Source organism: Marinihelvus fidelis (assembly GCF_008725655.1).
Lineage (GTDB): Bacteria > Pseudomonadota > Gammaproteobacteria > Xanthomonadales > SZUA-36 > Marinihelvus > Marinihelvus fidelis.
In genome coordinates, this window is the sequence record NZ_VYXP01000002.1 from 1 (window position 1) to 115,343 (window position 115,343).

Annotated in this window: 106 protein-coding genes and 12 tRNA genes (1 of these 118 running past the window's edge); 29 read left to right on the forward strand and 89 right to left on the reverse strand. The window is 62.5% G+C overall.

Annotation, left to right across the window (positions count from 1 at the left end; genetic code table 11):
• Positions 1-312: 312 nt before the first annotated feature.
• From F3N42_RS01350 to F3N42_RS01445, 20 genes are all read right to left on the reverse strand, one after another.
• Positions 313-2,235: a SurA N-terminal domain-containing protein gene (locus F3N42_RS01350; RefSeq protein ID WP_150862604.1), complete on the reverse strand. Its 1,923-nt coding sequence runs from the start codon at positions 2,233-2,235 to the stop codon at positions 313-315.
• A gap of 85 nt (positions 2,236-2,320) precedes the next feature.
• A tRNA-Asp gene (locus tag F3N42_RS01355) sits at positions 2,321-2,397 on the reverse strand.
• Between the two features lie 13 nt (positions 2,398-2,410).
• Positions 2,411-2,486 (reverse strand) — tRNA-Val (locus F3N42_RS01360).
• A gap of 13 nt (positions 2,487-2,499) precedes the next feature.
• Positions 2,500-2,772, reverse strand: coding sequence for an HU family DNA-binding protein (locus tag F3N42_RS01365; RefSeq protein WP_150862605.1), 273 nt, complete (start codon positions 2,770-2,772; stop codon positions 2,500-2,502).
• Between the two features lie 333 nt (positions 2,773-3,105).
• Positions 3,106-5,517 carry an endopeptidase La gene (gene lon / locus F3N42_RS01370; protein ID WP_150862606.1) on the reverse strand — a complete coding sequence of 804 codons (2,412 nt, stop codon included), beginning with the start codon at positions 5,515-5,517 and terminating at the stop codon, positions 3,106-3,108.
• 191 nt (positions 5,518-5,708) lie between these two features.
• Positions 5,709-6,977, reverse strand: a complete 1,269-nt coding sequence (gene clpX, locus F3N42_RS01375) for an ATP-dependent Clp protease ATP-binding subunit ClpX (protein ID WP_150862607.1) — start codon at positions 6,975-6,977, stop codon at positions 5,709-5,711.
• Positions 6,978-7,015: 38 nt separating this feature from the next.
• Positions 7,016-7,651, reverse strand: coding sequence for an ATP-dependent Clp endopeptidase proteolytic subunit ClpP (gene clpP / locus F3N42_RS01380; protein ID WP_150862608.1), 636 nt, complete (start codon positions 7,649-7,651; stop codon positions 7,016-7,018).
• Positions 7,648-8,958 (reverse strand): trigger factor, encoded by a 1,311-nt coding sequence (tig, locus tag F3N42_RS01385; RefSeq protein ID WP_150862609.1) that lies wholly within the window; start codon positions 8,956-8,958, stop codon positions 7,648-7,650. Before tig ends, clpP begins: the two co-directional genes overlap by 4 nt.
• 24 nt (positions 8,959-8,982) lie before the next feature.
• Positions 8,983-9,067: transfer RNA gene (locus tag F3N42_RS01390), tRNA-Leu, on the reverse strand.
• 211 nt (positions 9,068-9,278) lie between these two features.
• Positions 9,279-9,371, reverse strand: a tRNA-Ser gene (locus tag F3N42_RS01395).
• A gap of 58 nt (positions 9,372-9,429) precedes the next feature.
• Positions 9,430-9,505: transfer RNA gene (locus F3N42_RS01400), tRNA-Lys, on the reverse strand.
• A gap of 6 nt (positions 9,506-9,511) precedes the next feature.
• A tRNA-His gene (locus tag F3N42_RS01405) sits at positions 9,512-9,587 on the reverse strand.
• 68 nt (positions 9,588-9,655) lie between these two features.
• A tRNA-Arg gene (locus F3N42_RS01410) sits at positions 9,656-9,732 on the reverse strand.
• A gap of 20 nt (positions 9,733-9,752) precedes the next feature.
• A tRNA-Pro gene (locus tag F3N42_RS01415) sits at positions 9,753-9,829 on the reverse strand.
• A gap of 56 nt (positions 9,830-9,885) precedes the next feature.
• A tRNA-Arg gene (locus tag F3N42_RS01420) sits at positions 9,886-9,962 on the reverse strand.
• Between the two features lie 85 nt (positions 9,963-10,047).
• On the reverse strand, positions 10,048-10,914 hold the full coding sequence (locus tag F3N42_RS01425) for a hypothetical protein (RefSeq protein WP_150862610.1): 867 nt from the start codon (positions 10,912-10,914) through the stop codon (positions 10,048-10,050).
• 10 nt (positions 10,915-10,924) lie between these two features.
• Entirely contained in the window at positions 10,925-12,853 is a 1,929-nt protein-coding gene (locus tag F3N42_RS01430) for a hypothetical protein (RefSeq protein WP_191621159.1), read from the reverse strand.
• A gap of 121 nt (positions 12,854-12,974) precedes the next feature.
• Positions 12,975-13,214 carry a hypothetical protein gene (locus F3N42_RS01435; RefSeq protein WP_150862612.1) on the reverse strand — a complete coding sequence of 80 codons (240 nt, stop codon included), beginning with the start codon at positions 13,212-13,214 and terminating at the stop codon, positions 12,975-12,977.
• 94 nt (positions 13,215-13,308) lie between these two features.
• Complete coding sequence (locus F3N42_RS01440) at positions 13,309-14,142, reverse strand: phosphoenolpyruvate carboxykinase (ATP) (RefSeq protein WP_150862613.1); 834 nt, start codon at positions 14,140-14,142, stop codon at positions 13,309-13,311.
• 104 nt (positions 14,143-14,246) lie between these two features.
• Positions 14,247-14,486, reverse strand: coding sequence for a PqqD family protein (locus tag F3N42_RS01445; RefSeq protein WP_191621160.1), 240 nt, complete (start codon positions 14,484-14,486; stop codon positions 14,247-14,249).
• 243 nt (positions 14,487-14,729) lie between these two features.
• Here F3N42_RS01445 and F3N42_RS01450 point away from each other — a divergent pair, with 243 nt between their 5' ends.
• The gene (locus F3N42_RS01450; protein WP_191621161.1) at positions 14,730-15,722 is read left to right on the forward strand and encodes a nucleotidyltransferase family protein; all 993 of its coding nucleotides are present in this window, start codon (positions 14,730-14,732) and stop codon (positions 15,720-15,722) included.
• Here F3N42_RS01450 and F3N42_RS01455 read toward each other — a convergent pair whose 3' ends face one another.
• From F3N42_RS01455 to F3N42_RS01465, 3 genes are read right to left on the reverse strand one after another with little or no spacing between them, the layout of a single operon-like run.
• Positions 15,723-16,850 carry a glycosyltransferase family 4 protein gene (locus F3N42_RS01455; protein WP_150862616.1) on the reverse strand — a complete coding sequence of 376 codons (1,128 nt, stop codon included), beginning with the start codon at positions 16,848-16,850 and terminating at the stop codon, positions 15,723-15,725. It abuts the gene before it with no gap.
• An 18-nt stretch (positions 16,851-16,868) separates the two neighbouring features.
• Complete coding sequence (locus F3N42_RS01460; protein WP_150862617.1) at positions 16,869-17,915, reverse strand: EpsG family protein; 1,047 nt, start codon at positions 17,913-17,915, stop codon at positions 16,869-16,871.
• Positions 17,916-17,934: 19 nt separating this feature from the next.
• Positions 17,935-19,005 carry a glycosyltransferase family 4 protein gene (locus F3N42_RS01465; protein WP_150862618.1) on the reverse strand — a complete coding sequence of 357 codons (1,071 nt, stop codon included), beginning with the start codon at positions 19,003-19,005 and terminating at the stop codon, positions 17,935-17,937.
• Positions 19,006-19,102: 97 nt separating this feature from the next.
• Here F3N42_RS01465 and F3N42_RS01470 point away from each other — a divergent pair, with 97 nt between their 5' ends.
• Complete coding sequence (locus F3N42_RS01470; protein WP_150862619.1) at positions 19,103-20,485, forward strand: phenylacetate--CoA ligase family protein; 1,383 nt, start codon at positions 19,103-19,105, stop codon at positions 20,483-20,485.
• Positions 20,486-20,492: 7 nt separating this feature from the next.
• On the opposite strand, the gene F3N42_RS01475 is transcribed toward F3N42_RS01470, so the two are convergent.
• The 11 genes from F3N42_RS01475 to F3N42_RS01525 all read right to left on the reverse strand — a co-directional run bounded on the left by F3N42_RS01475 (position 20,493) and on the right by F3N42_RS01525 (position 30,945).
• Positions 20,493-21,689 (reverse strand): glycosyltransferase, encoded by a 1,197-nt coding sequence (locus F3N42_RS01475; RefSeq protein WP_191621162.1) that lies wholly within the window; start codon positions 21,687-21,689, stop codon positions 20,493-20,495.
• 49 nt (positions 21,690-21,738) lie between these two features.
• On the reverse strand, positions 21,739-22,539 hold the full coding sequence (locus F3N42_RS01480) for a class I SAM-dependent methyltransferase (protein ID WP_150862621.1): 801 nt from the start codon (positions 22,537-22,539) through the stop codon (positions 21,739-21,741).
• Complete coding sequence (locus F3N42_RS01485; RefSeq protein ID WP_191621163.1) at positions 22,539-23,636, reverse strand: glycosyltransferase; 1,098 nt, start codon at positions 23,634-23,636, stop codon at positions 22,539-22,541. Before F3N42_RS01485 ends, F3N42_RS01480 begins: the two co-directional genes overlap by 1 nt.
• Positions 23,637-23,921: 285 nt before the next feature.
• A complete protein-coding gene (locus F3N42_RS01490) occupies positions 23,922-24,470 on the reverse strand; it encodes an acyltransferase (protein WP_150862623.1) in 549 nt (182 codons plus the stop codon).
• Complete coding sequence (locus F3N42_RS01495) at positions 24,461-25,432, reverse strand: sulfotransferase domain-containing protein (protein ID WP_150862624.1); 972 nt, start codon at positions 25,430-25,432, stop codon at positions 24,461-24,463. The genes F3N42_RS01490 and F3N42_RS01495 overlap by 10 nt, the downstream gene beginning before the upstream one ends.
• Positions 25,362-26,588, reverse strand: a complete 1,227-nt coding sequence (locus F3N42_RS01500) for an oligosaccharide flippase family protein (RefSeq protein ID WP_191621164.1) — start codon at positions 26,586-26,588, stop codon at positions 25,362-25,364. The genes F3N42_RS01495 and F3N42_RS01500 overlap by 71 nt, the downstream gene beginning before the upstream one ends.
• 90 nt (positions 26,589-26,678) lie before the next feature.
• On the reverse strand, positions 26,679-27,692 hold the full coding sequence (locus tag F3N42_RS01505; protein ID WP_150862626.1) for an NAD-dependent epimerase/dehydratase family protein: 1,014 nt from the start codon (positions 27,690-27,692) through the stop codon (positions 26,679-26,681).
• Between the two features lie 2 nt (positions 27,693-27,694).
• Positions 27,695-28,963 carry a nucleotide sugar dehydrogenase gene (locus F3N42_RS01510; protein ID WP_150862627.1) on the reverse strand — a complete coding sequence of 423 codons (1,269 nt, stop codon included), beginning with the start codon at positions 28,961-28,963 and terminating at the stop codon, positions 27,695-27,697.
• The gene (locus F3N42_RS01515; protein WP_263595886.1) at positions 28,960-29,295 is read right to left on the reverse strand and encodes a MarR family EPS-associated transcriptional regulator; all 336 of its coding nucleotides are present in this window, start codon (positions 29,293-29,295) and stop codon (positions 28,960-28,962) included. Before F3N42_RS01515 ends, F3N42_RS01510 begins: the two co-directional genes overlap by 4 nt.
• 88 nt (positions 29,296-29,383) lie before the next feature.
• Positions 29,384-29,884, reverse strand: a complete 501-nt coding sequence (gene nusG / locus F3N42_RS01520; protein WP_150862629.1) for a transcription termination/antitermination protein NusG — start codon at positions 29,882-29,884, stop codon at positions 29,384-29,386.
• 23 nt (positions 29,885-29,907) lie between these two features.
• Positions 29,908-30,945: an MraY family glycosyltransferase gene (locus F3N42_RS01525; protein ID WP_191621165.1), complete on the reverse strand. Its 1,038-nt coding sequence runs from the start codon at positions 30,943-30,945 to the stop codon at positions 29,908-29,910.
• Positions 30,946-31,058: 113 nt separating this feature from the next.
• Between F3N42_RS01525 and F3N42_RS01530 the strand changes: the two genes are divergently transcribed.
• Positions 31,059-32,258 carry a hypothetical protein gene (locus F3N42_RS01530; RefSeq protein WP_150862631.1) on the forward strand — a complete coding sequence of 400 codons (1,200 nt, stop codon included), beginning with the start codon at positions 31,059-31,061 and terminating at the stop codon, positions 32,256-32,258.
• Positions 32,259-32,338: 80 nt separating this feature from the next.
• On the opposite strand, the gene F3N42_RS01535 is transcribed toward F3N42_RS01530, so the two are convergent.
• From F3N42_RS01535 to F3N42_RS01555, 5 genes are all read right to left on the reverse strand, one after another.
• On the reverse strand, positions 32,339-32,824 hold the full coding sequence (locus F3N42_RS01535) for a FecR family protein (protein ID WP_150862632.1): 486 nt from the start codon (positions 32,822-32,824) through the stop codon (positions 32,339-32,341).
• Positions 32,825-32,997: 173 nt separating this feature from the next.
• Positions 32,998-35,208, reverse strand: coding sequence for a CHASE2 domain-containing protein (locus F3N42_RS01540; RefSeq protein WP_150862633.1), 2,211 nt, complete (start codon positions 35,206-35,208; stop codon positions 32,998-33,000).
• Between the two features lie 30 nt (positions 35,209-35,238).
• Entirely contained in the window at positions 35,239-36,630 is a 1,392-nt protein-coding gene (locus F3N42_RS01545) for an O-antigen ligase family protein (RefSeq protein ID WP_150862634.1), read from the reverse strand.
• Complete coding sequence (locus F3N42_RS01550) at positions 36,627-37,325, reverse strand: metallophosphoesterase family protein (RefSeq protein ID WP_263595887.1); 699 nt, start codon at positions 37,323-37,325, stop codon at positions 36,627-36,629. Before F3N42_RS01550 ends, F3N42_RS01545 begins: the two co-directional genes overlap by 4 nt.
• Before the next feature lie 88 nt (positions 37,326-37,413).
• Positions 37,414-38,109 (reverse strand): hypothetical protein, encoded by a 696-nt coding sequence (locus F3N42_RS01555; RefSeq protein ID WP_150862636.1) that lies wholly within the window; start codon positions 38,107-38,109, stop codon positions 37,414-37,416.
• Positions 38,110-38,239: 130 nt separating this feature from the next.
• Here F3N42_RS01555 and F3N42_RS01560 point away from each other — a divergent pair, with 130 nt between their 5' ends.
• Together F3N42_RS01560 and F3N42_RS01565 are read left to right on the forward strand one after the other, a co-directional pair.
• Entirely contained in the window at positions 38,240-40,111 is a 1,872-nt protein-coding gene (locus tag F3N42_RS01560) for a cation:proton antiporter (RefSeq protein WP_191621166.1), read from the forward strand.
• A gap of 20 nt (positions 40,112-40,131) precedes the next feature.
• Entirely contained in the window at positions 40,132-40,986 is an 855-nt protein-coding gene (locus F3N42_RS01565; RefSeq protein ID WP_150862638.1) for a metallophosphoesterase, read from the forward strand.
• Here F3N42_RS01565 and F3N42_RS01570 read toward each other — a convergent pair.
• From F3N42_RS01570 to F3N42_RS01580, 3 genes are read right to left on the reverse strand one after another with little or no spacing between them, the layout of a single operon-like run.
• Complete coding sequence (locus tag F3N42_RS01570) at positions 40,983-43,244, reverse strand: GumC family protein (protein WP_150862639.1); 2,262 nt, start codon at positions 43,242-43,244, stop codon at positions 40,983-40,985. The genes F3N42_RS01565 and F3N42_RS01570 overlap by 4 nt on opposite strands.
• A gap of 12 nt (positions 43,245-43,256) precedes the next feature.
• Entirely contained in the window at positions 43,257-43,772 is a 516-nt protein-coding gene (locus tag F3N42_RS01575; protein ID WP_224784623.1) for a polysaccharide biosynthesis/export family protein, read from the reverse strand.
• 35 nt (positions 43,773-43,807) lie between these two features.
• A complete protein-coding gene (locus F3N42_RS01580) occupies positions 43,808-45,094 on the reverse strand; it encodes an outer membrane beta-barrel protein (RefSeq protein WP_191621167.1) in 1,287 nt (428 codons plus the stop codon).
• A gap of 174 nt (positions 45,095-45,268) precedes the next feature.
• Between F3N42_RS01580 and F3N42_RS01585 the strand changes: the two genes are divergently transcribed.
• Positions 45,269-46,480, forward strand: coding sequence for an endonuclease/exonuclease/phosphatase family protein (locus tag F3N42_RS01585; protein ID WP_150862642.1), 1,212 nt, complete (start codon positions 45,269-45,271; stop codon positions 46,478-46,480).
• Positions 46,477-46,926 carry a Fe-S cluster assembly sulfur transfer protein SufU gene (sufU, locus tag F3N42_RS01590; protein ID WP_150862643.1) on the forward strand — a complete coding sequence of 150 codons (450 nt, stop codon included), beginning with the start codon at positions 46,477-46,479 and terminating at the stop codon, positions 46,924-46,926. The genes F3N42_RS01585 and sufU overlap by 4 nt, the downstream gene beginning before the upstream one ends.
• Positions 46,927-46,933: 7 nt before the next feature.
• Here the strand turns inward: sufU and uvrB are convergent, their stop codons facing one another.
• Entirely contained in the window at positions 46,934-48,973 is a 2,040-nt protein-coding gene (gene uvrB / locus F3N42_RS01595; RefSeq protein WP_150862644.1) for an excinuclease ABC subunit UvrB, read from the reverse strand.
• 139 nt (positions 48,974-49,112) lie between these two features.
• Here uvrB and F3N42_RS01600 point away from each other — a divergent pair, with 139 nt between their 5' ends.
• The 4 genes from F3N42_RS01600 (at position 49,113) to F3N42_RS01615 (ending at position 52,566) form a co-directional block, all read left to right on the forward strand.
• Positions 49,113-50,303: a pyridoxal phosphate-dependent aminotransferase gene (locus F3N42_RS01600; RefSeq protein WP_150862645.1), complete on the forward strand. Its 1,191-nt coding sequence runs from the start codon at positions 49,113-49,115 to the stop codon at positions 50,301-50,303.
• 265 nt (positions 50,304-50,568) lie between these two features.
• Complete coding sequence (locus F3N42_RS01605) at positions 50,569-51,762, forward strand: glycosyltransferase (protein WP_191621168.1); 1,194 nt, start codon at positions 50,569-50,571, stop codon at positions 51,760-51,762.
• A gap of 114 nt (positions 51,763-51,876) precedes the next feature.
• The gene (locus F3N42_RS01610) at positions 51,877-52,443 is read left to right on the forward strand and encodes a GspH/FimT family pseudopilin (protein WP_150863134.1); all 567 of its coding nucleotides are present in this window, start codon (positions 51,877-51,879) and stop codon (positions 52,441-52,443) included.
• A gap of 46 nt (positions 52,444-52,489) precedes the next feature.
• Positions 52,490-52,566: transfer RNA gene (locus tag F3N42_RS01615), tRNA-Asn, on the forward strand.
• Positions 52,567-52,606: 40 nt separating this feature from the next.
• Here F3N42_RS01615 and F3N42_RS01620 read toward each other — a convergent pair.
• A complete protein-coding gene (locus F3N42_RS01620; protein WP_150862647.1) occupies positions 52,607-54,436 on the reverse strand; it encodes an SLC13 family permease in 1,830 nt (609 codons plus the stop codon).
• A gap of 60 nt (positions 54,437-54,496) precedes the next feature.
• On the opposite strand from F3N42_RS01620, the gene F3N42_RS01625 reads away from it, so the two are divergent.
• Positions 54,497-55,432, forward strand: coding sequence for a hypothetical protein (locus F3N42_RS01625; protein WP_150862648.1), 936 nt, complete (start codon positions 54,497-54,499; stop codon positions 55,430-55,432).
• 6 nt (positions 55,433-55,438) lie between these two features.
• Here the strand turns inward: F3N42_RS01625 and ligA are convergent, their stop codons facing one another.
• The 3 genes from ligA to smc are packed head-to-tail and all read right to left on the reverse strand — an operon-like array spanning position 55,439 to position 61,692.
• Positions 55,439-57,457, reverse strand: a complete 2,019-nt coding sequence (ligA, locus tag F3N42_RS01630) for an NAD-dependent DNA ligase LigA (RefSeq protein ID WP_150862649.1) — start codon at positions 57,455-57,457, stop codon at positions 55,439-55,441.
• On the reverse strand, positions 57,454-58,182 hold the full coding sequence (gene zipA / locus F3N42_RS01635; RefSeq protein WP_150862650.1) for a cell division protein ZipA: 729 nt from the start codon (positions 58,180-58,182) through the stop codon (positions 57,454-57,456). Before zipA ends, ligA begins: the two co-directional genes overlap by 4 nt.
• A gap of 21 nt (positions 58,183-58,203) precedes the next feature.
• The gene (gene smc, locus F3N42_RS01640) at positions 58,204-61,692 is read right to left on the reverse strand and encodes a chromosome segregation protein SMC (RefSeq protein ID WP_150862651.1); all 3,489 of its coding nucleotides are present in this window, start codon (positions 61,690-61,692) and stop codon (positions 58,204-58,206) included.
• 77 nt (positions 61,693-61,769) lie between these two features.
• Between smc and queF the strand changes: the two genes are divergently transcribed.
• The 3 genes from queF (at position 61,770) to F3N42_RS01655 (ending at position 63,097) form a co-directional block, all read left to right on the forward strand.
• Positions 61,770-62,159: a preQ(1) synthase gene (gene queF / locus F3N42_RS01645; protein ID WP_150862652.1), complete on the forward strand. Its 390-nt coding sequence runs from the start codon at positions 61,770-61,772 to the stop codon at positions 62,157-62,159.
• A gap of 104 nt (positions 62,160-62,263) precedes the next feature.
• Positions 62,264-62,713, forward strand: coding sequence for a hypothetical protein (locus F3N42_RS01650; protein WP_150862653.1), 450 nt, complete (start codon positions 62,264-62,266; stop codon positions 62,711-62,713).
• A 159-nt stretch (positions 62,714-62,872) separates the two neighbouring features.
• A complete protein-coding gene (locus F3N42_RS01655) occupies positions 62,873-63,097 on the forward strand; it encodes a hypothetical protein (protein WP_150862654.1) in 225 nt (74 codons plus the stop codon).
• Positions 63,098-63,203: 106 nt separating this feature from the next.
• On the opposite strand, the gene F3N42_RS01660 is transcribed toward F3N42_RS01655, so the two are convergent.
• On the reverse strand, positions 63,204-63,497 hold the full coding sequence (locus F3N42_RS01660; protein ID WP_191621170.1) for a hypothetical protein: 294 nt from the start codon (positions 63,495-63,497) through the stop codon (positions 63,204-63,206).
• Between the two features lie 116 nt (positions 63,498-63,613).
• Positions 63,614-64,429: a GH12 family glycosyl hydrolase domain-containing protein gene (locus F3N42_RS01665; protein WP_150862656.1), complete on the reverse strand. Its 816-nt coding sequence runs from the start codon at positions 64,427-64,429 to the stop codon at positions 63,614-63,616.
• A gap of 369 nt (positions 64,430-64,798) precedes the next feature.
• Between F3N42_RS01665 and F3N42_RS01675 the strand changes: the two genes are divergently transcribed.
• Positions 64,799-65,125, forward strand: coding sequence for a type II toxin-antitoxin system HicB family antitoxin (locus tag F3N42_RS01675; protein WP_150862658.1), 327 nt, complete (start codon positions 64,799-64,801; stop codon positions 65,123-65,125).
• Positions 65,126-65,128: 3 nt separating this feature from the next.
• Here the strand turns inward: F3N42_RS01675 and F3N42_RS01680 are convergent, their stop codons facing one another.
• Positions 65,129-65,404, reverse strand: coding sequence for a BolA family protein (locus F3N42_RS01680; protein WP_150862659.1), 276 nt, complete (start codon positions 65,402-65,404; stop codon positions 65,129-65,131).
• A 69-nt stretch (positions 65,405-65,473) separates the two neighbouring features.
• Between F3N42_RS01680 and F3N42_RS01685 the strand changes: the two genes are divergently transcribed.
• The 5 genes from F3N42_RS01685 to F3N42_RS01705 all read left to right on the forward strand — a co-directional run bounded on the left by F3N42_RS01685 (position 65,474) and on the right by F3N42_RS01705 (position 69,246).
• On the forward strand, positions 65,474-66,088 hold the full coding sequence (locus tag F3N42_RS01685) for an L-threonylcarbamoyladenylate synthase (RefSeq protein ID WP_150862660.1): 615 nt from the start codon (positions 65,474-65,476) through the stop codon (positions 66,086-66,088).
• Positions 66,089-66,156: 68 nt separating this feature from the next.
• Positions 66,157-66,933 carry a segregation and condensation protein A gene (locus F3N42_RS01690; RefSeq protein WP_150863135.1) on the forward strand — a complete coding sequence of 259 codons (777 nt, stop codon included), beginning with the start codon at positions 66,157-66,159 and terminating at the stop codon, positions 66,931-66,933.
• Positions 66,930-67,664, forward strand: coding sequence for an SMC-Scp complex subunit ScpB (gene scpB, locus F3N42_RS01695; RefSeq protein ID WP_150862661.1), 735 nt, complete (start codon positions 66,930-66,932; stop codon positions 67,662-67,664). Before F3N42_RS01690 ends, scpB begins: the two co-directional genes overlap by 4 nt.
• A complete protein-coding gene (rluB, locus tag F3N42_RS01700; RefSeq protein ID WP_150862662.1) occupies positions 67,661-68,590 on the forward strand; it encodes a 23S rRNA pseudouridine(2605) synthase RluB in 930 nt (309 codons plus the stop codon). Before scpB ends, rluB begins: the two co-directional genes overlap by 4 nt.
• Positions 68,587-69,246, forward strand: coding sequence for an HD domain-containing protein (locus F3N42_RS01705; RefSeq protein WP_150862663.1), 660 nt, complete (start codon positions 68,587-68,589; stop codon positions 69,244-69,246). Before rluB ends, F3N42_RS01705 begins: the two co-directional genes overlap by 4 nt.
• On the opposite strand, the gene rlmB is transcribed toward F3N42_RS01705, so the two are convergent.
• The 15 genes from rlmB to F3N42_RS15685 form a co-directional block, all read right to left on the reverse strand.
• On the reverse strand, positions 69,221-70,030 hold the full coding sequence (rlmB, locus tag F3N42_RS01710) for a 23S rRNA (guanosine(2251)-2'-O)-methyltransferase RlmB (protein ID WP_150862664.1): 810 nt from the start codon (positions 70,028-70,030) through the stop codon (positions 69,221-69,223). The two genes, F3N42_RS01705 and rlmB, sit on opposite strands and share 26 nt — an antisense overlap.
• Positions 70,027-72,180 (reverse strand): ribonuclease R, encoded by a 2,154-nt coding sequence (rnr, locus tag F3N42_RS01715; RefSeq protein WP_150862665.1) that lies wholly within the window; start codon positions 72,178-72,180, stop codon positions 70,027-70,029. The genes rlmB and rnr overlap by 4 nt, the downstream gene beginning before the upstream one ends.
• Before the next feature lie 238 nt (positions 72,181-72,418).
• A tRNA-Leu gene (locus F3N42_RS01720) sits at positions 72,419-72,505 on the reverse strand.
• 114 nt (positions 72,506-72,619) lie between these two features.
• Positions 72,620-73,915, reverse strand: coding sequence for an adenylosuccinate synthase (locus F3N42_RS01725; protein ID WP_150862666.1), 1,296 nt, complete (start codon positions 73,913-73,915; stop codon positions 72,620-72,622).
• Positions 73,916-73,950: 35 nt separating this feature from the next.
• The gene (locus tag F3N42_RS01730; RefSeq protein ID WP_224784624.1) at positions 73,951-74,145 is read right to left on the reverse strand and encodes a DUF2065 domain-containing protein; all 195 of its coding nucleotides are present in this window, start codon (positions 74,143-74,145) and stop codon (positions 73,951-73,953) included.
• Positions 74,138-75,007 (reverse strand): protease modulator HflC, encoded by an 870-nt coding sequence (gene hflC, locus F3N42_RS01735; RefSeq protein ID WP_150862668.1) that lies wholly within the window; start codon positions 75,005-75,007, stop codon positions 74,138-74,140. The genes F3N42_RS01730 and hflC overlap by 8 nt, the downstream gene beginning before the upstream one ends.
• The gene (gene hflK, locus F3N42_RS01740; RefSeq protein WP_150862669.1) at positions 75,004-76,149 is read right to left on the reverse strand and encodes an FtsH protease activity modulator HflK; all 1,146 of its coding nucleotides are present in this window, start codon (positions 76,147-76,149) and stop codon (positions 75,004-75,006) included. The genes hflC and hflK overlap by 4 nt, the downstream gene beginning before the upstream one ends.
• A gap of 106 nt (positions 76,150-76,255) precedes the next feature.
• Complete coding sequence (gene hflX / locus F3N42_RS01745) at positions 76,256-77,542, reverse strand: ribosome rescue GTPase HflX (RefSeq protein ID WP_150862670.1); 1,287 nt, start codon at positions 77,540-77,542, stop codon at positions 76,256-76,258.
• Positions 77,543-77,573: 31 nt separating this feature from the next.
• On the reverse strand, positions 77,574-77,807 hold the full coding sequence (gene hfq, locus F3N42_RS01750) for an RNA chaperone Hfq (RefSeq protein ID WP_150862671.1): 234 nt from the start codon (positions 77,805-77,807) through the stop codon (positions 77,574-77,576).
• A gap of 20 nt (positions 77,808-77,827) precedes the next feature.
• On the reverse strand, positions 77,828-78,832 hold the full coding sequence (miaA, locus tag F3N42_RS01755) for a tRNA (adenosine(37)-N6)-dimethylallyltransferase MiaA (RefSeq protein ID WP_150862672.1): 1,005 nt from the start codon (positions 78,830-78,832) through the stop codon (positions 77,828-77,830).
• Positions 78,829-80,652, reverse strand: a complete 1,824-nt coding sequence (gene mutL / locus F3N42_RS01760) for a DNA mismatch repair endonuclease MutL (protein ID WP_150862673.1) — start codon at positions 80,650-80,652, stop codon at positions 78,829-78,831. Before mutL ends, miaA begins: the two co-directional genes overlap by 4 nt.
• A gap of 197 nt (positions 80,653-80,849) precedes the next feature.
• Positions 80,850-82,118 (reverse strand): N-acetylmuramoyl-L-alanine amidase, encoded by a 1,269-nt coding sequence (locus F3N42_RS01765; RefSeq protein ID WP_224784625.1) that lies wholly within the window; start codon positions 82,116-82,118, stop codon positions 80,850-80,852.
• Positions 82,119-82,265: 147 nt separating this feature from the next.
• Positions 82,266-82,736, reverse strand: coding sequence for a tRNA (adenosine(37)-N6)-threonylcarbamoyltransferase complex ATPase subunit type 1 TsaE (gene tsaE / locus F3N42_RS01770; protein ID WP_224784626.1), 471 nt, complete (start codon positions 82,734-82,736; stop codon positions 82,266-82,268).
• Positions 82,729-84,207 carry an NAD(P)H-hydrate dehydratase gene (locus F3N42_RS01775; protein WP_318190943.1) on the reverse strand — a complete coding sequence of 493 codons (1,479 nt, stop codon included), beginning with the start codon at positions 84,205-84,207 and terminating at the stop codon, positions 82,729-82,731. The genes tsaE and F3N42_RS01775 overlap by 8 nt, the downstream gene beginning before the upstream one ends.
• A gap of 29 nt (positions 84,208-84,236) precedes the next feature.
• A complete protein-coding gene (locus F3N42_RS15685; RefSeq protein ID WP_224784627.1) occupies positions 84,237-84,425 on the reverse strand; it encodes a hypothetical protein in 189 nt (62 codons plus the stop codon).
• On the opposite strand from F3N42_RS15685, the gene queG reads away from it, so the two are divergent.
• The 3 genes from queG to F3N42_RS01790 are packed head-to-tail and all read left to right on the forward strand — an operon-like array spanning position 84,339 to position 87,558.
• Positions 84,339-85,346 carry a tRNA epoxyqueuosine(34) reductase QueG gene (queG, locus tag F3N42_RS01780; protein WP_224784685.1) on the forward strand — a complete coding sequence of 336 codons (1,008 nt, stop codon included), beginning with the start codon at positions 84,339-84,341 and terminating at the stop codon, positions 85,344-85,346. The genes F3N42_RS15685 and queG overlap by 87 nt on opposite strands.
• Before the next feature lie 54 nt (positions 85,347-85,400).
• Complete coding sequence (locus F3N42_RS01785; protein ID WP_150862677.1) at positions 85,401-86,903, forward strand: aminotransferase class III-fold pyridoxal phosphate-dependent enzyme; 1,503 nt, start codon at positions 85,401-85,403, stop codon at positions 86,901-86,903.
• 46 nt (positions 86,904-86,949) lie between these two features.
• On the forward strand, positions 86,950-87,558 hold the full coding sequence (locus F3N42_RS01790) for a carboxymuconolactone decarboxylase family protein (protein WP_224784628.1): 609 nt from the start codon (positions 86,950-86,952) through the stop codon (positions 87,556-87,558).
• Between the two features lie 67 nt (positions 87,559-87,625).
• Here F3N42_RS01790 and F3N42_RS01795 read toward each other — a convergent pair whose 3' ends face one another.
• The 3 genes from F3N42_RS01795 to gltX form a co-directional block, all read right to left on the reverse strand.
• A complete protein-coding gene (locus F3N42_RS01795; RefSeq protein ID WP_150862679.1) occupies positions 87,626-87,853 on the reverse strand; it encodes a hypothetical protein in 228 nt (75 codons plus the stop codon).
• 189 nt (positions 87,854-88,042) lie between these two features.
• Positions 88,043-89,011 (reverse strand): helix-turn-helix transcriptional regulator, encoded by a 969-nt coding sequence (locus F3N42_RS01800; protein ID WP_150862680.1) that lies wholly within the window; start codon positions 89,009-89,011, stop codon positions 88,043-88,045.
• 19 nt (positions 89,012-89,030) lie between these two features.
• Positions 89,031-90,449, reverse strand: coding sequence for a glutamate--tRNA ligase (gene gltX / locus F3N42_RS01805; RefSeq protein WP_150862681.1), 1,419 nt, complete (start codon positions 90,447-90,449; stop codon positions 89,031-89,033).
• 76 nt (positions 90,450-90,525) lie between these two features.
• On the opposite strand from gltX, the gene mltF reads away from it, so the two are divergent.
• Positions 90,526-92,085 carry a membrane-bound lytic murein transglycosylase MltF gene (mltF, locus tag F3N42_RS01810; protein ID WP_224784629.1) on the forward strand — a complete coding sequence of 520 codons (1,560 nt, stop codon included), beginning with the start codon at positions 90,526-90,528 and terminating at the stop codon, positions 92,083-92,085.
• A gap of 48 nt (positions 92,086-92,133) precedes the next feature.
• Here the strand turns inward: mltF and dnaQ are convergent, their stop codons facing one another.
• Genes dnaQ through F3N42_RS15695 form a run of 3 tightly spaced genes read right to left on the reverse strand, consistent with a single transcriptional unit; the run spans position 92,134 to position 93,970 of the window.
• Complete coding sequence (gene dnaQ / locus F3N42_RS01815; RefSeq protein ID WP_150862683.1) at positions 92,134-92,850, reverse strand: DNA polymerase III subunit epsilon; 717 nt, start codon at positions 92,848-92,850, stop codon at positions 92,134-92,136.
• Positions 92,850-93,284, reverse strand: coding sequence for a ribonuclease HI (gene rnhA, locus F3N42_RS15690; protein ID WP_224784688.1), 435 nt, complete (start codon positions 93,282-93,284; stop codon positions 92,850-92,852). Before rnhA ends, dnaQ begins: the two co-directional genes overlap by 1 nt.
• Entirely contained in the window at positions 93,275-93,970 is a 696-nt protein-coding gene (locus F3N42_RS15695; protein ID WP_150862685.1) for a methyltransferase domain-containing protein, read from the reverse strand. Before F3N42_RS15695 ends, rnhA begins: the two co-directional genes overlap by 10 nt.
• A gap of 94 nt (positions 93,971-94,064) precedes the next feature.
• Between F3N42_RS15695 and gloB the strand changes: the two genes are divergently transcribed.
• The 3 genes from gloB to F3N42_RS01840 all read left to right on the forward strand — a co-directional run bounded on the left by gloB (position 94,065) and on the right by F3N42_RS01840 (position 97,346).
• Positions 94,065-94,841, forward strand: a complete 777-nt coding sequence (gene gloB, locus F3N42_RS01830; RefSeq protein ID WP_150862686.1) for a hydroxyacylglutathione hydrolase — start codon at positions 94,065-94,067, stop codon at positions 94,839-94,841.
• An 89-nt stretch (positions 94,842-94,930) separates the two neighbouring features.
• Positions 94,931-96,508: a lytic transglycosylase gene (locus F3N42_RS01835; protein WP_191621172.1), complete on the forward strand. Its 1,578-nt coding sequence runs from the start codon at positions 94,931-94,933 to the stop codon at positions 96,506-96,508.
• A gap of 4 nt (positions 96,509-96,512) precedes the next feature.
• Positions 96,513-97,346: a M23 family metallopeptidase gene (locus F3N42_RS01840; RefSeq protein WP_224784630.1), complete on the forward strand. Its 834-nt coding sequence runs from the start codon at positions 96,513-96,515 to the stop codon at positions 97,344-97,346.
• A gap of 17 nt (positions 97,347-97,363) precedes the next feature.
• Here F3N42_RS01840 and folE2 read toward each other — a convergent pair whose 3' ends face one another.
• The 17 genes from folE2 to thrS all read right to left on the reverse strand — a co-directional run bounded on the left by folE2 (position 97,364) and on the right by thrS (position 112,649).
• Positions 97,364-98,347, reverse strand: coding sequence for a GTP cyclohydrolase FolE2 (gene folE2 / locus F3N42_RS01845; protein ID WP_150862688.1), 984 nt, complete (start codon positions 98,345-98,347; stop codon positions 97,364-97,366).
• A gap of 186 nt (positions 98,348-98,533) precedes the next feature.
• Positions 98,534-99,613, reverse strand: coding sequence for a hypothetical protein (locus F3N42_RS01850; protein ID WP_150862689.1), 1,080 nt, complete (start codon positions 99,611-99,613; stop codon positions 98,534-98,536).
• A gap of 135 nt (positions 99,614-99,748) precedes the next feature.
• Positions 99,749-101,104: a PilX N-terminal domain-containing pilus assembly protein gene (locus F3N42_RS01855; protein ID WP_191621173.1), complete on the reverse strand. Its 1,356-nt coding sequence runs from the start codon at positions 101,102-101,104 to the stop codon at positions 99,749-99,751.
• 151 nt (positions 101,105-101,255) lie between these two features.
• A complete protein-coding gene (locus F3N42_RS01860) occupies positions 101,256-102,614 on the reverse strand; it encodes a PilX N-terminal domain-containing pilus assembly protein (protein WP_191621174.1) in 1,359 nt (452 codons plus the stop codon).
• A gap of 22 nt (positions 102,615-102,636) precedes the next feature.
• The gene (locus F3N42_RS01865) at positions 102,637-103,356 is read right to left on the reverse strand and encodes a PilW family protein (RefSeq protein WP_150862692.1); all 720 of its coding nucleotides are present in this window, start codon (positions 103,354-103,356) and stop codon (positions 102,637-102,639) included.
• A 14-nt stretch (positions 103,357-103,370) separates the two neighbouring features.
• Positions 103,371-103,859, reverse strand: coding sequence for a type IV pilus modification protein PilV (gene pilV, locus F3N42_RS01870; protein WP_191621175.1), 489 nt, complete (start codon positions 103,857-103,859; stop codon positions 103,371-103,373).
• Between the two features lie 30 nt (positions 103,860-103,889).
• The gene (locus F3N42_RS01875; protein ID WP_150862694.1) at positions 103,890-104,411 is read right to left on the reverse strand and encodes a GspH/FimT family pseudopilin; all 522 of its coding nucleotides are present in this window, start codon (positions 104,409-104,411) and stop codon (positions 103,890-103,892) included.
• Complete coding sequence (locus F3N42_RS01880) at positions 104,408-104,824, reverse strand: type IV pilin protein (protein ID WP_318190944.1); 417 nt, start codon at positions 104,822-104,824, stop codon at positions 104,408-104,410. Before F3N42_RS01880 ends, F3N42_RS01875 begins: the two co-directional genes overlap by 4 nt.
• A 267-nt stretch (positions 104,825-105,091) precedes the next feature.
• Positions 105,092-105,168: transfer RNA gene (locus F3N42_RS01885), tRNA-Pro, on the reverse strand.
• 161 nt (positions 105,169-105,329) lie between these two features.
• On the reverse strand, positions 105,330-105,686 hold the full coding sequence (locus F3N42_RS01890; protein WP_150862696.1) for a MerR family transcriptional regulator: 357 nt from the start codon (positions 105,684-105,686) through the stop codon (positions 105,330-105,332).
• Complete coding sequence (locus F3N42_RS01895; protein WP_150862697.1) at positions 105,667-105,966, reverse strand: integration host factor subunit alpha; 300 nt, start codon at positions 105,964-105,966, stop codon at positions 105,667-105,669. The genes F3N42_RS01890 and F3N42_RS01895 overlap by 20 nt, the downstream gene beginning before the upstream one ends.
• A 2-nt stretch (positions 105,967-105,968) precedes the next feature.
• Entirely contained in the window at positions 105,969-108,344 is a 2,376-nt protein-coding gene (gene pheT, locus F3N42_RS01900) for a phenylalanine--tRNA ligase subunit beta (protein ID WP_150862698.1), read from the reverse strand.
• 12 nt (positions 108,345-108,356) lie between these two features.
• On the reverse strand, positions 108,357-109,355 hold the full coding sequence (gene pheS, locus F3N42_RS01905) for a phenylalanine--tRNA ligase subunit alpha (protein ID WP_150862699.1): 999 nt from the start codon (positions 109,353-109,355) through the stop codon (positions 108,357-108,359).
• Positions 109,356-109,484: 129 nt separating this feature from the next.
• Positions 109,485-109,841: a 50S ribosomal protein L20 gene (gene rplT, locus F3N42_RS01910; RefSeq protein WP_150862700.1), complete on the reverse strand. Its 357-nt coding sequence runs from the start codon at positions 109,839-109,841 to the stop codon at positions 109,485-109,487.
• 12 nt (positions 109,842-109,853) lie between these two features.
• Positions 109,854-110,051: a 50S ribosomal protein L35 gene (rpmI, locus tag F3N42_RS01915; protein WP_150862701.1), complete on the reverse strand. Its 198-nt coding sequence runs from the start codon at positions 110,049-110,051 to the stop codon at positions 109,854-109,856.
• Positions 110,052-110,198: 147 nt separating this feature from the next.
• Positions 110,199-110,717 (reverse strand): translation initiation factor IF-3, encoded by a 519-nt coding sequence (gene infC, locus F3N42_RS01920; protein ID WP_150862702.1) that lies wholly within the window; start codon positions 110,715-110,717, stop codon positions 110,199-110,201.
• A 24-nt stretch (positions 110,718-110,741) separates the two neighbouring features.
• The gene (thrS, locus tag F3N42_RS01925) at positions 110,742-112,649 is read right to left on the reverse strand and encodes a threonine--tRNA ligase (RefSeq protein WP_150862703.1); all 1,908 of its coding nucleotides are present in this window, start codon (positions 112,647-112,649) and stop codon (positions 110,742-110,744) included.
• A 186-nt stretch (positions 112,650-112,835) separates the two neighbouring features.
• Between thrS and F3N42_RS01930 the strand changes: the two genes are divergently transcribed.
• Positions 112,836-113,906 (forward strand): glycosyl transferase family 90, encoded by a 1,071-nt coding sequence (locus F3N42_RS01930; protein ID WP_150862704.1) that lies wholly within the window; start codon positions 112,836-112,838, stop codon positions 113,904-113,906.
• Between the two features lie 27 nt (positions 113,907-113,933).
• Here the strand turns inward: F3N42_RS01930 and F3N42_RS01935 are convergent, their stop codons facing one another.
• Positions 113,934-115,343: the 3' portion of a coniferyl aldehyde dehydrogenase gene (locus tag F3N42_RS01935; protein WP_224784631.1), read on the reverse strand. Its footprint extends 27 nt past the window's final position; only the last 1,410 of its 1,437 coding nucleotides appear in the window; the start codon falls outside the window, past its right edge; its stop codon occupies positions 113,934-113,936.

Below are 115,343 nucleotides of genomic sequence, written 5' to 3' on the forward strand. Positions count from 1 at the left end.
TTCCCCGGGCCGGGGGACGCTGTGGATACATCCCTGTAGGCTCATCGGCGACATCCCTGTCGCCGATGCCCCCGGCCCGGGGAAAACCCACCCCAAGCCTGGTCACCCCAACAGGATCAGTGTCGCCCTAAACGACGAAAGCCGCCCTGGGGCGGCTTTCTTCATTGTGATCGCGACTTCGTAGTCCCGTGGCCGGGTTGGGTCAGCCCGGGACTATCGGCGGCATGGATGCCGCCGATAAGCGTACATGGATGTATTCACAGCGTGTCCCGGGCTGGCCTAACCCGGCCACGGGACGGCCAAGATCGCCGATCACCCCCCCGAAGAAAGGTTGTCCTCGAAGATCTCGATGTCCGCCTGCTCCCGCAACTGCCGCACCAGCGCCCAGGCATCGAAGCTCGCGGCCGCATTACCCACCATCATGCGTGCCTGGCGGGTCGCCAGCGGGCTGTCCTCGTCGACAACACCATCGACCACGGACTGCAGGGAAACCAGCGCGTAGCCCGTGCCGGTCTCGACCACGGCGTCGACAGTCTCGCCTTCCGCGGGACGCTTGAGGCGAAACACGTTGCCCACCAGTGCCCGGTCGGGCGTCGCCTGGCGACGCGCCGCGCTATCGACCTGCTCCAGTTCGAGACCCGCACCGGCGGCGAGGTCCTCGAGTGAAGCACCGTCTTCCAGCGAGGCCAGCAGGGCGTTTGCCCGCGCCTCGGCCTCGTCACGCGCGCGCTCGGCGCGCAGGCCCGCGATCACGCCTTCACGGACGTCTTCCAGCGGCGGGATGGCGGCCGGCAGGTGCTCGGCCAGGCGCACCATCACCAGGTGGTGGTCATCCAGGTCAATCGGGTCGCTGACCGAGCCCTGCAGCAGGACCAGGTCGGAGAACGCGGCCTCGACCACGTCCGGGTTCGCGGCGATACCTTCACCGCCCATGCGGCCGAACGGCCCCACGGTCTGTACTTCAAGGCCAAGGTCCAGCGCCGCGGCTTCCAGCGTGGTCGGGTCTTCGTAGATCACGTCCACCAGGCGGTCCGCCAGCCCCAGGAAAGCACGGTCAACTTCGTCTTCGCGGTACTCGGCCAGCAGGGTCTCACGGGCCTCCTCGAAGCTCTGTCCTTCGGCCTCTCGGACTTCGGTCAGCTTAATGATGTGCCAACCAAAACCGGTCTGTACCGGGTCAGACACCGGGTTTTCAGTGGAAATCTCGTACACCGCGTTCTCGAAGGCCTCGACCATGACGCCGGGCTCGATAAAGCCCAGGTCGCCACCCAGGGACGCGGAGCCGATATCATCGGAGGTCTCTTCGGCCAGTGCGGCGAAGTCTTCACCGTCACGGGCCCGGCTGGCGATGTCTTCGGCGCGTTCACGGGCCGTTTCCACGGCCGCGTCGCCGGCATCCGGCGCCACTTCGACCAGGATATGGGACACGCGACGCTGTTCCGGCGTCATGAAACGGTTTTTCTGCGCCTCGAACTGATCGCGCAGCACATCGTCATTCGGCGGCTCACCGGCGGCGACGCTGGAAGCATCAAGCTCCAGGTATTCGATGACCACCTGCTCCGGCGTACGGAACTGTTCCGAGTTGTCGGCATACCAGGCTTCGATGTCCTCGTCGCTGAACTCGGTCGATACGGCATCCATATCCGCCGGCACCATGATCGTGGCGAAACTGCGCTGCTGCTCGCTCAGGGCGACGTATTTACGCACCTCGCGGTTGGTCGCAAAACTGCTGGCCTGGATGCCGCTTGGCAGCTGGCTGACCGCCAGGTCGTTGCGCAGCTGCGCCTCGAACTGGGTGGGTGACTGGCCAAAGGCAATCAGGCGTGACTGGTAAACATCGGCGTTGAACTGGCCATCGACCTGGAACGCCGGAATGTCGCGAATCTGCTGGGCCAGGCGCTCGTCATCGACGGACAGGTTCAGGTCCGCGGCGACCTGGCGCAACAGCGTCTCGTCGATCATCTGGTCCAGGTGTTCCCGGCGCGCCACTTCGCCATCGAAGCGCGAGGCGTCAAACGCATCGCCCATCTGCGCCTGCAGGCGACGACGGTAGTCGAGGAAGCTCTGGTTGAATTCGTTGAAAGTGATTTCCTGGTCATTGACCAGCGCCACCAGGTTACCCGTGCCGGAGCTGAAGTAGCTGTTGACGCCAACGAAGGCGAACGGAATAACGAGAATACCGAGAATGACGATGGCCAGAATGCCGGTCAGTCGATCGCGAATGGATTGCAGCATGGTCGACAAAGGATCCTGTTCAGGCCTCCATCGTAACGGGAGGCTTAATAATGAAAAGGGCGCCGTGGCGCCCTTTTCTCAACATTGGCGGAGTGGACGGGACTCGAACCCGCGACCCCCGGCGTGACAGGCCGGTATTCTAACCAACTGAACTACCACTCCGTTGTTTCTTTACTGGTGGGTGCTGACGGGCTCGAACCGCCGACCCTCGCCTTGTAAGGGCGATGCTCTCCCAGCTGAGCTAAGCACCCTGCAGAAGGCGCGCTAGTTTACTGCGTCTTTAAGCGCTTTGCCAGCCTTAAATGCAGGATTATTTGAAGCCTTGATGGTGATGGATTCACCGGTGCGCGGGTTGCGGCCCGTGCGGGCGGCGCGATGGCGAACGGTGAACGTGCCAAAGCCTACCAGGGATACCGTCTGACCGCGCTGCAGCGCGGAAGCGATCGCGTCAGTGGTCGCGTCCAGGGCGCGGCTGGCGTCCGCCTTGGTCAGGCCGGCCGAATCAGCAATCGCATCAATCAATTCAGATTTGTTCATTTTTGCACTCCATCTATCAGTGTGTGTGAAATTCTATCCAGAGGGGCTTGTACGGACTGCGGTGGCAAACGGCTACTACCAACTATGGTCTCTGTACCCGGGTATCCCTTATCCCCCGGAGCGCCTTGCAGGTCGCGGCCTGCGAGCGTGGGACGATACTAATACACCCCTTGTTGGCGGCGCAACAGCTTTCCGGCGCACCCTGGAAGGTATTGGATGAAGTAGCCAACCCAAGCGATTCTTTTGCTTGGGAACGCGCAAAATTTCACCCTTTAAACGGCATTGAAACACCATCGGCGCGGGCCGCCAAAGCGGCCCCGCCCTGCCCAGTTTTCAGTGCGTGCGCACCTCTTCGGAAGCATCATCCGAGTGTTTCGCGCTGCCGCCACCGATCGGTTTCTTGCTCTTCGGCGCCTCGGTCAGCGCCAGCCCGAGCACCTCGTCGATGGTCGTCACCGGGCGCACGTCCAGTTTGCGGATGATGTTCTTCGGGATATCCGCCAGGTCTTTCTCATTCTCCTTCGGAATGATCACCAGGCGCATGCCGCCGCGGTGAGCCGCCAGCAGCTTTTCCTTCAGGCCGCCGATGGGCAGCACCTTGCCGCGCAGCGTGATCTCACCGGTCATGGCCACGTCCGCATGCACCGGTGTGCGCGTCAGCGCGCTCACCAGCGCCGTACACATGGCGATGCCGGCGCTGGGTCCATCCTTCGGTGTTGCGCCCTCAGGCACGTGCACGTGGGCGTCCAGCGTCTTGTGGAAGTCCTCGTCGATGCTTAGCAGGTCGCTGCGGCTGCGAACCACGGTCATGGCCGCCTGGATCGATTCCTTCATGACATCGCCCAGGTGCCCCGTCAGGGTCAGTGCGCCCTTGCCGGGCACCAGCGTGGCCTCGATCTGCAGTAGCTCGCCACCCACCTCGGTCCACGCCAGGCCGGTCACCTGGCCGATCTCGTTGGATTCCTCGGCAATACCGTAGCGGTAGCGGTGGACGCCCAGGAAGGTCTCCAGGTTGCGCACCGTCACCGTGACCGAATCGCGGCCCTTCTCCAGCGACAGCTTCTTCACGGCCTTGCGGCAGATCTTGGCGATCTCGCGCTCCAGGCTACGCACACCGGACTCGCGCGTGTAATAGCGAACGATATCCAGCAGCACCGGCTGCGACACGGTCAGCTCGTCTTCCTTCAGGCCGTGCTGTTCCATCTGCTTGGGCAGCAGGTAGCGCTCGGCGATGTTCATCTTCTCGTCCTCGGTGTAGCCGGGGATACGGATGACTTCCATGCGATCGAGCAGCGGCCCGGGGATGTTCAGCGAGTTTGCCGTGGCGATGAACATGACCTCGGACAGGTCGAAATCGACTTCCAGGTAATGATCGTTGAAGGCGTTGTTCTGTTCCGGGTCCAGTACTTCCAGCAGGGCTGATGACGGGTCACCACGAAAATCCATCGACATCTTGTCGAGTTCGTCGAGCATGAACATCGGGTTACGCGTTCCGACCTTGGCCATGTTCTGCACCACGCGGCCCGGCATCGAGCCGATGTAGGTGCGGCGGTGGCCACGGATCTCGGCCTCGTCGCGGACGCCGCCCAGGCTCATGCGCACGAACTTGCGTCCGGTAGCGCGGGCAATGGAACGGCCCAGCGAGGTCTTACCGACACCCGGCGGTCCAACCAGGCAGAGGATCGGGCCCTTCATGGCTTTCACACGCGCCTGCACGGCCAGGTACTCAAGGATGCGTTCCTTGACCTTCTCCAGCCCGTAGTGGTCCTGCTCGAGGATGGCCTCGGCCTGGTCCAGCTTCTTGCGGATCCGCGAACGCTTCTTCCATGGCACGCTGAGAATCCAGTCGATGTAGTTGCGCACCACGGTGGCCTCGGCCGACATGGGCGACATCATCTTCAGCTTGTTCAGCTCCGAGGTGGCCTTCTTCTTGGCCTCCTCGTTCATTCCCGCTTCCTCGATCCGGCGCTCCAGGTCGTCCAGGTCGTTCGGCGCGTCGTCCAGGTCACCCAGCTCTTTCTGGATGGCCTTCATCTGTTCGTTCAGGTAGTACTCGCGCTGGGATTTCTCCATCTGCGACTTCACGCGGCCGCGGATGCGTTTCTCCAGCTGCAGCACTTCCATCTCGCCTTCGACCAGCCCCATCAGGTGCTCGATACGCTCGAAGGCGCTGCCCATCTCCAGCAGTTCCTGTTTTTGCTCCAGACGGATGGCCAGGTGAGCGGCGACGGTGTCGGCCAGGCGCGAGGCGTCGTCGATGCCGGCCAGCGTGGTCAGCAGCTCCGGCGGGATCTTGCGGTTCAGCTTGACGTACTGCTCGAACAATCCGACCAGCGAGCGCATGGCCACGTCGATTTCCTTGTCCGAGGTCGGCTCCTGCACCTGCAGGGACTTCCAGCTGGCCTCGAAGTAGCCGTTCTCCTCGGTGTAACCGGTGATCTGCACCCGCTCACCGCCCTCGACCAGCACCTTGGTCGTGCCATCCGGAAGGCGTAGCAACTGCAGCACCGTGGACAGCGTGCCAACCTCGTACAGGTCGTCCGCTTCCGGCTCATCAACGTCAGGGCTTTTCTGCGTCACCAGCAGGATGCGCTTGTCGACATTCATGGCCTGGTCCAGCGCCAGGATGGAGCGCTCGCGACCAACAAACAGGGGGATAACCATGTGGGGGTAAACCACCACGTCACGCAGGCTCAGCACCGGCGTGGGTTGCGAAGGAATCATGGTGTGTCTGGTTTCGGACATTCGGGAACCCGTATCAGGGGCCATGAGGTTTTCATGGCGCGTGAGACTCAAGAATACAACACGTCCGGACGAACCGGACGTCGATGTCATTCATATGGGCCCGTCGCGGGGGGAAATCAATTGGTGACGCGCCACGAAGCCGTGACGCGAGACGCGTGACGCGTGACGCGTGACGCGTGACGCGAAGCAGCTTAGCCGTCGGCAGCCTGCTGCTGGGAGTTTTCGTACAGCACCAGCGGTTCGGCGTCGCCTTCGATGACGGTCTCGTCGACCACCAGCTTGGAGACGTTGTCCATGGACGGCAGCTCGTACATGCTTTCCAGCAGCACGGATTCGAGGATGGTGCGCAGGCCGCGCGCGCCGGTCTTGCGGACCATGGCCTTGCGGGCAATGGCGTGCAGCGCCTCGTCACGGATATCCAGCTCGCAGCCTTCCATGTCGAACAGCAACTGGTACTGCTTGACCAGGGCGTTCTTTGGCTCGGTCAGGATGCGGACCAGCGCAGACTCGTCGAGCTCGCGCAGCGTGGCGACCACCGGCAGACGACCGACGAATTCCGGGATCAGGCCGTACTTGACCAGGTCCTCAGGCTCGACTTCGGCGAGCACTTCACCGATATCGATGCGTGCTTCCTTGGACTTCACCTCGGCGGAGAAGCCGATGCCTGACTTGGTGGAACGGTCCTGGATGACTTTTTCCAGGCCGGCGAAAGCGCCGCCGCAGATGAACAGGATCTGCGAGGTATCGACCTGCAGGAATTCCTGCTGCGGATGCTTGCGACCGCCCTGCGGCGGTACCGAGGCGATGGTGCCCTCGATCAGCTTCAGCAGCGCCTGCTGCACGCCCTCACCCGACACGTCGCGGGTGATGGACGGATTTTCCGCCTTGCGTGACACCTTGTCGATTTCGTCGATGTAGACGATACCCGTCTGGGCCTTCTCAACGTCGTAGTCACACTTCTGCAGCAGCTTCTGGATGATGTTCTCTACATCCTCGCCCACGTAGCCCGCTTCGGTCAGCGTGGTGGCGTCGGCGATGGTGAACGGCACATTGAGCATGCGCGCCAGCGTTTCGGCCAACAGCGTCTTGCCGGAACCGGTGGGGCCGATGAGCAGGATGTTGCTCTTGGCCAACTCCACTTCCTCGTCCCGACGACCGGGCTCCAGGCGCTTGTAGTGGTTGTACACCGCGACCGAAAGCACCTTCTTGGCCTGTTCCTGGCCAATGACGTATTCGTCGAGGAAGGCGTGGATTTCCTTGGGAATGGGCAGCGACTCGCGGTCGGCGACGCCAGCGTCTTCCAGCTCCTCGCGAATGATGTCGTTGCACAGCTCGACACACTCGTCACAGATATAGACGCTGGGGCCCGCGATGAGCTTGCGAACCTCGTGTTGGCTCTTGCCGCAGAACGAACAATAGAGAATCTTGCCGTCCGTGGAATTCTGTTCTTTATCAGTCATCTGGATTTGTACTATATCTCAATGAAAATCCGATGTTTTTACGGATTCTGCTTGTCACCGCCACGGCTGTCAAGAACGCGATCGACCAGGCCGTAGTCCTGTGCTTCCGACGGACCCATGAAGTGGTCGCGCTCGGTATCACGGGCGATCTTCTCGACGTCCTGCCCGGTATGACCCGCAAGCAGCTCATTGAGTTGCTCGCGAATCTTCAGGATTTCGCGTGCGTGGATGTCGATATCGGACGCCTGGCCCTGGAAACCGCCCAGCGGCTGGTGAATCATCACCCGCGAGTGCGGCAGCGCGTAACGCTTGCCCTCCGCACCGGCGGCCAGCAGCACCGCGCCCATCGACGCCGCCTGCCCCACGCACATGGTAGAGACATCCGGCTTGACGAACTGCATGGTGTCGTAAATGGCCAGGCCCGCGGTCACTGAACCGCCCGGGCTGTTGATGTAGATATTGATGTCCTTGTCCGGGTTCTCGGACTCCAGGAACAGCAACTGCGCCACCACCAGGTTGGCGGTGTGGTCATCGATCGGGCCAACGATGAAGATGACCCGCTCCTTGAGAAGCCGGGAATAGATGTCATACGCACGTTCGCCACGGGAAGTCTGCTCGACCACCATGGGCACCAGGTTCAGTGCGCGCGTATCCATTGCGCCGGCGTTGCTCATAATCCCTGCCTCGATTTCGCAGCGGCGTTGATCAGCTCCTTGAAGCTGGTCGCCTCGGCGTCCACTTTAGCGTGTTCAAGCACCCAGTCAACCACCTGCTCTTCCAGCACCGAGCTTTCGACCGAGCGCAGCAGCTCCGGGTTGTTGTAGTACATCTGCACCACTTCACGCGACTGTTCGTAAGTGCTGGCCACTGATTCAATGGCTTCGCGCACCTTGGCGCCGTCGACAACGATGTCGTTCTGGCGCGCGATCTCGCTGATCAGAAGGCCGCTCTTGACGCGCTTGCCGGCCACTTCGCTGAACTGCGGCAGCAGTGCCGGATCCGGCTCGATGCCACGCTGGCGCGCCTGCGCCTGCAGCAGCTGTGCGGCTTCCTGCTGGACCAGGCCAGCAGGCACTTCCAGGTCGTCGTGGGCTTCGAGCAGCGCATTCAGGATCTGCGTCTTCAGCAGCGTCAGGCGCGCGGACTTGAGCTCGCGCTCCAGGTTCTTGCGAACCTCGACACGCATCTCGTCCATGTCGCCGCTCTCAATACCGAACGACTGGATGAACTCGGCGTCGATTTCCGGCATGTGCTTCTCGCGGACGCTGTCAATCTTCAGTGACACGTCGGCCTTCTTGCCGGCCAGCGCGGGCTGGCGGAAGTCATCGGGGAACTTGAGCTTGGCTTCGGCCACACCACCGGCGGTGAGCTTGGCGAGCTCGGCTTCGAGCTTGTCGAAACCGGACTGGCCCATGGCGATCGCCAGCTTGGCCATGCCCTCTTCCGGCACGCGGCCGTCCTTGGTCTCGGCGGCGTACTCGATCAGCACCTGGTCGCCGTCTTTCGGCTCGCGGCTGACCTCTTCCCACTTGGCGCGCTGCTCGCACAGCGTGTTCAGCATGTCGTCGATATCACCCTCGGTGATCTCGGCGTCCATGGACTGGATCTTGATGGACGAGGCGTCAACGGTGTCGACCTCCGGCATCACCTCGATGGTGGCCGTGAATTCGAAGTCCTTGCCGGCTTTTACTTCCGGCATGGAATCGATCACCGGGTTGGCCGCCGGCTTCAGGGACTCCTGCTGGATCGCCTGCATCAGGCTGGACTCGACGGTCTTGGAGACCACCTCGTTGCGCACGGAAGGGCCAAAACGCTGCTGCAGCACCTTCATCGGCACGCGGCCTGGGCGGAAGCCCTTGAGCTTGGCGGTCTTACCGATCTCGCGCAGGCGCGCGTCGATCTGCTGCTGCACTTCGCCGGCCGGAACCTGCACGGTCAGGCGACGCTGCAGGCCGCCGGGGTTTTCAACTGTCACTTGCATGAAATTGCTCTTCCTTCAGAAAACTGGTGCGAAAGGGGAGACTCGAACTCCCACGGGTTACCCCACTGGAACCTAAATCCAGCGCGTCTACCAATTCCGCCACTTTCGCCGAAACGGGATGATGCGTCCGCTGCCCGCCGCGACGCCTTTAACGCAAACCGCGGTCGGAACTTCGGACTTGGGTGCGGGAACAGGACCCTGCCCCGGAGCGCGCTATTAAGTCGTTACCCGCATTTTACCCGAAAAGCCGATGACGGAACATTGATGCCGGGCACGCGATACTGCGAAGAATTGGGGGTGTTACGGAAGATTTCAAGATGTGGCGGAGAGGGAGGGATTCGAACCCTCGATACGGCTATAAACCGTATACTCACTTTCCAGGCGAGCCCATTCAACCACTCTGGCACCTCTCCGAAAACCTGGACCTGCTTGTAAAGAAGGCCGGAGCTTTGACACTCCGGCCCCTTTATTTGGTGGGCCATCTAGGACTCGAACCTAGAACCAATTGATTAAGAGTCAACTGCTCTACCAATTGAGCTAATGGCCCTGAAATTGGGGTGGACGATGGGGCTTGAACCCACGACCGCCGGAATCACAATCCGGTGCTCTACCAACTGAGCTACGCCCACCATAAAACTGTTTGTGGCCCCGGCCAGGCGAACCGGGCCGCAAAGTATAACCTTATTCGCACCGGTTGTGGCGCGCCCGGCAGGACTCGAACCTGCAACCGTCGGCTTAGAAGGCCGGTGCTCTATCCGGTTGAGCTACAGGCGCATACAAACCGGCCATCGAACTGGTCGGGGTGGAGGGATTTGAACCCCCGACCCACTGCTCCCAAAGCAGTTGCGCTACCAGGCTGCGCTACACCCCGAACAAAGTCATTCTACCCACAAACAACGGGCCCCGACTGGGGCCCGTAGCAAAAAATGGCGCGCCCGGAGAGATTCGAACTCCCGACCGCCTGGTTCGTAGCCAGGTACTCTATCCAGCTGAGCTACGGGCGCGCGGTTCGCAACATAACCATTGGAGGGTCAGGTGCGAAGGGGGCGCATTATGCTTAGAGTGTCGCTTGAAGTCAACGCCTGATTTCTATGGGCTCGGTTCGGACTCAATTTCCAGTTGAATCACCGGGCTGTCCAGGCGGTTTGATTGGCGAACACCTTCGCCCGGCAACGTTCCAAGACTGGGTGGCGCCCCAAAACCCGCAGCCTTCGACTTGCTGTTCCCGGTGGCTGGCGACTGCTCTCTCGCCGTCAGTCGCTCGTTTGCCTGGCGGGGGGAAACCGACTCCAGGGTCACGACCTGGTCATAGGCAAGGTCTTTCTTTCTCGGCTTTCCAGCGACCCATCGGAAGTGACGTTCACTGGCGCCGTTCATCGCAAACGTGTACGGAACAATGTGGCCATCATCCATGATCCCCTGCCCGACAACGGTGCCGTTGTCGACATCGACGAGGTAAAGGTCATTCAGCACCTTGTTCCTGTTTGAAAGGGTCGTTTCGAACCCACCTTTCGCGTTCTGGCTGATCGTGTAAAGCCCCTCCCACCCCAGCGTGATCTCGGCGTCAGGATTATTACTGGTCACAACAAAGTCCCATGAGGCCCGGCCCTGCCCCGGCGCGCGGTAGTCACTCAGGTACTCCCCGGCATGGTCACCCCATTCTTCACCACGCACCATGATGATCGCGACAGGCGCGCCATTCACGCTGGCAAAGGCAGGAATATCATGCAGGTCCTTGCCGTCCTGCCCCCCGGGAATGCGCCCGATCACACCGGACCGGTCATCAAAGTGCCCATCGTCCGTCACGGCGATGGTCTGCAGATACCACGACTTGGCCTTGGGCTCAAACTTGAACTTGGCCGCCAGCGCCGGCGCGGTCGCGACGAACATCGCAAGGAAAAGCACCGCAGCAAACAGGCCGCGCTTCGCATACATCGGAGTAGTTTCATTCGTCATCAGCTTGCCCTCACTCCGGTTGCGGCATTTGCAGCGCATGCGTATCAAGGCCGTTATTCACGCCGTTCTGCTCGACCTTGACCCAGAAGCCCTCGTAACCATGGATACGGTCTTCGAACGGCGGCGTACCGCCAGCCGTGATGGCGCGGTAATTCTGTCCTGAAGGAATCGTTGAATTGGGGTCGTAGACATAGAAGGTGCTCGACAGGTCATTGCTTGCATCCGCTTCCGCAAGCGTCACCACGAACCCACTCTGGTTCACATAGCGGATATCGGCCATGCGAACAGCGCGCGGGAAAGGCATGTTGATCATCGCCCGGGCAAAATCATCGCCGCCATTCGGGTCGGTGTCTGCATCCGGCAACTCGATGATGACGGACGCCATGATGTTGTCGACGAAGGGCGTGTTACCCGCCTGCGCCAGAAGGTAATCAGGGACAGTAAACCCGGTGCAACTGCCAATGGGCGTGTACTTTCCACCATCCGCTACGGCCAGCCAGATGGAGTACGCCGCATCCGCCGTGGTGAACATGTAGTTATCATCCAGTTGCACATAAGGCGTGGAATCTGTCACGTCTGACGGGTCGTAAAGATAGATGTCGTAATCAACACCGCCAGAACCAGCGGATGTACCAAGGTATCCGAACACGTTGGCTACCGTCTGACCGACGACATTGCACGGAACGCTTCGCTGGTAATAGGTGTACGCCGTCTCGGCATAGCCACCAAAACCGGCCGGGTATCGGTAGACGATGGCCCGGTCTTCCGCCGAATTGGCGAAGAAAAGTGATTCCCTGTCGGCGCGGATGTCGACGCCGATTTCATCAACATTGTCCCCGGCGTAATCCAGTGCCGCAGGAACATTGAATCCTACAAACGTGTAGTCGTCGTTGACGGGGTCGCGTACTGCCGTGGCCCCGACCAGGCCCGGCAACCTGCGACCATAAAAGCCGACCCCTGCACTTTGCGAAACGTCCCCACCATGAATCCCACCAACCGTCTGCGCGAGAACGTCATAGTTTCGACTTGATGCATCGCCCGTGTTTTCCCAGACAAACGCATCGGTGTCGCTGGAAACCATGGCAAACGCGGCGGACAGTGAAACCTCCCTGCCCACTGAATCACTGCCGCCCACTGGCAGGATATTGGTCTGTACAAGTCCGCCACCATTGAGGTGGTAGACGAACGCTGCACCTTGTGAGTCATCGACCCCGCCTGCCCCTGTGCCCGGCGCACCGACCAAAATGTAGGGGTGATCCACGGTGACCGCGTAGCCCAGCAAATCTCCCGCAAAGGATCCTTCCCAATCGTCGACCAGCGTCAAGTCGCCTGTCCCCGTGTTATAGCTGTAGACATAGAACTTTCCTGTGTCCGCACCAGCCACGCCGTCGTGGAACGGCGCTCCGACGACTACCGTGTAGTTGGTGTCGTCGACACGGCTGATTGAAACGCTGGACCCAAACTGCGCCCCGGCCTGGTCATCCGGCGCCACTTCCATGGCCTGCAGGAAGAAATTAAAGCAATTCAATCCCCCTTCTCGCTCCCAGGCACCCAGGCTAAAGCTGAATAGCGCGATGGCGCCCCGATCGGTCGCACCGGAGCCATCACAAAACCCCTGGTCGTCGTAAAGCGGAGTACCGACAACGAATGCCTCACCACTCAATGAACTCGATTGCCCGAATCCGCCACCCGCACAGGTTCCAGCCAAAATTGAACTGACGGTCTGGTCCAGTTCCCAGAGCATGTTGGAGTAGTTCAGGCGGTAGATCTGTAGCTCACAGGTGGCCGTGTCGGTAATGACCGCCCACTGTCCGCTGCCTGTGACTGAATCACCGCCAATACCACCGACATTTGTGAATGAATAAGGCGGGTCTGCCTGCACCGCGGTTGCGTGCATCAGCATGCCGGCGATGGCAATACCCATGAGTGGCCTGAACATATGCATTTTCCCGGTGTCTTCCCCGGGGTCGGTCGCCGATCCTGGCGAGACGCCCCTTTACTGATTCCTGGCGGCCATTCCCCTTGTCCGCCAACGGGGCTGTCCGCCCCGCTAATTAAGTCTAGTCGCTATCGCGCTCTTCCAGATCCCTCAAAAGCGATTCGTCGTCAGCGGGACTGGTATTCGTTTCCGGCGCGCTGGGCGGCCCATTGAACTGCGCGCTGCCACGACGGGCATGGCCTGCCGCACCAAGCGCAACCAGCGCGGGCGCTGTGTAGCTGGCCTTACGTAAAAAGCGCCGGCGGCTACTATCAATCTCCGAGTCCTCTGAGTGCGACCCGGTTTGTTTGTCGTCGGCCACGAAGTTTCCCGCAAAGTTACTGTCACCCTACTATATCGCAATTATTGTAAGGAAAGCCGCACAACGCCATAGCGATGCGACCACCTGCTTATCGCTATTCGACCTGCAACCAGTTAACGACCGCCGCCCGAACCTCCGGCAGACGGGCGAATGCCCTGTGATAGGTCAGGCTGGCCACTGGAACGCCGGTTTCGAGGACTTCACCGAAGCGCATCAGTGCCTGTTCGCTACTTTGTGACGTTGACGGATCCAGCGCCAGTGATTCGTGCAACAAGGCCATCAGGGCCTCGGCGCCTGTTAATCGGTCTATATGACAGCCTTCATTCTCGACGTCTTCGCCGGTCAACACGAATAGCGCCGACAATCGCTGTGAGTTTGACTCGCAGGTTTCGTGGAAAACGGCCTGCTTTTTTACTGTCCCCGAATGGACCGACGAATATCGGCTGGTGAGGCCTGGCGTACCGGGCCACAGCCGCAGCCCCGGGTAAGCGCCAATGGCTTGAACGGATTTCTCTATGGGATCCGCCTTGAGCATGATGCAGTCATCGGCCAGGACCAGCGCGCCATTCTCAGCAAACGACGCTGCGAGCGTCGATTTGCCGACCCCGGACTTACCCAGAAAGCCAACCGCACCCACATCGGGCAGCCATACTGCGCTTGCGTGCAACAGCGCACACCCCTGCGACGCAAGCCACCGGGGAATGACCTGGTTCAGCAGCAGGTGGCGCAACAACGCGTCCTGGCAACGCTGGGTGGGAATGCAGAAAATATCGGCCTGGCGGGTGATGACAAACGATGCAATGTCGGGATACTCGAACAGCACTTCGTCTCCAGACCTTGCCACCTGGCAGATCACCGGCTGGCCAGGATGACGCCACTGGAATGCAAGATCGAACCCGGCAGCGTCAAACCCGGATGGCGCACCCATGCGGACGCTTAAAGAAGGTGCCCCCGGGGCCGACGCCGCAGGAAGTTCGGGCAGCGGCAATTCACTCGTAAGCGGTGTGTCGAATATACGGTACTGCAAACCGGTCAGTCCCGGGCAAGCAGCAATGCTTTGGCCGTCAAGTCTTCCAGCAAACGAGCGATATCGGCTTCGAGTTGCTGCCGACCTACATCAAACACATCGAACAGGCTGTCGAGCGCCTCGGCAACCGTTACCCCTGTTTCGAGTAAGGCCCAGAAACGCGCGCCGACGGGATCAAGCCCGTAATACTCGCCCTCGGCCAGGTCGAGAATGACCAGTTCATCATGTACGGACTGTGTGCGCACTGTCGGCGCAACACCGTACCGGGCCGTTAGATTGAGAGAGTTCATTCGCAGAGTCTATTCAAGTTATCGCCATCGGGACAGGTGCATATTCAGGCTAGAATCCGCCATTGAACTGATGTCAGCCTATTGAAGACCGCTATGCCGCCCGATGCAAAAACGACCAGAATGCCAAGCGATGCCTGGGGCGCTATTGCCTCGGCGATCGCAGCGGCACCGGGTCGCACATCTGCAGATGGGCAGCCAGTGGAACTCGCGCACATCGACAGCCCGGAACTGGTGTTCTTCGCGATACACCAGGGCGTCGCCGCCCTGCTTGACCAACGCCTTGCTGATGATGCCGCTACCGGCTTGAGTGAGAATTCCCGGCGGGCGCTGAGGGACGAAGCCCGACGCGACGCCGCGATGGACCTGGCCCTGAACGACACGCTGCAGAAATGTTGGCAGATACTCAAGAACAATGGCATCGACGCCCTGTTACTTAAGGGCGCCGCCCTTGCACGCACCGTTTACCCGCATTCGCGGTTGCGTCCGCGTTGCGATACCGACATCTGGGTTCGACAAAGTGACGCACCCCGGTTAATTGGCACCTTTCGAGACGCGGGTTACACACTGGTCAATGATGACCTTGAAACCCGGTCACGGAAACAGTTCCAGGCCACCAGGGAACAGTTCCAGGGTGCGGCTTTGTGGTTTGACGTCCATCATCGGCTAAGCAATCGCCTGCATTTCATGGACGCCCTGGACTTTGATGACTGCCTGGGCAGCGCTGTTCCGGTCACAAATCCAGAACAACCACCGTTCGACGGTACCGGGACCATCGCCGGGCAACGGATGGTTACCCTGTCCGATCCGAAGCAATTGTTACACCTTTGTATCCATCGGATCGCCCATGGCCGAAACCGTGAAAGCCAGCGGTTAATCTGGCTTTATGACATTCACCTTCTCTTTGGGCAGATGTCATCGACAGGCCGCGAAGGCTTCTTGGAACTGGCATTATCAAGGGGCCTGGGGTGCATTTGCGGCGATGCCTTGCAGGCCTGCCAGGACGCTTTCGGCCTGGAAATCAACGCTATGTACCTCGATGCGCTGACCGCGAGGCGTAAACAGGAACCCACGGCACGCCTGGCTAATGCATCGCCCTGGCGATGGGCCTGGGCCGACTTCAGCGGACAGAGCGGCTGGCGAGCGAAGTGGCAGTTCCTGGCCGAAGTGGCCCACAACCGCCTGCGCCGCTAGCTAGGCTGTAGAAAGGTCAGCATAGATCGCAAGCGTGTCATCGATGACCCGCGTATGCGTAAACCCCGCTTCGATGATCGCCCTGCCCCGCTGTCCGTATTGACGACGCAATTCCGGATTCCCGGCCAGTTTCTGCAGGCAATCAGCCAGCGGCTCGACCGCACCCGGCGCAACGAGAAAGCCGCTTTCACCATCTTCAACCACGCCCCGGCAGCCCGGTATGTCGGTGGCGACAACCGGCAACCCACAAGCCGCGGCCTCCAGCAAAATTTTTGGCGTCCCTTCCCGGTAGGACGGCAACGCCACGACATCCACCTGCGCCAGCAACCCGGGCATGTCCTCAACATGCCCCAACAGCTTTACTCCAGGACGCCTGGACCAACCCTCCACCTCTGAGCGGGAAAAGCTGCTGGGATTGGGCGGATATGGCTCACCGGCAATCCACAGCTTCGCGTCCACAAGGCCCTGGCGCACAAGCGCAAACGCCGCGAGCAATTCCTCCAGCCCCTTCTCCCGAAGCAGCCGCGACGCGAACAAAATCCGAATCTCGCTATCTTCACGAACCTCACTCCGCGGCAAAAATCTTTTCGTATCGACACCCGACCCTCGAACAAGCCGGGACTGCTCCGACGACACAACGCCCAACGCGACAAGCTCGTCACGATCGGCCTCATTCTGAAACACCACCGCAGTCCCCGGCCGCCGCAACTCGCGCCGAAACAGCCACTTCAAAGCCGGCCGCGCTGCCCTGGCTTTCGCGCTGTTAGAAGTAAACGCATGACCCAACCCTGTCAAAGCCGCCACCTTGAACGGCACTCGGCAACGCCGTGCAGCAATACTACCCAGCAATACGCACACCGGCGTAAACAGGTGCACCAGCTCCGGCCGCAACGCCCGGTATGCCGCCGTGATCTCCTTCAACGCACGGCGGTTCCCCATCAGCGAAAACCCGGCCGCCGGCGCGGTGAACGTCCGAACCCGAAACCCCTCGTCCCGCAGCTTTTCGACATATGATCCAGGCGGGCAGACCATGCTGACCTGGTGTCCCGCCTGGCGTGCGGCGCGCGCCAGGTCGAGGCGGAAGTTGTAGAGGTACCAGTCGGTGTTGGCGGTTAGGGTGATGTGCATGTGAGAATTGCCAGGCGGTTAACCGCCAAGCAGGATGCTCCTGTAAGGCAACCAAGCGTATGCATGCTGGGCAAAATTCAACCAGACAAACTGAACCAATGCGTAACCAGCAACGACAATGACTCCAATCATTGTCTTGTTCCGTTGGAGGCCAGATACCAGCGGAAAGTGCGAAAACACCACGATTTGCAACGGGATAAGGTACAGAGAAACCCTGTCTACAGCCGTCGTTGCAAACGGAACGAGTAGCATACAAATGACAGCGGCGACCGACATCACTCGCCATACCCCTGGAAGCGCCATCGTGTTCCGAAATGACTTCCAGTAAATCAGCATGATCATGGCTGGCACAAAATTCATCAGCGTCCTGACATACGCGCCTTCAGACACAAACCCTACGTCAGAGACATAGGTTCGCCAAAGATGTTCGCTGTCTTCCGCAAGCATGGCATCCCATAGACCCCAAGCAGCCAACGCCACCGACAGAAACCGGAAAGCCCTGCCTCGCCCATCTACGAATATTCCAAGGGGGATAAGGAGCACGGCGGTGCGATGAAATGTGGCCGCGAGTGCAATCAGCAGAAGGTACCGATAGAAGCGGCCTTCCCCCAAGCATGCCAGTGCCCAGAGAATCAGACCAAGCGCCACCCCCTGCCGTGTATATCCCATGGCAACGACGATCACCGCATACGGAATCGCGACGATCACGGCAAGCCAGGGATAAGGCTGGGACCTGCAGAACCGCCACAGCCCAATCGTGAACAGGACGGCACAAATCACATTAACGACCACGATGTTCCCACCGAGCTTACCCACAACCCAGTTGGTCATCGTGTATCCCGGGTCGCTGCCAATTTCACTCAATTGGCCAAAATTCGCGTGCGAAATCGTCCTGAAGATGAACTCATAAGTGACCCAGTCACCGCCGACGAAATAGCGCGTACCGATAAACAGCGCGATCACGACAGCGAATCCATACCAGATACCCGGAGTGGGCCTCAGCGCCTGGCTTCGAGAAAGCGCCAGAAATGCCGGTATGCAAAAAAGCGCCCAGTAAGCCGCCATTAGCTGGCCTCCACGGCAATCAACTTTCTGTTTTTCCAGTCACGGCGTGCCGAAGCAGTGCGCATTGGACCACCGAGGAATACCGCCGCACGGCCACATCTCGCGCCTTGGCGGACATTTCTGCTCGCACACCCTCGTTCTCTATCACCTGAATTAACTTTTCTTCCCACTCCGTCTCGGTAGCGCACAAGAACCCCGTGACACCATCTTCGACAATATCTCGATTGGCACCCACGTCGGAAACAACGGGTACTACGCCACTGGCCATGTATTGAATAGCCTTGAAGCCGCATTTCCCTTTCGTCCAGGCGTTGTCATCCAGGGGCATGACGCCGACCCAGGCCCCTCGCAAAGCAACATGCTCGGTCGCTTCTGACCACGGGATGCATTCGAAATCCAGCTCGGCTGACTCGGGAAACACATCGGAAATGACTTTCAGTTTAGCCCCGGTCCGCTCGATGACCTTTTCAAGCACGGGTAACAGTCTTTCAAGATACTCGAGGGTGGAAAATGAGCCGGTCCAAACGATGGTTGGCTCGCGCGTTTCGATGCCCGGGAGAAATCTGTGATGCACTTCGACTGTCGTTGGTATCACCGTTGTCGAAGCATTGAGTGCCGATGCGTAGTCGGCGAGGTACTGGTTACCCACAATGACGGCGTTCGCTTTTTTGCAGCTTTTTGTCACTCTCGATCCAGTCGTAAGCCGATGCCTCAAGGCACCGATCCCCGGCCCCTTCAACCAGATTGCGTCATCAAACTCGTATACCTGGCGGCTTTTGCAACGCCAGGTGACGTACCGTTCGAATACAGTCAAAGCGGTGGGTGTGGAAGCCCGGTATAACCACAACACTTCATGACGGGGTGGCCGGACCAGCAACCCTATCCGTTTCGCCATTCCCCACAGAATCTGCAGCCCTTTCTTGAACACGCCGCCTTTTCGATATGAGAGATAGGCATTCCGGGTAAAGAACGGCAAAAACTCGAGCTTGTATCCAGCCTGCATAAAACAGTCCCGGTACTGCTCAACCCGATATCGGATGCCTGCCGTCGTACCAAGTGGATAGACACTGAGCACCAGTATTTTTTTCACGTCGGCCAATTCGGGTGGATATCACTTGATGTCATTAGCAGTCGGTATACTTCATCAACCCCGCGGCGGACACGGACTTCTCGGAGTCAACCATCGAATGAAGGTCGAAACGATCTACAGACACCTGCCTGTATCGGCCCAAAATCTCGCACTGTCATTTAAGGGCCACCAGTTAAAAAGGCAGCGTTTCGGCGGGCAATTTTCAGAAAGGCTCGAACTTGCGATGCAACGAACAAACTGGTCCGTCGACCGGGTTGAACAATACCAGCTCGACCAACTGAATCAGTTGCTGTCCCACGCGAAAACCAGTTCACCGTACTACGAAAATTTGCTCAAGGATTCGCCTCGAAAGTTTAGCTCGCTCTCCGAACTTGGTTCACTTCCCGTTCTCGAAAAAGCGTCACTCAGAGAACAGACTGACGCCATACGCAGCAATGCGTTTTCCAAATCTTCACTGATCAAGATCAATACCAGTGGCACAACGGGCACGCCGCTGAACCTGGGTTTTACCCCGGCCGACCTGCAAGAACGTCACGCGACACTCTACCGGTTCTACGCGTGGTACTGCATTCATCCCGGAGTGCGAAATGCACGTTTCAGCGGCAAACCGATCTTTGACAACACTCGAAACGGTCGGGTTTTCTGGAGAAAAAACGCTTCCGGCAACCAGTTGCTAATGTCGTCCTATCATTTGCATCCCGACAATGCCTCCGCCTACCTTGAAGCATTGACATCATTCCAACCGGAACTGATGGACGGATACCCATCAATGATGTGTTTCGTTGCCCGAAAGATCGTCGATGATGGCCGCCAGGGTTGCGTCAAGCCAAAGCTCATCATGTCGACTGCCGAGCAACTGGACCCGTCCCAACGCTCTCTGCTGGAAGAGGCGTTCCAATGTCCGGTGGCCAACTTCTACTCGTCCTCCGAAGGCGCACCATTTATCACCGAAGCCCCGAACGGTGAACTTGTAATCAATTCTGACTCGGGCGTGTTCGAATTCGTCAAACCGGGAACGGAATCGTCCGCCGGCCCCGGCGAATTCGCAGAACTCCTGGTCACCAGCTTCACCTCTTACGCTTACCCCCTGATCCGGTATCGAATTGGAGACACCGTCACCGTTCCCGAGAAGCCATCTTTTTCAAGTTTCGTGACCAGCATGCCGGTCATCGGATCGATCAACGGTCGGCGAGACGACATTCTGTGGACGCGCCATCGCGGCGAAGTGGTCGCCCTGAATCGTATTTTTTCCAATGTTCCATCCACTATTCTGGAAAGCCAGGTCGTCCAGCAAACGCCGGATAAAGTCCTGTTCCGGTACGTACCCGATATCAGAAATGGTTTTTCATTGAATCATCTGGATTCGATAAAACACGAAATCCTTCAACGGTTGGGGCCCGTGGAAATCAGGTGTGAATCATTCGAATCACTACCTCGGGGGGCGAACGGAAAACTCAGGGCGGTGATTCGGGAATTTTGATACTTCTTCAAGTCGCCTGCTTAGCGAGATTCCGGACGCTTGAAACGTGTCGGTATATCTTCCGGTAGGAACCCACACCCCGCTCGAGACTGAACGTTTGTTCGGCTGTTTGTCGACAGCGACCGGACAATGACTCATCGGCTAACAATCGGGTTAACGATTGAATGAAAGTCGCTGGCTCACTCTCAACAAACTCAACGCCCACACGATTGTCCGTGATGATCCGATACACCTCCTCAATTCCGCGGTTGCTGATGACCGGCCGACCGCAGCCCAGGATTTCCCCGAGCTTCGTCGGGCAACTGCCGAGTTTTGCCAGGCCGCCTTTGAAAAACATCATGGATGCCGTTTGCTTCTGGACGATCGCGGGCATTTCTTCCGGTGCTGCCTCGAATATCTCCACCTTCTCAACCTGGCAACCTTCTTCTGCCAACCGGCGTTTCACTTCCGCATGGTCATCCCTGGTGACAATCTGCAGTCGCGCCGACGGAAACGCATCAGCCAGAGCGTTAAAGCTTCGCGCCAGAAGATCGAGCCTGAACCAGCCACTCAACACCGTACCGTTGCAGCCGAAAATCAGTTGATCACCGGGTTCGATTTTGGGGGTGAAGGCCGACAGATCAGCACAGGTCGGAATCACGTGAATCTGCCGGCCTGCCAAAGCGATTGGATACTGCTTTTCCAAATGATCCGCAGCCGCCTTGGTCAATGAAACAGTTTCGCCATTCATTAAGCATTGTCGCTCTAGAGAAACCAACCCCTTGTGCACTAGAGAACCCCGTTTGAGCCTCCGAGCCAAAATGAGCTCTTCCGGCCACAACGCGCGCATGTCAAAAACAAACGGAATGTCATACCGCTTGAACATCGCAAGGCCGGCCAACGCAGGAAGGTAGCTTCGCGCATGCACAATCACCTTGCCTCGCTTGTGCTCTCGACGAACCGTTGCTGCAAACTGAAACAACTGACGCAGAATGGATATCGAGCGAGGACCCTGCTCGAATGGCAGCGGTTTCCACTCTATGCCTATTTGCCGGCAACTAAGTCTGGCGGCATCAACCTTTGCTCGATCAGCAAAATCGGCCTTCTTCTCGCAGGTCACGAGCACGATGCGGAAGTTGCTTGCCAGCGCTTGGAGATAGGCAAACACTTGTGATTGCCCCAAGGGCTCCAGTAGGCCAGTGCGGGTCAGATAAACAACAGTCAAGTCATGCTCAGAAGAAGCTGAACCCCCAAGTGCTAAACCTGAACTATGTTCAGGCATTTCCGAAAGCGAGCGGCTTCACAACAATTCCTACGTACTTTCCCTCGCACTCTGTCACCCCGAACCTGGGCTTCACCTTCTCCACGAAGTTTTTGAAGGCAAAATTGTCCTGAATATCATCGGAAATGAGTATTCCGCCTGGCCTGAGTGCACGCCAAAGTAATGGGTAAGCGTACCTTCGCCCCCACCATGATTTGTCACTGTCATAGTGGCAAAGGTCAATTTGCCCATCAAATTCAGCAATCGCTTCTTTCAGGCCGTTTCGGTCAGGCTTTCGAATGATCTTCCATAACGATCTCAATCTGTCCGGAACTGCAACACCTACCCATGGTTCGTTATCCATCTTTGGATAAGGCATATCAACACTGACCAACCTGCCACCCTTATTGTGTTCCAGTGCAGCAAGGATCGCGAGTGAAGACCAGCCATATGCCACTCCAGTCTCAATGACCCTGGCAGCACCAATACGAACAACAGCTTGGGCAATCAAATCCAGATCGCCCGGCCCACCCATGCTCAATGGGCATCGAGACACTCTTTCTTTGGCCTCGGTAACAAGAGCCTTGGGCAGCTCAAAACGACTTTCATCGTTCAGCTCCAACCCAACGCTTTCCAACACGATGTCGGCGTCTTCGGCTTGCTCATTCGCCCAAGCTGTCGCCGCGGCACGTAGTGCTGCAGAGTCATGGTTCTTTCTGAACTTGCGCAGAACCAAACCCGCCATGTGAGACCAATGGTCTGGCCTTTGAACAAACCAAAATATCGTCTTGAACTTCTCAGCAATCGTGCTCATCAGGTTGGGCCGAATAGCGTCAAATATTTATTGGCGGCGACTTCTGGGCTAAATTCAGCTGCTCGCTTTTTCAGCGCTTCAACGTCATGAGGTGCAGTTATCTGCCGCAGGATCATTTCAGCAAGCGCTCCCGGGTCATCCTGACTTACCAAAGCGCCGTACCGGCCGTTATCAAGTATTTCAGCCGGTCCACTCATGCAATCCGTACTGACGACCGGTGTTCCATAGGCAAGCGATTCCACGATTACGTTTCCAAACCCCTCCCAACGAGACGACAAGACAAACAGGTCGGCATCGTTGTAAAAAGGCCCTGGGTCGGGCCTTGCTCCAACAAGCCGGACATATTCGCCAAGCCCCGACCGACTACACTGCGCGTTGAGCTGCGCCCTTAACTTTCCTTCGCCAATAATCAGGAGTCGCACATCCAGTCTCGCCGAGACCATGCTCATTGCATCCAGAAGCACGTCAAACCCTTTCTGGCGTTTCAGGTTTCCCACAGCCAACAACTTGGCCGCACCTCCCTGCCACCATCGAACCAGATGACGATCTTCCTCAGCAAACTCTGTGGCGCCTGAAACCGAGATTGGGTTATGAATGACCTTCACTGACTTACTAGGCAGTCGTGCAATTTCACCAAGGCTGTCTTTGACCCCTTGCGAAACCGCAACAACATGACCGGTAAGCGGGTAGATAAATCTACCGAGATAGCGCAGGAGCCTACGTTCGAAAGTCGTTATGGCTGGCGCCCGGCGAAAATCGTTATGTTCACTCACAATCAGGGTTCCATTGAACCCGCTGGTTTTGCAAGCAACCGAAGCAACGCCAGTCAATGGCCACATTGCAGCCAGAAGTGCATCTGGTTGTTCCTTACGAAGGTATTGATGCAGCGGCCACCATGCTTCTCGTATTCGCGCGACATTCAAGCTTTTGACTGCAACTCCTTGAGGGACTTGTTGAAGCAAATCCCCGCGACGCTGCATCACTAGCAACTTGACTAAGAATCCGGCGTTCCTGAATTTTTCAGCTAGAGAAAGCTGAACCTTTTCCACACCACCAATTCGCAAATCAGGTAAGAGAATGGATATTTGGTAACTCAAAAACTTGGGTATAAATGGTTTGATGTAAAGCCATTACAGGCGGCAATTAGAGCTTCATGAACAGAAAAAAACTCAATTGACCCCACATTCTTCAAAGCATCCAAAATTGCTAGCCTTGGTTTGGGAAACCCGATACTCAAATTCCATAGTTCTAGTTTGTCATTTAAGCAATTCAACTGCTCAGAAACGGCCAGCTCTTGACCTTTGTAGTCAAGCGCTAGGACTTTGCTTCAACCCCATTTGCTAGCGGAATTAGCTGAGCTAATAAGTTAACTCAGGTGTAAATCAGTCAGGTGATAGAACTTTTACGCGCTTTGCCGGAATTCCGGCGTAAACAGCGCCACTAGCCAACCTCCCCTTCACAAGCGAATTTGCACCGACTACAACGCCAGATTCAATTTTGCTGCCTCTTAAAACCGTTACTTTCGCACCGAGCCAAACATTACTTTCAATAACAACCGGCTTGATTGCGAACTCTTGGTGGCTAATGCGGCCTTTCGAAATCGCATGATCCTGATCCCGAATCGTCACGTACTCGCCAATCAGTCCATCGTCACCGATAGAAATGGACGATTTGGCCACAACCGTAGTTCCGTGAGAAACATGAGTTCGATCACCGATGTGAATAGCCGCACCTCGAGAAACGATCATCACATTCCTGCCCAAGAACACACCTGAACCAATGTGCACTTTACCGCCATCAGTGCAACGAATTACCACCCCATTATCGACCAAGACATTGCTTGAAAAAGAGACTTGCCCTTTGGAGCAAAGCTGTATCAGCTTCCGACGAAATACGGAATTTGCTATTCGAAGAACTCGCGTTATTCCCATGTTTGTCGCCCACGCGTCAACGGCAAACACCCGAGCGCACTTAGCCTGTCCATGTCGTGCTGAATTGTGGCGCCCAGTATCTTTAGGACTTGCTCTCTTTCCATGCCCGTTTGTTGAAATTCGGACTCATTGAAGTTCCGAACGATCTGTTTAAGCCGCTGTGTATTTAGTCCCAAATGTTTTGAAACACGAGAGATTCGCTTCAACCATTGTGGTGGCCTTTTGTATGCTTCTGACAGAAATAGACTTTTTGGTTTTCGAGCGACGTTAATTCTGTCAAACAGAATCCCACCTTCTGAATGCAGCCCCAAGAACTCCAGAACTTCTTTCCAGGCAGCGCTTACCGAGCCAGCCCAATCCTCCATCCACAATATTTTGACGCGCTCGCTTCCGAATATTTCAATGTAACGCTGCACTTGAGGCCCAAATGAAGCCACCTTCGAGTACTCCAGGAACCGGGAATCACGACAATGCCGAGGCACCTTCTCTCCCCGCGACCGGATCGACTCAAGTTGCAAGGCGACCTTGATATCAGATTGGTCTTCATCAAGATTGATCAGAAGTTGCTGGTGATACGAACGCAAGAACTCCGCATGATCACGCAGGAATATCAAAATGCGCGCGTCAGCATTGTAGTCGAAGATATTTTTAGCACTCTCACTAGAGTACAGATACATGACTGACGCCTCTCCACGTACCGCTGCGTCCCCGGCGGTGCTAAAAAGTTGGTCATACTGTTCCTTGGACTTCACCCATCTGAAACTTTCAAAGTCGGTATTGAAATAGTGAGGTTCTTTCGGCTCTGCCATAAAAATCTCTGGATGTCTCGACAGGTAATACCACCACGCTGTGGTACCGCACTTGGGTGCACCTACGATAAATAGGTTAGCCTTAGGCAGGGCAATACCCCACGACTGAACTGTCCACGGCGATAGTTCGTCGAATGCGAACCCAGGCAGCAATGTTCCAAAGCAACGTCACGACGAGCGTTGCAACCGCAGCACCAAGCACTCCCAATTTTGGTACCAGAATCAAATTTAGTACGATATTGATTGTTGCGGAAAACATAAGAACCTTTGAATACCAGGCCTGTGCGCCACTCATGATCAAAAGCAATCCTGTCAACCCGAACCCTGTATTAATCAACTGTGCAACGATTAAGACACGCAAAGAATCGAGCCCATTAAGATAACTAGAACCAAACCAGGCCAACACATACGGGCTTGCCACCCAGACAATCACAACCAGAATAATGGTCAGAGAAAAAGCAACTCTTGTTCCTGTTTTAATCGCAATTTGAAGCTTTGTGATCTCCCCTCGCTTCAACCACTTGGCACACCGCGCCCCATGACTGATACCAAGTGCCGTAAGGGTGATAGCGACCAGGTCAGCGAAACGAGTAGCTAACACGTAAGCTCCGGTGCTGGATTCGTCAACCAGAAACCCGAGCATAATTACATCAACTTGACGATTGAGGACCATTGCCGCAGCAACGAACAGCAAACTAGCACACGCGAATATCCATTGATTTCGGGTTGAAGGATCAGGATATTGAAAACTCATTCCCCGACCCGCGAGGACGCCAACACAAAGCACAGCCAGAGCGATCACCGCAGCAAATAAATAGAGCGAGATTGCCAAATCGGCATCTACCTGGATACCCGATTGCCAACACGCAACGACCATCGCGACCAGCAATAGAGGCCTGAGAACACCATCAGGCCCTTGGGCGAGCAAAAACCTTTGCTCACCTTTTGCGACGCCCTTGAAAGGAGCAATGATCGAAAAAACCAAGATCAGACCGCCCACAACCAGTTTGGCTGCACCGCCAAGAGCACCCACACCTCTTTCGCCGACAGTTTGGATCATAATGTTTGCAAGACTCACCGAGCACAAAGCGAATGCCAATACTGTTATAACGCTAAATCCCACGAGCTCTTGGCGTAGCTGGAATCGAATTGCGCGGCCGCCCTTCGCACCAACTTCGCGGAACAGAAATGTTTCAGTTCCGAATGCACCTAAAATCGACGCAATTCCGACGATACTGAGTGCATGCCCGTAGATTCCGTATTGCTCAGGAGGCATGATTTTGGCTAGTAGCAACCCTGAAAACGCCATTGCCGCGAGGGTCGCAGCCCGCAAAAGGAGACTTAGGCCAAATCCTCGCAGCTTAATCAGCCACCTCGCCACTACTGCCGCTGCAGCGCGCTATGGACAAAACCAACCAACGGACTGGCGCAGCCCTTGCGTGATCAGGATTGATGGCGCGTAGCCCAACATGGACGTGATCCCCTGAATATCCGCCAACGAATGTCGGACGTCGCCTACGCGAAAACTCCGATAATTCGGCCGTTGTACCGCCGCACCTTTTACCTTTTCCACTGCATTTGCTAGCCCATCGAACAACTCATTCAAAGTCGTACGCTCACCACAAGCCACGTTATAAACCCGATTCACCGCATCCTCGTCTGCCACCGCTGCCAACAAGTTCGCCTGCACCGCGTTATCGATATAGGTGAAGTCCCGGCTCGTCTCCCCGTCCCCATTGATGTAGACCGGCTCGCCGCGCAGAATGGCGCCGATCCACTTTGGGATGACCGCGGCGTAGGCGCCGTCCGGATTTTGGCGCGGGCCGAATACGTTGAAGTAGCGCAGGCCGATCGAGTTGAAGCCGTAGCAGCGCGCGAAGACGTCGGCGTATAGCTCGTTGACGTACTTGGTGACCGCGTAGGGTGACAGCGGCTTGCCGATGCGCTCTTCCACCTTGGGCAGCTCTTCCGAGTCGCCGTAGGTGGAGCTCGAGGCGGCGTAGGTGAAACTCTTCACGCCTTCGTCTTTTGCTGCGACCAGCATGTTCAGGAAGCCGTCGATGTTCGCGCGGTTGGTGTTGATCGGGTCTTCGAGTGACCGGGGAACCGAACCCAGCGCGGCCTGGTGGGACACGTAATTGACCCCAGCCACGGCTCGGCGGCAGTCATCGAGGTCGCGGATGTCGCCTTCGATAAACCGGAAACGGGCCCATTGTTCGGCGCTTACACATGACCGCACGTCGTCAAGGTTGTGCTGGAAACCGGTCTCAAAGTTGTCCAGGCCGACAACGGCCTGGTCCAGCGACAGCAGTTTTTCCAGCAGGTTGGCGCCGATGAAACCGGCGACGCCGGTGACCAGCCAGGTCCTGGGTGTGGCCTTCAGCGCGGATTGGACTTCTTCGTATCGGGTCATGCTTACAGCCTCGCCGTTGCCCGCGTGCCGAACACGCTCTTGATGTCAAAATACACACAGTCGCCGCGTCCCCAGCCGATCAGCGACTCGGCGGACACGGCCTCAAACTGCCTGTGTGCGACGGCGCCGATGACCGCGTCATAGCTGTCTTGCGCCGGCTCGGTCACCAGGCGTATCCCCCGCGACTGTTCAGCGCTGACCCAGGGATCCAGCACGTCCACGTCGCACCCGGCCGCCTGCAATTCCGCGATCAACCGAAACACCTGGCTATTCCGTGTATCCGGGCAGTTTTCCTTGAATGTCAGCCCCATGACCAACACACGCGCGCCGTCAGCGGCCACACCGCGCTCGGCCATCAGCCCAACCACTTTCGAGGCCACGAAGGTGGCCATGCCATCGTTCACACCGCGCCCGGCCAGGATGATCTGCGGGTCGAAGCCGACAGCCCGCGCCTTGTGGGTCAGGTAATACGGATCCACGCCAATACAGTGCCCGCCGACCAGGCCGGGTGTGAACGGCAGGAAATTCCACTTGGTGCCGGCGGCGGCGAGCACGTCGCGGGTATCCAGGCCCAGCCGGTCGAACAGCATCGCCAGTTCGTTCACCAGCGCGATGTTCACATCCCGTTGTGTATTTTCGATGACCTTGGCGGCCTCGGCGACGCGGACGCTGGGCGCGCGGTGGGTGCCCGCGGGCACGATGGCGCTATATAGCCCGTCGATGAAGTCCAGTGACGCGGCGCAGCAACCGCTCACCACCTTGACGATGCTTTCCAGTCGCCGCGTGCGGTCGCCGGGGTTGATGCGCTCGGGGCTGTAGCCGTACCAGAACCCTTCGTTGCTGCCGCCCCGCAGGCCGGACAACTGCTCCAGCGCCGGCACGCAGACCTCCTCGGTGGCACCGGGGTAGACCGTTGACTCGAACACCACGGTATCGCCCGGCTGCAACTGCGGGCCGATGGCCTCGCAGGCGGCGTGCAATGGCGAAAGGTCGGGCTCGTTATCCTCGGTGACCGGGGTGGGGACAGTGACGATATAGACATTGCAGTCGGCCAGTACCGCAGCCTCGTGGCCCAGGCGCGCCCCACCAATCACCGCCAATTCCTCGGCAGAGAGTTCGCCGGTTCGGTCTGATCCGCTGGCCAGTTCCGTCACCCGGCCACGGTCAAGGTCGAAGCCGGTGACTTCAAAATGCCTGGCAAATGCCGCCATCAACGGCGCGCCCACGTAACCCAGCCCGATGATGGCGATGCGAGGCAATGAATGGCTCATTCGCCGCCCTCCCCGTTCACTTCACGCTGCAACTGTTCGATCTCGCCCTTCAGTCGTTCGTACTCGTCCATTCTCCTCTTCAGAAAGCGCGCGGTGATGCGCGCCTTCGCCTCAATGCCCTGCGGAGTGAGCTTGTACAGGTAGGCGCGCTTGTTCTGGCTGTTGCGGAAGTTCCGGGCCTTGACCAGGCCTTTCTCCACCAGCGCGCGCAGGCAGTAGTTGGTCTTGCCCAGGCTCACGCCCAGGTGTTCGGCCAGCTCGCGCTGGCTGACCTGCGGGTGGCTGTCCAGGTAGCGGAGCAGCCGGAACTGGGTTTCGTTGGGATTGCTCATCATCTTGAATATGCCGTGCGCGGGAATCGGGCACGCTACCGCCACACGGTGCGTGGGCACCGCGGGTGGAAAAACTCTGGCGCCAGATTCAGACGGCGCGTTTCAGTGCCAGCGCATCCACTTCAACCAGGGTCGATCGCCCCAGCAGGCCCAGCATCAGCATGGCCCGGGTTTCACCACAGCGCTCGGCGAGCACGCCTTCAAGCCCGGCCAGCGGGCCGGTGAAGACCTGGACACGGTCCCCTACCCGCACCGGGTCAGGAGCCAACCTGATCAGGCCGGTCGCGTCGTCCTGTCGGGACCGTAAGGCCTGGATGACTCCAGCGTCGACCTGCAACAGGGAACACCCCGTGCGCACCAGGTCAACGGCGCCGCGGGTGGAACGCACGACCGCCAGGTTCTGCCGGCCGGGCTCCGCTTGCAGGAACAGGTAACGGGGAAACAAAGGTTCAGCGCGCAGCTTCTGTCGCCGCAGCTTCTGGTACGGGTTTTCCGCCAGCGGCAAAAAGCAATCGAAGCCCTGGCGCTGCAGGTGCTCTCTCGCGACCCGTTCCTGGCGAGGCCGGGTATAGACGGCAAACCACTCCATCCATTCACCTTAGCAGGTTGTGTTCACTCTTTGAACATGTGTACCCGCATCCAGCGCAGGTAGGCCACGCCGGTGGCGATAAAGGCGTAGAAACGAATGCACTCGGGCACGCCGAACCACTCCATGGCAATGCCAGCAACCATGAACCCGGCACTCAGCAACACGACTACGCCCCAGGTCTGCCCCACACTGAGCCCTGACTGCGCCAGCGCGTGGTGCAGGTGCCGGTCGTCGGCACTGAAGGCGGACCGGCCGGCCCGCCAGCGGCTGGCCATCAAGCGGGTGGTATCGAGTAATGGTAGGCCGAAAATCCACACCGCCGTCATCGGCGCGAAGGCACGCTCCACGCCCGTGCGGCTGCCATTGCCCAGGTCGATAAAGAACCAGGCCAGCAGCAGGCCCAGCAGCAATGAACCGGAATCACCCAAAAACACCCGGGCCACGGGGTTCCATGGCAGCCGTGCATTCAGTAAAAGGAAGCCGCATACCGCACCGGCCGAAACCAGCAGGCTGGGCAGCATGTCGGCCCGGCCGCCCACGGCCGCCAGCAGTGCCATCGACAGGCAACAGAGCACAAAAATGCTACCGCTGACGCCGTCGACACCGTCGATCATGTTGAACGCGTTGATGACACCCAGCGCCGCGAAGACCGTGATGGGCACCGCCAGCAGGCCAAGATCAAGGACCCGGTCCATGAACAGGCGCCCAAAATCCGCAAGGTAGACGTCGGCGACAAAAACCATGACCAGGCAGGCCATGGTCTGCAGGCCGAACCGCACGGAAGCGCTAAGGGGCCATCGGTCATCAACCAGCCCGGTCACCATGATCAACGCACAGGCGGCTGGTAATGCCGCGGTGCCAACACCAGCCAGCGCCAGGGTCGCGAACAATCCGCCAAAGATAGCCGGGCCACCCACCAGTGGCGTGGGCTCAATGTGTTGCTTTCTCCCGGAAGGCCAGTCCAGCCACCCGGCCCGTCGGGCGACAGGCACCAGCGCCGCCGCCATCAGCAGCGTGATCCCTGCGGCCACCCATGGCCAGTTTTCCCCTTGCAATGACATTCCACCCTCCACGTCCATGTGGCCGAATTATGATGCTATATTGGGTGTTGGTCGAACCGGTTTTTTTTGAGGCCCAGATGCCCATCCGCATGAAATGCCTTTCCAGGACGCCATTGTCCGTCCTGATCGCATCCGTTCTTGTCAGCCCAGCCATCCTGGGCCAGCAGGACGCCGACCAGACCACCCTGTACACCACGGTGGACGAGAAGGCCATTTACATCCAGCAGGGCGACCGCCAGATTGACGTCAAATCGGGTGAATCTGCGGCGATCACGCGCAGCGGGCTGGAGTTTTTGGATGCCCGCCCTGCGGCGCTTAACTGGCCCTGCGGTACCGGCTACGCCGGAAATCGCGGCCAGCTCGAGACCTTTGCCCTGGACAGCCTGCCAGCAGGTGAACAGATTCGCGGTGTCGCACAGAATTTCTTCGAACAGCAGATGGTGCTCGACAGCCAACCGCATTTTCTTGATGGCGGCTCGCATGGGGCGTTTCCTGCAGCCGAGATCGATGCGTTTGTCTCCGACGCCTATTGGTATGTCGCCGGCCCCGCTGACGCGCCACAGGCCGCGTTGCGCCCGGACACACTGATCATCGGCCTGTTCTACGGCACCGGCCAGGTCATCGTTGACACCAATCACCTGGCAGACCTGAAGGCGAAGTACGGCGACGACCCTATTCCGACACTGTTCCAGTACCACGACCAGAACGTCGTGCCGATTTCCTACTTCGGCGACGCGCCTACGCCGGGAAACATCGCCCAGGTTTATGCGGAAAACGGCATCCTGCCCGCGTCGCCGCCGGTGATCTTTGCGGGTGATCGCCATACCGACTTTGTCGCCGAAGTACTGGCCGATTCGGTCGGCGCGCCGGCGATGGGCGATATCGACCCGGCCCGGGCGGCGCAGTTGCGAAACGACCTCTCCGCCAACGGTTTCAATGGCAAGCCCATCAACCTGGCGCTGGTGCCGGGTTCCGCCCAGGTCACAGCCGATGAGCCCGAACGTCTTCGGGTTGCGGGCAACATGGGCATGCAGACCGTGCCCGCGATGTTCTCGGTCTACGACGACGAATCACACGCGCGCCACTGCGGCGTCGCACCGCCGGTGGCCGCCGCGGGTGTCATGGGCACGGAACAGGGCGATGCACCGGGCGCGCAACCCCCGACTGATCCGCCGACGGACCCGGTACTACCCCCAACCATTCCATTGCCACCGGATGCCGGCCCGCCGGATGGTCCTGACCAGCCCCCGGTGCCGCCGGAAATCGAACTGCCCGACCCGCCCCAGCCGGAACTGCCGGCCAGCGAGAACTGATCATGGTTCCGGCCACTGGCCGGGCATAAAAAAACCGCGCCCTGGAGCGCGGTTTTTTTTGTCCCTGGAAACGTCGCGAACTATTCGCTGAAGCTCGCGCCCTCTTCTTGGCAGATGGTGCCGTCGTCACACAGCAGAACCGAGAACTCGGTGCCGCGGACACCCATCAGCGCCACCGGCGTTTCCACCTTGAAGCTCTCGGGTTCAGACTTCGCCATCGCGCCGGTCAGGACGCGCAGGCCACCTTCGACCAGGCTCAGCGTTGCCGCATTACCTTCCTGGCCGTTGTAGACGTATTCCTTGATGTCGAGGATGCTGTTCGGCGTCACCGTCACCTTGGCGCCGTCCACGAATTGCAGCACCGCAAAGCTCTTTGGCCCGGTGATGATCCGCTCTTCCTCGCTGACCCCGTCCCCGCGTTGCAGGGCGCGCCGATCGGTCTCGCGTTCGGCGAATACATCACCGCGCGAGGCCACCAGCATGGCCGTGTCGTCATCCGCGACCGCCGGGAGCGTGGCTGCCAGTGCCATGATTCCCGCGATCAGGGTAGTGCGAAACCTATTCATTTCCCTTGTCCCTCAGCGGTGCCCAACAATAACCGCCTAATCGTTACAGTATATACCCGCCAGCGAAACTTTAGTTGGCGGCATGTGCCATGTGCTTGTCAGAAAACCGGATGCGACAAACACACCCTTACCACGACATACGGAAAATCAACCGGTTCCATATCATTCAGGGGCTATTTCGAGTCGTGCGTATAAACGCCATCCCAGTCCGCTGGCGGGGGCTCCGCCCTGAACGTGCGAATGCGCTGCAGGTACATGCGGTAAAGCAACTTGTCCGGCACCTGGTCAACCAAGTCCAGCATGATGCCCTCGGCGCCATCCCAGTCCAGTGCGCGGTACAGTTTCATCGCCTGTTCGAACTGCAACAGGCGGGCGCGTTCGATGTCCGGCACCCTCGACGCCTCACCAACCACTTCGTAGATGCCAACCGGCAACCGCTTGCCCTTGACCCGGACGCGATCGATCTCGCGGTAGAGAAAGCGGTCCGCGGCGGCGTCCCGGGTGAACTCGCTGACCAGCATCTCGACCCCGTAGGCCTTGGTCAGCCCTTCAAGCCGCGACCCCAGGTTGACCGAGTCACCCAGCACGGTATACGCGCGCCGGAACCGCGAACCCATGTTGCCCACGCTCATGGTGCCGGTATTGACGCCGACACCGATCTTCAACTCGGGTTTGCCCTCCTCGACAAATGATTCGTTCAGCGCGGTCAACGCGTTCAGCATGCCCAGGCCAGCGACAATCGCGTGCTCGGCATGGTTGGCGTCGCGCAGCGGCGCGCCCCAGAACGCCATGATGCAGTCGCCCATGTACTTGTCGATGGTGCCGTGGGTCTCGTGTACAACCTCGGTCATCGGCGTCAGGAAGCGGTTCAGCAGGTCAGACAGCTCCTGTGCGTCCAGTGCCTCGGAGATGGTTGTGAACGAGCGGATATCGGTAAACAGTACCGACAGTTCCCGTTTCTCACTTTCCATCGAGTAGTGGGTCGGGTCATGCGCCATTTCCGAGACCAGATCCGGCGGCACGTATTGGCCGAACAGGTCGTTCATGTGCGAACGGCTGCGTGACTCGAAGAAGTAGCCGTAGACCATGTTGAGCAGGTAGGTACCAAACAACACGATCAGCGTGGTTGCCAGCGGCAGGACATGGAGCTTCTCGTCCCAGAGGTAGGCATTGGTCCATACCGCGGCAGTCACCATGACGATCAGCAGCAACGTGGCGTACACCGCCGACAGCACCGGCAACACCAGCGCGGCCAGCAGGCCGAAGGCCAGCACGGCGATGAGTTCCGCGGCCTGGGTATAGGCCGGTTGCCAGCGGAAGCTGTTGTCGAGAATGCCCGCCAGCACGTTGGCATGGACCTCCACCCCGGGGTAAATCGAGCCGAATGGCGTCGATCGCAGGTCAACCAGCCCCGGGGCCGTCGCGCCGATCAGCGTGATCGAACCGGCCAGTTGTTCGGGGTTGGGCACAGTGCCGTTGATGACGTCAGTGGCCGACACGTAATTGAAACTGCCGGCGCCACCACGGTATGGCACGAGCACCGCGCCCTGGGCGTCAACGGGGATGTGCCGTTCACCCAGAACAATGGCCTCCAGCGGCGGATAGCCTTGCAGCAACAACGGTGCGTCAACAAACACCGGCAGTGCGATGTCATCCAAGTAGGTCGACGCCATGGCCAGCGACAGCGACTCGTAAGCGTTGTTGCCGTAGGCGTGCAGCAGCGGCGCACGCCGAACGATGCCGTCCTCACCGATCAGCGGGTTGCTGATAAAACCCGCGGACCAGGCGCCCTCGGTGATCTCCGGCACATTGGCGCTGTAGCCCGTCGCGGTGGGCAGGCGGATATCGTCACGGATAGCGTCGTCGAACTCGAACGCCGCAATCGGCAGGTCGCCAGTCTCGTACTGGGCCCGTTCATCGGTATGGAAATAGAAGGCAACCACGCTGCGGCCCTGTGCCAGGGCATCGCCAAAGATCGCGTCCCGGTCAAGCTGCGGCGAGAACCGTTCCAGTTTGCGGCTGAATGCCGGGTCCTGGCGACCAAGCTGCTTCAGCGTTTCGAGTTCGAAACTGACATCCCGTTCCGGGAACACTACGTCGAAACCGACCACCTCGACCCCGTAGGCGTACAACTGCGAAACCAGTCGCGCCAGCTTGTCGCGCGACCAGGGCCAGTGGCCCTCGGCGTCCAGGCTGCGTTCATCCAGGGCGATGATGACGATCTTGTCATCCTTGCCGCCCGGGGCGCTCAGGCGCACCCGCGTGTCGTACAGCAGTCGTTCGAACTGCGCCACGAACGGAATGTGAATATTGCCCAGGATATGTGCCGCCAGCAGGCCGATAAGCGCCAGGGAAGACACCAGCCGGATCAGGTAACGTTTCAAGCCTTGTGCCCCCTGCCCCTTTCGGTCCTGTTAGGAGTATATCGAACCGCGCCGTGACTGCGCGCAGGCAATGCCCATGATCAGGGCATAGGCCATGGCCGTGGCCGGAATCTGCAGGCTGAAGTCGACCAGCGAATGCACGGCCACAAGGACCGTGGCGGCGATGCCCAGGGCCGGGTAGACCGGGTTGACCGAGCGCCGCCGCCAGCCGCGCAGGCAGGTCAGCAAAAGGGCCGCGATCACCGCAAACTGCGCCAGCGCCACCGGCCAGCCCAGCTCAAACAGGTTTTCCATGTAGGTATTGTGCGCCTTGTCGAAATGCGCGCGCAGGCGCTCATCGCGGTACAGCCTGAAACTGTCGGCGAAGGTGCCGTAGCCAAAGCCCAGGGCCGGGTTGTCATCGATGCCGCCGGCCACCAGCGTGTAGGCCTCAACACGCGAGGCCATGTCCGCACCGGAACGGTCGAGCCGCTTCATCAGCCCCGAACCGGTCAGCCAGAACGTGCACACCAGCGCCGCGACGACCATCGCCACCAGCACGCGCCGGCCGGTGCTGCCACGCCAGCGCCGCCAGCCCAATGCAGACAGGAACACCAGCGTCGCCGCCAGGGTGGCCGCAAAGCCACCGCGCGAGCCACTCAGAAATAGCGCCGCCGACATCAGCAGCAGCATGAGCAGTGGCCGCCAGGCGCTGACCAGGAACCGCTCCAGCCGCTGCGCCAGGTCACTGGACGGCAGCTGGTAAGCCGGGTTGCGTCGCGGCGCAACGTGGCGCCAGGACAACGCCAGCGCACACAGAAGCATCAGCCCCATCCAGGTGGCGAAGGAGTTGCGGTTGACGAAGGTGCCGCGGACCACGGTGCGGGCTTCAAATGGCCAGATACCCAGCAACCGATCCCACTGGCCGAAACAGGCCGCCAGGCCATACCCGGCCATCACCACGCCGGCGATGGCCAGCCAGCGCACCACCCCAGCCGCACGGTTCGGGTCCTGCCCCAGTTGGAAAGCAAGGAAAAACACGAGCCCGTAGGCCGCATACCGCATCAGCGCGGTCATGCCGTCATCGGCCGCCAGGGACACGGTCATCGGAAATTCCGAACCCGTGCCCAGTGCGCTAACGGCCAGGGACCACAATGGGTGAGCCCAGTCCGACGGCAGCCCGGCCCAAGTCTGCAGCCAGGCCCAGGCGCACACGAGGAGAAAAAGCACCGAGGCGACCAGCGGTGGTTGCCAGGCGCGGACCACCCGCAACAACGCCAACGCCGACCAGGCCACGCCCACCACGCCCATAAACAGCGCACAGACGCTCCAAGACCATTCCCGGTTCGAGCCGAAGGGAATGACGGCGGCGACAACACCCAGCAGCAACAGCGCCAGGAGCCCGGCTTCCAGCCGACTGCCCTGCCCCGCGCCCGGGTTCAAGCGGCTTCGGGCCCGGTCTGCAGCAGCCGCTGTTCGGTGCCTTCAAGCACCAGCGCGGTCAGCACACCGGAGTGAAACGCGCCCGTGTCGATTCCGATACGGTTCGGCAGCATTTCCGGCTCGGTGGTGATGGTATGGCCGTGAACCACAACCACGCCGTGATTGGCCGGACTTTGCAGGAATTCATCGCGAATCCACAACAGGTCCTCGGTGTGCTGCTCATCCAATGGCACGCCAGGCCTGATTCCGGCGTGGGCAAAGAAATAGTCACCACCGCGCCAGCTGTCGAGGCCGCTGTCCAGGAAGGCCAGGTGCGTGTCCGGCAGGTGAGCTGCCAGAGAGCGGGCCAGCTCAGGGAGCTCCTTCATCAAGGGAAACAGCGACACGTTGACGCCATAGCTGGCCAGGGTTTCGCGCCCACCGAAGCCCAGCCATCCGGCGACGTTTTCCGGGTGCTGCATGAAGTCCAGCATAGCCTGTTCATGGTTACCGCGCAGGAAAATGCGCTCGAACCCGGGCAGCGGGTCATCCAGCAGCATGTCGATCACTTCCCGGGACTGTGTGCCGCGGTCAATGTAGTCGCCCAGGTAAAGCACGTGACGCTCGCCATCGAATCCTTCGACGTCTCCAAGGATTGCGCCGTGAAGGTCTTCCAGAAGGTCGGCGCGCCCGTGAATGTCACCGATGCAGTACATCCGCGCACCGGGAACGTACCGCGGCGCAACCATGTCCCGGGCTGGACCGCCCCCGGGCGCCTGTTCCGTGGCAGTCCGCCTGCGCAGCTTATCCAGCAGGCGCTTCAAGCGATGCCTCCATCTCGTTCAGTAGCCCGGACCGCGTGGGTGCCAAAAGCTGGCGCATGGCGCCGATATCGAGCCGCCCCTGTGAAGCGCTATTAATGACGCCACGGCGGTCAACGGCCCAGGCCAGCGCGGTCTGGTCCAGTAACAGGGCCCGCGTATCCGCATCCAGTTGCCCAAGGTAGCGATAACCGAGCTCAAGGCGCGGCACCAGCAAGCCCGGCTCTACCCGGCCGGTGAGCATCGACATCGACAGGGACCCGGCGATCTGCCCGACAGGCACACCCAATGCCGCCTCGATCCGGGCGACCCGCAGCCATGTGGCCGGCTTGGCCGGCGCCTGCCGCAGGGTCTCCCTGGCTTCGGACAGGCTGGCTTGCAGCGCCTGGCGCTGTTCCGGTGAGCCCGGAACAGCGTCCAGTGCCTGCAGGTAGTACAGGAAACTGAGCCCCTCGTGAAAACGATAGTGATCCAGCTGCTCCAACGCCGATTGGCCGCGCGCAAGCAAGGCATCCATCTGCTCACCGGGTCGTTCACCGGTTTCGTGAAAGCGGGCCACGGCAGCATCGACCGGAATAAAGCGCACGGCCGCCTGCAATCGCGGCCAAGCCATGCCGGCCACCAGCGTGGCCAGCACGATCGTCAGCGAACCCAGCGCAATAGCGCGGCCAGCGGGCATGTCAGGCGAGTCGGGCATGACGGTAAAGTGTGCCACAGCGCGACATCGCTATGGAAACCATTCGCCTTCACGGGTAGGCTTGCATGAACACCGTTTAAACGAAGAAAAAGCGGTCACCAAGGGGACGACAATGACACGACGCAGACCATTCGACTGGCGAATTGCATGGTGCGCCATCCTCCTGTTGCTGCCCTGCGCGCCCGCGCTGGCTGCCGGCGGCGACATGCCTTCACTGGTACACGACATCGGCATCAGCCTGCTGACCGCGGGCCTGATCGCGCTGATCTTCAACCGCTTCGGCATTCCCAGTATCGCGGCCTTCCTGCTGGCGGGCATCATCGTTGGGCCCATCGGCCTTGAGCAGGTGACCGACCCGGTTAACGTCGACACCATCGCGCAACTGGGCTTCATCCTGCTGCTGTTCCTGATCGGCCTGGAGATTGATTTCAAGAAGATCTTCGGTAGCGGCAAGGCCATTACGTTATCGGGGCTGCTGCAGTACCCGCTGACCATCCTGTTTGGCGCGCTGTGCGTGAAGTTGCTTCTGGCCCTGGGCATCGGCGCCGAACTGCTGGGCACCAGCCCGTACTCCGCGCTGTACATGGGCGTGATCATCGCCGGGTCATCCACGCTGCTGGTGATCAAGCTGTTCCAAGAGCATTTCGAACTCGATACCGAACCCGGCCGCCTGTCGCTGGGCATGCTGATCTTCCAGGATATCTGGGTGATTATCGTCATCCTAATCCAGCCGAATATCGAAAACCCCGAGGTCATGCCCATCCTGATGTCGTTTGCCGGCATCGCCCTGCTCAGCGTGTTCTCGATCATGCTGGCGCAGATGGTGTTCGAGGTCTGCTTCGAATGGATCGCCAAGAGCCCGGAACTGACCCTGACGGCGGCGCTGGCCTGGTGTTTCACCGTGGTGTTTTTCGGCGCCAATATCGACACCATCTCGGTGATGGTCTTCGATTACAACCCGCACATGGCCGTCGGCGCCGGCATGTCGGCGCTGATCGCCGGCGCCTGCATCGCCAATTTGCCCTCGGCGACCGAGGTGATCACCAAGGTCAGCGTGGTCAAGGACTTTTTCATCACGCTGTTCTTTGTCGCCCTGGGCATCAGCATACCGGCGCCGGATGGCTGGGGCGTGCTGGTCCTGGCGGTCGCACTGGCGGTCATTGCACTGCTGGCCAGGCAGCTGGTGTTCTTCCCGCTGTTCTACTTTACCGGCGTTGACCAGCGCAACGCCCAGGTCGCGTCGATCCGCCTGGCGCAGATTTCGGAATTCGGCCTGGTGATTGCCTTCCTGGGCGTCCAGCAGGGTCACATCGGCGCCGAACTCAGTTCCGCCGTCATCTTCGCGTTTATCATCACCGCGTTGCTGACGCCGTTCCTGTACGGAAAAGCGTACGAGATCCACGCCGGCATGCAGGGCGTGCTGGAAAAACTGGGCTTCAAGGCGCCACCCGAATTGCGTGCCGAGGAAGGCCAGACCTACCAGCTGGCGCTGCTGGGCTTCCACCGCCATGCATCATCGCTGCTGTCCGACCTGCAGGACCGGGACCCGGAGCTGGTCCGCCAGACCCTGGTCGTGGATTTCAATGTCGCCATCCACCCGCGCATCGCCGCCACCGGCGCCACGGTCAAGTATGGCGACCTGAGCAATTCGGAAACCCTGCATCACATTGGCCTGGGACAGGCCCGGGTGGTGATCTGCACCATCCCGGACGACCTGCTGCGCGGTATCAGCAACCGTGAACTGGTGGCGATGGTCCGCGAAATGAACCCGGAGGCGATCATCATTGCCAACGGCATCAGCTTCGAAGAAGTTGACAAGGTCTACCTGGCTGGGGCTGACTATGTGTACATGGCGCGGTTGGAGTCTGCGGGCGCGCTGGGAGAAGCGATTGGCGAAGCGCTCTCCGATCGGATCGATGTGTTCAGGGAACGGAACATCGACCGGCACCGGCTCAAAAAAGGCAGGAATGAAGTCCTGACCTGAAGGACAACAGGGACGACGCCATGACACGGTTGGTCCAGATTACCGACACGCATATCCAGCCTCCGGGCGAGCGCCTGTACGGGCTGGTGGATACGTCGGAACACTTGCGCGCCACCATCGCGACGATCCGCAGGATCCGACCCACGCCCGACCTGGTGGTCATCACCGGCGACCTTGTCGAGCGCGCCGATGCGGAGAGCTACGCCCATTTCCTGGAGCTGGTTTCACCGCTGGAGATGCCGGTCTACGTGCTACCCGGCAACCATGATGAGCCCGAGATGATGGCGTCCCTGCTATCGCACACCACCTGCTTTCCGGTATCGGACGATACCTTCCAGTATGCCGTCGAAATCAACGGCTTCCGTATGCTGGCGCTGAACAGTCATGCCGGTGGCAGCGAGCTGCCGGAACTCGACGGCGAGCATCTTGACTGGCTGAAAAACGAACTGCCGCGCTCGGACGCACCCACCCTGCTGGCCATCCACCACCCCCCCATGCAGACCGGCATCGAGTTTATCGACATGGGTGGCAGCGCCTGGTACCAGGGGCTGAAGACGGTGCTCGAGGGTGAGCACAACGTCCGGTTGATCATCTGCGGCCACTGCCATACCGACCTGGTCGGCCGTATCGCCAACGTCCCCGTCTACATGTCAGGCGCGATCGCCCACCAACTGGTGGCCGCCAGGGACATGGACGTGGCGCCGGCGTTTGCGGCGGCGCCTGTTCCCCCGGTGCTGCACCGGCTGGTCGACGGCGAGTTTGTCAGTGGTAGCTATCCGTGGCCGGCCGACGTCGAGGAACAGCGCATCGACCGCACTTCCAATATCGACTGGAAAGACCTGAAACTGCAGATGATGGGCTCGAAAGCGCCCTAGCTGTTGTAGTACTGGCCATAACGGCCGTAGTGGTAGTAGTAGCCCGAATCCCCGTAACCGAGCCGGCCATAGCGTTTCAGGTCCACCTGTTGCAGAACGATGCCGGCGATATCCGTACCCGACTTTCTCAGCTGGTCCAGCGCCGCGCGCGCGACCTTGCGCGGGGTCTTGTCCCAGCGCACCACGAACAGCGTCTTGTCGACGATGGTGCCGATCACGCGGGCATCCGCTACCGCCATGACCGGCGGTGCATCCACCAGCACGTAGTCATAGTCCTGCTTCAGCCGCTCGATCAGCTGGCGCATGCGCTTTGACGCGAACAGGTCCGAGGCACTGACGTAGCGCGCGTCACCGGAAAGCAGGATATCCAGGCCGCTGCCCTCGTGATGGAGCAGGAATGGCTCCACCGCGTCCTCACGGGCAATCATGTAGTCAGTCAGGCCTGCGGCGTCGGCAGGCAGCTCGAGCTTCTTCTCGATACTGGAGCGGCGCAGGTCGCCGTCGACGATGATCACCCGGCTGCCGGTCTTGGCCAGTACAGTACCCAGGGTCAGCACCAGCGACGTCTTGCCTTCCTCCGGTACCGATGAGGTCACCTGGATGGCCTTGATCCTGGCGTCAGGGTCGGACAGCTGCAGCGCGATCTTCAGCGAATTCACCGCCTCCACGTAGCCGGAATTGTCTTTCTCGATCACGTGCTGGTGCGGCGGGATCTTGCCCTCGACGCGCGGCAACACCCCGATCGCGTGCATGCCCAGTTCCTGCTCCACCTGCTCCGGGCTGAACATGCCGGGGCTCAGCAGGTGCAGTGCAAAGACCAGTGCGCAGGCGCCAACAAATCCCAGCAGAATGATGGTAGCCAGCATGCGCCCGCGGTTCGGCCACGACGGGCTGCCCGGGATCTCGGCGCGCGACAAGATGCGCGCGTCCGGTGTTTCCGTGCCCTCGGTACTGGAGCTCTCCTTGAAACGCCCCAGGAAGGTCTCAAACAAAGCCCGGTTGGCCGCCGCCTCGCGCTCCAGCGCCCGCAGCTGCACCGCCTCGCGATTCTGGGCGCCACTGCGTGATTCGGCTTCCCGTAGGCTGGAGCCCAGACTGGCCTCGCGCGTACGGGCGACCTCGACCTCGTTCTCCAGGCCGGTAATGATTTTCTGGATTTCTTCGCCAATGCGATTGCGGATGTCGCCGAGCTCGGCGTCCACCTGCAGCATGCGCGGGTGCTTCGGCCCGTACTCGACCGCCAACTCGGACTGGCGCCGCATCACCGCCGCCTCCTGGCTGCGCATCTCCTGGATCAGCGGAGAAGACAACACCTCGCCGGCGGTCTCCACGCCGCCGCCATCGGCGGCCACCAGCCGGTTGACCTGCGCCAGCCGCGCCTCGGCCTCTGCGCGCTCGGCCCGGGCGATGATCAGCTGGCTGTTGATGGATGACAGTTGCTCGGACAGGATGTCGCCGCGCGCGCCCTGGGTCAGGCCGTGCTCGGCACGGTACATCTCCACCGCCTGCTCGGAATCGCGAACCTTGCGCTCCAGCTCCGCCAACTGGTCAGCCAGCCAGCCGCTCATGCGCTCCGAGGCCTCCAGCTTGGCTTCGAGTTTGTCAGTGATAAACGCCTCGGGCAGTTCGTTGGCCACCTGCGCGGCCACCCGCGGGTCCGCGGAACGGAAACCGATCTGGATAATGTCGGTGAACTCAACCGGGGTCACGCTCAGCCGAGACAGGTAAATATCAACGGCGCGCACCATGCGCCGGCGCTCCAGCTCTTCCTCGCCGGGGGGAACCTGGATCAGTTCGCCATCGCGGGCGCCGCGCCAGCCATCCTTCCACGACTGCGGGATCCAGTGCCTGGGGTCGATCCAGTAGGCCAGGCTGAAGCCACTATCCGCCCCGCGCAGGGACGGATTGAACTCGGGATGACTGAGCAGGTCCAGTCGCTCGATGACCTTCTCTGACAGTCCCCGCGACTTCAGCACCTCGACCTCTTCCAGCGCCTCGGGCCCGAAATAGCGCTGGTAAAGCATCGAGTCGAGGTCTACCGGGCGGCTGTCATGCACACCGATCATCAACGACGAACGGGCGGTGTAGACCGACGTGAGCTGGTTAACGTGCAGGTAGCCCACCACGGCCACCAGCAGGGTCACCAGCACGATCAGCCGGCGCCGGAACCACAGCAATTGTAGGTAGTCGAGCAGTGGAAACGGCTCGGACGCGGAGGATTCCGGCAGTGAAGCGCCCTCGGGGCTTGCGGACGTCATACCGTCAAAGGATCAAAACATGCGTTCATCGACGCGGATGATATCACCGGGTTGAACGCGCTCGTTGACGCCCAGGCGCAGTTCCTCCTCATCCGGGTCGCCGGCGCGGGTGACATAGACAATGTCTTTCTTGGCGCGGTAGGTGTAGCCGCCCGCGATGGCAATGGCATTCAGGTAGGTCATGCCATCAACAAAGGGATAGGCGCTGGGCTGGCCGACTTCACCGATGATGTAGAACGGCCGGTAGCTGAGCACCGATACCGACACGCGGGGGTTGACCAGGTAATCCGGCTTCAGGCGACTGACCAGTTCGACCTCGAGATCAGACGCGGTCATGCCGTTGGCATCCACCTGGCCGATCAGGTGCATGGAAAACCGGCCGGAGCCATCGAGCGTGTATTCGCCGCTCAGCTCGGCCTGGTTGAAGACATTGACTTCAAGGCTGTCCCCGGGACCCAGGCGATAGTTCTCATCGACAGGGCCATCCGCCGTCTCCACGGTGGCCGCCGGGGCCAGGGAGGAAAACAACAGGAATACGATCAGCCAACACGCACGCGAAACAGTCAGAGCTCCACTCCCAGGTTCAGGAAGTAACGGTTGGTATCGTAATCGAACGTGCCCAGGTTGGCATCCTGCGACTCGCGCGTGTAGCCCACGGTCAGCGACAGGTTGCGATTGAACAGGTAACTCGCCCCCAGGCCCCAGCGGGTCACATCGGTATCTTCCAGTTCGGTATCCGACATACCGGGGTTCTCATAATTATTGGTCGTCCAGGACCCACGCAGGTGGAGCAGGAAGTTGGGCATGACTTCCTGTTGCACGCGAACCGAGTAGAGCTGGCTGAAATAGCCGGAAGTTCCCGGCTGGGTGGTTTCCTGTGGGCCACCGGCGAACCGGACATTGACCAGCGTGGTCTGCCGGGGTGTCCAGGTCAAGCCGGCACCCAGGTTCAGGCCGTCAACATCCTGTAGCCGGGGGTCATCATAGTCCTGCTCGGACCAGCCCAGGGACAGGTCGCCGGTCAACAGGTCCGTCATGTCCCAGGCCACGCCTACGGACACCCCGGTGCCCGACGAGTCGCGATGGTAGCCATTGTCATCAAGCGGCTGGTCATAGTCGATGTCGTTCATGCCCCAGGTCGCGAAGATCGCGGTTTCCGGGCCCAGCTGCCAGTCGCCGCGCAGGGTCAGGCGATCCTGTTCGCGGTTGCGATCCTGGTTGTCGATGACGTCACCGTCGATGGTGCGGTTGTTGTCGTAATCGAAGAAGCTGTGGTTGTAGTAAACGCCCAGCTTGAGCCGGTTAAAAACATGGTCGTAGCCGGCGCCGTAACCACCGTAGTCAAATACCGTTGGCTCAACACCAAACCGCGCATCAGGGCTGCGACGATCCTCGTGCAGGTGCATCCATTGCGCGTCGTAACTGAACCAGTCATCGCGGCGGACATCGATGCGACCATCGAGTTGGGTCGTCCAGTCCTCGTAGTCGTTGGCGCCGTAGTCACTGTAACTGGCGAAGTCAGCCGAGGCGGAAGCGTTCAGCGCATGTCGGTTCCAATTGCTGACCAGGTTGGCCCATGGCCGGACATGCAGGATGTCGTCATCCAGTTCGTCTTCAGGCAGGTAGAAGACGTTGTCGTTGTGCTCCCAGCCCAGGTCGACACCCGGAAACAGGTGGAAACTGCCGATACGCGCACCCACGGGCTGGTAGTCCACAGGCTTTTGCTGGATAGAGCGCTGCATGATGCCCGGATCGAAGTACTGCTGCGCGCTCGCGGCGGGCGCGACCAGCACGGCCAATAAGCCGGCCAGGCTCCACAGCCAGCGATGTCTGCAAGCGGAAATCAGCAAAATTGTCCCCTTTCTCTCATGCCATACCCGTTGTCTGTCACAGTGTGCCCCGCCGGGCGAGCGCAACATCCGGGTTGTCGCACCGCACAAGTATAGGGAATGGGGCATACGAGATAAAGAAACACCTGCATGGTCGGTTATCATGCCCCTCACCTTCTGGACGGCGGCTTAACCATGACACGCAGAATCAGCATTATTGTGCTTCTCTCCGGCCTGCTGGGTCTGAGTCCAGACGCCTTTTCGGAAGCGCTGCGTGTGGCCACGTTCAACGTCGCCATGGGACTGGACCGGCAGGGCGCACTGGCCGAAAGGCTGTCTACCGGCGAGGACCCGGGCCTGCGCGCCATGGCCGAGGTGCTGCAGCGGGTCCGCCCGGATATCGTACTGGTCAACGAATTCGACTATGCCGCGTTCACACCGGCCGCGCAGCGACTGAGTAAGCATTACCTGGCCAGGGCCCAGAAACCGGAACTCGAGCCCATTGACTACCCCTACCACTACACTGCCCCGGTCAATACCGGCGTCGGCAGCGGTCTGGATCTTGATGGCGACGGCCAGTTGAATGGCCCGGGCGACGCCTGGGGTTTCGGCCGCTTCCCGGGCCAGTACGGCATGCTGCTGCTGTCACGCTGGCCCATCGATACCGAAACCGTGCGCACGTTCCAGAACTTCCGCTGGAGCCAGTTGCCGGGCAGTGAGCCACCGGCGGCGCCCGGCGAACCCGCGTTTTACGACGACGCCACCTGGGCGGCCCTGCGGCTGAGCTCGAAAAGCCACTGGGATATCCCGGTACAGACCCCGGCAGGGACCGTCCACGTGCTGGCCAGCCACCCCACCCCGCCCGTGTTCGATGGTCCCGAGGACCGCAACGGCCTGCGCAACCGCGATGAAATCCGTTTCTGGGCCGAGTACATCGAGCCGGGTCAGGGCGCAGCACTGGTCGACGACCAGGGCGTGGCCGGCGGCCTGCCGGTCGACGCGACCTGGGTCATGCTGGGCGACCTGAACGCCGACCCACTGGATGGCGAATCACCACCGGGCGGAATCGACCGTTTCATGTCCGCCGACTGGGTCAATCACGATTGCACGCCCGCCAGTGCCGGCGGCGTCGATGCCGCGGAACGACAGGCCGGGGCCAATGCGCGCCATCGTGGCGACCCCGCGCACGATACCGCCGATTTCGACGACCGCCATGCCGGCAACCTGCGCGTCGATTACGTGCTGACCGGTTCTGCCAGCCGGGTTAGGGACTGCGGGGTGTTCTGGCCCGCCCCCGGGGAGCCGAGTCATAACATCGTCGAGTTTTCCGATCACCGACTGGTGTGGATTGACCTGGAACCGGCCGGATACAACCCAGCCACGGATAACAGGGTGACCGAGCCGTGACCGGTGATGTTGAAAGCGACGATAGCCTGGCAGCACTGTACCGGCAGGCGGTCCTGACCCACGCGGCCGCGCCTCACGGCCAAGGCGTGGCCATCGAGGCCACTCACGAGGCTGAAGGCCATAACCCGCTATGCGGTGACCGGGTGGTCATCCGTTTGCAAATCTTGCCGGCGGACGGGCTAGTGAAAGCGGCGGCCTTCGACGGCGAGGCCTGCGCCATCTGCCTGGCCTCGGCGTCGCTACTCTGCCAGCACCTGCCCGGCAAGGCACAGGGCGACCTGGAAGCAATGATCGATGGTTTCTCGGCCGCCCTGGTGAACGGCGACCACGTGATTGAGAAATGCCCGGCCTTTCTGCAGCCGATGCTGGGCGTGCGTGCCTACCCGGCTCGCATCGCCTGCGCCACCCTGCCGTGGCGAACCGCCATCGACGCCATTACCCCCTGATCCCCGGCTACCCGGCCAGCGGGGATTTCAGCGCCTGCTCCTTCAGCTTCGCAATACGGTCGCGTGTCGCGGCGGCTTCTTCAAACTCCAGGTTCTCGGCGTGCCTGAACATGGCTTTTTCCAGCTCGGCGATCGCCCGACCCAGTTCGGCGGCGCTCATGCCGGCATAGTTGGCCTTTTGTTCCGCCACTTTCGCCATTGCCGTGGGGGCGCGTTTCGCGCCTGGGCGGCCGTCCCGGGCGCCATCCATGACATCGGCGATGCGCTTGGTCACGGTGACTGGCGTAATGCCATGTTCTTCGTTCCAGGCCATCTGCTTCTGCCGGCGTCGCTCGGTCTCGTCCATGGCACGACGCATGGAGCCGGTGATCGTGTCGGCATACAGGATCACGCGGCCGCGAAGGTTGCGGGCGGCGCGGCCCATGGTCTGGATCAGCGAGCCCTCCGAGCGCAGGAAGCCTTCACGGTCGGCATCGAGAATGGCGACCAGTGAAACCTCTGGCATATCAAGGCCTTCCCTGAGCAAGTTAATGCCAACTAGCACATCAAATTCGCCCAGTCGCAGGTCGCGAATGATCTCCACGCGCTCCACCGTGTCAATATCGGAGTGCAGGTAGCGCACCTTCACGCCGTGCTCGGACAGGTAATCGGTCAGGTTCTCGGCCATCCGCTTGGTCAGCGTGGTCACCAGCACACGGTCGCCCATCTCGACCCGGTCGTTGATCTCGGACAGCAGGTCGTCGACCTGCTCGGCCACCGGCCGGATTTCCACTTCCGGGTCGACCAGGCCGGTCGGCCGCACCACCTGCTCCACCACTTCACCGCCGGAAAGCTCCAGCTCGTAGGGCCTGGGCGTGGCGGAGACAAACACGGTCTGGCCGGCTCGCGCTTCCCACTCTTCGAACTTAAGCGGCCGGTTGTCCAGCGCGGACGGCAGCCGGAAGCCGTAGCTGACCAGGTTTTCCTTGCGCGAGCGGTCGCCCTTGTACATCGCACCCAGCTGCGGAACCATCACGTGGCTCTCGTCCAGCACCAGCAGCGCGTCCTCGGGCAGGTAATCGAACAGCGTCGGCGGCGGCTCGCCGGCCTGTCGGCCGGTCAGGTGGCGCGAGTAATTCTCGATGCCATTGCAGTAACCCAGCTCCATCATCATTTCCATGTCGTAGCGGGTGCGCTGCTCCAGCCGCTGCGCCTCGACCAGCTTGTGCGCGTCGCGCAGTTGCTCCAGGCGGACCTTAAGCTCGTCGCCGATGGCCTGGACCGCGTCCAGCACGATCTGCCGTGGCGTCACGTAATGCGATTTCGGGTAAATGGTGATGGCGTCGAGCTTCTCCAGCATCTCGCCGGTCAGCGGGTCGAACATGGCGATGTTCTCGACTTCCTCGTCGAACAGCTCCACGCGCACCGCCTGCGCATCCTCGTCGCCAGGAAAGATATCGATGACCTCGCCACGCACCCGGTAGGTGCCACGCCGCAGTTCCATGTCGTTACGGCCGTACTGCATCTCCGCCAGCCGCCGCAGGATGCCACGCTGGTCGATGATGTCGCCGCGCCTCAGCTTCAGCACCATGGACAGGTACTGGCCCGGGTCGCCCAGGCCGTAGATCGCCGACACCGTGGCCACAATGATCACGTCGCGCCGCTCCAACAGCGCCTTGGTCGCCGACAACCGCATCTGCTCGATGTGCTCATTGATCGACGCGTCCTTCTCGATATACGTATCGGAGGACGGCACGTAGGCCTCGGGCTGGTAGTAGTCGTAGTAGCTGACGAAGTACTCGACGGCATTGGCCGGGAAGAACTCGCGGAACTCGCCGTACAGCTGCGCCGCCAGGGTCTTGTTCGGAGCCATGATCATGGTCGGGCGCTGCACCCGCTCGATGACATTGGCCATGGTGAAGGTCTTGCCGGAGCCGGTGACACCCAGCAGGGTCTGATGCGGCTGGCCGCCATTCAACCCGTCGACCAGGCGCTCGATCGCCGCCGGCTGGTCACCGGCCGGACGAAACTTGCTGTGGAGTTCGAAACGGCGATCAGAATCACTCATTTTCAGGCACTTCGGGGTCGTCGGGCAGGCCAAACTTGCTATTATACCGACCGGGGGATTCGTAACCGGCACTCGCCGTGTGCCGGACCGTGTTACCTATCCATTCATTTGATGATTTACTGCATTACAGGATCAGTCCGTGTCTTTGAGAGTGTCCAACCGCGTCGCCCAGATCAAACCGTCCGCCACCATTGCCGTTGCCCAGAGGGCCCGCGAACTCCGCGCCGAAGGCCGTGACATCATTTCGCTCGGTTTTGGTGAGCCCGATTTCGATACCCCGGCCCACATCAAGGCCGCCGGCATCGCCGCCATCGAACGCGGTGATACCAAGTACCCGCCGGTCGACGGCACCCCGGAACTGAAGCAGGCCATCATCGACAAGTTCAAGCGCGACAACGGCCTGGACTTCGGCGTCAACGAGATCACCGTCGGCAACGGCGCCAAGCAGGTGCTGTTCAACCTGATGAGCGCGGTCCTGGATGATGGCGACGAAGTGCTGATCCCGGCGCCCTACTGGGTCAGCTACCCGGACATGGTGAAGATCGCCGGTGGCCAGCCGGTCATCATCAGCACCGACGAGGAGACCGACTTCAAGATCACCCCGCGGATGCTGCGCGCGTCGCTGAACAGCAAGTCGCGCCTGCTGCTGCTGAACGGCCCGTCCAACCCCACCGGCAAGGTCTACAGCGAAGAAGAATACGAAGCGCTGGGCCAGGTCATCCGCGAACACTCACGCCTGGTGGTGGCCTGCGACGACATCTACGAGCACATCTACTGGGCCGACTCGCCGTTCCGCACGCTGCTGAACGCCTGCCCGGACCTGGCCGACCGCACCGTGGTCATCAACGGCGTCTCCAAGGCCTACGCCATGACCGGCTGGCGCATCGGCTACGCCGGCGGCCCGGAGACCCTGATGAAGGGCATCAAGAAGGTCCAGAGCCAGAGCACCTCGGGCGCCTGCTCCATCTCGCAGGCCGCCGCCGCAGCCGCGCTGAACGGCCCGCAGGACTGCGTCGAAGAAATGCGCCAGGCCTTCAAGGAACGCTACGAGTACCTGGTACCCGCGCTCAACGCCATCGACGGCGTCGAGTGCCCGGGCTGCGACGGCGCCTTCTACGCCTTTCCGTCCTTCCAGGGCGTGATCGACCGCATGGACAACATTGCCAACGACGTCGAACTGTCCGAATGGTTCCTGGAGAACGCCGGCGTCGCCATGGTGCCCGGCACTGCCTTCGGCGCGCCCGGCCACATTCGCCTGTCCTTTGCGACCAGCATGGAACAGCTGCACGAGTGCGTGCGGCGGATTACGGAAGCGCTCGCTGCCGCTTGAGTAGTGAGTAGTGAGTAGTGAGTAGTGAGTAGTGAGCAAGACTCTGCACCCTCTCTGGAGGTGTTTCCACTTCTTACCACTCACTACTCACCACTCACCATCGACCAACTTCTCGAAGCCACAAACCGAATCAATCACTCGCTTTATCCCCCGCTCGGCGACGGTCTGTCGCAGGCATGACTTTCGGCGGTAACCTATTCGCGGTGTGAACCGTCAGAGTCCCCATACGGTTTAATCTGGGTGGGGCGCTTTGGCACATATCCTGGTGGGATACGAACTCGGTGGCGGGCATGGCCACCTGCATCGCCTGTTGCCGCTGGCACGGGCGCTGCAGGGGCGCGGTCACCGCGTCACGCTGTTCCTGCGCAATATCCTGGAGAACGCGGCGCTGCTGGCCGGCGAAAAGCTCGCCGTCCTGCCGGTGCCCGACCTGGCCGCCGCCCTGCCCGGCCATGACGCCAGCGCGCCCGCGGCCAGCTACCTGGACATCATGGGCGTGGGTGGTTTCAACCATGCCCAGTCCCTGCAGACCGGGCTGATGGTCTGGAATACGCTGCTCGAACAGACCCGCCCGGACCTGGTCATCGCCGACCACAGCCCGATCCTGATGCTGGCCTGCTTCGGCCGCTACCCGGTGCTCCAGTTCGCCGACGGCTTTACCCTGCCGCCGGCCCATCGCGTGACCTTTCCCCGTTTCCGTCCGGGCGCGGCGGCGCTGGTCGAGCCGGGCCACGTGCTGGGCGTGATGCAGGCCGCGCAGCGGCATTTCGGCCTGCCGCAGCCGCAGACCGTGACCGAGCCCTTCCGCACCGCCGGCCGCCTGGTTTGCACCCTGCCCGAGCTGGATCCCTACGCCACGCACAGGCGCGACCCCGTCGTCGGCCCGGTGGCCGACCTGCCGGAACCGGTGGAGCCGCCGCCGGGCCCACCGCGTTTCTTCGCCTACCTCGACCTGGCACACCGGCCCGCCTGGTCAATGATCAAGGCGCTGCGCGGCAGCCCAATGGGTGGCGAAATCTACGCCCGCGGAATGACCGACCAGGCCGCGCGCGCCATCGAGCGCCCCGGCCTGACCGTTCACCGCGATTTCCAGCCGTTGACAGACGTGTTCGCGCGAACCCATGTCGTCCTCCATCACGGCAGCAACGGCACCTGCTGCGCGGCGCTCGCCGCCGGCCGGCCCCAGATCATCGCGCCATTGCAGATGGAGGCTCGGCTCACCGCCGACGCGGTCGTCGCCCGCGGCTGTGGTCACCTGCTGAAATCCGGTGGCGATACACCGCAGGTCCTTGGGCAGTTGCTCCACGCCATCACCGGCGACGGCGCCATGATGAACCGCGCCCGCCAGATCGCGGAACTCATTGCACGGCGCGGCAAGTACCAGCCCACTGAGCAGGCGCTCACTCTCTGCGACAACATTCTTGAGAGTGGCGGCGCACCGCTCCCGGCTTATGGGTGACGGGTGACGGGTGACGGGTGACGCGTGACGCGTGACGCGTGACGGGGGAGGTTCCTACAGGGTGACGGGGTATTGTGCTGATGACGCGTGATTCTTTCCGGTGCAGCATGGGGTATGGGTGCGAACCGTCATGGTTGTGTGCTGACCAAGCCTGGGGCTGGCGGGTTCAGTTTGCTGGAGCTCGTGGTTGTGATGGGGGTTGCGGCGATCCTGCTGGGGGCTGGCGTTCCGGCACTGCGAGACTACCTGATGGACCTGCGGATGCGCGCGGCGGTCAATGCGCTGCATGCCGACCTGGCCTATGCCCGCTCTCGCGCCGTGTTCACCGGAATCAACGTGGTCGCCTGCCCTCGCAGCGCGCCAACGGCCACGGAGTGCGCCTCGTTGCCGGAATGGCATGGCGGCTGGATCGTCTTCGACGACCAGAACGGCGACCGGGAGCGCCAGGCGTCTGAGCCCATCGGCCGGCAGGTCACGCCCTTCGACCACTTGGTCATCGAGAGTGCCGCCGCCCGCCGCAGGTTACGCTTCCTGCCCACCGGCACCGCGCCCGGAAGCAATGCGACGATCCGCTTCTGCGACACCCGCGGCAACCCCGACGCTCGCGCCCTGGCCCTGTCCAACACCGGCCGCCTGCGCCGCATGACATCGAGCGCGCCAACGGCCATTAACTGCAATTAATTGGTTGACTCACCCCATCCAAATCTGGACAATACCGCGCTTCCCTTCCCCGGTAGCTCAGCTGGTTAGAGCGGGTGACTGTTAATCACTAGGTCGGGGGTTCAAATCCCTCCCGGGGAGCCAGATCGAAAAAGGCCTCGCGAATCTGTTCGCGGGGCCTTTTTTATATGCCGATCAGCCCGTACGAAAACGCCAACACCACGCTCAGCACGATCCACAGCAGGATAGTCAGCGGCGTCCCTACCTTCACGAAGTCGCCAAACGTATAGCCGCCGGCGTTCATGACGAGCAGGTTGGTCTTGTAGGCCATCGGCGTGACGAAGCTGAGGTTGGCGCCGAACAACACGGCGAGCACGAACGGCTCCAGTGGCATGCCCAGCTCGGAGGCGATACCAATCGCGATGGGGGTTCCGATGACGGCGGCGGCGTTGTTGGAGACGATGTTGGTGAGGATGGCCATCATCAACATCAGCATCGACAGCACCCACGGGGCCGACAGGCCCTGGCTGGCGAACAGGAAGACCTGGGCCAGGTAGTCGGCGCCGCCAGTTTTCATCAGCGCGGAGCCCAGTGCGAGCGAGGCGACGATGATCAGGATGACCTGCGCGGACAGCGCACGGGTCACGTCCTTCCATTCCAGGCAGCGTGTGGTGACCAGGAACAGGCAGCCGAGCAACGCACTGTACGCAATCGGCATGATGCCGGCGGCGGCCAGGCCGACCACGGCGATGATCGTGAACAGCGCGACCGGCGCCTTGCGGGTGTGCGGCAGGTCGGACGTGGCGTCCAGGACCAGCAGCTCGCCGCCGCGCTTGAGCAGCGAGATCCGGCGCGCCCTGCCCTGCACCAACAGCACGTCGCTGGCCTGCAGGCGACGATTCTCCAGGCCGGGTGTCTTGAACGACACCTCGGTGCCGGAACGGTGCAGCGCGAGCAGGTCCAGGCCAAAACGTTCCTTGAAACGGATATCGCGGATCAGCATGCCATGCAGCGGTGAGCCGGCGGTCACCACCACCTCGGCAAGTTGGGCATCCCCGCTGGCCAGTTCGTCGACATCGCGGCCGCCGGCCGTGACCACCTCGGCGCCCAGCAGCGCCGTGTATTCGCGCAGCCTGGCCACCGTGTCCTGCACCTGCAGGCGGTCGCCGGCCATGACGCTGACATCGGGCAGCGGCGCGATATGCAGGCCCTTGCGCAGGATCCGTTCGATGCGAAAGTCCTCGCCGGCCTTGGCCACCACGTCGGCGACGCTGCGGCCGACCAGTGCGTTGTCCTCGTCCAGTACCAGCTCGGCCTGGAACACCCGCGACGAGGTGTCCTGTAGCGGCGGATGCCGTTCCGGGATCATCCGTGGCGCGATCAGCCACAGGTAGATCACCGCGGCGACAGCGCCAATGAGCGCCGGTCCAGCGAAGTCGAACATGCCGAATTTTTCCATGCCCATGTCGGCGGCCACGGACACCACCAGCAGGTTCGTTGATGTACCAATCGTGGTGGCCATGCCGCCCACCAGCGTGGCGAAACCCATCGGCAACAGGATGCCCGAAGTCGACACGTTACTGCGCGCGGCCGCGCCGATCAGCATGGGCAGCATCAGCACCACGATGGGCGTGTTGTTGACGAAGGCACTCAGGGCGCCGCCAATCAACAATGTCAGCAGCAGCGCCAATGCCGGGCTCCATTTCCAGAACCGGCCCAGCCGCCGGGCCACGGGCTCCAGCGCGCCCGTGCGCACCAGCGCCTGGCCCACGATCATCAGCGCGCAGACGGCCACCAGCGCCTCGTGGCCAAAGCCGTAGAAGAATTCGTGCGCGTGGATGACGCGGGTGTCGGTCTCGAACGGGAACAGCTCGAAGCCGATGGCCAGCGCCACCAGCACGAACAGCGACGACGACTCCAACGGGATCTTCTCGCGGGTGAACAGGAACAGCGCCAGGCCGGTGAGCAGCAGCACCGCCAGGGCGTGGTCATTGGGCATCGCGGGAAAGTTCATCGTCGTGGCTCGCTCCGGGATAGCGCTTGCGGGACCCCGCTATTCTGTCAGAATGCGCGCATGAAAACTGCCTTCAGCCTGACCCTCTGCCTGCTTGTTCTCGCCGCTGCCAGCGGCTGCGAACGCGTTGATTCCGATACCAATCCGGATATCCGTTTCCGCGAGAGCGGCCCGGTACAGAACCCGGAACTCGATGAGATCAGCGGCCTGCAGGCCAGCCTTCGGAACCCCGGCGTGCTGTGGGTGCATAACGACGACGGGCCGGCGCGCGTGTTCGCGTTGGGCGCCGATGGCAGTGACCTGGGGTACTTCGACATTCACGACGCGGTAAACGTGGACTGGGAGGACATCGCCCTGGTACCCGGCGCCCGCCGCGACCTGCTGGTGCTGGCCGATGTCGGCGATAACCATGCCGCGCGCGAGCGCACCTGGCTGTACCTGGTCGAGGAACCGAAACCCGATGAAGATGGCCGCTTCAGTGGCACCCGAGAGGCCTTTCACTGGATATCACTGAGCTACCCGGATGGGCCGCGTGACACCGAATCAATCAGCTGGGACCCGGTCGGGCAGCGTTTGCTGGTGCTGAGCAAGCGCGACCTGCCGCCACGCCTGTACGCGATCGACGCCAACACGCTGCTCACGGAAAAGGAAGCGGAGCTGGAGTTCCTGGGGGAGATCGATCGCTTCCGCGCGCCCACGGCCGCCGACAAACGCGAGTTTGGCAAGCGAACGCCCTGGGTTTCCCAGCCCACGGGCATGGACATCTCGGCCGACGGCCGCCGTGCGGCGGTGCTGACCTATCGCAGCCTGTACCTGTTCGAACGCGGGCCGGACATGGACTGGCTGCAGGGCCTGGGCACCGAGCCGGTGGAAATCATCGGCCCGCCGGGCGCCCATGACGAGGTGGTCGGCTTTGGGTCGGACAGCGGACAACTCTGGATTGGCACCGAGGGTGAGCACCCGCCGGTCTGGGAGTTTCGTATCGGCGCTGAGTAAGCGCGTTCAGGCGTCGACGACGCCGTACTTGGCCATCAGCTCAAGAAAACGGGCCTCGTCGATCACCTCCACGCCCTGCTTCTCGGCCTTGGCCAGCTTGGAACCCGCCGCCTCCCCGGCCAGCACGACATCGGTCTTGCCGGACACGCTGCCGGACACCTTCGCGCCCAGCGACTCCAGCCAGCCCTTCGCCTTCATGCGTGGCATGCCCAGCGTGCCGGTCAGCACCCAGGTCTGACCCGCCAGCGGCTGTTCACCGGCCGGCTGTTCCGGCGCCTGCCATTCAACACCTGCAGCCAGCAGTTCATCGATGACCTTCAGGTTGTGCGGCTCGTCGAAAAACGCCCGCACGTGCGCGGCCACCACCGGGCCGACATCCGACACGGTCTCCAGCGCCTCGACATCGGCGGCGCGCAGCGCGTCCAGGCTGCCGAAATGGCGGGCGAGCTGCGTGGCCGTCACCTCGCCCACCTCGCGAATGCCCAGCGCGAACAGCAGCCGCCCGAGCTCCGGGGTCTTGCTGCGGTTGAACTGCGTGACCAGGTTCTGCGCCGACTTCTCGCCCATGCGCTCCAGGCCGGCCAGTTGTTCGGCGTCAAAGCGGTACAGGTCTGCCACGGTTTCCACCAGGCCACCGTCGACCAGTTGCGCGATCAGTTTCTCGCCCAGGCCTTCGATATCCATCGCCCGGCGCGAAGCGAAATGCTGGATGGCCTGGCGCAACTGGGCCCGGCACACCAGGCCGCCGGTACAGCGCGCCACGGCTTCGCCTTCCTGGCGTTCCACCGCGGAACCACAGACCGGGCACTCGGTGGGCATGACGAACTCGGGCAGCTCAGATTCGCGTCGTTCGACCAGTACCCGGGCGACCTCGGGGATCACATCGCCGGCGCGCCGGACCACCACCCAGTCGCCGGGGCGGGCATCCTTGCGCCGGATCTCGTCCTCGTTGTGCAGGGTGGCGTTGGTGACGGTCACGCCACCCACGAACACCGGCTCCAGCCGCGCCACCGGCGTGATCGCGCCGGTACGGCCCACCTGCACGTCGATCTCCAGCAGGCGGGTGATTTCTTCCTGGGCCGGGAACTTGTGCGCCAGGGCCCAGCGCGGCGCCCGGCTGACGAAGCCCAGGGTATCCTGCTGGTCAAAGTCATCGACCTTGTAGACCACGCCGTCGATGTCGTAGGCCAGCTGCGGGCGGCGCTCCAGCATGTCGGCATGGTAGGTCAGCAGGCCGTCGACGCCATCCACGCGGCGCATTTCCGGGTTGACCGGAAAACCCCATTCACGCAGCCGCTCCAAGGCGTCGCCGTGGCAGCCGGGCAAACCGGCGCGGCCGGCCACGGAATAGGCGTAGAACGCCAGCGGCCGCTCCGCAGTCATCGCGGGGTCGAGCTGGCGCAGGCTGCCGGCGGCAGCATTGCGGGGGTTGACCAGGGCCTTGGCCCCGGATTCCAGCGCACGTTTGTTGAACGCCTCGAAACCGGCCAGTGGCATGTAGATTTCGCCGCGGACATCGAGTACGGCCGGCCAGCCCTCCCCGCGCAGCTTCAGCGGGATCGCACGGATAGTGCGGACATTGGCGGTCACGTCCTCGCCGCGGGTGCCGTCACCACGCGTCGCCGCCCGCACCAGGGCGCCGTCGCGATAGCTCAGCGCGATGGCCACGCCGTCCAGTTTGGGCTCGGCCACGTAGCGCACCGCGTCGACTTCCAGCCCCTCGCGAACACGGCGATCGAAATCCCTGACCTCCTCCTCGCTGAAGGCGTTGGCCAGCGACAGCATCGGCGTGTCGTGGGTCACTTCCTCGAAACCGGACTCGGGCGCCGCGCCCACGCGCTGTGTTGGCGAGTCCGGCGATTGCAACGCGGGGTACTCGGCCTCCAGGGCCTCGAGCTCGCGCATCAGGCGATCGTACTCGGCGTCCGGCACCGAGGGATCGTCGAGCACGTAGTAACGGTAGTTGTGGGCGTCGATCTCCGCGCGCAGCTCGGTGACGCGCGCGGCGGCCGCATCGCGGCTCATTGGTCCGGCTGGCGGCTGCGCTCGAAGGCGCGCAGGTCTTCGCGCACTTCGCCCTCGTGCTTGCGCGTAAACGGCTCGCGCTCCTGGCTCAGCAGGTCCAGGTGCAGCAGATCGGCCAGGCGCCGCGCGGTGGCCAGCATCGCGTCCCAGGCATCCAGCGAACCCATCGGGCCGGGCAGCCCCATGAACAACGTCACGCCATGGGTCTCGAAGGTGTTCCACGCGTCCGGGTCAAAAGTGCCCGGCGAGGTCAGGTTGGCCAGGCTGAATACCGGCCGGCGGTCGTCTTTCTGCAGGCGGTGAAAAATATCCATGTCGCCAAATTCCAGGCCCGACTTCAGCGTGGCGGCCAGCAGTTCATCGCCGGCGATGCGCCGGTTGTCGCGGGCCTGCAGGTACAGCACCACCACCTTGTCCGGCGCCGGCATGGGCGGCTCGGACGGCGTGTCGTCGACCTCGGGCTCGCTGATGTCCAGCTCTGGCTGCACATCATCAACGCGCGGCTCGAATGACGGGTCGTCCTCGAACCGCGACGGCGGCACATCATCCAGCATGGGCTCTTGCCGCTCGACGACAGAAGACTTCGCCTTGCGCCGGTTGGAACGGCGTCGCGAACGCGGCGGCTTCGACTTGCGCGCGCGGTTCGGGTTGCCGAACACGAACAGCCCGGCCAACAGCGCGATACCGGCGATGACAAGAATCCAGCGTAGGGTAGACGTTTCCATTCGTTCAGGCCCCGGGTCAGGTCAGGCTTCAGCCATGCGGGCCGCTTCGTCGATGTCGACCTGGACCAGCCGCGACACACCGGGCTCGCGCATGGTCACACCCGACAACTGGTTGGCCAGCTCCATGGTGATCTTGTTATGAGTGACAAAAATGAACTGCACGTGTTCCGACATTTCGCGAACGATGTCGCAGAAGCGCCCGACGTTGGCATCATCCAGCGGCGCATCCACCTCGTCAAGCAGGCAGAACGGCGCCGGGTTCAGGCGGAAAATGGCAAAGATGAAGGCCACCGCCGTCAGTGCTTTTTCACCGCCTGACAGCAGCGTGATATTGGCCACGCGCTTGCCCGGCGGCCGCGCCATCAGCGCCACGCCCGTGGTCAGCAGGTCATCGCCGGTCAGTTCCAGGTAACCGTGACCGCCGCCGAACAGGCGCGGGAACAGCTCCTTCATGCCGGCGTTAACAGCTTCGAAGGTGTCCTTGAAGCGCGTGCGGGTCTTGCGGTCGATGCGCGCGATGGCGTTTTCCAGCGTGGTCAGCGCCTCGGTCAGGTCCTCGTGCTGGCTGTCCAGGTACTGCTTGCGCTTCTGCTCTTCATCGAACTCGCCAATGGCGGCCAGGTTGACCGGCTCCAGGCGGGTGATGCGCTCGGCCAGGCGCTCGAGCTCCTGCTGCCAGTGGCCCAGGTCGGCATCGTCCGGCAGGCCCTCGGCCAGCTCGGCGACATCGGCCTCGAGCTGGGCCACCTGGCGCTCGTAGCTGCGCGCGCTGAGCTCGATTTCCTGCTGCTGCAGACGGGCCCGTTCCAGTTCGCTGCGCAGTTCCTCGTGCTGCTGCACGGCGCGCTGACGCTCGCCGTCGCGCTCGCGGTAATCCTCTTCCAGCGCCTGCAGGTGCTCGCGGGCCGCGCCCAGGCGCTTGTCGACCTCGGCGCGCCGCGCCAGCAACTGCTCCATCTCGGCACGGAACTCCTGCTCCGGGTCTTTCGCCTTCGCGGTCGACTCGCTGAGCGTGACGTAGCGCTGCTGCAGCTGGCCCACCTGGTTGTCCATGCGCTCCAGTGACTGGTTCAGCGAATCCAGGCTGGCGCGGCTGGAGCTGGTGCTCAGCGCCAGGTCGTGGCGATTACGGCGGGCGTTATTGGCCCGTTGTCGCGCCGCGTCGCGCTGCTCTAGTAACGACTTGCGGCGCTCGTCCAGCTCAGAGCGACCACTCTCGGCCGTGGCCATGGCGTCGACAACCTCGCTAAGCGCCTTGCGCGCCTCGCGCACCTCGGCGTCATCGGTCGCGAGCTGCGCCTTCAGCTTTTCCGTTTCCTCGGCGATGCGCTGCCCTGCCCGTTCCAGGTCGGCTCGGCGCTGGCGGGCGCCGGACAGCCGGCTCTCCGCCTGGGTCCGCTCACGGTGGGCCTCGTTGGCCTTGCCCTGCAGCGCACCGATGGCCTGCTCTCGTTCGCGCAGGCCCTGGCGCAGTTTCGCGGCTTCATCACCCAACGCCTCGCAGCGCTTGGCCAGCTCGTCGATCTTCGCCTGCAGCTCGCTGATCTCTTTCTCACGCGCCAGCATACCGGCCTGCCCGGTGGCGCCGCGCGCCACGCGCGCCCAGCCGGGACCCACCCACTCGCCCTGCGGCGTGACCGCGGAACGACCATCATCCCCGCCACTGACCTGCGCCAGGGCGTCATCCAGCGAGTCGGCCGCGTAGACGGTGTTCAGGATGCGCGTGACCGCGTCGGGGGACTTGGCCTTCTCGGCCAGGCTACCCGGTACGGCCTTGACCTTGCCGGTCTCGCCGTCGACCAGGGTCAAGGCGGCATTTTCCAGCTCGGCCAGGCCAGCCGCCTGTGAGCCGTCGGTGACCCGCGCCTCCAGCCAATGGCCCAGCACGGTTTCCAGCGCGACTTCCCAACCCGACTTAGCCTTGATCCGGTGCAGCAGCCTGGGCGCCTGGTCCAGCGCGTGACGCTGCAGCCATTCGCGGCTCTCCTTGCTGCCTTCGCTGGCGGCCTGCAGCGCCTTCAGCGCTTCCAGCCGGCCCTGGGCCGCCATCAGCTCACGCTGCAGCGTGTTCTCTTCGCTCTCCCGGGCCTGCCGGGTCTCGCGATCGGCCGACTGGGCCTGGCGCGCGGTATCCAGTTCGGCCTGGCGCTCGGCCTCGGCCTTTGTTGCCGCCTCGACGGCCGCTTCCAGTTGGGCGATTTCGCCGTCGATGGCGGCGGTATCGGCCTCGGCCGTCTGCCCCGCCAGCGACTCGATCCGCGTGGACGCCGAGGCCATGCGCTGGTCGCGCACCTCCACGTTCGCACGCAGGCTGTCGGCCTTGCGGTTCAGCTCGTTGAATTCACGGTGATGGGCCTCGAAGCGATCCTGCCACTCGCCCACCTCGGCCTCCGTCGCGGTCAGCGCCGCATCGGCCTCGCTCTCTTCTTTCTCGGCCTCGGCCAGCCGCGGCTCCTGCTCGGCCAGCCGGCGCGTCAGCTCGGACACCTGGGCCTTGTCCAGCAACATGTGCTGCTCCAGGTCCTTCATCGACTGCTCGACCTCGTCGAACTCCTTGCGCTGGCGCTCCTGCAACTCGCGGTTGTGGGCGATCATCTGTTCCAGCCGCGCGATCTCGCCGCCCACCTCGTAGAGCTCGCCCTGCACCTCGTTCAGCGCCTCGCCGGCCTCGGCCTGGGCCTGGTGCAGCTTCTCCTGCTCGGCCTCGGCGGCACGCTGCTTCGACTTCTGTTCTTCCAGCGCCGTCTCACGCTGCGCCAGTGCCGCCTTGCCGGCCTCGGCCCGGGCATGCTCCTCGCGCCACTGCAGCGCCAGCAGGCGCAGCTCCAGCTCACGCTGCTCGGCCTTCAGTTCCTTGTAGCGCTCGGCCGCGCGCGCCTGGCGCTGCAGCCGCGACAGGTGCTTGTCGACCTCTTCGCGCAGGTCAGTCAGGCGCTCCAGGTTGTCACGGGTATGGCCGATGCGGCGCTCGGTCTCGCGGCGGCGCTCCTTGTACTTGGAAATGCCGGCCGCCTCTTCCAGGTGGCCGCGAATGTCCTCGGGCCGCGAGCCGACGATCTCGGAAATCATGCCCTGGACGATGATGGAGTAACCGGTGGTGCCGGCGCCGGTGCCCAGGAACAGGTCACGGACGTCCTTGCGACGGCAGCGCGTGCCGTTCAGGAAATAGGTGGAAACGCCATCGCGGGACACCTGGCGCTTGATGGCGATCTCGCTGTATTCCGCGTACTCGCCACCCGCCTTGCCGTCGGCGTTGTCAAAAATCAGTTCGACCGTGGCGGTGCCCACCGGCTTGCGCGAGGACGACCCGGCGAAGATCACGTCGGTCATCGACTCGCCGCGCAGCACCTTGGCCGAGCCCTCGCCCATCACCCAACGCACCGCGTCGATGATGTTGGACTTGCCACAGCCATTGGGCCCGACCACGCCCGTCAGGTTGGTCGGCGCCTTGAAAATGGTGGAATCGACGAACGATTTGAAGCCCGCCATCTTGACGGCGGTCAATCGCATGAATTGAATCCGTTGCCCGGGAACCGTACAGTTCCCGCCCTTGAAGATTTTTTCACTTATTGTCCGGAGTGGTTGAAATGACGACCCAGCCCAGCAAGGAACTCGAGCTTTTTGAGAACCCCCAGCCTGCTCGAGATTATACCATCCGAATTCACATCCCGGAGTTCACGTGCCTGTGCCCCAAAACCGGCCAGCCCGACTTCGCGACCCTGACCATCGAGTACGTCCCCGACAAGCTCTGCGTGGAACTCAAAGCGCTGAAAATGTACATGTGGAGCTTCCGCAACGAAGGCGCCTTCCACGAAGCCGTCACCAACGAGATCCTCGAACACCTGGCCAACGCCTGCCAGCCCCGCTTCATGCGCCTGACCGCCGAGTTCTACACTCGCGGCGGAATTGATACCACCGTGGTGGCGGAGCATCGGGCCGCGGGATGGGAGGCCCCGGCGCGGGTTGACCTGCCCTAGCGGGCGGGTGACTCGTCGTTTGGGGAACAGAATTTCGCGGATGATGCGAAGGGCGCGATGGGCATAAGATTTGCCGTGTCGAGAATGGTGTCTATACTGACCTTATGCGCATTCTTATCCTATTGACGACATTTTTGTTCACGGGGCTTGCCTCCGCGGAAACCTTGGTACTCAGGTTTGCCAAGTTCGATCACCGGAGCGATCTCGCGGCGCTTTCGCAGGAGATGATGGCAAACGAAATTTCCGATTCTGATGCCATGTTACGGATCAGTATCGCCTATCGATTCGAAACGATCACCGACGCCGAGGCGGCATGCAAGCTGGTTTGGGGCCCAACGGTAAATGCGTTAGCGAGCGGCACGGCCTTATCGGGCAGTTGTACTGTTTCACTGACGGGCGTTCCAACTCCGCACAGCCTGTACACGCTTCTTAAGGCAGCGTCACCTGTCGCAAAACTTTCTGAAAAACAGGCGCCGAGCTGGTCAGTTTCCCGCGAAGCGACTGCCAAAGAAACTGGCGACGCGAAGACCGGCATCAGGCTTCACGAAATCTAGAGTTGACGGCTAGAGTTGTCGATTCATATTTCTGCTTTCGGCCAGAAGCGGACGTCTGAAATTGGCTGGCCTAAGAAGAATGTTTTCTCACCATAATCGTCAAATTCGGTTCTTGAGCGCTTGAGCATGTTGGACTCTGCCACTGGAAGCAATGTTGTCGTGGAAACCGATGAAATGCATGGCCCTTACGTGCAGCTCGGAGACTTCGATGACTACGACTTCCTTGAAGATCAACTCACAGAACGGTTTGGTATCGATTTCTTTGTATCGCCGCCCAGGGACGTAGTGGACAGTCAAGAAGGCTATCGAATCTGGTTTGGTAAACATCAAAACCCAGATTCATTGCAGATGTTGATAGACCAGATTGTTAAGCCAAACTCCTAACGGTCAGTTAGGGCCGGAAACCGCCCGTTTTCAAATGGTCGCTATCGGCCAACAGCGGACGTTTGAGCAGCCCCTGGGCTGCAATTAAGCTGGATTGTTGGGCTGTTCACCGCAGAAGTGTGGCAACGGCCTGTCTGAACTGCTCAATCTTGGCATGATTTTGCGGCACCCCCTCTAGGTCTCCCTCCGTCAGGAAATCAGTGGCATTAGTCCAGTTACCGGAGCGGTACTGCTGTACAAATCCCCAGCCATCTTTTCCGTCCCAAACGATGCGAATAGGGTGGCTGTGATTATTGTAAGTGGCGACGGCGCTACCGAACACGTCCGGACGCAAGTCTTCAGACGTCAGCTCAGCGCCCAATTCCACAAGCATAGTTTTGAGCATCGTGTATGGGTGCATTAGCGGCCTCTCTACATTTAGTCGGCTGATGTGCGATAAATCGATAGATACGCAAAAAATATCAAAGGTCCGCTTCTGGCCGAAAGAAGACAACCCTCACGCCAAAAAATCTTCACCTACCGCACATCCACCGAAAACGACTCGACCCGCAGGCGGCCCTGGCCATTGGTGATTTCTGTGCCGAGTTCGACGTCGGCGACGTAGATACCGTTGGGAAGCAGCTCGTTTTCGATGGCGTAGTTGAGCAGGACGGCGGCATCGAAATGGGCCGCCAGTGTGGATTCGGTGCGGCGAAATGCCAGGTAGACCCAGCGGTTCTCGTGCATGCCGGACATGTCTTTCCAGTCCCTGTCGACCCAGACTTCCCAGCGCGCGCCAGCGTGTTCCAGGTTGCCGGCTATCCTGCCGGCGGGACGCATGTGACGGCCGTTCTGGCTTGTCCAGATCATGACTTCGACGACGATGGACTCGGGTTTCGGCTCGGTGTTGAAGGTGTCCGTGTTGGTGAGCCACATCGAGGTCGCTACGTTGAAATCGCCTTCGGCCTGGATGTCCAAGGTGTGCGCGATGTTCAGGGCCTGAAGCGTGTCGAGCGCGGCGGGAAATCGGTCATCAAACGTCTCCTTTGGGTCCCACGGGGAGACGCCAACGCGCACTTGCGGATAAGACACGACCACCGTGCTGTCCGCCGGCCAGGACCAGTTCCAGCCATAGTGGACTTCTACTCCTGTGCGCTCCTTCTCGACGCACTGTTGCCATGGCCGGTCGCCGACGGCGTGGGCGTTCCACAGGTTGTTGACGTAAATGCCGTGCGGACTGGCCAGGGTCTCGAAATGTCCGCAATGTTGCGTCTTGGCGTCCTGTGCGAACGCATTTCCGCCAGTCGCGGTGAACAGTGCGAACAGCAAAATCATGTAAGAAGAGCTATTCATGCGCCCAGTATAGGGGGATGCCTACAAACCTTGTCAGAACCCTCTCTCAAAACGGGCGCAACCAAAGGCGTACTGTTCAATACATTGTACGAGCATTGAAAACAGTATCAATATTGATATCATATATGGCATCGATTGCTGAAACCCTGGCCCAGATGAGACGCAACCCTTCCGGAGTGCGTTTCAGTGATCTGTGTAAGGTCTGTGACCGGTTCTTTGGCCAGGCTCGACAGAAGGGAACCAGCCATCGCGTCTACAAAACGCCCTGGCCCGGGGACCCAAGGGTGAACATTCAGAATTCGCAGGGAAAGGCCAAACCCTACCAGGTTCGGCAGGTCCTGAAAGCGATTGAACGCTTGGAAAAAAGCCATGACCAAAGTGACTGATCGTTACGCTTACCGGGTGACCTGGTCTGAAGAGGATCAGGAACACGTCGGTCTTTGCGCCGAGTTTCCAGGCTTGAGCTGGCTGGATAGTGACCCATGCAAGGCACTTACTGGCATTCGACAGCTGGTCGAGGCCACGGTTGTTGATCTGAACGAGAATAGCGAGCCGGTTCCCGAGCCACTGGCGCTCAGGAACTACAGTGGCAAGTTCATGGTTCGCGTTCCGCCGGAAACCCATCGCTCACTCGCGACTCAGGCTGCGGAATCAGGGGTCAGCCTTAACCGGCTTGTCGCCAGCAAGCTGTCTTAGGCTTCAGCCTTGGCCACCCACCCGCGCGTCAATCGAAAGCGCGTGGATATCCGTTTTCATCAAATCACCCATCGCGTCGTAGATGGCGCGGTGGCGGGCGATGGGCGACAGGCCGTCGAATGCGCTTGATGCGATGATGACGTGAAAGTGGCCGCGGCCGTCCTTGGCGCCGGCGTGGCCGACGTGCTTGTGGCTTTCGTCGATGACCTGCAGTTCGGTGGGCGCGAAGGCGGATTGCAGGCGGGTTTCGATCTCTTGGGTGCGTTGTTCGGGGGTCATGGGGGCGACTTTATGCGCCGGCCATCGCGCTGGCAAGCGCGTGGGGTTAGAATTGCGGCGGAACCGATCATGACTGAACGCCTCACACTACACGCCCATGGCATCAAGCCGCGCCAGGTTGACGAAGTCGTCGCCGTGCTGGTGCGTGGGGGGCTGATCGCCTACCCGACCGATTCGGGGTACGCGCTGGGCTGGCGGACTGACAACCGGCACGCGCGTGATCGCGTGATCCGGCTGCGTCAGCTGAGCCGTCAGCACCACTTTACCTACTGCTGCCGCAGCCTGTCCGATGTGGGCAAGCTCACGGTGGTGAACAACCAGTGGCACCGGCTGATCCGGCAACTGACGCCGGGGCCGTATACCTTCATCCTGCCGGCCACCAGCGAAGTGCCGCGCGATGTGCGCCATCGGCAGCAGACCATCGGCGTGCGCATTCCGGACCACGAGTTCGTGCAGGCGCTGCTGGAGTCGCTGGACGAGCCGCTGCTGTCGTCCTCGCTGATCCTGCCGGAGTCGGACGAGGACATCTTCGACTCCGAGGACCTGTTTGATGCCGTCTACAACGACGTCGACCTGTTCGTCGACGCCGGCTACTGCGCGCTGGAGCCAACCACCCTGCTTGACCTGACCGGCGACCACCCGGTGGTGCTGCGCGAGGGCGCGGGCGCGGTGGACTTCCTGTGAGCGAGTTGGAAACGGCACCGGAGAGCGCGGGCGAGGACGTCGAACAGGAGGCCACCCACCAGGGCGAGATGCCCTTCGCGGTGGTTCAGGGCAAGCCGTTCACGCAGCTGCCCGAAGACCTGTACATCCCGCCGGACGCGCTGGAGGTCATCCTCGAGGCCTTTGAGGGTCCGCTGGACCTGCTGCTGTACCTGATCCGGCGCCAGAACCTGGACATCCTGGACATTCCCATCGCCGAGATTTCGCGGCAGTACGTGGAGTACGTCGAGCTGCTGCAGGACCTGCGCTTTGACCTGGCCGCGGAGTACCTGGTCATGGCCGCCATCCTGGCCGAGATCAAGTCGCGCATGCTGTTGCCACGGCCGGTCAGCGAGGAAACCGAGGAAGACGACCCGCGCGCGGAACTGGTGCGCCGGCTGCAGGAATACGAGCGCTACAAGCAGGCCGCCGAGGACCTGGACGAACTGCCGCGCCAGGAGCGCGACTTCCACCTGGTCTACGCCCACGTCGAGGATCGCACCCAGGTGCGGCTGCCGCCCGATGTGGAACTGGGCGATATCCTCAGCGCGCTGCGCGACGTGATGAGCCGCGCCGAGATGTACGGTCATCACCAGATCACCGCCGAACCGCTGTCGGTTCGCGAGCGCATGAGCCTGATCGTCGACCGCCTGCGTGCCAAGCCCTACCTGGAATTCCACGAACTGTTCGAAGTGAAGGAAGGCCGGATGGGCGTGGTGGTCAGTTTCCTCGCACTGATGGAGCTCAGCCGTGAACGGCTGGTGGATATCGTGCAGAATGAGCCCATGGGCCCGATCTACGTCAGGACGCCCGGACACGAAGAATGAGCACTGCCCTGCCCCTTAAACAGATTATCGAAGCCGCCCTGCTGGCCGCCGAAGAACCGCTGAGCCGCGACCGGCTCGCTGGCCTGTTCGAAGAAGACGAACGCCCCGCGCTGGCCGAGATCGGCAAGGCGCTGGAGTCGATCGCCGAGGACTGCGCCGAGCGTGGCGTGGAACTGCGCGAGGTCGCCAGCGGCTGGCGCTTCCAGGTGAAGGAAGACCTGCAGGACTGGATCGGCCGCCTGTGGACCGAGCGGCCGCAGAAATACACCCGCGCGACACTGGAAACGTTGGCGCTGATTGCCTACCGCCAGCCCATCACCCGTGGCGAAATCGAGAATGTACGCGGCGTCTCGTTGTCATCGACGATTATCCGCACGCTGCAGGAGCGCGAGTGGATCCGCATCGTCGGCCACCGCGACATGCCCGGAAAACCGGCGCTGTTCGGCACCACCAAGGGCTTCCTGGACTACTTCGGCCTGAAAAGCCTGGACGAACTGCCAACCCTGGCCGAGATTCGAGACATGGACTCCCTCGAGCCCGAATTCGAATTCGACGAGACCGCCGAGGCCCGTGTCGCCGCGGCCGCACAGGCTTTGCCCGCGGGTGACGATGATGAAGACGCCGAAGTCGATGACGAAGCTTTAGACGAGGTCGACGACTTCGACGACGCCGACTCGGACGAGGACGAAGAAGAGGACGAGGACGCCGACGAGGAAGCGCCAAACTCATGAGCCGCCGCTCCCCCAAGACCGCGCCAAAGCCCAATGTAAAGGCCGAACGCATCCAGAAGCTGCTGGCGGCCGCCGGCGCCGGCTCACGGCGCGGGCTCGAGAAACACATCGAGGCCGGCGAGGTGCTGCTGAACGGCGAACCGGCCAGCCTGGGCACGACCGCCGGCAAGGGCGATGTGCTGGAATTTGACGGCCGCGCGTGGACCGTTGTCAGCAACGCGCCGCAGCACCGCAGCCTGGTCTACAACAAGCCCGAGGGCGAAGTGACCACGCGTTCCGACCCGGAGGGCCGGCCAACCGTGTTCGACCGCCTGCCCACGCCGCGCGGTGCGCGCTGGGTGGCCGTCGGTCGCCTGGATATCAACACCACCGGCCTGCTGCTGCTGACCACCGACGGCGAGCTCGCCAATGCGCTGATGCACCCGTCCAACCGCGTCGACCGCGAGTATGCCTGCCGTGTGATCGGCAACGTCGATGCCGACACCCTGGCGCGCCTGAAGGCCGGCGTGGAGCTGGACGACGGCCCGGCCAATTTCAGCGACATCGTTGCCTCGGGTGGCACCGGCGAGAACCACTGGTACCACGTGACCCTGCTGGAAGGCCGCAATCGCGAGGTGCGCCGGCTGTGGGCCTCGCAGGGCGTGACCGTCAGCCGCCTTAAGCGCGTGCGCTACGGCGCGGTGTTCCTGCCCAAGCGGCTGCGCATGGGCCAGTGGTCGGAGCTGTCGGAAAAGGACCAGCGCGTCCTGCGCGAGGACGTCGGCCTGGCCGCGGCCGAGGAGAGCCTGGGCCTGAAACCACGACGCCCCACCACCGGCAAGGCCGCGCGGCGGCCGGCCACCAAGAAACGTGGACGGGACACTCGAAAGACCCGGGGAAAATCGACCCGGCGCAGCGACCGCGAGCGCCAGCCGCCGCGTTCATGACGTCATTGCTAGCGATCGAGCAGGCCTGCGAGGCACACGTCGCGGGCATCACCGCGGCGGACCCAGCGCACGACATCTCACATATCAAGCGAGTTGTTAACAATACGCGCCAACTCACTGATATTGAAAAAGCAGATGCCTGGGTCACACTGCCTGCCGCCTGGCTGCACGACTGTGTGCAGGTCGCCAAGGACAGCCCGGACCGGGCGCGGGCATCGACCCTCGCAGCCGAGGCCGCTGCGCAGTTTCTGGCCACGCTGGACTATCCGGAAGACAAGCTGGACGCGGTCCGGCACGCGGTGGAAGCACACAGCTATTCGGCCGCCATCCCGGTCCGGACCACGGAGGCCGGTATCGTGCAGGACGCCGACCGGCTGGACGCGCTGGGCGCCATCGGCATTTCGAGATGCTTACTGACCGGGGGTTCAATGGGCAGTGGGCTGTACAACCCGGTTGACCCATTCTGCGCAGCGCGCGAACCGGCCGACCGTGACTGGGCCGTGGATCACTTCTACGCCAAGCTGTTCAAGCTGCCGTCCACCATGCAGACCCGGGCGGGCCGCCTCGAGGCCGAACGCCGCGTGGCCTATATGCGTGGATTCCTGGACGAACTGGGTCGCGAGATCGGGGTTAAACCGCCAGCCGCTGGCGCCTGATTTCGTACAGGCACACGCCGGTCGCCACCGAGACATTCAGGCTCTCGGTCACACCCGCCATCGGGATCGACACCAGGTAGTCGCAGCACTCCATGGTCAGGCGCCGCATGCCCTCGCCCTCGTTGCCCATCACCAGCGCCAGCGGACCGCGCAGGTCCTGCTGGTAGAGGCCGGTTTCGGCCGCGTCAGATGTGCCCACCAGCCAGATGCCACGCTCCTGCAGGCCGCGCAGGGTGCGCGCCAGGTTCGTGACCTGCACCAGCGGGATGATTTCCGACGCGCCGGCAGACGCCTTGCGCGCCACCGGCGTCAGGCCCACGGCGCGGTCACGCGGCACGATCACGGCGGCCACGCCGGCCGCTTCCGCCGTGCGCAGGCAGGCGCCGAGGTTGTGCGGGTCCTGCACGCCATCGAGCACCAGCAGCAGCGGATCGCCTTCGACGGCGTCCAGCAGTGCGGGCAATTCATTCTCGTTATGTGCTTTCGCCAGCGGCCGCTCGGCAAGGACGTCCTGGTGCTGCGGGAACCCCGCCAGTCGCTCCAGGTCGTCGCGCTCCAGCCGCTGCACCGGCACGCCGTGCTCACGCGCCAGCGCCTCGATCTCGCGGACACGCGGGTTGCGCGCGCCTTCGGCGATACTCACGCGCGTGACCACCCCGGTCCTGAGCGCTGCCAGCACCGGGTTGATGCCGGCCACCAGCGCCGAGTCTTGCTGCTGGACGGACGCGTCATGCACGCCCCTGCCCGGCTCGCGCTTCGGCGGCTTGTTGCGCTTACGGCTCATGACTCGGCCAGTTCGAAGTCGATCTTCCGCTCTTCCACGTTCACCCCTTCAACACTCACGCGCACGGGGTCGGCGAGCTGAAAGACTCGGCCACGCCGTTCACCGGTCAGCGAATGGCTGACGGGGTCGAAGTGGTAGTAGTCGTTGGGCAGGTTGGTGACATGCACCAGGCCGTTGACGTTGCCGTGGTCCAGCTCGACAAACAGGCCGAACGAGGTGACGCCCGAGACGATGCCGTTGAACTCCATGCCGATGTGCTGCTCCATGTACGCGCACTTCAGGCGGTCGTCGACATCACGCTCGGCCTCCTCGGCACGGCGCTCACGGTGCGAGCAGCCCTCGCAGAGCTTCTGCATGTCGTTCTTGCCGTACGGGAACTCCGCCTTGGCCTGCCGCGCGATGGCGTGGTGAATGGCGCGGTGCGCCAGCAGGTCCGGGTAGCGGCGGATGGGCGAGGTGAAATGGCTGTAGGCATCCAGCGCCAGGCCGAAATGGCCGTTGTTCTCCGGCAGGTAGACCGCCAGTGACTGCGAGCGCAGCAGCACGGCCATGATCAGCTTTTCGTCCGGCCGTCCTTTGGCCTGCTGGGCGATACGGTCAAAATCACGCGGCTCGGGCTGGTCACGCCAGGTCGGCTTCAGGCCCTGCGCCTGAAGGAACTGGGTCAGCGACTCCAGCTTCAGCATTGGCGGCGGCGCGTGCACGCGGTACGGTGCCGGCAGACCCGTCTGTTGCAGGAACCGGGCCGCCTCGACGTTAGCCATGATCATGCACTCTTCGATCAGTTTATGCGCATCGTTACGCGTGGTCGGCAGCAGGTCGGCCACTTCGCCGTTCTCGTCGAAGGCGAACTTCACTTCCTGGCTCTCGAAATCGATCGCGCCGCGCTGGCGCCGGGCCTTCTTCAGTACCTTGTACAGCGCGTGCAGGTCGTCCAGGTTGGCGCGAATGGCGTCCGCATCGCGGTCCAGCTTGATGTCGCCCTCATCCAGGTAGCGCCACACCTGGCCGTAGGTCAGGCGCGCGTGCGAGTGCATGACGGCGGCGACGAAGCGGCTACGTGTGACCTGGCCACGCTCGTCCACGGTCATGTCGCAAGCCAGGCACAGGCGGTCCTCGCGCGGCTTGAGCGAGCACAGGCCGTTGGAGAGCGCCTCAGGCAGCATCGGCACCACGCGGTTGGGAAAGTACACCGAGGTGCCGCGATTGACCGCCTCGACGTCCAGCAGGCCGCCGGGTTTGACGTAGCTGGCCACGTCGGCGATGGTGACCACGAGCCGCCAGCCCTTGCGCTGGCGCTGGGCGTACACGGCGTCGTCAAAGTCGCGCGCATCGGCGCCGTCGATGGTCACCAGTGGCAGGTCGCGCAGGTCCTTGCGGCCTTCCTTCATGGCCTCTGGAACTACGTCGCCAAAGGCCTTGGCCTCGGCTTCAACGCCATCCGGCCACTGGTAGGGAATTCCGAAGTTGTGGATGGCGATGTCGGTGGCCATGCCCGGCGCACCCATCTCGCCCAGCACCTGGACGATCTTGCCCACCGGCGGCTGCTTTTCCGTCGGCTGGTTGATGATGGCCGCAACCACGATCTGCCCGGGCTTGGCGCCGCCCGTGTCCTTGAGCGGAATCAGCACGTCCTGGGAAATGCGGGTTTCATCCGGCACCACCAGCGCCACCCCGCTCTCCTCCACGAAACGCCCGACCACGGTCTGGTTGGCGCGCTCGAGCACCTCCTTGACCTTGCCCTCGCGCCGGCCGCGATGGTCAACACCGATCACGCTGGCCAGCACACGGTCGCCGTGCAGCACCGAGCGCATCTGCCGTGACGACAGGTACAGGTCCTCGCCGCCGTCCTCGGGCACCAGGAAGCCGTAGCCATCCGGGTGCGCCGTGACCCGGCCACTGACCAGGTCCATCTTCGCCGCCACGCCGTAGGCGCCACGGCGGTTCTTGATCAGCTGGCCGTCGCGCACCATGGCCTTCAGGCGCCGGCGCAGGATTTCACGGCTGTCGGCGCTCTCCACGCCCAGCGCATGGACAATATCGCCGCGTTTCAGCGGCCGGCCTTCGCGCTCCAGGCAATCCAGAATGGCCTGGCGATCGGGTGCTTCGGCATCAATATGCCCGGGATTATTGTTTTCGTGTTTACTCATACATTCATTCTAAAGCTGAAACCCCAGCCAAAACACCGGGAAGAAAAGGACGCGTCGAACAGGCGCTGACGCAACAGGCGACCAGAAAGCCCGCCTTCACTAAAGACTTTCGCGTAATTCGCGTAATTCTAAAAATCTGCGGTAAAAAAAGTCCACCTACGAAGCAAGGCGCCACCTACTCGGTAGCGCCCCGTTCATCCAGGCGTCAATCGCAAAAAAGGATTCCCCTGGAAAGTGATGGTGCCGAGGAGAGGACTTGAACCTCCACGAGCTTTCGCTCACTAGCACCTGAAGCTAGCGCGTCTACCAATTCCGCCACCTCGGCAAAAGGCTGAAGTCAAGGGGGAACCTCAGCCTAGGGGTCGATTCGGGGCAAGGGGAACCGCCGAACCGGAGGCGCACTTTACTGGCAACCTCCGGGCTTGTCAACCATCAATTTTCAACCATCGAGCGGATGCCGCGTGATGATGTTTTCGCTGCGGTCCGGGCCGGTTGAGATCATGTGAATGGGCGCGCCGGTGAGCTGCTCCACGGCGTCCAGGTAGGCCCGCGCGTTGGCCGGCAGGCCGTCCAGTTCGGTGACGCCGCGCGAGCTTTCCTTCCAGCCCGGGAACGACTCGTAGACCGGCTCGATATCGCTCCAGTCATCCGGGTTCGTGGGCGGCACGTCGATGGTTTCGCCATGCAGCGTGTAGGCCGTGGCGATCTTCACCTCGTCCATGCCGTCGAGCACGTCCAGCTTGGTGACGCAGAAACCGGTCATGCCGTTCAGGCGCACCGCGCGGCGCAGCGCGACGGCGTCCAGCCAGCCGCAGCGGCGCGGGCGGCCGGTGGTGGCACCGAACTCGGCGCCGCGCTCGGCGATGCCGGCGCCCACATCGTCGAATAGCTCGGTGGGGAATGGCCCGGAACCCACGCGTGTGGTGTAGGCCTTGGTGATGCCCAGCACGTAATCAATGGCGTCCGGGCCCACGCCGGCGCCGGTGCAGACACCGCCGACCGTGGTGTTACTGGAGGTCACGAACGGATAGGTGCCGTGGTCGATGTCCAGCAGTGCGCCCTGCGCGCCCTCGAAAAGGATGCGCTTGCCGGCGTCACGCAGCGCGTGCAGTTCGCCCGCCACGTCGCCAACCATCGGTCGGATGGTGTCGGCCAGTTCCAACGTCGCCGCCAGGATGGCCGGGTAGTCCAGCGCGGCACGACCAAAGCGGTGCTGCAATACGAAGCTGTGGTAGTCGACCACATCCTCGAGCTTGGCTTCCAGTGCAGAGCGGTTGAGCAAGTCGGATACGCGGATGCCGCGACGCGACGCCTTGTCCTCGTAGGCCGGCCCAATACCGCGGCAGGTGGTGCCGATGGCCTTGCGGCCCAGCGCTTCTTCGCGGGCCTTATCCAACTCCACGTGGTACGGCATGATCACCGGGCAGGCCGGCGAGATACGCAGCCGTGAGCGCACGTCGACGCCGCGGGACTGCAGCGTATCGATCTCGGCGTTCAGGGCCTCGGGCGACAGCACGACACCGTTGCCGATCAGGCACTGCACACCCGGGTGCATGATGCCGGCCGGGATCAGGTGCAGGACGGTCTTGTCGCCGTCAATGACCAGCGTGTGGCCGGCGTTGTGGCCGCCCTGGAAGCGCACGACGGCGTCCATGTCACGGCACAGCAGGTCGACGATCTTGCCTTTGCCTTCGTCACCCCACTGGGTGCCGATCACGACAACGGAATTGGACATGATATTTCCTGTTTCTCTAAGTCATCAGCGCGTGGTCAGATCAACCACTGCAACATCAGCGCGCCGGCCAGCATGCAGACCAGCCCCACCACGCGCACGGTTTTCGGCCCCATTCGGGCCATGTCGAGCATGGTGCTGATCCACGCTTTCGGGGCCAGCACCGGCAATACGCCTTCGAGGATCAGCAACAGCGCGAACGCCGTCAGCAGGTCCTGCCAGAGTTCACTCACCGCTGCCGGAATCGCCGCCGAAGTAGTCGAAGAACTCGGTGGACGGATCCAGCACCAGCACGTCACCCGGGCCGTCGAAAGCATTCCTGTAGGCCTGCAGGCTGCGGTAGAAGCTGTAGAACTCCTGGTCCGCGTTGTAGGCCTCGGCAAAGGTCTTGGTCGCGATGGCGTCGCCCTCACCTCTCAGGCGCTGGCCGTCACGCTCGGCCTCGGCCAGGATGATCTGCGCCTGGCGGTCGGCATCGGAGCGGATACGCTCGGCTTCCTCGCGACCTTCAAAGCGATACAGGTTCGCGGCTTTCTGGCGGTCGGCGGCCATGCGGCGGAACACCGATTCGCGCACGTCGTCGGGCAGCTCGATGCTCTTGATGCGCACATCCACCACCTCGATGCCGAATTCTGACGCCGCGGAATTGGCCGAGGTCGCGATGTCCTGCATGGTGCTGACGCGCTGCTCGGAGACCACCTCGGCCAGCGTGCGGCTGGCGATCTGGTTACGCAGGCGGTCATCGACGATGTCGGACAGGCGGTTCAGCGCCTGCGCCTCGTTACCCTGGGTGGCCGAGTAGAACGTGGCCACGTCGACGATACGCCACTTCACGAAGGAATCGACCTCGACGAACTTCTGCTCCGAGGTCAGCATCGGCTCCGGCGAGGTATCCAGGGTGAGGATACGGCGATCGTATTTACGGATATTGTTCACGAACGGCAGCTTGATGTGCAGCCCCGGCTCGTAATCAGACTTGACGATACGGCCCAGCTGGAAGCGGATCGCGTATTCGGTCTCGCTGACAGTGAACAGGCTGGCCAGGCCGAGGCCGCCCAGGACGATTAACAGGATGACAAGTACAGGGCGGTTCATTGGCGACCCTCCCGGTTGGCGTTGCGAGTATTCCGGTCTTGCCGGTCCGCGGTCGGCGCGGGTGAATTCTGCGGCGTGAGTACCGGCGGAATGCGGTTAACCGCCTCGCCGGACGTGCCTCCAGTGACCTGGTCCAGCGGCAGGTAAAGAATGTTGCCGCTGGAATCGACATCCAGCAGTACCTTGCTGGAGCGCGACAGCACCCCTTCCATGGCCTGCAGGTACATGCGCTTGCGGGTCACGGCCGGCGCCTGGCGGTACTCTTCGAGCAACAGGCTGAAGCGGTCGGCTTCACCCTCGGCCAGGGCGACGGTGGAGTCGCGATAGCCGGTGGCTTCCTCGATGATACGCGCCGCGGCACCGCGGGCCTCGGGAATGACGCTGTTGGCATGCACCCGGGCTTCCTCGATAAAGCGCTCGCGATCCTCGCGTGCGCGGACCACGTCCGAATAGGCTTCCCTGACCTGCGGCGGCACGTTCACGTCCACCAGGTTGAACTCGGTGATTGACATGCCGGCCTGGTAGTTGTCCAGCGTGTCCTGCAATACCCGCTTGGCTTCAAGGCGAACCAGGTCACGCGAGCCACCCTCGAGAATCGCGTCCAGGCCATTGGCGCCGACGGATTCACGCAGCGCGCTTTCTGCCGCTTGCTGCAGGGTAATTTCCGGATCGCGAACGCGGAACAGGAACGACTGCGCATCGTTCACGCGGTACTGGATCTTGTAATTGAACTCGACCAGGTTCTCGTCCTCGGTGAGCATGTGCCCCTGGTCCTCGACCGAGCGCACCGCGCGGCTGACCTTGGTCAGCGACTCGATAGGCCGCGGCAGCGTAAAGTTGATGCCGGGGTCGAGTTCGCGGGTGTACTTGCCGAAGCGCTGGACTACGCCGCGTTCGGTTTCGTCGATGATATGCACGGCGTCCCAGCCCACCCAGGCCACCAGCGCCAGCAGTACCAGCGGCAGGACACCGGAACCGCCACCGGAACCCGAGCCAGAGCGGCGATCGCCGCCACCGCCACCACCGCCAAACAGCGATCGCAGCTTGCCGGAGAGGTTCTGAAACACTTCGTCCAGATCAGGGGGCTGGTCGCCCTGCTTCCAGGGATCCTTGCCACCCTTGCCGGGTTCTTTCCAGGGCATATCAATACTCCAGTAGTTCGTGACGGGCCGCGCTGGGCGCGGCGCAGTCGGGCATTATCCTACGCCGGGCTGGCGCCTGCCAGCCGTAACGGTACGTTGTGCGGGTTCAGGTCAACAGCTGCTCGCGCGCCAGCTGGCCTTCGCGCCCACCCTGCCGGGCCAGGCGCTCGGCCGCGGACAGCGGCAGGTCGACCCGCAGGTCCCAGGCGCCGTCCTCGGTGATCACTTCTTCACTGACGGCATTGAGCTCAAAGAGTTGCGCGCGCAGCCGCGCGTCGCGGCCATCAAGATGAATCCAGCGCTGCACGCGCTGGCCCACCAGGTGGCGGTCCATGGCCGCGCGCAGCAGGTCGAGACCGTCGCCGGTGAGCGCGGACACAAACACCCGCTCGGGCGTCATGTCGCCGGGCGGCACCACGCGGGACGACTCGTCGGCCAGGTCGATCTTGTTAAAGACTTCGATCACCGGCAGCCGGTCGGCGTCGATGGAGGCGAGCACGTCGATGACCTCCTCACGGCGCTCGGCATGGAACGGGTCGGACGCGTCGATCACGTGCAGCAGCAGGTCGGCTTCACTGGCTTCCTGCAGCGTGGCGCGGAACGCGGCAATCAGTTCGTGCGGCAATTCGGCGACGAAGCCCACGGTGTCGGCCAGCAGCACCTCGCCCTGGGCGTCGGCCAGGCGGCGCACGGTGGGGTCCAGCGTGGCGAACTGCATGTCGCGGGCATCGACACCGGAATCCGTCAGCGTGTTGAACAGCGTTGACTTGCCGGCATTGGTGTAACCCACCAGCGCCACGGTCAGCGCCTCGCCGCGTTGACGACGGCGACGGCCCTGGGCGCGCTGGCGGGCGACCTTGTCGAGGCGGTCACGCAGGTGACGAATCCGCTGGCCGATGAGGCGGCGGTCCGTTTCCAGCTGTGTTTCACCCGGGCCACGCAGGCCGATACCGCCCTTCTGGCGCTCAAGGTGAGTCCAGCCGCGGATCAGCCGCGTCGACAGGTGCCGCAACTGCGCGAGCTCGACCTGCAGCTTGCCCTCGTGGGAACGGGCGCGCTGCGCGAAGATGTCCAGGATCAGCGTGGTGCGGTCCAGCACCCGGCACTTGCAGTGTTTTTCGATGTTACGTTCCTGCACCGGCGACAGCGGCCGGCTGCAGAGCACCAGGTCGGCGTCCTGCAGGGTCACGGCCTCGGCCAGTTCATCGACCTTGCCCTGGCCCACGAAGAACTTCGCGTCAGGGCGGTCACGGGGTGCGGTGATGACGGACAGCACGGAAACGCCCGCAGAGCGGGCGAGTTCCTGGAATTCATCAAGGGCTTCCGGACCAGTGCCGGAAAAAACGGGATGCAGGATGACAGCGCGGTTGCCGCGCTCAAGGCGATCGATCAAAGACGGTACCTGGCTGTGATCCGGGCGGGCATTACTCGGATTGCTGTTCGTCGAATACCCGGACGTTGCGTGCCGGCACGACCGTCGAGATGGCGTGCTTGTAGATCATCTGGCTGACCGAATTCTTCAGCAAAACGACGAACTGGTCGAACGATTCGATCTGGCCCTGCAGCTTGATGCCATTGACCAGGTATACGGATACGGGGACGCGTTCACGGCGCAACGCGTTCAAAAAAGGTTCTTGTAGACTTTGACCCTTTGTCATGGCCATTCCTCCTGTTGGAATTATTGTCCGGCGCCATGGATAAGTTGGGAACGGTCCTGCCCGTTTTCAAGGAACTTTCGGACGTCGCCATGGATCCCCCCAAGCGCATTACGCAAGCTGGAATCATACCACAGCGCGTCGGTTTCCTTGCGCAACCAGGTGAGCTGTCGCTTGGCCAGCTGGCGGGTGGCCGCGAGCACCTTTTCGCGGAAGATCCGGCGCCCCTCGTCGCCGTCGCCATAGGCGCCGTCCAGCCATGCCCAGCCCTGCCGGTAACCCACCGCGCGCATGGATGACAGCGACGGGTCGAGCTCCGGCCGTGCGTGCAGCCCGCGCATCTCGGTTTCGAAGCCCTGCGCCATCATCTCGTCGAAGCGCAGGGCGATGCGGCGGTGCAGCTCGGTGCGCTCGCCCGGGCACACGACTAGCCGCAGAATGCTGAATTCCGGCGGCTCGCGACGCCCTGCCCGGCGCGCCTCGGTCACGGTCTTGCCGGTCAGCGCCATGACCTCCAGCGCCCGCTGGATGCGCTGCGGGTCGTTCGGGTCGATGCCCGACGCGGCCTCCGGGTCTGCCGCCTTCAGCTCGTCGTGCAGCCGCGGCCAGCCGACATCGTGCGCCCGTTTCTCGATCTGCGCCCTGACCCCGGCGTCGGCCGAGGGTAACGACGACAACCCCGAAAACAGCGCCCGGTAGTAGAGCATCGTGCCGCCGGCCAGCAATGGCACCCGCCCTGCCGCGTGAATGGCCCGGATCTCGCGCAATGCGTCGGCGCGGAAGTCGGCCGCCGAATAGTTCTCCTCCGGCGCGCGGATATCGATCAGCCGGTGCGGCGCGCGCGCCAGGGTCTCTTCGTCGGGCTTGGCCGTGCCGATATCCATGCCGCGGTAGACCAGCGCCGAGTCGACACTGATGATGTCCACGGGAAAGCGCTCGACCAGCTCGACCGCGGAGCCCGTCTTGCCCGCGGCGGTCGGCCCCATCAGCAGGATGACCGGGGGCGCGCTTGCTCGTTCGTGGCTCATCGGCCGCGCAGGAACAGCCGGTCCAGGGACCCCATGTCCAGCTGCACCCAGGTCGGCCGGCCGTGGTTGCACTGCGCTGAGCGCTCGGTGATCTCCATGTCCCGCAGCAGTGCGTTCATTTCGGCGACATCCAGCCGCCGGTTGGCCCGCACGGAGCCGTGGCAGGCCATGCCTGAAAGCACCTCGTCCAGCTCCGAGTCCAGTCGCCGGCTGTCCCCCTGGGTGGCGATATCCGACAGTACATCGACCAGCAGGGCCGCCGGGTCGGCCTTCGACAGCAGCGTCGGCACCTTGCGGACCAGCAGGGTCTCCGGCCCGGTGCGGTCGCAGTCAAAACCCAGGTCAGCCAGGCGCTCGCCGTGCTGCTCGGCCAGGTCGGCCTCGCGCTCGGACACCGTGACACCCACGGGCACCAGCAGCGTCTGCGAGCGAATGCCCTCGGCGGCCTGGGCCGCCTTCAGGCGCTCATAGGTAATGCGCTCATGGGCGGCATGCATGTCGACCAGCACCAGCCCCTTCGCGTTCTGCGCCAGGATATAGACGCCGTGTAGCTGCGCCAGTGCATAACCCAGGGGCGGAGCCTCTGTGGGGTCCGCTTCGGCGGCCGCGCCGGTCATCGCAACCGGTGCCGGATCGGGCGCCGGGCCTTGAACGGGCCCGGGCATGGGGGCGTAGGCTGGCGCGGTGGAATAGGCTGCGCGACTGCCAGGCAGACCCGGGCCCGGCTGGTACGGCGCATGTGACTGGGCGACGGCCAGGCCCGCCTGGACAGGCGGCTGTTCAGCCGCAGGGTCCGCGCCTGGGCGCGGAGCGCCGGCGCCCACGCCGGTGTCGGCCAGCGCCCGGTGCAGTGAAGAGTAGATAAAGTTGTGTGCCTCGCGCTGGTTGCGGAAGCGCACTTCGTGTTTCTGCGGATGGACATTCACATCCACGAGGTCGGGCGGCAACGCGAAAAACAGCACGAAACCCGGGTGTCGGCCGTGATAGAGCACGTCCCTGAATGCCTGCCGGACGGCATGCGCCACCACCCGGTCGCGGATCATGCGCCCGTTGACGAAGAAGAACTGTCGGTCCGCCTGGGCGCGGTTATAGCGTGGCTCGGCCACCCACCCGGACAAGGTCATTCCGCCGGCTGCCGCTTCGATCGGCATGGCGTGGGCGAGGAAATCGTCACCGCAGACGGCGGCCAGGCGGCGGTTCATGCCATGTTCGTCATTGGCCGGCGGCAGGGCTCGCACCACGCGGCCATCGTGCTGTAGCTCGAAACCGACGTGGCCATTACCCAGGGCCAGGCGCCTCAGCAGGTCATCAATATGGTTGAACTCGGTGCGGTCGGCGCGAAGGAATTTTCGCCGCGCCGGCACGTTGTAGAACAGGTCACGCACATCGAGCCGGGTCCCCACCGCACCGGCGGCGGGCGCGGGTTCGGAGATCACGCCATGCCGGGCCTCGACGGACCAGGCGTGCGGCACCGATTCGGTCCGCGACGACAGGTCCAGCCGCGCGACCGAGGCAATACTGGCCAGCGCCTCGCCGCGGAAACCCAGCGTGGCCACCGCCTCGAGGTCATCGAGGTCGACAATCTTGCTGGTGGCGTGGGAAGCCAGCGCCAGCGCCAGCTCATCCCGCTCGATGCCCTTGCCGTCATCTTCGATGCGGATCAGGCGCTTGCCGCCCTGCTCCAGCGTCACGCGAATCGACCGGGCGCCGGCATCCAGGCTGTTTTCCACGGCCTCCTTGACGACCGACGCGGGGCGCTCAACCACTTCGCCCGCCGCGATCTGGTTGACAAGATTTTCTGGCAGTCGGCGAATGGACATGACCGGTCGAGGGTCCCCGTGGGTGTCAGCTGGATGGGACTGGGGATGATAGCCCACGATGGCGGCCACTGTTAACGCGTGACGCGACCTCTTCGCAGGGTCAGGTCAGAAACCTGCAGCAGAAATGGTGGCGCGCCGGGATTCACGGGCTATCAGGCCTGCTTCACCCGGTGCGCCACCGCTGCGGAGGGTACGGTTTAGCCGGCCGGGATGACCAGTTCCTTGCCGACCGTGATCATGTCGCCGCTCAGGTTGTTGGCGGCGCGCAGGCTCGAAAGCGGAACGCTGTACTGGCTGGCGATGGCCCCCAGGGTTTCACCCCGGGACACGATATGCCGGCCGCCATCGCGGTTCGCCGCGATCCAGGTCCCCGGCGGCGGCGATGCATAAAAGTAGTTACGCACGCCGCGCACGATCGAGTCCGCCATGTTGGTCTGGAACTCGCGCTGCGTCAGTCGCGTCTCTTCGGTCGGGTTGCTGATGAACGCGGTCTCCACCAGCACCGACGGCACGTCGGGTGACTTCAGCACCATGAAATTGGCGCGGCCGATATGTGGCTTGTGCACCTTGTGCGCCTGGCCGATGGAATCCAGGATACTGGCCGCGACCTTGTCGCTGGCCTGGATGGTCGCGCTCTGGGACAGGTCCAGCAGCACCGAGGCCAGCAGGTCGTCCTTGTCATTCAAAGACACGCCGCCCACCAGGTCGGAGGAATTCTCGCTCTGCGCCACCAGGCGCGCGAACTCACTGCTGGCGCCGCGCTGTGACAACACGAACACGGAACTGCCGCGCACGCTGCGGTTATGGAACGCGTCGGCGTGAATCGATACGAACAGGTCGGCACGCTCGCGGCGGGCCTTCTCGTATCGCTCACGGTGAGGGATGTAGTAATCACCGTCACGGACCAGCACGCCACGCATGCCAGGCTGGGCGTCCAGCGCCGTCTTCAGCCGCCGCGCAATCTGCAGCACAACGTCCTTTTCCTGGGTGCGGCCCTTGCCAATGGCGCCAGGGTCTTCACCACCATGCCCGGCGTCAATGGCGATGACCACATCACGGTTGTCCGCCGCCAGGGTCTTGACGCTACGGGCCGGCGCCTTGGCCGGTCGCTGCCCCGCGTCATACATATCAATGACCAGGCGATGGCCATACTGGCCGGTGGGCTCTATCAGGAAGCTCTTGATGTCGACCTGGCTTTGCAGGTCCATGACCACGCGCAACGTGCCCTCGTCGGGCTGGCCGTGGCGCACATTGGAAATCATCCCGGCATGCTCGGCGATGAAGTCGAGCTGGGTTGAGAGGGTCGCCCCCTTGAGGTCGACGACTACCCGGTGAGGCTTTTCGAGCGTGAACAGCTTGTACTCGCTGGTGTCATCAAGATCCAGCACCGCGCGGGTCTTTTCCGGGTCCGTCCAGACACGAAAACCTTCCACCTCTGCCCCAAAGGCAGAAAATGAAATCGCCATTAGAAAAACGGCTATGGGTCGGAAGGCCCCCATTGATCTCCTCTCCACTTCCATGTCGGTCATGGTAATGATGAATCGAATTTCCGGAAATTGCAACAGTTTTTCTATGAAAAACCGCTGGATAGAGGGGTTAACTAGAATGGAAGTTTAAAGAAGCCTCTGAAAAGAATGACATAAGGCATTACCGGAACTTGAATACGGCAATATCGTAACGCGACGCTCTGTTCCGGAATGATTGAACTCAAGCACGGCGTCCGCCGCGGGCAACAGCGCGCCTCCGCGCTCTGGCCACTCCGCGAGCAGCACCGTCTTCTCGTCGAACAGGTCGGTAATGCCCAGGAATTCAAGCTCTTCCGGATCGCCGATACGGTACAGGTCCAGGTGCAACACCTGCACATCCGCCAACGGGTAGTGCTCCAGCAGTCCGTATGTCGGGCTCTTCACGCGGCCCGCATAGCCCATGCCCTGGATCAGGGCGCGGACAAACGTGGTCTTGCCGGCGCCCAGGTCGCCATGCAGGTGCAGGCAAAACGGGGGCTTGAGCGCCGGTGCCAGCCGCGCCGCCAGCGCGGTCATCTGCACCTCACCCATCACCACGCTGCAAGCCGCTTCAGACATCCAGTACTCCCGGTAGTGCGTCACAGAAATCCAGTGCCAGGCGACCGACCTGGCCGTTACGGGCCGCCACATCACCTGCCGCGGCATGGGCCACTACGGCCGCGCAGGCTGCATCATACGCGGGCAGGCCCTGTGCCAACATGGCCGCGACAACGCCGGTGAGCACATCCCCTGCCCCGGCCGTGGCCATGCCCGGATTGCCCAGCGCGCACAGCGACCAGCGACCATCGGGCGCAGCGACCACGGTGCCACAGCCCTTGAGTACCACCACGGCGCCGTACTGCTCCGCCAGTGTGGCGGCGGCCGCGAAACGGTCTGCCTGCACCACGGCCGTGGACTGCCCCAGCAGGCGGGCGGCCTCGGCGGGATGGGGGGTGATGACCCACTCGCCCTTCCGGGGCCAGGCCATCGAGTCGCGTAACGCCGCGAGCAGGTTCAGCCCATCCGCGTCCACCACAAGGGCAGTCGTACGCCCAAGGCATTCCGGCACCAGCGACCGGGCCCATCCATCTTTGCCCAGGCCGGGACCCAGCGCGATAACATCACTATCCGAGGGCTGCGGGGGGACATCATCACCGCCCTCCACGGCCAGGGTCATCAGTTCCGGCCGCGCCAGGTTGAGCCAGTGCGCGTGCACGGGGTGCGTGGCCACCGTGACCCGTCCGGCGCCGGCCCGCAACGCGGCCTCACCAGCCAGGCGCGCGGCTCCACTCATGCCGCGGTTGCCGCCGACAACGACCACGTGCCCGAACAATCCCTTGTGACTGTTGAGCCGTCGCCGCGGTAAAAGCCGGCCAATGTCGGCCCTGTCCATTCGCCGGCCCACTGCCCGATCACCATCCAGCGCGTCATATATGGTATCGGGCACCTTCAGGGTGTCGAACACCACCTTTCCGGCGCAGTCGGGGCCATCCGCGGTGAGCAGGCCGCGCTTCATGCCGACCAGGGTCACGGTGACATCGGCGCTGACGGATACGCCATGGATGTGGCCGGTGTCCGCGCCCAGCCCCGAGGGGACATCAACGGACACGGTTGCCGCCCGATGGTTGTTTATGGCCTTGATGGCCGTGGCCCACTGGCCTTCGACCACGCGCGCCAGCCCGGTTCCCAGCAATGCATCGATCACCAGGTCGGCCGCGGGCAGTTCGCCCGACCACGGCACGGTTTCGCCACCGCAGGCTCGCCAGTCCGCCGCGGCACGCCCAGCATCGCCCGAAAGCTGCTCCGGTTGCCGCAGCGCCACGACAGCTACGTCGATACCCAGTGCGCTGGCGAGACGGGCGATGACATAGCCGTCGCCGCCGTTATTGCCGGCGCCGCAGACCACCAGCCACCGCCGGGCGTCCGGGAAGTGCTGTCTCGCGACGTTGACGACCGCCTGCCCTGCCCGGCACATCAGCGCGTAGCCATCGCCGCCGCCGGCCTCGATGGCCAGTTCGTCGAGGCGGCGCACGGCCGCCGCGGTATACAATCTTTCCGGGATCGCGGACATGCAGCGCATTATATGGAGCGCCCCTGCCGCGAGCCACGATTTCCGCAATCCGGAGCCGCATTATCGACACCGCGCAACTGGCGACCGAGATCAAGCAATGGGGCCGTGAACTGGGCTTCCAGCAACTCGGCATCACCGACACCCAGCTCGACCAGCACGAGGCCTGGCTGCAGACCTGGCTGGCCGACGGCATGCATGGCGAAATGGACTACATGTCACGCCACGGCACCCGCCGCAGCCGGCCATCGGAACTGATCCCGGGCACCGTCCGGGTGATCTCCGCACGCATGGATTACATGCCGGATGGCGAGGACGATGTCTTTGGCCTGCTCGAGCAGGATGAAACCGGCTTCGTGTCCCGCTACGCGCTTGGCCGCGACTATCACAAGGTCATGCGCAACCGCCTGCAGAAGCTGGCCAGCCGGATCGAGTCTGCCATCGGCCCGTTTGGCTACCGCGTGTTCGTTGATTCCGCACCGGTGCTGGAGAAAGCGCTGGCGGAAAAAGCCGGCCTGGGCTGGATCGGCAAGCACAGCAACCTGCTCAACCGGGAAGCCGGCAGCTGGTTCTTCCTCGGTGAGATCTATACCGACCTGCCGCTGCCGATGGACGAGCCCGGTGACGAGCACTGCGGCAACTGTCGCCGTTGCCTGGACGTCTGCCCGACCGGCGCCATTGTCGCCCCTTACCGTGTTGATGCGCGGCGCTGTATTTCCTACCTCACTATCGAACTGCGCGGCCCCATTCCGGAGCCACTGCGGCCGCTGATGGGCAATCGGATTTACGGCTGTGACGACTGCCAGGCGGTGTGCCCGTGGAACCGCTTCGCCACGCCGACAGCGGAGGAAGATTTCACCCCCCGCAATGGCCTGGAAGCACCGCAGCTGCGCGAGCTGTTTGCCTGGGACGAGGCCGAATTCCTGGCGCGGACCGCGGGCAGCGCGATCCGCCGCATCGGCCATGAATGCTGGCTGCGTAATATTGCCGTTGCACTGGGAAACGCGGCCCCATCGCTAGAAAACGTGGACGCACTTGAGCGCCGCGCCGATCACCCCTCGGCCCTGGTGCGTGAGCATGTCGCCTGGGCGCTGGCGCGCCAGCGTGGACAGGCGGCGTAACGGCGGCTGCGATATACTGGCCGCCACTCCAGATTGACCCGTGGAAAGCACATAATGAACTCTCTCAACACGCTCAAGATGCTTCGCGAGCACGGCGGCGCCGCGCTCACCCAAGGACTGTCCGATGACACCATCGCTGATTTCATACGCCGTGACCCGCAACTGGTGGCCGCGATTGAAGATGCCGGACGACAATTCGATGCGCTGAGAGACGAGTTTCCTGAACTGCTGGCCATGGACGAATGCGACCAGCTGGCCGAGATCCAGGCCGAGTACGTCAATTTCTATGCCGATGACGCGGTCAATCCCTATGTCTCGCTGGCCGCCCGCGGGCCGTGGATCATCACGCTGAAAGGCGCCGTGCTCTATGACTGCGGCGGTTACGGCATGCTCGGCTTTGGCCACACCCCGGATGCGGTGATCTCGGCGATGAGCCAGCCGCACGTCATGGCCAACATCATGACGCCGAACCTGAGCCAGAAGCGCTTCGCCGATGCCCTGGACCGCGAGGTCGGCCACCGGCGCAAGGACGGCAACCCGTACCGTCACTACCTGTGCCTGAACAGCGGCTCCGAAGCCGTGACGCTGGCCGCTCGCATCGCCGACATCAACGCCAAGGACCGCACCGACCCGGGGGGCGAAAACGCCAACCAGCCGATCAAGCACCTGGGCCTGGCCGGCGCATTTCACGGCCGGACCGACCGCCCGGCGCGCTACTCGGACTCCACCCGCAAGGTGTACTGCAAGAACCTGGCGTCCTTCCGCGACCAGGACAGCCTGATCACGGTTGAACCCAACAACGTCGAGCAGCTTGAGCAGGTCTTCAAGTACGCCAATGACAACGGCATTTTCATCGAGGCCATGTTCCTGGAGCCCGTCATGGGCGAAGGCAACCCCGGCATGCCGGTCACGCCAGAGTTCTATGCCCGCGCCCGCGAACTGACCCGCGAACATGGCGCGCTGCTGCTGGTCGACTCCATCCAGGCCGGCCTGCGCGCGCACGGCGTGCTGTCGATCATCGATTACCCGGGCTTCGAAACACTGGACGCGCCGGACATGGAAACCTGGTCGAAGGCGCTGAACGCCGGCCAGTACCCGCTGTCCGTGGTCGCGCTGACCGAGGATACGGCGGCGATTTACCGCAAGGGCGTGTATGGCAACACCATGACCACGAACCCGCGGGCGCTGGATGTCGCCGTCTCCGTACTGAACTCGCTGACACCGGAACTTCGCCGCAATGTTGAGGAGCGTGGCGCCGAAATGGTCGCAAAACTCAAGCAGCTCCAGGCCGAGACCGGCCAGCGCATCACCCAGGTGCAGGGCACGGGCCTGCTTGTCAGCGCCGAGCTCAACCCGACCCTGTACAAGTGCTACGGCGCGGGCTCGACGGAAGAATACATTCGCAAACAGGGCGTCAACGTGATCCATGGCGGCATGAACGCGCTACGCTACACACCCTACCTGCTGATGACATCCGAAGAGGTCGACCTGGTCATCGACGCGACCCGCGACGCGCTGCTGAATGGCCCGGCCAGGGCCGCGTCCGAAGCCGCCTGAACACGGTGATCGACTAACACGAACTGGAATTCGCGAATTGGCTCATATGAAACCACTTCCGGCGACGACGACGCCGGAACTCAATGATGATTTCGCCCTGTTTGAACGCATCCTGGGCTTCGTCCCCAACAGCCTGCTGACCATGCAGCGGCGGCCGGCCATGGTGAAGGGCTTCGGTGCGCTGACTCGCGCGGTCATGGACCCTGATGGCGACGTCGACCTGGGCTTCATGCGCCTTGTGGCGCACTTTTCCAGTCGTGCCGCGGGCTGCCAGTACTGCGAGGCGCATTCGCTGATCGCCGCAGAGATTCATGGCATTGCGCCGGAAAAGGTCGAGGCCGTCTGGGAATACCGCACCAGCCCGCTCTACACACCAGCTGAGCGTGTCGCGCTGGACTTCGCCCTGGCCGCCGGTGCGGTGCCCAATGCCGTGGACGCCGAACTGATGGCCGCCATGAATGAACACTGGTCCGAGGCCCAGATCGTGCAGATCCTGGGGGCCGTGTGCCTTTACGGGTTCCTGAACCGCTGGAATGACTCCATGGCCACCGACCTGGAAGACGCGCCGAAAGCGCTGGGGGACGCCGTCCTCGCACGGGGCGGCTGGACCGGCGGCAAGCATGTCACAAACGACGACACGTCACCCGCCGAATAAAAGCTGAACGGTTAAAAAACCGGGGGCGGCTCGGAGAGGGGCCGCCCCCGGATGCGCCGAGAGGCGATCACAACACCGACAGCAAGCGCTCCATCCACATGGGCGCCATCAACAGCGCGCCCAACCAGGCGGCACCGGCAACGACATTACCGGCCACGGAGAGAGCCAGGACGAATGGGGTTCGGGACGTGGACACGCCCTGCTCCGCCTCGACCACCCGCACGGGAACATCCGGTTCCCCTGCCGGCAGGCGGGTTTCGTGGTACTTCGCTTCGATCAATGGTTGATACAGCATCGGTGTTTCTCCCCTGACGTTGGTGGCTATTGGACCACCACCTGTTCTCAAACCCTGAGAACCGTCATACAGTGTTGATTTACACACTACTGTATATTAATACACCTTTAATGGCAAACGCCGTTAAATCATTGTTTTAAAAGCATTAGCGGTTCAGAGAAAGCCGGGCGGCCGGCTGGCCACAGCGGATCAGTCGTACTTCAGCGCCGTCGCCCGGACCGATTCGGCCACGGCTTCACGCAGGAAACCGGGCGCCAGCACCTCTGCCTCTGGCCCGTAACGCAGGATATCCATGACCAGTTCCCGGGCGTCACTGAAGGGCACTTCCAGGACCCAGGAACCGCTGTCGTCATACTCACCCACCTGGTCCGGGTGCCACTGCTCGTCTGCCACCCAGCGCGCCATTTCGGCAGAAAAGCGGATGCGCGCCTTGTGCCGCGCCGGGCCGGAGAAAATGCCGTAGGACTGGTCGTAGTGTTCCGCCAGTTCTTCCGCGGGGAGTTCCCTGGCCGCCTCGTCCAGCAGGCGTTGCTCACTGATACGCTCCAGCGCAAAACTCCGCAACCCGTTAGCGCCGTGGCACCAGGCATCCAGGTACCAGGAATTGCGGTACTGGGTGAGACGCTGTGGTGAAACCTGGCGTTCACTGACCTCGTCGCGGCCACGGCCATGGTAGACAATATGCAGGCGCTGGCGCCCGACCAGCGCGCCCAGAATATCCTGGAACAGCCGCCCCGGAACCGCGCGCCCGGCCACCGCCTGGATATGAATGCGCGACTCCCCTTCCCCGGTTTCCACGCCCTTTTGTTGCAGCAGTGAAGAAATCCGTGACTGCAACGACGACAGCTCGCCTTCGAGCAGGCCGGGCTGCACATCGCCCAGCACCTGCCGCGCGGTCAGCAGCGCCTGCAATTCGTCGGGACTGATCCAGATACCCGGCAACTCGAAAGGCTGGTCATAACTGCGGTCGTAATAAAAGCCGCGATTGTCCGGATCCTGCTCGATGGGCGCGCCAAGGAAATCCCGCAACTCGCCGACCAGCCGGTACAGCGTGGCCTGCGAGCACTCCAGGCGTTCCATCAACTCCTGCCGCGAGATCGGCGTACGCCGCTGGCTCAGGATGTTGTGCAGGTGGTAGAGGCGCTCGACTTTGGACATGGAAACCGGCGCCTCCCGTTCAGGCCTGCTCAGCGGCGCGAACCGCGATGTATTCGAGCGCGTGGCTGATTCTTGCCAGCGCGCGATCCTGTCCCACCAGCCAGAGCGTCTTGTCGATCGACGGCGATACACCAGAACCGGCCAGTGCCACGCGCAATGGCTGCGCCACCTTGCCCATGCCGACCTCCAGTTCGGCCGCCACCGCGCGGACCGTGTCGTCCAGCGCCGCCGGGGACCAGTCACCCAGGTCACGCAGCGCCTCGCGGATGGCGCGCAGCGGCGTCTCCGCCACCGGCCGCAGGTGCTTCTTTGCCGCGCCGGCATCGAAGGCGTCGAAATCCTCGAAGAAGACCCGGCTCTGCTCGGCCATCTCGCGCAGCGTCTTCACGCGTTCGGCCTGCACGCTGACCACGTCTTCCAGGCTCGGACCATTGTCGGTGTCGATGCCCAGGTCGTTGAACTGCCAGGCCAGGTGCGGCGCGACGTCCGCAGGCGGCAGGGTCTTCATCCAGTGCTGGTTGAGCCAGTTGAGCTTCTCGTGGTCAAACGCGGCCGCCTTGCGGTTCACCGCGTCGATGGAAAACAGTTCGACCATCTCGTCCCGGGTGAACACTTCCTGGTCGCCATGCGACCAGCCCAGCCGGACCAGGTAGTTGTTCAGCGCGTGCGGCAGGTAACCCTGGTCACGGTACTGCATCACGCTGACCGCACCGTGGCGTTTGGACAGCCGCGCGCCATCATCGCCCAGGATCATCGGCACGTGGGCGAACTGCGGCGGCGTGGCGCCCAGGGCCTCGTAGATATTGATCTGCCGCGGCGTGTTGTTGATATGGTCATCGCCACGGATGACCAGGCTGATCTTCATGTCCCAGTCATCGACCACCACGGTGAAGTTATAGGTCGGCGACCCGTCAGGGCGCGCGATCACCAGGTCATCCAGTTCGTCGTTGCTGATGACGATGGTGCCGCGCACGCGGTCGTCAAAGCGCACGTGGCCTTCGCGCGGGTTGCGGAAGCGCACGACCGGTTTAACACCGGCAACCGGCTCGCCACCATCGCGGCAATGGCCATCGTAACGCGGCTTTACACCCTGCTTCATCTGCTCTTCGCGCAATGCATCGATGCGCTCTTTCGAGCACCAGCAGTGATAGGCCTTGCCCTCCGCCAGCAGCTGCTCGACCACCTCGGCATAACGGTCGAACCGGCGGGTCTGGTAAAACGGCCCCTCGTCGTGGTCCAGTTCCAGCCATTCCATGCCGTCCAGGATGGCCTGCACGGACTCCGGTGTCGAACGCTCAAGGTCGGTGTCTTCGATGCGCAGCACGAAATCGCCCTGCTCGTGACGGGCCTGCAGCCAGCAGAACAGCGCGGTACGCGCGCCGCCAACGTGTAGAAAGCCCGTGGGGCTGGGCGCGAATCGGGTACGGGTGGTGGTCATGGTCTTGAATTCTGCTGCAGCGGCATCGGGCCGGAAAAAGGCGCATTTTACGTCATCGTGGTGTGCCGTGTATGCCATGAACCACGCGCCGGCCGAAGGCCACAGGCGCTCAATTGAATACCTGTCTCCAAGCGAATCAGTGACCTATGGCATTCGGGTCGTTTTTGCGGTATTATTTGCGCCCCTTTTGTACACACGGTCTCTCCGCGTGCTTCCAAACCCCTTTAAAACCCGCTGGGCCGTCCTGTGCCTGCCAGTCGCACTCGTGTGCGTGGCGGGCGCGTTCGCGTGGCTGAAGGGTGAAGACGCACCGGCCGTGTCGCGCGTGGACGAGATACGTGACCGCGGCGCGCTGGTCATGCTGACCCGAAGCGGCGCCAGCAGTTATTTCACCGGCGCCCAGGGCGATACCGGCCCCGAGTACGAACTGGCGCAGCAGTTTGCCGAACACCTGGGTGTTGATATCGAAGTCCGGGTTGCCGACGCGTTCACCGACCTGGAGCATCTGCTCGAAGCCGGCGAAGGCGACCTGATCGCGGCCAACCTGACGCGCACACCTTCGCGCGAACTGAAATTCCGCTTCGGCCCGGCCTATGCCGATACCCACACCCAGGTGGTGGTGCGCTGCGGCATCCGCAAACCGCGCAAACTGGCCGACCTGGCGGGCCTGCAGGGTGCCGTGGTCGCCGGCACCAGCTACGAAGAGCAACTGCTGGCGGCATCCGCCGAACAGCCCGAGCTGAACTGGTCATCGCGTAACGACGCCGGCATGGAAGACCTGCTGCTGGCCGTCGACGAGGGCCGCATTGACTACACGCTGGTCGATGAACGCATCTTCCTGGTCAACAGCCAGTTCTACCCGAATGTCCGCGAGGCCTTCGACCTGGGCCCCGCCGAGCCATTGGCCTGGGCCTTCGCCCGCGATGACGACGACAGCCTGGTCCAGCAGGCCGAACTGTTCATGCGCCACGCCCGCGCCGACGGCGTGCTGGCGGCGATTGACGAACGTTTCTTCCGGCCACGCCAGAAACTCAACCAGGTGGGCATGCTGCGCTTTGTCGAGCGTGTCCGTGAGCGCCTGCCGCCATGGCTGCCGCTGTTCCAGGAGGTCGCCGAAGAACACGACCTGGACTGGCGCCTGCTGGCCGCGATGGCGTACCAGGAGTCCCACTGGGATCCGGCCGCGGTGTCGCCGACCGGCGTACGTGGCCTGATGATGCTGACGCTGAACACGGCCAACCAGATGGGACTGTCGAACCGCGAAGACCCGCTGCAGAGCATCCGTGGCGGCGCCGGTTACCTGGTCTACCTGCGTGACAAGCTGCCCGAGCGCATCGCCGAGCCGGACCGGACCTATTTCGCGCTGGCCGCCTACAACCTGGGCTTCGGCAGCCTGGAAGACGCCCGCGTCCTGACCGAGCGCCTGGGTGGCAACCCGGACCGCTGGGCGGACGTCGAGAAACACCTGCCGCTGCTGGCCAAGGAGCCGTACCACTCCACGCTCCGCTACGGCTACGCCCGTGGCCACGAAGCGCAGCAGTACGTTCGCAATATCGGCCGTTTCTATGACACGCTGGTGTGGATGGATACCCGCGCGCACCCCCTGCTTGCCTCGCGGATGATGGCCGCACCCTGAACGGCGGCCCCGGCAACCCTAGTCCCCACGGCGCTCACGGCGCCGCTTTCATTCCTGCGCCAGCTGATCCAGCCAGAGACAATCGCCACTGGACGACTTGATGTCGGCCAACCGGGCTTCGTGCAGGGCAATCTCTTCCTCGCTCGCGCGCAGCACCCGCACCGGGGGGCGCTCAACCTGCCCTGCCGCGGCCTCGAGTTCCCGGGTATCCGGCCCGTCTGAATCCATACTCAGCCCCAGCGCGACCTGGCCGCCGGTCATCGCCAGGTAGACGTCAGCCAGAATCTCGGCGTCGAGCAAGGCGCCATGCAGGGTCCGGCTGGTGTTGTCGACCTCGTACGCCTTGCACAGGGCATCCAGGTTGTTGCGCTGGCCGGGCCGCTCCGAACGCGCCAGTTCCAGCGTATCGATCACCGGCTGGCGCTCGCTGAACGGCGGCCGGGTCATGCCCAGCATGCCGTACTCGTAATCGAGGAAGCCCAGGTCGAACGCGGCGTTATGAATCACCAGCTCCGCGCCATCGACATACTCGAGGAAGCGCTCCGCGATCTCGCCGAAACGGGGCTTGTCGGCCAGGAACTCGTTACTGATGCCGTGCACTTCCAGCGCGCCGGCATCGACCGCGCGCTCGGGATTGATGTACTCGTGGAAATTGTTGCCGGTCAGCTGGCGCTCCACCAGTTCGACGCAGCCGATTTCGATGATGCGGTGGCCGTCGCGGGTTTCCAGGCCGGTGGTTTCGGTATCGAGGACGATCTGGCGCATCAGCGTCGGATCCCCGCACGGGCCAGTTCATCGGCGCGTTCGTTGCCCGGGTCCCCGGCATGACCCTTGACCCAGGTCCAGCTGACATCGTGGCCCTGGAGCGCCGCGTCCAGCGCCTCCCACAGGTCACGGTTCTTGACCGGCTGCCTGGAGGCGGTTTTCCAGCCACGCGCCTTCCAGCCCCGCATCCACTCGGTGACGCCCTTCATGACATAGGTCGAGTCGGTATAAATGGTCACCGGCTCGCGCCGCGTGATGGCCTTCAGGCCCTCGATCACCGCGCGCAGTTCCATGCGGTTGTTGGTGGTGGCGGCCTCGCCACCGTTGAGCTCCTTGCGGTGCTCGCCCCAGATCAGCAGCGCGCCCCAGCCTCCCGGGCCCGGGTTGCCACTGCAGGCGCCGTCGGTATACAGCGAAATTCGATTCAAGCCGATTGTTCCTTGCGATTCATGGTTTGTTCCAGCGCGGACTCCATCGCCTGCACGCCGGCGCCACTGGACGCCGGCCGGGCGAAACGGACCCGGCTGACAATGGGCCGGACCGGGCTCAGTCGCGCCAGCACGGCTACCTGGTCGGCGAATCCGAACAGCAGGCGCCGCCAGCCATCGCGGGCATTCATGCTCGTACCGGCGATACCCAGCCCCGCCCTCGACTCGAGCACGAAAGAGCGCTGGCGCAATCGCTGGCATAGCCGCCACGGCCGGATTGACTGCAGGCCGCGCTGGTCGCGTCGCCAGCGCCCAAAACCGTACCGTCCAGGCCCCAGCACCAGCAGGTGAGCGCCGGGCTTGAGCACCCGGCGCAGCTCGCCCAGCAGCCGTTCATCGCCGTCCTTTACCAGGCCATGGGCGACGACCAGGTCGAAGACCTCGGACTGGAACGCCAGCGCGCGTAGGCTGACCGCGACACACCCGCCCGCCGAATGCGCGCCAGAGACCGCCGGGGCGACCCGGAAGACGCGAGTTCGCTGACCATGCGCCAGCCCCTCGAACACGCCAGGCCGGGTACTGACCACCAGGACCCGGTAAGGCCCAAGTGCGTCGATTACCCGGCACAACTCATCCTTGGCGGCGGTAAAGCCGCGGGAATCGTGGTCTGCAGGGAGCTTGCGCGGGCCCATCCGAAGCGCCTTATCAGTTGACTTGGGCGATGACAGGCACAAGCATAAGCGCTGACCCGACCGCGCTCAACCGCCACCACGGAGAATCGCATTCGTGCACCCCGAAGACCTCGTCATCGAACCCATTCCCGCCTTCAACGACAACTACATCTGGCTGCTGCACCGCGGTGGTGATCATTGCGTCATCGTCGACCCCGGTGACCACGAACCCGTGCTGGACGTGCTGGCCGCACGCGGCCTGGCGCCCGACGCCATCCTGCTGACCCATCACCACTGGGACCATGCGGACGGCGTACCCGGCGTGCTGGAACAGTTCGACGTGCCCGTGTACGGCCCCGCGGACGATCGCCTGGGTGACTGGTGCACACGCTGCCACGAAGGCGACACCGTGAGCGTGGAGTCGCTGGGCCTGTCGTTCAACGTGTTCGACGTTCCGGCGCACACGCGCAGCCATATTGCCTTCGTCGGCCACGGCGCGGCATTCACCGGTGACACGCTGTTCAGTGTGGGCTGTGGGCGGCTGTTCGAAGGCACCGCGGACGATATGCAGCGTGCGATGGACAAGCTAGCTACCCTGCCCGGCGAAACGAAAATCTACTGTGGACACGAATATACCGTCGCCAACTGCGCGTTCGCGCTGCAGGTCGAGCCGGACAATGCCGCCCTGGCCGAACGTGCAGAGCAGGCCAGCGAGTTCCGCGCGCAGGGCCACCCGACCCTGCCATCCACGATCAAAGACGAACTTCGCACCAACCCATTCATGCGGACGCGCGAACCGGCGGTGGTCACCGCCGCACGCCGGCACGACGCCGGGGCCGGCCCGGGCGCCTCCACCATGGCCGCAATCCGCGCCTGGAAGGACCGTTCATGAACTTGTTAAGAAAATGCTAAAACCTTGATTTTCGATTGGAATTGGCCATAATGCAGCGTCACAATAATGACATGTTGTCTGGAGTTGCCGTGTCTTTACGCTGGATGCTGCCCCTGGCGGGCCTGGTGCTGGCGAGCTGCGCGACCACCGCGCCGCAATCCCCGCCCACCGACCTGACCACCGAACCGCGCATGAAGACCGCCGCCACTCCCGAGCGCGCCGAGTCGGTCGACGATCATTTACCTAAACTTGCCCGTGAACCCGCCGCCACGCCGGTGGCCGACGCGCATGTTCACGAATCCCCTTGGGAGCGCATGATGCACTCCTTCGCCCTGCCCGACTGCGCCTCCCACGAGGCCAGCCGTGACTGGGCGCAGTGGTATGCCGACCGCCCCGAGTACATGGCCCGCGTGTTCAAGCGAGCCGAGCCGTGGATCTATTTCATCGTCGAGGAACTCGAGTTCCGCGGCCTGCCGGGCGAACTGGCCCTGCTGCCGATCGTCGAGTCGGCCTATGACCCCTTCGCCTATTCCAGCGGCCGTGCCCTGGGCGCCTGGCAGTTCGTCGCCGCCACCGGTCGCGACTTCGGCCTGAACCAGAACTGGTGGTACGACGGCCGCCGCGATGTCTGGGCCTCCACCTACGCCGCGCTCGATTACCTGATGTACCTGAACGACATGTTCGAAGGCGACTGGTTGCTGGCGCTGGCCGCATACAACTCGGGCCAGGGCCGCGTCTCCCGCGCCGTCAAGCGCAATGTCCGCAACGGCAAGCCGGGCGACTTCTGGAACCTGAAACTGCCGCGAGAAACCCGCGGCTACGTGCCAAAAATGCTGGGCCTGACCTGCCTGTTCCTGAACGCGCAGGAATACGGCTTCAAGATGCCCGACACGCCGGACCAGCCGGTGATCGCCGCGGTGGATTTCGGTACCCAGACCGACCTGGTCCTGGTCTCCCAGCTGGCCGAAGTGCCGATCGACCAGGTCTTCGCGCTGAACCCTGGCTACAACCGCTGGGCCACGTCACCAGACGGCCCCTACCGCGTGGTACTGCCGGTGGACGCCGCCGAACGACTGGAACAAAAAATGGAGAACCGGAACCCGTCCGAGCTGATGCGCTGGGACCAGGTGACGGTGCAGAGCGGCGATACGCTGTCCAAGCTGGCGCAGGTGCACCACGTACCGGTCTCGGTGATTCGTAGCGCCAATGACCTGGCGTCGGACCGCATCAATGTCGGCCAGAAGATCCGCCTGCCGCGCGACAGCCAGATGGCACTCGACCCGCGTTACGCGGCCGCCGCCGCCGAGCTGGCCGAACTGCAGTCCGGCCTGCTGGCCGCCGACCGCACCACCTACACCGTGCGCCGCGGTGACAGCCTGTCGGTCATTGCCCGACGTTATAACGTGTCGGTCAAGGAACTGCAGGCCTGGAACAACATCTCCAACCCGCGCATGATTCGCGCCGGCCAGCGCCTGACCGTGTTCCAGAGCCCGGCGCCGCGCGGCAGCAGCCAGCCGGCGTCACGTGACTACACGGTCCGCAGCGGCGATTCGCTGTGGAGCATCGCCCGCAAGCACAAGGTCAAGCTCAACGACCTGATGCGTTGGAACGGCCTGAGCCGCGGTTCCGTGCTGCAGCCGGGCCAGTCGCTGAAGATCATGTTCTGAGCCGGTGCCAGGCATCACCCAGCCCTTTTTCAGACTGACACTGACGCTGGCACTCACCCTGGGTGCCGGCGCGGCGGCGGGCTATGAACTGAAAGGTGAACCCGTCCAGGGTGGACTGATGTTTGGCCAGGCCCTGCCCGGCTCAGAGGTCACGCTGGATGGGGAGGCCGTGATGGTCTCCGCAGACGGCCAGTTCGTGTTCGGCTTCGGCCGCGACGATGCCGGCACCGTTACCCTGCAGGTCCTCGAACCCGGCACCGAAACCGAATCTGTCGAACTCACCATCGCGGCCCGCGAATACAACATCGAACGTGTCGACGGCCTGCCGCCCAAGACCGTGACTCCTGACCCGGAGTCCCTGGCGCGTATCCGCCGTGAAGGCGCCATGGTCAGCTCCGCGCGTGCGCGGCGCGATGACCGTACTGATTTCGCTGACGGCTTCACCTGGCCTGCCACGGGCCGCCTGAGCGGCTTCTACGGCAGCCAGCGGGTCCTGAACGGCGAACCCCGCCGCCCGCACTTTGGTGTCGACGTGGCCGCGCCCACGGGCACGCCGGTCACGGCACCCGCCCCGGGTGTGGTCACCCTGGCCGAGCCGGACCTCTACTATTCGGGGGGCACCGTGGTCCTGGACCACGGCATGGGGCTGTCATCGAGCTTCCTGCACCTGTCCGCCGTCGACGTGACCGTCGGCCAGGATGTCGCCCAGGGCGACCTGATCGGCAAGATCGGCGCCACAGGCCGGGCGACAGGCCCGCACCTGGACTGGCGCATGAACTGGCTGGATAAACGCGTCGACCCACAGCCCCTGGTTGGCGAAATGCCCGCCCGGGACTGAAGGCTTAAGCGTCAGAACTATTCGCTGGAGTGCTTGACCCGCACCGGTGAGCCGGAACCCGAGACAAAACCGCCCTCCACGCCCTTGGTGACGACAGAGACCGCGTTATGCGGGTGCAGGCTCTCGTAATGGGTGCAGCGCGCCCAGAAGTCGATGATGCGCTCGTCCCTGTCCAGCGCGGCCTTCACCCGCCGTCCTGAATCCTCGCAGAACATCAGGTTCTGGCCATTCAGCAGCGCAAAGGCCTGCTCGTCTTCACGCTTGACTGTTGACTGGACCGGCGTCTGAAGCGCGCCCTCGACACGGTCAATCAGTTCAACGATCGGGAACATCTGGAAAGAAGGCATCAGGCGCACGCGTAATTCTGCCGCGCTACGCTGGCTGTGTGGCGTGGCCACGATGCCCTGCTCGGAACCCAGCCAGGCCTTCATCTGCTCGAAATCGATGGCCTCTCCGGCCGCGAAATCGCGCTCAAACTGCTCCTGGATCAACTGGCGCGCCAGCGCCGCAGAGCATGGGCAGGTGCTGGAATACAGCACTTCCAGGCCCATCTCCAGGTTGAAATCCTGCCCTTCCATGATGCCGATCATCGACACCGGGTAACGCCGCCAGCCCTCATTATCACTGGCCAGCGCACGGCGCCGGACCACGTAATCAAAATCGACCCGGACCAGTGCGCGATCGCTCAGGCCCTCGTGCGACTCCAGGAAGGAACGCAGGATCTGCCGCAGGCCCGACGGGCTCAGCGGCCGGTCGCGGAAGGCCTGGTCCAGGTGCAGGTACAGGCGCGACATGTGAATACCACGCACATCAGGATCGGCCAGGTTAACGAATGCCGTCACCAGCGCTGTGGACTGGATCAGGTTCCCGGCGTCATCCTCGATGCGCACCGGCACCTCGATCTCGTTCATCCCCACCCAGTCCAGCGTACCGGACACATCCGGCAGCAACTCGTTGGCGATGTCAGGCATCTGCCGCAGCAGATCGTCCTTGGCTTTCATGGCAAAAAATTCCCGTTTCAATCCTGCATATATCGGGCTGAACCCGCCCTGTTTCAACCAGGTGACAGCCGCTGGACCGCCTATTATCCGCCGCCTGCTGCCTTTCACGCAAAAAGAAAGGGGAGCCGGTGGCTCCCCTTCCTGTCCCCTGGCTCGCCGTTGCGTCGGCGAGCTGCTATGTGCGACTTAGCGCCACCAGCTCCAGCGGCGCGGGCACTTGTGCACGACGTTGACGCTGTCAACACCCTCAAACACCTGCTCGTCCCAGCTGACCGCGACCACGGACGCCTCGGTATCGGTCGTTTCCAGGCTGTCAATGTCGCTCTGCTTGAACAGGCACACCAGGTCCTTCATGCCGTCACCGTTGGCATCCAGACCGGCGCACAGCGGGTACTGGGTAAACCAGCCGATGGTCGCAACCGGGGCGTCTTCAAGCATGACCGTATCCCAGTCCAGGCCAGTTTCCGGATCCAGCACGTCGTACTCCTCGGTGCTCAACAGCGCCACCGGCACTTGCAGGCTGGAACAGGTGTTGATCAGGTTATGGCTGGACAGCGGCCGGATGTCGACACCCACTTCGGCGACTTCTGGCTCTTCCGGTTCGGTCTCGCAAGCGGCAAAAGCCGGAGAGTTAACGGCGAACAGGCCCATGGTTCCCACGATCGGCTGGGAACCCACGGCCACAACGCTCACACGAACCGCGTGCATGGCTTCCGGGCTCTCCAGGCCGACGAAACGGGTGACACCCACAGCGTCGCTTTCCGCGGTAAACACGCCCAGGCTGACTCCGTCACTGTCAAACGCTTCGATCTGCGCGGTAAACGTGGCAGAGCCGGCCATTGAAGACTGGGAATCGATCTCCAGCCCAAAGGTGCAAACCCCTTCGCCGCCGAAGTCGCTGAATTCCAGTGAAAGCGCATCGTCGGAGAAGTCATACGTCGCCAGCACCGCGTCGGGGCTGTCGAAGTTGCCGGGCCAGGTTGAGCCCTGGACGGCAGCGAAAAGATCCGCGTTTGATTCCGTTGTGACGCCCGACTGGGAGTCCGTGACGAATTTGCTAATGTTGACATTCAGGCCGCCATCGGAGGCAAGCGACAGGGGTGGTGCGACGAACGAGCCGGAGGCGTAAGCTCCCAGGCCGAGGAAATCGTCACTGACCAACGACCCCGAGTCATCAACAAATGTCGCCTGGGCGAAAGCGGTAGCAGAAAACGCCGCGCACGCGAGCACGATTCCGATACGTGAAGAAATGGATACAGCTGTCATTAACTTGTCCCTCCCATTGGACTCAAACGGCCCTGCAAAAACGCAGGATTCTTCCTTGAATGAAACGTTCTACTTAAGCAAACGTCGTCCACGGCGCATTCATATAACGCCACCCTAAATGACTGCCCGGTCCGATCAGTCGGAGCCGTAAAACTCCTCGCGCCAACCCACGTTTTCACGCCAGCTGGCAATACCGACGTCTTCCGGTTCGACTTCCCAGGGTGTACCACTGCCGCTTTCGTCGCAATCGGGCGCCCACATCGGGTTGCCCTGCGCATCGTTCAGGTAGCCTGCCGCGTCAACCATGTCGCGCGCGGCCAGCAGTGCCTCGCAGTTGTAAATGTAATCGCCAGTACCGCCGCCATTGTTATTGAACTGGGAATCAACGAATGCGCCGGCCGCACCGTCGGTACCCAGGATGACCACGCTGCCACCAAAGTCACCACCGTTGCCGCCACCGTCAATCATGAATGTGCCCCCCAATGTGACAATCAGGCCATTGAAATTGGGCGTACCGTTCCAGTTTAGGTCGCCGACAACAAACAGGATTCCGGCGCCGGTAATATTGCCGCCAAAGCTCGCGTTGCCATCAATGTAGGTGATCTGAGGGTCAGCATTGGTACCGTAAGTGTTGTTCCCCATATCGGAATAATCACCATCGTGGTAGCACAGCGTCTGGCAGTTTCCGGAGATGCCCTGCTCGTACTGTGCATAAGCCGACAGGTTATTGGAAAAGGCGTCAACGTTCTCCGGCGTATCCCAGGGTGCGCCCGGTGCCGATGTGGCAATACCGCCAATATAGTTACCGATACGGTTATCACGAATCGCATCGTCAATCGCCGTGGTCATTTCGTCACAGCCACCGGTAATGGCTGGACCACCACCGCCGTCAACCCTGAACGCGTTCGAGTTCGGAAAGACCATGTCTTCACCTGGTTCGCAGCTGGGCAGGCAAATCGCGCCACAACCGTCGCCAGTAGGAAGGCCGGCCTGGCCGTTCACCTTCAGCCTGACCTCAATGTCACGCTGGGCGACGATCTGGCCACCTGATGCGACCTCTCCACGGCTGAGCACAAACAACTGGGACCGGCCCGGGCGTGTCTCGGCGCAGGTTTCGCCGGCTCCGCAGGGGTAGGCGTCAGCAAGGCAGTACATGCGCTGCTTGAGCGTCGCGTTACCGACCGTGCCCATCGACACCCAGTCGGTGGGGTTATCCCAGCCTTCGTGGTCAAACGCACCACACTGGTCATCCGGCGTACCGGCTTTCTGGGCCTGGAAGAACCCTCGCGAGTTGGCTGCACCCGCTGATGCGGCTTCGAACGCCATTGACTGCATTCGCGCGTTGCTGGCGCTCCGCTCCTGCAGATGGGCGTTCTGGAAACCGGAAATACCAAGAACGGTGAGTGTGAGAAGTAAAAGCAAGCCGAGAAGCAGGACGATACCCCGTTGCTTGGTCGGCAGCTGGACGGACCCGTGACGTACGGTTTGCATGATCATATCTCCCGGAATCATCCCGATTCCTGTTGGTTGCATCCTTGCCGGAGGTCGACCCGGTCACCGCTGACCGGGTCGCCGCCTGGGAAATAATTAGCGTGTTGCCCTCTTGGCTACACGTACTGTAACAGCTTTTTTTAGATTGTGTTCATCCTTCTTCGTCGTCGGCACCGAAGAACTCTTCACGCCAACCGACATTCTCACGCCAGCTGGCCACGCCGATCGACTCCAGGGGCACTTCCCATGGCGTCCCCGTGCCACTCTCATCACACTCGGGTGACCACATCGGGTCACCATTACCATCGTTCAGGAAACCGGCAGAATCGAGCATATCGCGCGCAGCCAGTAGTGCCGGACAATCATAAACGTAGTCACCGGTACCACCGCCCGTGTTCTGGAAATCAGACTCGGTGAACGCAGAACCATCCGTACCCAGAATCACCACGCTGCCGCCGAAATTACCACCCTGGCCACCACCATCAATGTGGAACGTGCCGCCCAGGGTGACCATCAGGCCATTGAAATTGGGCGTACCATTCCAACTCAGCGTCCCGGTAACGAACAGGATTCCTGCGCCGGAAACATTGCCACCAAAACTGGCATCCCCATCGATATAAGTGATCTGAGGATCCTCATTGGTACCGTAGTCGTTGTTCCCACTATCGGAATAGTTGCCCTCGTGATAGCACAACGTTTGGCAGTTTCCATTGATGGCCTGTTCCGCCTGTGCGTAAGCCGCGAGATTGTCGGAAAATGCAGAGACATTCTCCGGCGTGTCCCAGGGAGCACCCGGCGCGGCAGTCGCGATTCCGCCAATATAGTTGCCAATACGGTTATCCCTGACCGCGTCATCAATTGCTTCGGTCATTTCATCGCAACCGCCCGTGATCGCAGGACCACCGTTACCGTCCACCCGGAAAGCGTTGGAATTTGGAAACTCCATGTCCTCGCCAGGCTCACAGCTGGGCAGGCAGATCGCGCCGCAACCATCACCGCCGATGGGCGGCCCGTCACCAAGCACGGCCAGGCGGACTTCGATGTCGCGCTGTGCGACGACTTCTCCGCCCGAGGTAATTTCACCACGGCTCAGCACGAAAAGCTGCGAACGCGCCGGACGGGCTTCGACACAAGACTCGCCCACACAGGGGTAGGTATCCGCCAGGCAGTACATACGCTGCTTGAGCGTGGCGTCACCCACTGACCCGACATCGACCCAGTCGGTCGCATCGGCCCAGCCGACGTGATCAAGCGCACCACACTGGTCGTCCGGCGTGGTATCGCGCTGGGCATCGAAAAAGTTGATCGAGCTGGCCGCACCGGCTGCGGCAGCTTCGAAGGCGACCGATTGCAGACGGGCGTTGCTCGCGCTACGCTCCTGCAGGTTCGCATTCTGGAAACTGGAAACCCCCAGGATGGTCAGCGTCAGCAGCAGCAGCAGGCCCAGTAACAGGACCATGCCCTGCTGCCTGGCCGGCAACTGGATGGATTTAAGGTTGCGTGATTGCATAGTCGTGTCTCCCCTGAAACCCTCAGGTTTCTTCCTCGATCGCGTCAGCATTGACCCGATCGAGAATCACGTTGCGGAATGCCGCGGTCAGTTCCACGGCCCGATTGCCAACAGCAGCGCTGTTGAGTTCTCGCATCCCTTCGAATTGCAGCGCGACCCTGACACCAATACACGCAGTGTCCAGGTTCGTGTCCATGTCGCACGTACATGCCGTGCCACCGTCCGGGCAAACCAGCTGGAATGCCACTCCGGTGAGGCCGTCCACCAGTCCGACGGCCGTAGAAAAGGCCTCGTCTTCAATCAGATCATCACCATCGGCATCCTGGGCCAGCGTTCGTCCCCTGCAGGCCAGTTCTCCGTTGTTGCTCAGTGTGTACTCATTTTCCACCAGGCGAAATTCGTCGAAGGCCTGGGTGCAGTGACCACGACCGGCATAGCGGACGCGAAGCGTCGCGCCGCTGTCCAGCACCTGTGCGTAGGCGGTGCGGATCTGTTGCTCATGACCGACTTTCAGGAAGGTTTCGTCCCGGAAACCCGCATTTCGGATGTCTCGAATCAGGTAATCACTGGCGAAGCGGATGTTCTCCTGCATACGGGACAGGCGCTCGCTGTCCACGTAGGCCGCCCTGCCTGACAGGTGCATCGTGACGGCGGAACCCACCAGGATAATGCCGACTGCCATGGCGACCAGCAGTTCAACCAGGGTCAGGCCGTTCTGGCGATTGAGTTTTGCAGTTTGCATTGTCGTTTCCCGCTTCACGTTGGCCGGCACATGACCCGAAGGTTGTAAGTAAATGACTCGGTCGTTGATTCCTCGCCTTCACCACCCGCGCTGAAGCGGTTTTCACTCCAGGTAAAGGTGACCGGCACGTTCACGACTGAAGCCGACGGCAGGATAAAGCCCGTCGTTACCGTCAGGTTGGGAATCTTCACCATGTCGGCCGTAGACCAGTTCCAGTCTTCGCCGCCCACAGAACTGCGGTTCCAGTGCGTCCTTAACTGACCTACTGGCGCGTCAGTGCCGCCACTCGTATCCGGGCAACCACTATCGCGCGTCGCCAGGTTCAGCCACAGGCGCTCTTCCAGGTCCAGCGCAACCGTCGAGGCAACCGAGCGGTAGTGCGCTGAGTGCACGTACTTCAACGTCTGCATGTGCATCGCGGCCATGCCGACCATGCCGATGGAAAGGACCGCCAGGGCGATCAATACCTCGATCAGGGTCATGCCGTCCTGTTTTCGATTCATGTTCACGTTCATCGTCAATTCCAGTTCTCGTCAGGGACAAGCGGCCGTGCTGTTACAGGCCAGCTGGCAACTGCTGATCTGGCCAGTCGGGGTAATGTCAACACGACGCCGCTGGCGGTCACCGCTGCATTGCTCGTGCTGCAGGTAAAACGTCTCACCGGCCCAGGTGTCATCGGCGTTGCGGATGTAGCCACGATTGTTGAAGCTCACTTCCGATACACCGGTCAGGGCTACATTCTCGTTAAAAGTACAGCGCAGCTGCCCGGTGACACAGCCCTCGATCTCCGCCGTGTTGTTGGGGTCTTCGATAAAGCCATCCCAGCCTTCGCTGTCGGTCACCAGCGTGAGCGTGACCTCGGTGTTACGCCGCACAGCCTCGCTTTTTGCCAGGTTCAACATGCCCAGCAATTCCATGCCCTGCGACGATACTTCGTTGTTACGAATCGTCTGCACCAGTGACGGTGCCGCCAGGGAAACGGTAATCGCGACCACGGCGATCACAATGACCAGTTCAAGCAGGGTGAAGCCTGCGCTACGCCTGATTGAATTCATGATGCGCCCCAGCAGCGTTTGGAGTCAGCAACCGGGGTCTTATTACCCAGGTGGTCCAAAGTGTAATTTCCGCAGGCGTCACTGGCCTGGTCGCCCTGCGCCGTCGCCGTCAGGGTATACGTCGTTGCCGTGCGAGATACCGTCACGTTGTAATAGCCGTTTTCCGACAGGCCGCTTGGGTCAGGGCAGCCAGTACTGTATGTGTTCAGGCGCGTAAAGCAGCGCTCCAGGACCTGTGCCGCTGACAACAGGGCCGACTCCGCGTCCGCACGGCGCGACTTGCGCACCTGGTCGCGGTAGCTGGGAAGTGCCAGGGCCACGAGAATCGCGACCACCGCCAGTACGATCATGAGTTCGATGAGCGTAAACCCCTTACGCCCACGAATGCTGAGTTTTTCAAATACGCTGTTCATGTCCACCCCATTAACTCGGGCCCGCAACATTACATGCAGTTCCGATACCAGAAATTATAGACGTTTCGGGCCATTTAACCGCCCCGGCCAGGTGCCGCCTGTCCGGGGAGTCGTACCATCCATCCGCGAAACGACGCACGGACGCGATGGCTGACGCAATAACGCACCAACGACCATTATATAAGGTGAAAACGGAATTTCGGCGTGAATCGACTCACGCTGCACGGCCGCAGGGGCGGGCCGCGAATCTTGCAGGAAGTTTGGAAATGGTCGGGGCGAGAGGATTCGAACCTCCGACCCCCACAACCCCATTGTGGTGCGCTACCAGGCTGCGCTACGCCCCGACATTCCAAAACTTGAAGGCGCGGAATGATACCTGACCCGGCGCCTGTGAACCAGTAGTTATGGGGTCAGAGTAAAGGGTCAGGGTAAACCGGGCGAATGGCTACCAGGTGGCCAGCGCTTCCAGCCGGTTTACCCTGACCCTTTACTCTGACCCCAACGTTCAGCGCTTGAGGATGTGCAGGATATCCTCGAGCTCGGTGCGCACCTGGCGCACGATTTTCTTGCTCATGTCCAGGTCGTCCTGGGCATGCTCGCCACCCATCTGCTGACGCGCGCCGCTGATCGTAAAGCCCTGCTCGTACAGCAGGCTCCTGATCTGGCGGATCATGATGACGTCGCCGCGCTGGTAATAGCGACGATTACCGCGTCGCTTGACCGGCTTGAGCTGGTCAAACTCCTGTTCCCAGTAACGCAGTACGTGCGGCTTTACCCCGCACAGTTCGCTGACCTCACCAATCGTGAAGTAGCGTTTCGCCGGAATCGGCGGGAGGTCCTTCTCAGTCCCCGGATCCAACATAAGCTTCTACCCTTGAACGCAGTTTCTGTCCCGGGCGGAAAGTGACCACTCGGCGGGCCGAAATCGGAATTTCTTCTCCGGTTTTCGGGTTCCGGCCAGGACGTTCGTTTTTGTCTCGCAGCTGGAAGTTGCCGAAACCGGACAGTTTGACGTTTTCGCCGTCTTCGAGCGCATTCTTGATCGTCTCGAAATAGGCGTCGACGAATTCCTTGGCCTCACGCTTGTTGAGCCCGACTTCGTCGAATAAACGGTTGGCGATTTCTGCTTTGGTCAATGACATGGCTAACCTCTGAGCTGTGCATCCAGTCGGGCGGCGAATTCATCAACCAGGCGGTTGATCACACCATCCACGACTTCATCTGTAAGAGTGCAGGAAACGTCTTGTAATATCAAGCCAATAGCCATGCTTTTGTACCCTTTTTCAACGCTTTCGCCTGAAAACTGGTCAAATAGCGTGAAGCCGGCCAGCAGGTCGTCGGCGATTTCCACGGCCAATGCCCTGATATCACGATAGTTCACGTGGTCCGGTACGAGAAACGCCAGGTCCCTGCGCACCGATGGATAAGGCGAAATTTCTTTCGCGTTTACAACTTCTCGTTTTTGCAGCGGCAGCGCGTCGATCTCGAACGCGAACACGGCGCCCTTGATCTCCAGCGCGGCCAGTACCGCCGGGTGCACCGCGCCGACCCAGCCAACGGGCTCGCCGTCGATGGTCACCTGCGCGGACTGGCCGGGGTGCAGCCAGTCGTGCCCGGCCGGCCCGAAACCAACCTCACCGCTGGCGCCGCGCAGCGCCAGCAACTGCTCCAGGTCGCCCTTGATGTCGAAGAAATCGACACGGCGACCCTTGCCGGTCCACTGTTCCGGCCAGGCGTCACCGGTGGCGACGGCGGCAATGCGCTCGATTTCGACCAGTGACTCACCCTGGTGGAACACCTTGCCGGCCTCGAACAGGCGCACCCTGCCCTGCTGGCGTCGCTGGTTACGCGCCAGCGCGCTCAGCAGCCCGGGCAACAGGCCGGTACGCATCACGTCCATGTCGGACGAGATCGGGTTGGCCAGCGGCAGCGCCTGTTCGGCCATGCCCAGGGTCTCGAGCAGGGCGCGGTCGACGAAGGCGTAGGTGATGGCTTCCTGGTAGCCCGCGGCGCACAGGGCGTCGCGAAGGCGCGGCAGCGCCACGCGGTGCTCGCTGACATCCGGCGGCTGCAGCTCACCGGACGGCAGTGCCGCCGGCAGCTGGTCGTAGCCGTGCACGCGCGCGACTTCCTCGATCAGGTCTTCCTCGATCTCGATATCGAAGCGCGAGCTGGGCGCGGTAGCTTCCCAGCCGCCTTCAACGTCAGTGACCTGCATGCCCAGGCTGCACAGGATGGCCCGTACACGCTCGGCGGGCAGGTCGCTGCCCAGCACGCGGTTCAGCCGTGCCAGGCGCAGGCGAACCGGCGAGGCTTTCGGCAGTTCCTCCTCGACCACGGCCTCGATGACCGGGCCGGCCTGGCCGCCGACGATGTCGAGCAGCAACGCGGTGATGCGCTCCACCGCCAGGCGCTGGCCCATCGGGTCGACGCCGCGCTCGTAACGGTGCGAGGCATCGGTGTGCAGGCCCAGGTCACGGGCCTTGCCCATGATCGTGGACGGCCGGAACCACGCGGACTCCAGCAGGATATCGGTGGTTTCGCGGGTGACGCTGCTATCCAGCCCGCCCATGATGCCCGCCAGGGCCACGGGGCCGGCGTCGTCGCAGATCGCCAGCAGGCGCTCATCCAGTTCGACGACCTTGTCGTCCAGCAGGGTCAGCGTCTCGCCCTTGCGGCCACGGCGCACGGTGATGCCGCCGTCCAGCTGCCCCAGGTCGAAGGCATGCATGGGCTGGCCCAGTTCCATCAACACGTAGTTGGTGGCATCGACCACCGGGCCCAGGCTGCGGATGCCACTGCGGCGCAGGGCCTCCTTCATCCACAGCGGTGTGACCGCCGTGGGATCGATGCCGCGAATGGTGCGGCCCACGTAGCGCGGGCAGTCGGCAGCGGCGTCCAGGCGGATGTCCAGGCGATCGTCGATCGCGGCCGGCACCTCGGCGATGTCCAGCGGCGTGTAATCGGCGCCGCGAATAGCGGCGACATCGCGGGCCAGGCCCTTGATGCCCAGGCAGTCGGCGCGGTTGGGCGTCAGGTCAACGTCGATACTGGCGTCGTCCAGGCCCAGGTAGTCGCGGAAGTCCGTGCCCACCGGCGCGTCGGCCGGCAGTGCCATCAGGCCGTCGTGGTCCTCGGACAGGCCCAGTTCGCGCGCGGAACAGCACATGCCGAAGGACTCCACGCCGCGCAGCCTGGCCTTACGAATCTTGAAATCCGCACCCAGCCTGGCGCCGACACGGGCGAACGGCATCTTCAGCCCCGGCGCCGCGTTGGGCGCGCCGCAGACCACCTGCAGCGGCTCGTCGCCGCCATCATTAATGGTGCAGACCTTCAGCTTGTCCGCATCCGGGTGCGGCGCGCAGGCCGTGATCTCACCGACGACGACGCCACTGAACGGCGCGGCGACCGGCGTGACCGCGTCGACTTCCAGGCCGGCCGCGGTCAGTTCATCGGCCAGCGTGTCGGCATCGACATCGACGGCCACCCATTGCTTCAACCAGTTCACACTGAATTTCATCGCATCAACCCCTCAGTGGAACTGGCGCAGGAAGCGCAGGTCGTTTTCGAAGAACAGGCGCAGGTCGGTCACGCCGTAGCGGAGCATGGCCAGGCGCTCGACACCCATGCCGAAGGCGTAGCCCACGTAGCGCTCGGGGTCGATATCGCAGGCCCGCAATACATTCGGGTGCACCATGCCGCAGCCCAGGATCTCCAGCCAGCCGGGCTCGGAGCCGTCACCCTTGTCCCAGCCCACGTCCATCTCGGCCGACGGTTCGGTGAACGGGAAATAGGACGGCCGGAAGCGCGTCGCCATCTCGGTTTCGAAGAACGCGTTGACGAAGGTCTGCAGCACACCCTTCAGGTCGGCCATGTTGACCGACTCGCCCACCAGCAGGCCCTCGACCTGGTGGAACATGGGTGAATGGGTCTGGTCGTAATCGCTGCGATAGACGCGGCCCGGCGCGATGATGCGAATCGGCGCGCCCTGGTCAAGCATCGCCCGCACCTGCACCGGCGAGGTGTGCGTGCGCAGCAGCCGGCCATCGGCAAAATAGAAGGTATCGTGCATGGCCCGCGCCGGGTGATGCGGCGGGAAGTTGAGCTTCTCGAAATTGTGCTCGTCGTCCTCGACTTCGGGGCCGGTGGCCACGCCAAAGCCGAGCCCGTTGAACAGGTCGATGATGCGCTGCATGGCCAGCGTCACCGGGTGCAGGCCACCCCGTGCCTGGCCGCGGCCCGGCAGGGTCACATCCACGCGCTCGGACGCCAGTTTCGCGTCCATGGCGGCCTTTTCCAGCGCGGAGCGACGGCCGTTGATCGCCTCGGCGATGCCGGCCTTGACCATATTCACGGCCTGGCCAAAGGCTTTGCGCTCGTCCGGCGCCATGCCGCCCAGTGACTTCAGCAACGCCGTGACCTCGCCTTTTTTGCCGAGGTAACGCACGCGCAGGTCGTCGAGCGCGCGCAGGTCGTCGCAGCCGCCAATGTCGGCCAGGGCCTGCTCAAGAATATGATCGATGGATTCCAAGAGTCGCCTTCACTTCAACGGGCAATAAAAAAAGGGAGGGGCCAGGCCCATCCCTTCGGTAACCGGGCCGGTGACAAACGCCACCGGCTTGGCCGTAAGGCCCGGCGCCAGGCGCCGGGCCAGACGGGGTTATGCGAGGCTGGCCTTGGCCTTTTCAGCCAGGACGCCAAACGCCGCCAGGTCGTGCACGGCGAGGTCCGCCAGCACCTTGCGGTCGATCTCGATCTCGGCCTTGTTCAGGCCGTTCATGAAGCGGCTGTAGGACAGGCCGTACTGGCGGGCCGCGGCGTTGATACGCACGATCCACAGGCGACGGAATTCGCGCTTCTTGGCGCGACGGTCGCGGTAGGCGTACTGGCCGGCCTTGATGACCGCCTGCTTGGCTGAACGGTAGGTTTTACGACGGGCGCCGTAATAACCCTTGGCTTCGTCCAGGACTTTCTTGTGCCGCGCGCGGGCGGTCACACCACGTTTTACTCGTGCCATGGTCTGATCTCCTTACGCGTAGGGCAGCATGCGCTTGATGGACTTCTTGTCGGAATCACTGACCATGTCAGTGCCGCGCAGTCCACGCTTACGCTTCTGGTCTTTCTTGGTCAGGATATGTGAATGGAACGCATGGCCGCGCTTGAAGCCGCCGGAAGCGGTCTTCTTGAAACGCTTGGCCGCGCCCCGATTGGTTTTCATCTTGGGCATGGTCAATACTCCATTGGTCCCTTTGGGACCGTCTTTTAATGCGTCACTCGAGCGGCGAGTTCATGCCTATGACCCGCACTTGCCTTCCCTGCTCGGTACCGCTTCTTCAAAACCGCGACGCGTCATGCGCCACGCTAACAAAACTGTTTACTGCCGTTTCGGGCTGATCAGCATCACCATCTGCCGACCTTCCATGCGTGGGAACTGCTCCACGTTCACTTCTTCTTCCATCTCGTCGCGGACGCGCTTGAGCACGGCCATGCCGAGATCCTGGTGGGCCATTTCCCGGCCACGGAATCGCAGCGTCACTTTCACCTTGTCGCCATCCTCGATGAAGCGCCGCACGTTGCGCATCTTCACCTGGTAGTCGGCTTCCTCGGTACCGGGCCGGAACTTCACTTCCTTGACCTGGGTGACCTTCTGTTTTTTCTTGGCCGCCTGCTGCTTCTTCGCCTGTTCAAACTTGAACTTGCCGTAATCCATCACCTTGCAGACGGGTGGTTCGGCGTTCGGCGAGATCTCCACGAGATCCATGCCGGCTTCTTCGGCGAGCGCGATGGCGTCCCTGACCTTCATGATCCCGGCCTGTTCTCCATCGGCGCCGATGACCCTGACTTCCGGCGCGATGATGTCCCCGTTGCGCCGCGATTCTTTTCCAGTTGCGATGTTGTCGTCTCCTGCTCGTTAATATCAGCGTCGCGATTCGACGTCCGCCTCGAGGCGGTCGGCGAAGGCGGAGACCGGCATTGTGCCCAGGTCTTCACCGTCTCGCGTACGCACGGCAACGGCCCCGTTTTCGACCTCCCGGTCACCAATGACCAGAAGGTACGGGACACGCGCTAAAGTGTGCTGGCGGATTTTATAGCCGATCTTCTCGTTTCTCAAGTCCAAATCGACGCGGAAGCCCCTGTTTTCAAGGGTTTCGGCCACTTTCTCGCAAAAATCGTCCTGGCGGTCGGTAATATTCAGCACCGCGACCTGTTTTGGTGCCAGCCAGGCCGGGAATTTACCGGCATGATTTTCGATCAGGATGCCGATAAACCGCTCCAGCGAACCGAGGATCGCGCGGTGCAGCACCACCGGGGTCTGCTTGGAGGAATCCTCGGCGATGTAATGGGCACCCAGGCGCTCCGGCATCATGAAATCCAGCTGCAGGGTACCGCACTGCCAGACACGGCCGATGGTGTCTTTCAGCGAGAAGTCGATCTTGGGGCCGTAGAAGGCGCCGTCACCCGGGTTCAGCTTCCACTCCATGCCGGATTTTTCCAGCGTGGACTGCAACGCGGCCTCGGCCTTGTCCCACAGCGCGTCGTCGCCGATGCGGTTTTCCGGGCGGGTGGACAGTTCCACCTGCACCTCTTCGAAGCCGAAGTCCTTGTAGACGCTGAACAACAGGTCGATAAACGCCTGTGCCTCGGACTGCACCTGGTCCGGCGTGCAGAAGATATGCGCGTCGTCCTGGGTGAAGCCGCGCACGCGCATCAGGCCGTGCAATGCGCCCGAAGCCTCGTTTCGATGGCAGGAGCCGAACTCGGCCATGCGGATGGGCAGGTCGCGGTAGCTGTGCAGGCCGTGGTTGTAGATCTGCACGTGGCACGGGCAGTTCATCGGCTTGACCGCGTAATGACGGCTCTCGCTCTCGGTGGTGAACATGTTCTCCGAGTACTTGGCCGCGTGCCCGGATTTCTCCCACAGGCTGATGTCGACCACCTGCGGGGTGTTGACCTCGCCGTAACCGGCGTCACGCAGGCGTTCACGCATGTAATCCTGGATGGCCGTATAAATGGTCCAGCCGTTGGCGTGCCAGAACACCATGCCCGGCGCCTCTTCCTGGAAGTGGAACAGGTCCTGCTGTTTGCCCAGGCGGCGGTGGTCGCGCTTCTCGGCCTCTTCCAGGCGGTGCAGGTAGTCGGCCAGGTCCTTCTTGCTGGCCCAGGCGGTGCCGTAGATGCGCTGCAGCATCTCGTTCTTGCTGTCGCCGCGCCAGTAGGCGCCGGCCAGCTTGGTCAGCTTGAAATGGCCCAGGTGGCCGGTGTTGGGCACGTGCGGGCCACGGCACAGGTCCATGAACTCGCCCTGGCGATACAGCGAGAGTTCTTCGTCACCGGGAATGCCCTCGATGATCTTCGCCTTGTACTCCTCGCCGTCCTGGCGGAAGTGCTGGATGGCCGGGCCGCGTTCCATGACCGAACGCTCCACCGGGATCGCGTCCTTGGCCAGGCGGCGCATTTCCGTGGCAATGTGGTCCAGGTCCTCGGGCGTGAAGCCGGGCTCGTAGGCAAAGTCATAGTAGAAACCGTCATCGATCACCGGGCCGATGGTGACCTGGGCTTCCGGGAACAGCCGCTTGACCGCCTGCGCCAGCAGGTGGGCCGTGGAGTGACGGATGATGTCCAGCCCCTCGGCGTCGCGCGCGGTGATAATGCGCAGGCTGGCGTCGCCGTCGACCGTGAAAGCGGCGTCGACCAGCTTGCCATCCACCTCGCCGGCCAGGGTCGCCTTGGCCAGGCCCGGGCCGATATCGGCTGCCACGTCCATGACGCTGACGGGGTGGTCGAATTTGCGCTCGCTGCCATCCGGCAGGGTAATCACTGGCATGGTCGGTTCCGTTCCGCTTTGCTCGGTTTCAGGTTGGCCACAACGAAAAAAGGACGCACAAGGCGCCCCGGGGAAGTCGCGAAGGAGCGCTTCCCTTTACCCGGTAAAAGTTCGCGTGGCGATGATCATGCCGCTATTTTAACCGCATTCGGGCATGATTAGTAGGTCACCGGAATCGCGTACCCCATGCCCCGACATCCCGCACCACAGCCGCCTGCCCAGTCCATGGCCATGCACGAGTTCATGCTGCGCCAGGCCTGCCCACCCCCACCGTTGCCGGCGGAACTCGCCGGCCATTCGCCCTGGACGGCGGGCGCGGCGTTTTTCTGCCTGGACACGGCGACCGGTGAACTGGCCCAGGACAGCCGGGTATCGTCGCTGTCGTCGCGTGATGCGCACCCGTTTGAGGGCGGCAAACCGCACCGCAGCCGCAAGTTTCTTCAGCGCCTGCCGGACGGGGTGGAGGGCGTGATCGCGGCCGACTTTTCAGACGCTCGCCGGTACGACGCAGACGACCACTTCGGCCGACGCTTCAACGTGTTCCAGTACAACCGTTGGGCGGGCTCTGAATCGGCCGTGCTGTGGCGGCTGCCGGGTTATTTCTGTCCCAACGCCAGGATGGGCTGCGCCGGCCCGGACGGCGTATCCGACACGATCGCATTCACTGACAAGCGGCCCACGGTGTACTGGCGAGGAAATGACAGCGGCTACCACTGGACCGCACCGGGCCGGGGCACCACCTTGCGCAACCCGGGGCCGGGCGCCGATGAAGCCCAGCTGGACGAGCGATTTTCCCGCTTCCGCGCGGTCAGGATGTCACGGCAAGATCCAGGACGATTCGATTTCCGTTTCGCCTCGCCCTGGGGCCGGCCGCCGTCCAATCCGCTGACGGCCCCCTGGTTCACCAGGGCCGAGCCGCGCGAGGCCGCGCTCGCCCATCGCTACATCCTCTGTCCCAATGGCAACGACGTCTGCTCGCAGCTGTACTGGATACTTAACACGAATTCGGTGGCTTTCAGGGAAGACTGCGATTACGAAGTGGTGCCCGACTATTTCCTCGCGCCATGGGTGCACTACGTGCCTATTTCCCGTGGGCTGGACGACCTGGCCGACAAGCTGGACTACTGCGAGTCCAACCCGGGGCTGTGCCTGCGCATCATCGAGAACGCCCGCCAGGCTTACGCGCAGATGACCCGCCCCAGGCCCTGGCGCGAGGCCGAACTGACCGTGTTGTCGCGCATGGGACTGCTGCGCTGACCTGGTGAGACCAGCCAGTTAGCGCCGTTAGCCCTGCTTGAGCATGAAGCGCCGGATCAGCCGGTGCATGCGGCGTCCATACGGCGGCATGATAAATGACGCGGCGTTGAAGCGACCCTTGCGATAGACCCCCTTGGCCTTGGAGAAGGTCCGGAAACCTTCGGGGCCGTGGTAGGCGCCCATGCCGGAGTCCCCTACCCCGCCGAACGGCAGGTCGTCGACGCCGACATGCGAGATGGTGTCATTCAGGCACACGCCGCCGGCATGGGTTTCACGCAACACCTTCTCGCCGTTGGCGCGGTTCCAGTCGAAGTAATACAGCGCCAGCGGCCGCGGCCGCGCGTTGACGTGGGCGATGGCCTGTTCCAGGTCGTCATACGGCAATACCAGCAGCCAGGGCCCAAAGATTTCCTCGCGCGCGATGATCATGTCGTCGCTGGCATCGAGCACCAGCGCGTGCGGCAGTTTCTGGCTGGCGCTGAAGTCCTCGCCGGCCGGGTTCACCTCGATGACCCGCGCACCCTTCTCGCGCGCATCGTCGAGCCAGGCCAGCAGGCGCTCACGCTGGCGCGGGTTAATGATGGCGGTGTAGTCCGGGTTGTCGACCATGGTGGGATAGGCCTTGGCCACCTGGTCCTGCCAGGCGCTGACGAACGCATCCACCTGCGCCGAGGGGCATAGCACGTAATCCGGCGCCACGCAGGTCTGTCCGGCGTTCATGCACTTGCCGAAGGCGATGCGCTCCACCGCGGTGTCGATCGGGAAATCGGGCGCGATGATGCACGGGCTCTTGCCGCCCAGTTCCAGCGTGACCGGCACCAGGTGCTCGGCTGCCGCGCGCATGATATGGCGGCCCACATCGGTTGAGCCGGTGAACAGCAGGTGGTCGAACGGCAGCGCCGAGAATGCCTGCGCCACATCAACCTCGCCGTTAAACACGGCGACCTGGTCTTCGGGGAATACCTCCGCCACCAGCCGCTGCAACAGCGCGCCGGTTGCCGGGGCCGCTTCGCTCATCTTGATCATCACGCGGTTGCCGGCGGCCAGCGCGGCCACCAGCGGCGCCACCGCCAGTTGCACCGGGTAGTTCCAGGGCACGATGATGCCCACCACACCCAGCGGCTGGTATTCCACCCAGGCCCGGCCGGGCCAGCTGAGTGCGCTGACGCCGCGGCGGCTGGGCTTCATCCAGCGCCGCAGCCGGCGCCGGTAGTACTTGATGCCCTCCAGCGTGACAAGGATCTCCGCCAGCCGGGTCTCGTCGGCGGCACGGTTGCTGAAGTCGCTGTTAACTGCCTCAACCCACTCGTCCTGGTGCTCCAGCAACAACGTGTGAACGCGGTCCAAAGCCTGCCTGCGAGCGGCGATATCCGGGTAAGGCTGCCGCTGGAACGCGGCTTTCTGTGCCTGGAAAACCCGTTCGAGCCGGTCAATCTC

Bases quoted from the DNA above. Each gene is read 5' to 3' on its own strand.
- F3N42_RS01440 (WP_150862613.1), bottom strand. From the start codon at position 14,142: ATGGGTGCGCCATCCGGGTTTGACGCTGCCGGGTTCGATCTTGCATTC.
- F3N42_RS01610 (WP_150863134.1), top strand. From the start codon at position 51,877: ATGGGTGCGAACCGTCATGGTTGTGTGCTGACCAAGCCTGGGGCTGGC.
- F3N42_RS01930 (WP_150862704.1), top strand. From the start codon at position 112,836: ATGCCCCGACATCCCGCACCACAGCCGCCTGCCCAGTCCATGGCCATG.
- F3N42_RS01535 (WP_150862632.1), bottom strand. From the start codon at position 32,824: ATGAATAGGTTTCGCACTACCCTGATCGCGGGAATCATGGCACTGGCA.
- clpP (WP_150862608.1), bottom strand. From the start codon at position 7,651: ATGAGCAACGCCGGCGCAATGGATACGCGCGCACTGAACCTGGTGCCC.
- F3N42_RS01765 (WP_224784625.1), bottom strand. From the start codon at position 82,118: ATGGCGATTTCATTTTCTGCCTTTGGGGCAGAGGTGGAAGGTTTTCGT.
- F3N42_RS01550 (WP_263595887.1), bottom strand. From the start codon at position 37,325: ATGTACTGCATCGGTGACATTCACGGGCGCGCCGACCTTCTGGAAGAC.
- F3N42_RS01785 (WP_150862677.1), top strand. From the start codon at position 85,401: ATGAACTCTCTCAACACGCTCAAGATGCTTCGCGAGCACGGCGGCGCC.
- F3N42_RS01860 (WP_191621174.1), bottom strand. From the start codon at position 102,614: ATGCAATCACGCAACCTTAAATCCATCCAGTTGCCGGCCAGGCAGCAG.
- F3N42_RS01855 (WP_191621173.1), bottom strand. From the start codon at position 101,104: ATGCAAACCGTACGTCACGGGTCCGTCCAGCTGCCGACCAAGCAACGG.
- F3N42_RS01455 (WP_150862616.1), bottom strand. From the start codon at position 16,850: ATGCACATCACCCTAACCGCCAACACCGACTGGTACCTCTACAACTTC.
- folE2 (WP_150862688.1), bottom strand. From the start codon at position 98,347: ATGAAAGCCAAGGACGATCTGCTGCGGCAGATGCCTGACATCGCCAAC.
- F3N42_RS01515 (WP_263595886.1), bottom strand. From the start codon at position 29,295: ATGAGCAATCCCAACGAAACCCAGTTCCGGCTGCTCCGCTACCTGGAC.
- pilV (WP_191621175.1), bottom strand. From the start codon at position 103,859: ATGAATCGAAAACAGGACGGCATGACCCTGATCGAGGTATTGATCGCC.
- F3N42_RS01705 (WP_150862663.1), top strand. From the start codon at position 68,587: ATGACGTCATTGCTAGCGATCGAGCAGGCCTGCGAGGCACACGTCGCG.
- F3N42_RS01460 (WP_150862617.1), bottom strand. From the start codon at position 17,915: ATGGCGGCTTACTGGGCGCTTTTTTGCATACCGGCATTTCTGGCGCTT.
- gltX (WP_150862681.1), bottom strand. From the start codon at position 90,449: ATGACCACCACCCGTACCCGATTCGCGCCCAGCCCCACGGGCTTTCTA.
- F3N42_RS01570 (WP_150862639.1), bottom strand. From the start codon at position 43,244: ATGACGTCCGCAAGCCCCGAGGGCGCTTCACTGCCGGAATCCTCCGCG.
- F3N42_RS01875 (WP_150862694.1), bottom strand. From the start codon at position 104,411: ATGAATTCAATCAGGCGTAGCGCAGGCTTCACCCTGCTTGAACTGGTC.
- F3N42_RS01650 (WP_150862653.1), top strand. From the start codon at position 62,264: ATGCGCATTCTTATCCTATTGACGACATTTTTGTTCACGGGGCTTGCC.
- mutL (WP_150862673.1), bottom strand. From the start codon at position 80,652: ATGTCCATTCGCCGACTGCCAGAAAATCTTGTCAACCAGATCGCGGCG.
- F3N42_RS01560 (WP_191621166.1), top strand. From the start codon at position 38,240: ATGACACGACGCAGACCATTCGACTGGCGAATTGCATGGTGCGCCATC.
- F3N42_RS01660 (WP_191621170.1), bottom strand. From the start codon at position 63,497: ATGCACCCATACACGATGCTCAAAACTATGCTTGTGGAATTGGGCGCT.
- F3N42_RS01865 (WP_150862692.1), bottom strand. From the start codon at position 103,356: ATGCAAACTGCAAAACTCAATCGCCAGAACGGCCTGACCCTGGTTGAA.
- F3N42_RS01505 (WP_150862626.1), bottom strand. From the start codon at position 27,692: ATGACCCGATACGAAGAAGTCCAATCCGCGCTGAAGGCCACACCCAGG.
- tig (WP_150862609.1), bottom strand. From the start codon at position 8,958: ATGCAAGTGACAGTTGAAAACCCCGGCGGCCTGCAGCGTCGCCTGACC.
- F3N42_RS01425 (WP_150862610.1), bottom strand. From the start codon at position 10,914: ATGACGAATGAAACTACTCCGATGTATGCGAAGCGCGGCCTGTTTGCT.
- lon (WP_150862606.1), bottom strand. From the start codon at position 5,517: ATGTCCGAAACCAGACACACCATGATTCCTTCGCAACCCACGCCGGTG.
- dnaQ (WP_150862683.1), bottom strand. From the start codon at position 92,850: ATGCGCCAGATCGTCCTCGATACCGAAACCACCGGCCTGGAAACCCGC.
- hfq (WP_150862671.1), bottom strand. From the start codon at position 77,807: ATGACAAAGGGTCAAAGTCTACAAGAACCTTTTTTGAACGCGTTGCGC.
- F3N42_RS01890 (WP_150862696.1), bottom strand. From the start codon at position 105,686: ATGTTGGATCCGGGGACTGAGAAGGACCTCCCGCCGATTCCGGCGAAA.
- F3N42_RS01880 (WP_318190944.1), bottom strand. From the start codon at position 104,824: ATGAACAGCGTATTTGAAAAACTCAGCATTCGTGGGCGTAAGGGGTTT.
- F3N42_RS01790 (WP_224784628.1), top strand. From the start codon at position 86,950: ATGAAACCACTTCCGGCGACGACGACGCCGGAACTCAATGATGATTTC.
- queF (WP_150862652.1), top strand. From the start codon at position 61,770: ATGACGACCCAGCCCAGCAAGGAACTCGAGCTTTTTGAGAACCCCCAG.
- nusG (WP_150862629.1), bottom strand. From the start codon at position 29,884: ATGGAGTGGTTTGCCGTCTATACCCGGCCTCGCCAGGAACGGGTCGCG.
- F3N42_RS01690 (WP_150863135.1), top strand. From the start codon at position 66,157: ATGCCCTTCGCGGTGGTTCAGGGCAAGCCGTTCACGCAGCTGCCCGAA.
- rluB (WP_150862662.1), top strand. From the start codon at position 67,661: ATGAGCCGCCGCTCCCCCAAGACCGCGCCAAAGCCCAATGTAAAGGCC.
- rpmI (WP_150862701.1), bottom strand. From the start codon at position 110,051: ATGCCCAAGATGAAAACCAATCGGGGCGCGGCCAAGCGTTTCAAGAAG.
- F3N42_RS01675 (WP_150862658.1), top strand. From the start codon at position 64,799: ATGACCAAAGTGACTGATCGTTACGCTTACCGGGTGACCTGGTCTGAA.
- mltF (WP_224784629.1), top strand. From the start codon at position 90,526: ATGAACCACGCGCCGGCCGAAGGCCACAGGCGCTCAATTGAATACCTG.
- hflC (WP_150862668.1), bottom strand. From the start codon at position 75,007: ATGAACCGCCCTGTACTTGTCATCCTGTTAATCGTCCTGGGCGGCCTC.
- scpB (WP_150862661.1), top strand. From the start codon at position 66,930: ATGAGCACTGCCCTGCCCCTTAAACAGATTATCGAAGCCGCCCTGCTG.
- F3N42_RS01725 (WP_150862666.1), bottom strand. From the start codon at position 73,915: ATGTCCAATTCCGTTGTCGTGATCGGCACCCAGTGGGGTGACGAAGGC.
- F3N42_RS01625 (WP_150862648.1), top strand. From the start codon at position 54,497: ATGAAAACTGCCTTCAGCCTGACCCTCTGCCTGCTTGTTCTCGCCGCT.
- F3N42_RS01555 (WP_150862636.1), bottom strand. From the start codon at position 38,109: ATGCCCGCTGGCCGCGCTATTGCGCTGGGTTCGCTGACGATCGTGCTG.
- F3N42_RS01585 (WP_150862642.1), top strand. From the start codon at position 45,269: ATGACACGCAGAATCAGCATTATTGTGCTTCTCTCCGGCCTGCTGGGT.
- rnr (WP_150862665.1), bottom strand. From the start codon at position 72,180: ATGAGTAAACACGAAAACAATAATCCCGGGCATATTGATGCCGAAGCA.
- F3N42_RS15685 (WP_224784627.1), bottom strand. From the start codon at position 84,425: ATGCATGCCGTCGGCCAGCCAGGTCTGCAGCCAGGCCTCGTGCTGGTC.
- F3N42_RS01525 (WP_191621165.1), bottom strand. From the start codon at position 30,945: ATGTCATTGCAAGGGGAAAACTGGCCATGGGTGGCCGCAGGGATCACG.
- F3N42_RS01680 (WP_150862659.1), bottom strand. From the start codon at position 65,404: ATGACCCCCGAACAACGCACCCAAGAGATCGAAACCCGCCTGCAATCC.
- tsaE (WP_224784626.1), bottom strand. From the start codon at position 82,736: ATGTCTGAAGCGGCTTGCAGCGTGGTGATGGGTGAGGTGCAGATGACC.
- hflK (WP_150862669.1), bottom strand. From the start codon at position 76,149: ATGCCCTGGAAAGAACCCGGCAAGGGTGGCAAGGATCCCTGGAAGCAG.
- F3N42_RS01665 (WP_150862656.1), bottom strand. From the start codon at position 64,429: ATGAATAGCTCTTCTTACATGATTTTGCTGTTCGCACTGTTCACCGCG.
- smc (WP_150862651.1), bottom strand. From the start codon at position 61,692: ATGCGATTGACCGCCGTCAAGATGGCGGGCTTCAAATCGTTCGTCGAT.
- F3N42_RS01895 (WP_150862697.1), bottom strand. From the start codon at position 105,966: ATGTCATTGACCAAAGCAGAAATCGCCAACCGTTTATTCGACGAAGTC.
- F3N42_RS01565 (WP_150862638.1), top strand. From the start codon at position 40,132: ATGACACGGTTGGTCCAGATTACCGACACGCATATCCAGCCTCCGGGC.
- F3N42_RS01795 (WP_150862679.1), bottom strand. From the start codon at position 87,853: ATGCTGTATCAACCATTGATCGAAGCGAAGTACCACGAAACCCGCCTG.
- pheT (WP_150862698.1), bottom strand. From the start codon at position 108,344: ATGAAATTCAGTGTGAACTGGTTGAAGCAATGGGTGGCCGTCGATGTC.
- F3N42_RS01490 (WP_150862623.1), bottom strand. From the start codon at position 24,470: ATGGGAATAACGCGAGTTCTTCGAATAGCAAATTCCGTATTTCGTCGG.
- ligA (WP_150862649.1), bottom strand. From the start codon at position 57,457: ATGAGCCGCGATGCGGCCGCCGCGCGCGTCACCGAGCTGCGCGCGGAG.
- F3N42_RS01365 (WP_150862605.1), bottom strand. From the start codon at position 2,772: ATGAACAAATCTGAATTGATTGATGCGATTGCTGATTCGGCCGGCCTG.
- miaA (WP_150862672.1), bottom strand. From the start codon at position 78,832: ATGAGCCACGAACGAGCAAGCGCGCCCCCGGTCATCCTGCTGATGGGG.
- F3N42_RS01350 (WP_150862604.1), bottom strand. From the start codon at position 2,235: ATGCTGCAATCCATTCGCGATCGACTGACCGGCATTCTGGCCATCGTC.
- F3N42_RS01470 (WP_150862619.1), top strand. From the start codon at position 19,103: ATGAAGGTCGAAACGATCTACAGACACCTGCCTGTATCGGCCCAAAAT.
- clpX (WP_150862607.1), bottom strand. From the start codon at position 6,977: ATGACTGATAAAGAACAGAATTCCACGGACGGCAAGATTCTCTATTGT.
- F3N42_RS01620 (WP_150862647.1), bottom strand. From the start codon at position 54,436: ATGAACTTTCCCGCGATGCCCAATGACCACGCCCTGGCGGTGCTGCTG.
- F3N42_RS01800 (WP_150862680.1), bottom strand. From the start codon at position 89,011: ATGTCCAAAGTCGAGCGCCTCTACCACCTGCACAACATCCTGAGCCAG.
- rlmB (WP_150862664.1), bottom strand. From the start codon at position 70,030: ATGAGCCGTAAGCGCAACAAGCCGCCGAAGCGCGAGCCGGGCAGGGGC.
- F3N42_RS01685 (WP_150862660.1), top strand. From the start codon at position 65,474: ATGACTGAACGCCTCACACTACACGCCCATGGCATCAAGCCGCGCCAG.
- thrS (WP_150862703.1), bottom strand. From the start codon at position 112,649: ATGCCAGTGATTACCCTGCCGGATGGCAGCGAGCGCAAATTCGACCAC.
- rplT (WP_150862700.1), bottom strand. From the start codon at position 109,841: ATGGCACGAGTAAAACGTGGTGTGACCGCCCGCGCGCGGCACAAGAAA.
- F3N42_RS15695 (WP_150862685.1), bottom strand. From the start codon at position 93,970: ATGGGCCCGCGCAAGCTCCCTGCAGACCACGATTCCCGCGGCTTTACC.
- F3N42_RS01510 (WP_150862627.1), bottom strand. From the start codon at position 28,963: ATGAGCCATTCATTGCCTCGCATCGCCATCATCGGGCTGGGTTACGTG.
- F3N42_RS01500 (WP_191621164.1), bottom strand. From the start codon at position 26,588: ATGGCGTTTTCAGGGTTGCTACTAGCCAAAATCATGCCTCCTGAGCAA.
- uvrB (WP_150862644.1), bottom strand. From the start codon at position 48,973: ATGAGTGATTCTGATCGCCGTTTCGAACTCCACAGCAAGTTTCGTCCG.
- F3N42_RS01430 (WP_191621159.1), bottom strand. From the start codon at position 12,853: ATGTTCAGGCCACTCATGGGTATTGCCATCGCCGGCATGCTGATGCAC.
- F3N42_RS01850 (WP_150862689.1), bottom strand. From the start codon at position 99,613: ATGACAGCTGTATCCATTTCTTCACGTATCGGAATCGTGCTCGCGTGC.
- F3N42_RS01480 (WP_150862621.1), bottom strand. From the start codon at position 22,539: ATGAGCACGATTGCTGAGAAGTTCAAGACGATATTTTGGTTTGTTCAA.
- zipA (WP_150862650.1), bottom strand. From the start codon at position 58,182: ATGGAAACGTCTACCCTACGCTGGATTCTTGTCATCGCCGGTATCGCG.